This is a genomic window from Salinicoccus jeotgali, assembly GCF_055379195.1.
Genome location: NZ_AP043830.1, coordinates 1,713,645 through 1,828,987 on the forward strand (window position 1 = coordinate 1,713,645; position 115,343 = coordinate 1,828,987).

A 115,343-nucleotide genomic window follows, 5' to 3' on the forward strand; every position below is an offset into this window, starting at 1 on the left:
CCAAAATCTCATATTAAGTGGTCAACCACTACCAATAAGTCTAATGAAAGTAAATATACTTCTCTTGTTAAACTTTTTAAATGGTGGAGGAAAAATAAGAAGAATAGCGGAAACATAAAACTTCCAAAAGGTATTCTTTTAGAAAAAATAATAGCAGATAATATAGGCGACTCAAAATACGATATAGAAAATTTACTCTTAACTACCTTTGAAAATATAGTGAAAGCTTACAAAGAAAACTGTGCTGTTTATGAAATAAAGCCAGTTATTAATGATCCAATTCTCCAGGAAAATAATTTAGCAGGGAACTACTCTTTAGAAGATTTCAAAATGTTTATCGAACTAATTGAGCAGGATTTAGAAAAACTTAAAACTTCTAATTTTAATATAGATATTTGGAAAGAATTATTTGGGGAAAAAAGTGCTCAAAGTAAAGAAGAAATTCAAGAAGAATATATGTTAACTGTAAAACGTCAAATGGATGACTTATTAAATGAAATAGTAGTCAAATCTCAAAAACTCACATTAGATGTTAAAGAATATGAACAAAAAAGAAAAGAATTAGACGACAGAGAAGCAAACCTTTCCAATCGTCATAAAAAAATTCAAGATGAATTAGATGAACTAAAATATGACCTTTATATAGATTTTTTTCAAGAAGCTAAGTATAGCCTCCCCAAAGAGCTAATCAAAAGTTTAGGAAGAGAATATTGGATACAGAAGATTGAAATATTAGAGAGGATAAATAGGAAAAAGAAACGTAACTTTCGAGGATATGAATATTCCTATTTAGCTGAAGTTTATAAAGCACTTGAACTTAATGAAAAATTTTATAATTCTGTTTGTAATATGGTGAAGGATAATTGTTATCTATCTATTTTTGAAGTGAAGGATGTAATAGAAAAAACACCATATAGAACAACTCTGATAGATTATTTAAAAAGTGCAATCAAACAAGATGATTATTCTAATATAAATGAATCCTATAGGGAAGCGTTAGAGCTTCTGGAGAAAAACAGACCTTAATCATTAATACAAAAAATATCGGAACTATATTTTAGATAACAAATGTTTTAGTTACTTAATATAGTAATTTGGAGGGTTTTACTAGGTGGATAATGATAATAATCAAAATAGATATGTTGGAGATGAAAACATTCGTCTCTATACATGTGAAAAAAATATTGCTATAAAGACTCAGAGCATTATGAAGAACCATATCCAAGAATTCAGCAGCAATAAAGATTTTATTAAAAAATCCATAGAACTATTTCACTTATTAACTTATTTAGATGTTAATGAGGAACTTGAAAATATTCAAGAGATTATCCCAAATGAACCTGGTGATTTTTTAGTCACTATAAACGGAAAAGACATTCTATACGAATTAGTCACTATATTTGGCGATAAAGAAGCTCAATCAATTACAAATTTGGTCAAAGAGATTCTAGGATTAAGTGATGTATCACAAGTTGAGATCAATAGGTATCCAGTAATGGATACAACTAAACTCGCCACACTTTTTAAAAAGATGTTATCTAAAAAGAAAGAGAAAAAGTACTTTTCAAACTATGAGGAAGCAGTATTATTATTAGTTACTTCTGAACACGATAGATGTGGGACAGTTGCCTGGTATTTGATAGAAAATATTCAAGAAGAGGTTACAGACTTTATTGATAGTACACGCTCATCTATAAAAACGATGAATTATTTTAGTTCAGGTAAGGATGGAAACCCAGAAACTAATGATATTGAAGCAGAAATCCGCCTGTATAATAAATATTTTAATGCAAATTAGATTTATAAAAGTGATTTACATGTGTTTGATTGGATTGAATATAATGTGATGTAAATTAATTCATTCTGACCCTTTGATTGAAGAACGAGATATGATAGAAAATGTTTTCAAACGATACAATTAAATAAGAAATGCTATTTAAATTACTTGTGGACACTATCTCGAAAAGATGGTGTTCTTTTTTATACTAAATTTTCCTTTCTAATAAATACAATCAACAACATCCCATACAGAAAATAAAAAAATTTAAATAGGATATGATTTTTTAATGATTTCGTTTGTCAAAATAAGCTAGACAGTTCTTTCTCACCCATGTAACCCAAAAAGACTTCCAATGGTGTACGATAGTTCAATGATTTTCTTGGGATATGGTTCCTTCTGGTGGCAACCGATGAGATAAAAGCTTGGTCGACCGTGTTGAAATCCATATCTTTAGGCAGGCCATCCCTTCTGAGCAAGCCGTTGGAATGTTCGTTTAATCCCCGCTGTGATGGTGTGCCCGGATCGGCAAAGTATACGGATAGATCATTTCGATTGCTCATCGACTGCCAGTTGGAGAACTCCTTGCCACAATCGAAGGTGATGGATTTGAATAGGTTTCTAGGCATCTTTTGACACCATGTATTAATGGCAGACTCAATATCCAGTGCGGTTCTGCCTTTGGGTTTTAATGTGATGATGGCTTTTGACAGACGCTCAACCAGCGTGATGACCGCACTCTTGTGACGGACACCGACAATGGTGTCGCCTTCGAGGTGGCCGAACGCTTCATTGAAAGTGGGATAGTCATCCACTCTTTCAGAGATATTACGCCTGAAGGCTTGTCTGCCCCGGCGTTCCTGATGGCCATTCGGTTTTCGCTTGCCCTGCATTGGCAGCTTGGCCGCATCAAAGGTTTCCCGTTTGAACATGCGATACAGCGTGCGACCCGAGCAGTCAATTGGCATCTCCTGCCGGCCGACGATCACATCCGGTGTCCAGCCCTGAGCGACCTTTTCTTCGATGTACTTCCGTTGACTGGTCGGCAAGACACTTTGTTTTCTACCACATCGCTTCTTATTTTCTTTATAGCGCTGATAGTAGTCGATGGCGGTGTGCCCGGCCTTGAAATGCGTGATGACATTGTGGATAGTCTGCCGGGCACGTCCGAGCCGTTTCGCAATCTGAGCCACGGTAGTTCCGTGTTGGAAATAGGCTTCTATGAATACTAATTCATCCATGGTAATATGGGTGTAGGTCATGCATGATCACTCCTATGATTTCTTTTGTCGGAAAACCATTTTGAGTGTATCATGTGTGACCGTTTTATGTGTCTAGCTTAATTTTACAATCGGCGATTCATAATCCGCTCTCCTCTAAAAAGTAGAATTTTTTTCATTTCTTGTTTCACTAACCCGTCTCCTATATTTCAATAGAGTGCGAACTACTTCTTGAAGTAACTCAACTGTTCAAGAAGATTGGGTTTTTAAATAGCTAACAAAACCTTCTGCAATATGATTATATATACTTTCTATTTTTCCTTCGTCAATAGTAAGCAGTTCTCTATCTTTCATAATCCATTTACCATCAACCATCACATGTTGAACTGAACCCTCATTACTATGAAACAATAAATTGTGAAGGTAATTAGAAAAAGCTTCATTGTTTAGTAGTGGCTCCAAATCCTGACTCTTTTTAATAAAAACTAAGTCAGCTTTATAACCATCTTTTATTTTACCTATGCCCTCCTGTAAACCATAAGCTTTTGCACCATTTAAAGTTGCCATTTTAAAAATATCCTCAGCAGTGTATTTATTAACAGGGTTATTTATTTTTAATAAATAGTAAGTTAACTTCATTAATTCCCACATGTCTGTATGACTGTAATCAGTGCCTAAACAAACATTCACACCCGTTTCAAGCATGTAACTAACATCTGCAACTCCTGCTCCTGTATCTAAGTTTGAAATTGGACAATGGACAACAGAACTTTTATGTTTGGCGACTAAATCTATATCATTTTTCGACATATAAACACCATGAAACAGCACTGTCTTATCATCGAGTAACCCCAATTCATTGTAAATATCAATACTAGATCTACCAAAATCAGATTTTACTATGTTGGATCGCCACTCATTCTCTAAACAATGCGTCATCATTATAGGGTTATATTTATCCTTAGTATCTTTCAAGTTGTTTAATTCAGTATTAGTAAAGTCTTCTTCTTCTAATAAATGAGTGCCAAATAAAACATTGCCATCAGATCTACTATAATAATCCCCAATTTCTTCATATGCATCAACTATTCCTCGTATTCCAATTTCGTTTATTGCATCACTTAGTAATTTTGGCGATTGGGGATCTGAGTCACTTACAAAAGTCACCCCATTTTTAACCATATCTATATAGCTTTTTTGAGCAACACACAAAAAAGCTTCTTCAGAGACTTCATTGTCGATATACTCAAAGAACAATTGCTGTACTTTTCCTTGTTCTGTGTCATTGCTCCAGTCTTGGAGTGGCATTTCCTTCATCAATCCTTTAGTTAAAGGGGAATAACTATGGAAATGGGCGTTAACCAAACCAGGAATGACAAAATAATCCGAGCAATCTATAGCCTCCTCATCATTTGCATCATTAATATTTAGACGAATTTCACCATTTTGAATTTCAATACTTTGTGTTTCAAATTTCATATTACTATTTAGGTATGTTACATTTTTTAACTTCATTTATTTACCCCTTTAATCATTTCTATTCTATCAATTATTTTTCATAGTTAGTCACAACGAATCTCCTCTTAAAATCAATTTCAATTTATATAAAAGTACATGGCTGAATTTACATATAATGCTTCGAAACTGTAGTTATTATTATAGGTAGCTACCAAGATGATATTCCTCTATTTTATCATATATGTTTTTGCGTTCTTAAAATTATACTTTTAAGAACAGTATGAATATTCTAAATATATTAAAATAAACGTTCTTAACATATAAAAATAGTTTATGAACGTTCAATATTTTTGCATATACTTTTACGCGCATTTTTCATTTTATACTTAGAAATTAATTTTCTGGTTAAACAATATGTAAATGTGTTTTTCCCTCTTAGATTTATGATTGATTAAAGTAGATCCCAAATAGACATTAATAGAATATCGATTTTACTGCTTATCACTTTCTTCTTTATTTTGCATGTAAATGAGAAAACTCCAACTCCTTTGCTAAGAAAGGGGATTGGAGTTTTTTCTGTACTTATAGCAACTACCAATCAGTTATGATATGTAAACTGTAAAATTGACTGGAAGCCTTCTAACTTCATTTACACAAGATATTTTACGCTCTCGCATTATTATTTTTATTCGAATTTAGTAATGTAATCATTAAATTTAATAAGGGTTCTTAAATCCTAAAATTATTCCTTCTATCACAACCATGGACTTCTCTATTGCTTTTTTCTTATCGTTTTGTTCTGACACCCATATTGAAAGTTCGTTAATAGCTCCTGATAAAGCATGCGTCATTACAATTGAAGAGTTTTGTTGAAGAATATCCTTATCTTGTAACTGTTCAATCTGATTTTGTAGTAATTTCATTGAGTTTTCTTTGTCAAATCTTCGGAAAATTTGCCACCCCAATACAGATGGACCGTCTACTAGCAGAATTCGATACATATTTTCTTTTGAAATAGTTTCAATGAATATTCTACAGCCTTCTATTAATTGCTCCAACTGATCCTCGTTTTTTTCATCTACTGCACTAATTTCTTCTGCAATTAGTTGATGCGCGTGCTCGAAAACTGCATAAAACAATCCTTTTTTGCTCTTAAAGTGATGGTATACTGCCCCGCGTGTCAATTGCTCTGTTTCAACAATATCTTCCAATGAAACTTTTGAATAGCCATGTTCCGAAAATAATTCGGTTGCAATTTCTATTAATTGTTTTCTAGTTTGATTAGCTTGTTCCTTTTTTTTTTTTCACTTTAAAGTACCTCTCTATATTTCTCTTATCATTTCTAGTGCTCCTGGATATTCCTTTTTAACTAAAGTACGCAGTCCTCTTTTTATTACTATTGGTGATGTAGTTGTTCTTCTTTCAAGTAGCCATGATAACACGATTTCTGGCTCTTCTTTAGATAGATCGTTAAGGTGATTTCCTACAGATTTTCTGACGTAATTAGATGAATCATTTTTAAGTGAATCAAGTAAAACTAAATTTTGATTTATATCCCCATTTATATAGTCTATCTTTGAGGCCCAGGGTAATCTTGGGCGAGTTCCTTCGCTTACAAGTCGTCTTACGTGAGAATTATTATCTTTTCTCCATATATCAAAGTATTTTAAGCATTCGTTAGTATTGTTTACAATAAATGGTCGAATTGCATATTCTGAGGTGTGTCTTTGAGTAATCTCATAAAGTGCTTCCAAAGATAAAGAGACATGACTTGAGCCATATAATTCTACGTAACGTGCTATGGGCATTAGAAAATAACCGTTCGTAAACATGCCTTTTTCTGTCTGGTTTACTGGTCCCAGTACAGACAATAATACAAGAAGCGCTTTATCAAACTCTTTAGGCAGCGCTTTGTGTAATTCTTCTGCAATCACTAAAACACGTGCTTTTAATTCTTTGTTCTCTACTCTTTTCGAAACATTATCGATAAATATTTTGTTGGGAAATGATTTATAATTTATTGAAATTAATGTCGCTAACCTTTCAGCTAAATCCTTGTCAAAATAATATTTGAGTGGAATATACTGACCCATTATTAATTTGAACCAAAATTCTCGTCTACATATTGTTTTGTGTAATTATCGTCCGCAGGGATAACTTTTATTACATCTATTAGAACACCATTAGGATCTCTTGTAATAAAGTGTCGTTGCCCGAATGCTTCACTACGTATATCCAATACGATAGGCAACTGGTTTTCTATTGCAAGTTTTTGATAAATAGCATCAACATCTTCTACCTCTATGTTCAATAAAAGACCTTGCGCTGCCTTGCCATAACCTTCAGGTATTGTTTCGTGGTTAAGGTCAAGTAAAGCCAATTCACCGTTCGTTCGTTTATTAACAAGACTTACATACCAGTCAGCCTCGAATGATACTGAATATCCAAAATAATTCATATAGAATTCTTTGCTGCGCTTCAACTCTTCAATCATCAATACAGGATAAAAACTATTCCATTTCAATTAAATCACTCTCCTTTACAATATAAATCAATTATACATACGTACTGTATGTATGTATATATAAAAAACTTTATTTTTACTTTGATTAAGCATTAAATGCTAGAATTTCTATGGAATTTATTGTGTTTTTATTTACTTTTAATATTAAATTAACATTTCCTGTTGTATCTTTTTTGGGTCATCTTTTCATAAGTATCTTCAGAAATAAGCGTTCGTAAAAGTACACTTTTGCGGACACTTCGAAAACATTTGAAATAAATAAAAACAAGAGTTTGTAAACATACTAAATTATTTTAAGATTGTTTTTCATTTATAACTAGAAAAATAATCTTCTGGTAAAACAATATATAGATGTATTTTTCTCTCTTAAATTTTTGATTGATTAGGGCAGACCCTAAATAGACAGTTTGATGGTGTTGATAATACTGGATTCAGAGTGTGTGATTAGGGTGTATTTTAATTACATTCAGAAAAGAGGTCTGGCGCCACTGTAAATGAGCGAAGTATTTTAAAGAAGTCTTAGTATTTGGCGTTTAGGAAATCTACTCATCGTAGAATCCATTGATGGTCTGGGGAGAAATTATGATGAAGTGATAGATACCATATTTTTTTGAAACAGAAGGATGTCCAGCTGATCATCACAAGTTTGCCTATAATGAGTGAAGCAATCGGTAACCCTTTGTTGGATAAATTTATTAAAGATCAAATTATCCAAATCCTGGCCATGATTGCAGAACAGGAGCGTTCGGAGTCAAAGCTCAGGCAAACTCAGGGCATTAAATTAGCAAAAAGCAAGGGAATCTATAAAGGACGACCAACACTTTATCCCCCCAAATGCCAAAAGTCCTCAAAAGCGATTTGTTTAACATCGTGTCGTTTCTCAGTTGAATGAAAATATTGCCATATCTCAAATTGCCAAAGAGGTCGGGATTACACGACAGACGATCTATAGAATTAAGAACAATCTAGATTAGTCTTCACTATATAAAAGCGATGTATTCAAAAACGTTTTATATGATAAAATTGATGCGGTCATCTAGTTCACTTCTGTGCGGATAGCATGGAAGGAGGTAACACCATGTTTGCAACAATGTTTGAGTCCCTTATTGCACCAATTTTAGTCGGTGCAGTAATCACATTATTATCGTATTGGTTGGATAATCGTGAAGACTAACTAGATGGCTATACCAATAACACCAAAAAACCCCCAATCTACTGCCATAGATTGGGGGGTTGGTGTGTCATGTTAAGCAACAATGTTTGATTACTTATATTATAGCATTTTCACGTTGCCCCGTAAATAAAACAGAATCTACAAAGCATTTAAAGGTAAGTGATGTCCCGCTCCTTCTGTTGATTCCACCGAATAAAATGATCGCTTTCCGAACTGTCTTCCCATTGGTAACTTCGAGTGATTCCCAGCCCTTTTATACCGGAGAGATATTTTTTATGCCGTTAGCCTCCATTTTCGATTGACCATTTCCTCTCCAAATTACTCCACACTCCCCTTCCAGCTTTAACCCCTGTCCGCATCATGTTATACTGTGTTAAGAAAATAATAGTAATACATGGGGGAGCCATAACAATGGCTGAGAAGGATGCTTCCTGACCCTTTGACCTGATCTGGATAATACCAGCGTAGGGAATGTGTGGCGGTTTCGGTCTTTGCTGAATAGTAAGCACCACGCCTCCATTACTCTTTAACGCCTCCAGATACGGAAGGTGTTTTTTTATGCCCATTTCTACAATGGTCACGGAACACCACCAATTTTGAGAGGAGCATACATTATGAAAAGAATGTTATACGCCATGATTGCCATCCTGTTCCTATCCGCCTGCGGCGGAGGGGAAGATAAGGCATCGACAGGTGAGGACGGATTGAAGGATGTCACCTTCGTCCTTGACTGGACGCCGAATACAAACCACACCGGCATCTATGCCGCGAAAGCGGAAGGCTATTACGAAGAACAGGGGCTCGACGTCGAAATTGTGTTGCCTGGTGAAGCGGGAGCCGAACAGACGGTTGCTACTGGTAATGGAGATTTCGGCATCAGTGCCCAGGAGAACGTCACCCAATCGAGGTTGCAGGGCGTGTCCATCGTGTCGCTTGCTGCCATCATCCAGGACAACACGTCCTATCTTGCCTCCCCGAAAGAATATGATCTTGAGACCCCGGCCGACCTTGAAGGACAGACCTATGGCGGCTATGGCTCTCCAATCGAAGAGGAGACCATCGCGTCCATCATGAAAGCTGATGGTGCAGATATCAGTGAAGTGGATATCCTGAATATCGGAGAGACGGACTTCTTCACTGCTGTACAGCGTGATGTCGATTTCGCCTGGATCTATTACGGTTGGACGGGGGTTGAAGCAGAACTTCGGGACTTTCCGCTCAATACGATTTCCTTCACCGAGTATTCGGATGCGCTGAACTTCTATACGCCTGTCATGATCACCAATGAAAAACTGATTGAAGAAGACCCGGAGATGGTTGAAGCCTTTACAAAGGCGACTGCCAAAGGGTACCAACTGGCAATGGATGAACCTGAACAGGCAGCCCAACACCTGATTGATGCAGAACCAGACCTTGATGAGGAACTCGTCATAGCAAGCCAGAAATGGCTGACCGATGTCTATCAGGGGGATGCGCCATACTGGGGCCACCAGGAGCGTGATGTATGGCAGAACTATATGGCTTGGATGTATGAAAATGAGCTGATCGATTCTGAGCTGGACGTCGACGCAGCCTATACCAATGATTTCCTGCCGGGAAGCTCGGATGATTAGATGATGAAACGCCTACTCTCATGGAATGTTGTGGCGCCTGTTTCCGTCATTATTCTCATCCTCGCCATCTGGCAGTTGGCGGCTTCGCTGTTTGACATTCCAAGCTGGATGCTGCCAAGCCCAGTTCAAATATTCGAAGAAGGCATGCAGATCTATCCACGTATATTGGACCATAGCCTCTCCACCGTGCTGATCGCACTCGGCGGATTCGCCATCGGCGCCTCGGTTGGAATCGTTCTGGCACTTGGACTTCACCTTGTGCCCCAAGTGCGGCAGGCTGTATATCCATTGATGGTATTGTCGCAGAACATTCCGATCATTGCGCTGGCTCCGCTGCTCGTACTGTGGTTCGGCTTCGGTGCCTTGCCGAAGATACTGATCATCACACTCGTCTGCTTCTTCCCGATCGCCGTTTCCCTGATCGATGGATTCAGGCAGACCAATCCAGCGCTCCTCAACTATATGCGCATGATCGGCGCGAGCCGCAGGCAGATATTCTTCAAGCTGGAATGGCCAAGCGCCCTGCCCTACTTCTTCTCGGGTCTGAAGATTTCTGCCACATACAGCGTAATGGGTGCAGTTATCGCCGAATGGCTCGGGGCTCAAAAAGGGCTTGGTGTCTTCATGACAGTTGCCTCTTCTGCCTTTAGGACAGATCAGGTATTTGTATCGATTTTTGCGATCATGCTGATCAGCATGATTCTGTTTGGCTTCATCCTGTTGCTTGAAAAATGGATGATCCCGTGGAATACGGAAGGAGATGATCGAGATGACGGCTAAACTCCACATTGAAAATTTGACCCACACATTCAGGGGCACATCGGATATCGAAGTGTTGGCTGACCTCTCCATCACCATCGGAGACGGCGAGTTCGTCACCCTTCTCGGTCCGTCGGGAAGCGGGAAGAGTACCCTATTCAACCTGGTCGGTGGACTGATCGAGCCGGATGAAGGCGATATCTTCATAGATGGCAAGCGGGTCAACGGCACCCGAGGCAACATCAGTTATCTGCCGCAGCAGGATTCATTGCTGCCCTGGCGCACGATTGAGGACAACCTTGTTCTGGTCCAGGAGATAAACGGCAGCATCGACCGCCAGACGGCGCGTAAATGGCTGACACGGGCAGGGCTTGGCGGATACGAAAAATCCTATCCCAATACACTGTCCGGTGGGATGCGGCAGAGAGTCGCCTTCATCCGCTCCCTGCTCAGCCCTCAGCAGCTGATGCTGCTCGACGAACCGTTTGGCGCGCTCGATGAACTCACCCGCCTAGACATGCAGGACTGGCTGCTCAAGATGTGGGAGACCGACCGCCGCTCCGTGTTGTTCATCACGCACAGTATAGAAGAAGCAATCTATATGTCGGACCGCATATTGATACTATCCGACAAGCCAGCAAAAATAATAAAAGAAATTGAGGTGCCCTTCGCACGCCCAAGACACCATGACATCACATTGGAAGATACATTCACCAAGCTGAGAAGGGAAATCTACCTGTTACTGAAAGAAGGCGATACAGAATGATCGATCTGGACATGGTGTCTGAAGTCAGAAAGCATTCCGCTGCGATGGAAGAAAATGGTCGCCCCACCGATGAGATGCTTGAATATATGTATGATGAGGGGTTATTCAAACTATTTCTGCCAAAGGCACTCGGTGGCAGCATGACCCCTTTGCCTGAAGCCTTACAGACGTTTGAAACCGCGGCCTATGCCGACGGCAGTTTCGGCTGGCTCGTACAGCTTGGCTCTGGCGCGGGATTTTTTGCGGCCACATTATCACCGATAGCCGTCGAAGAATTCTTCACCGCCCGCAACTTCTTTATAGCAGGCAGCGACCGGCCACTCGGCACGGCGAGAAAGACGGACGCCGGCTACATCATCAGCGGAAGCTGGCCCTACGCAAGCGGCGCCCTGATTGCGAACTTGTTCACCGCAACGTGCAGGATAGTCTCAGATGATGAAGACGATGGGGCGTTATATGCCTTCGCCTTTACACCGGAACAGGTGACCATAGAAGAAGACTGGAATGCTTTTGGCATGAAGGCCACCGGTAGCCATACCATTCATGTTACAGAAGCCATCGTCCCAGCCTATCGGCGTTTTGATGTCGCTGCGCCGCATTTTTACTATGACCATCCCGCCTACCATTATCCGTTCTTGCCATTTGCTTCTGCCAATATCGCCGCTACCGTCATCGGAGTCGCGCGCCACTTCTATGAAGCGGCCCGCAGGCAGATCGAGTCGAAGCTCTCGACCGACAAAGAAGTAGATGAAATGCGCCACCGCCATACCCTCGATATTCTAAATGCCAACGAAACATCATTCATGCAGGCTCGCCAGTCATACTATGATGCCGTCAGGACGTCATGGCAGACCCATATGGATGGGGAAGTTCTGGACGATGAAATTCTGGACGCCGTATCTGACCACAGTAAAATGGTCGCACATGCTGCAGTCAGCGGCGCCCAGCAGCTCTATCGCCACCTCGGCATGGATATGATCATGGAAGACAATCCATTGAATCGCATATACCGTGACTTGCTCACCGCTTCCCAGCATGGCCTGCTCATCGATGCCGAAGGACGTATTGAGGAAATCAGCACCATATAATAAAAAGGCACCCCCTGTAATCTGACCGCCAGATTGCAGGGAGTGCCTTTTCTTGTCTCATCGCTTTTGGTTTTTGTCCATCTTGAGCTCAACGAAGCAATGTTGTGTATTTTCCCATTCCAGATGATCGAATGATTTCCTGCATGAAGCTTCCAGGAAACTTAGCACTGGAGCCGCATCCGCCTGCTCTACGTCCCCCTTCATTTCATAGACGAATGTCATTTCGCTGATGGGTGGTCCGGGTTATCCCCTACGTAAAACTTCGTGCTGCTTTTCTTGATATCCACTCTGATCACCTCTAATTCCGTTTTTTTAGGCTCTTATCGTAAAATGGCGGATTGTCCGTATTATCTATTGAGCCAGTTCTTCGCTTCCATCGCGGCATCCTGGGTCAGGCTGTGGCCATTCACCCATGTCACCTCAACGTCTGCACCGCGTTCTTCAAACAGGTTGATCACGCGTTCACTTTCCGCTTCCGGCACAATCGGGTCACCCTTGCCGAGGGACAGGAATACATCCACATCATTGAAGTCCTGTTTTTCTTCTACATCTGCCGGATAGAGCGGAGCGAACAAGGCCGCCCGCTTGAATGTCTCAGGCTGCCGCAGCATCATCTGGATGGCGATGTTCGAACCGTTGGAGAAGCCGACAAAGACGACATCTTCCAGTTTGAATTCATGTTCCTTCGACTTTTCAACGATGAACTCATAAAGCTCATTGCCGCGGAATTCAAGGTCTTCCCAATCATACTGGCCTTCACCGTGGCGTTTGAAGTAGCGGTTCATGCCATTCTCCTGCACATTGCCGCGGACTGATAAAACATTATATTCAGGATTCAACAGCTCAGCAAGCGGCAGCAGATCCCTTTCTGTGCCGCCTGTACCATGAAGTAATACGAATACTGGTGCGCCCTTTTTCTTTTCATTGTATAAGTGTTCCATTATGGGTCATCTCCTCTGTCATTATGGTCTTTCTGCTGTAAACATGCGTCCTATTTCTGCATGGCCATCATCTGCAAGCCTACCTACGGCGCCTGATCCTAGGGGACCGATATAGCCGTCTCGATAGATGTCCTCACCTATATGATAGTGCTGCACCTTCAAAAGCAGGACATCTGCTATGATTATACACCCAGCTTCGGCAGCAGACTTTCATACTCTTCACGTCTATGCTCGTATTGCGGCGGCAACTTCAGGGTGGTGCCTAAAGCATCTTTATCCTCGTCCCTGTCGAACCCGGGACCATCGGTCGCAAATTCAAATACGACATGGCCCTTCTCGGAGACATAGATGGAATTGAAGTAATGCCTGTCCTTGACTTCAGTAACGCCGAAGCCTTCATCCTTCAGCGCAGCCTGCCATTCATCGAGCACGTCCATGTCGGGTACGGACCATGCGATATGATGCACTGTACCGATGCCGAACCTGCCTGGGGCAAGCGGCGGGATTGCTGTGATGATATGATGCTTTTCCTCACCAGCCGTCTCGAAATGGAGGTTCTGGCCGTCGTGGTCGAGCTCCGTCAATCCCATCATGTCGGTCAACAGTTCCTTTGTGCCGCCCGGGTCACCGGACAGGAGCACAGCACCATGGAATCCAAGGATTGCGTCATCTTCAGCAGACGCTTCCCCTTCAACAAGGGCGAGCTCGAGCCCGTGTATGTCGTCGAATTCCAGGGTCTCCTTGCCGAACAGTTGAGTCACTTCGACATCAATGTCCTGGCTGCTGAGGTGGTCCTGCCATGCACTGAGGCTGCCTTTTGGCACCCTGAAGGCGATCCTGCCCACTTGACCGCTGCCTTTTCTGCCCTCTCGGCGTTCATTCGTCCATGGGAAGAATGTGATGACTGTTCCCGGGGTCGCATCGTGGTCTGAAAAGTAGAGATGGTAGACGCCCGGGTCGTCGAAATTGACTGTCTGCTTGATGAGGCGCAGGCCCAGGACATCCCTATAGAATTTCAAATTCTCATTTGGATCGCCGACGATTGCACTGATGTGATGGATGCGTTTTATTGCTTCCATTTGATCAATTCCTCCTATATGCGCATTAAGACCGCTTCGTATCGAAAGGACGTATCTGCGCTTCGATTTCTTCGCGTTGTGATTCAAGGAATGGTGGCAGGGCCAGACTCTCGCCGAGCGTTTCATATGGTTCATCGCCCATGAATCCCGGACCGTCTGTTGAAATCTCGACCAAGATGTCACCGATCCGTGTGTACAGTGCCTCGAAGTAGAAGCGGTTTACGTTACCGGAGTGTCCCATACGGTTCTGATTGTATTTCTCTTCCCATTTTTTGATCGTCTCGTGATCTTTCACCCTGAATGACACGTGGTGAACCTGTCCATAACCTTGACGGCCAGGAGTCGATTCGTCTTTCCTCAAGATCACTTGACCACCATTACCGCCCTCGCCGACTTCAAACAGCGTTACATCCTGTTCTTCCAGGCTCGGTTTCATGTCATAGATTCCTGTAAGGATCTGCTTGAACTCATCGAAGTAGCTTACCGTGATTTCAATCGGACCCAGACCATAGATCGCTTTATCTTCCGGTACCGGACCGTTCTTCCATGGAATGCCGGGAGCCACCCCTGTATCCCCTTCGTCGGAGAACAGCTGATACCTCTGGCCATCCGCCTCTTCGAACGGCAGTACTTTTTTCCCAAACACCTCTTTGATGCCATCATGTTTTACATCAAATTCTTCGAATCGCTCCAAATAATATTCCAGTGCCGCGTCATCCGGTACCCTGAGTCCTATGCGTGAAATCGAGTTCGTGCCCGGCGCGCCTTTCGGGATATTCGGGAAGTCAAAAAATGTCACGTCTGTACCTGGAGAACCGACATCGTCCGCAAAGAATGTGTGGTAGGTGTGGATATCATCCTGATTCACCGTCTTCTTGACCAATCTCATGCCGAGTACTTCAGTGAAGAATTTATAGTTCCGCTTTGCGTCGTCCGTCATCGCTGTAACGTGGTGGATTCCGAGTAGTCCTTCAGTCATTTCAAAAACTCCTTTTAAATGATTCATCCAATAATTATCTTCAATTAGAGATAATTGGCTGTTTTAAAGCCTGTGCCCGGCACAAGCTTCATTTCAGTAATCCTTCTGCATGCAGACCGACACGTTTCAACAGGTCGATCGCTTCGTCAACTTCATCATCCGTCCATTCATCGAAAATGGTGTGGATCAGCGCTTCCTGTTCTGCTACGCGTCTGTTCATATATTGCTTACCCGCTTCAGTGATGCAGGCAAACATTTTCCGCCTGTCTTCTTCACAAGGTTTCCTGTACAGGAAACCCTTCTCTTCCAGTTTATCGATGACATATGTGATGCTTCCGCCCCCCATCAGAATCTTTTTCCCGATGGATTGGATCGGCTGATCCCCCTTATGGTAGAGCAGTTCCATCACCGCATACTCATTCAGATTGATTTCCTTCTTCAGGAAATCCTGCTTGATCAGTTTCTGGATGGACTGGGATGACTTGATGAAAACAGTGAAGGCCTTGATGCGCGGATCGATATCTTTCATCTCTGCACATCCTTAAAATTAGTTTAAATTAAATTAGATTAAATTTAATATATCTGTACTATAAGCCATGAAAAATCATAATGCAACCCCTCAGCTCAAAAAATATTAAATTTAATCTAAATGGGTGCAATCCAAATGTTTTAGAAACGGCACGCCGCCTTTATTCAGGCTGCCGGACTTTAAATGCTTCATTATATAGATCCGTGACGAACATATGGCCCGGCGCATGGGTGATCATCACTTCCGGCCTGGCATTCAGGGCCGCATTCTGCGGTGTTACACCGCACGCCCAGAATACAGGTACTTCATCCTCTATAAGCTCGACACTGTCACCATAGTCCGGCTGGCCGAGGTCGGTGATTCCGATCGCATCCGGGTCGCCATGATGGATGGGACGGCCATGCATATCCGGAAACATGCCTGTAATCTCGGCTATACGTTCGACACTTTCCTTCCTGAACGGCCGCATCGAGACCACGAGATCGCCGCTGAATATGCCTGCCGGCACGGTTTTGATGCTGGTCCGGTACATTGCGACATTCCTGTTCTGCATGATGTGCTTCATCTCAAATCCGGCATCGGTGATGGCCTGTTCGAAAGTAAAGCTGCAGCCGATCAGGAACGTCACAAAGTCGTCCTGCCACCAGTCGCTTATATCATCGACGGTTTCTGACAATTTCCCGTCCCGATAGACATTGTACCGTGGGACATCCGTGCGGATATCCGACCCTTCTGCATACACACTCTCCGTCCGGCCATCCTCGAGCACCTCGATGATGGGAACGGCCTGGTGGTTGCGCATTGCATACAGAAGAAAATCGAATGCATAGCGCTTCGGCAGGATGACGACGTTGGCCTGCACATGATTGCCCGCTGCCCCAGACGTCGTCTTGTCGAATGTGCCATTTCTGATCTGGTTTCTAAGTTCCTTCGCTTCCATGGTATCTCTCCCCTACTTCACCCATAAGTCCTGCAGACCCTGCAGCGACATGACCCCTGCAATGATCGTGATGATGATGGCGATGATGCCGAAGACGATCATCCAGGATGGATGGCGATATTCTCCGACCACTTTCTTTTTACGCGAAGCAATCAGCACCGCCCCCAACGTCAAAGGCAGGATCAGGCCATTGAAGGCACCTGCAAGGATGAGCAGTGTGACCGGTCGGCCGACAAACGTAAAGATGACGGTGGAGATGACGATGAAAGAAATGATTACAATATTATTGTATTGATCGAATATGCGGTGCAGCGACTTCAAAAATGAGGCACTCGTGTAGGCGGAGCCGATGACTGAAGATAACGCCGCTGCCACAAGTACGATGCCGAACACTTGCATGCCGATGTCGCCAAGCGCGATCTGGAACACCGACGCCGGTGGATTGTCGGGATCGAGGGACACCCCGCCGGAGACGACGCCGAGGACTGCCAGGAACAGCAAGATCCGCATGACGCCGGTCGTCAAGATGCCGTAATTGGCGGCACGGCTGACGAACCCTAGATTCTCACGCCCAGTCATGCCCGCTTCTATCAGCCTGTGGGCACCGGCAAATGTGATGTAGCCGCCGACAGTCCCCCCGACCAGCGTCACCACCGGCAGGAACAGAGTCAACGGCTCTTCAGGCATGACGGCGCGGTAGGCCGCCTCCCCATAAGGTGGATCGGATTTGATCATGACGAACGCCGTGATGCCGATCATGAGGACACCGAGTATCTGGATGATGATATCCATGACCGCCCGGCCGTTCCTGAGCAGGAATACGATGATGGCGATGACCCCGGCGAGTGCTGCCCCAACCCTTGGGTCCCACCCGAAGATCGCATTGAAGCCAAGGCCCGCCCCGGCGACGTTGCCGATATTGAACGCGAAGCCACCGAGTACGATGAAGAACGCGATTACGTAGCCAAGTCCGGGAAGGACATCATTGGCGACGTCCTGCCCCCGTTTGCCGGAGACGCTGAGGACCCGCCAGATGTTAAGCTGCGCCCCGATATCGATGACGATGGAGGCAAGTATCGCAAACGCAAAACTGGCAAGGAACTGTTCGGTGAAGACGCTGGTCTGGGTCAGGAACGCCGGACCGATGGAAGAAGTCGCCATCAGGAAAACTGCTCCGAACAGCAGCCTGCGCTGCGTCGTTGTCATTTTGGGCTTGTTATCCATTATTCCACTCCCTACATCGTTGTGACTTCAATATCATTTTCCTTCAGGCGCCGGCGGATCTCCCGGACGAATTCAAGCGCCTTCTCCCCATCCCCATGTACACAGATGCTGTCAGCCTGTATTTCGATGTCGGAGCCGTCGATTGCCTCCACCCGGCCTTCAGTAACCATCCGGATGACACGCGCTGCCGCTTCGTCTGTATCGGTCACCATCGCCCCTGCCTTACGGCGGCTGACCAGCGTGCCGTCGGCTTCATATGCACGGTCGGCAAAGACTTCGTGACGCACTGCCAAGCCGGCTGCCTCACCCGCCTTCACCAGGTTCTGGTTGGACAGACCCATAAGCTTGAGGTCGGGGTTATATGTCTTCACAGCCTCTGCAATGGTCCGGGCGAGATCCGGGTCGGTAAATGTGGCATTGTAGAGGGCCCCATGCGGCTTGACATGATTCATCCTCTGACCTTGAGCGCGGCAGAAGCCGTCCAGGGCGCCAAGCTGATAGATGATGAGCGTACTGATCTCATCTGCCGTCATATCCATATAGCGCCGCCCGAAGCCCATCAGATCTGGGAATCCCGGATGCGCTCCGATGCCCGTCACGCCACTATCCTTTATCAACCGCACCGTCTCCTGCATGACGGAAGGGTCCCCTGCATGGAAACCACATGCCACATTCGCTGATGAGATGAGCGGGATGATGTCTTGATCATTGCCGATCGTATAGTTGCCATAGCTCTCTCCGAGATCCGCATTCAAATCTACTGTAAGCATTCATATCTCCCCCTAATTGATTATCGCATTGCGCTCAAGAAATTTTATATCTACGTCATTCTTCTCATAGTTCGGGTGGTTCATCAGAAAGTGCTGGAAATCGAGATTTGTCGAGATGCTTCCGATTACCGTCTCATCGAGCACATGACGCATCCTGAGAATCGCTTGCTCGCGGGTCGGGGCATGCACGATGATCTTTGCGATCATGGAGTCGTAATGCGGCGGGATCACATAGCCCGGATAGACATGGGAATCGATGCGTACCCCACGCCCCATGCCGAAGTGGAGCATGTCGATCTCACCGGGCGCAGGCATGAAATTGTTTGCCGCGTCTTCGGCATTGATGCGGCACTCTATGGCAAAACCTGAGATCCCTACATCTTCCTGTGTGATGGATAGCGGCTTGCCGCGGGCCACCTCCACTTGGGCACGTACGATGTCGACACCGGTGATGGCTTCCGATATCGTATGCTCCACCTGGATGCGGGTGTTCATTTCAATGAAGTAGAAAGCCGCTTCCTCCTCGACATAAAGGTATTCGACTGTGCCGGCGCCGCGGTAATGGAGGTCTGCGACGGCAGCGGCCGTCCGTTCTGTAATGTCTTTGCGGGAAGCCTCAGGCAGGATGGCGGCGGGCGCTTCTTCTATAAGCTTCTGGCTATTGCGCTGTATCGAACAGTCACGCTCGTAGAGGTGGACCGCATTGCCTTTTCCGTCCCCGATCACCTGCACCTCGATATGGCGCGCTTTTTCGATGAACTTCTCGACATAGATGCGGTCGTCGTTGAATGCATTCTTCGCTTCCTTCTTCGCTTCCTTGAAGTACTTTTCGAGTTCAGAAGACTCATGCACAAAGCGCATGCCCTTACCGCCTCCGCCGGATGCCGCTTTTATGACGAGCGGAAAGCCGATCTCCTCAGCAATCTTCTCCACTTCTTCAAACGTCTCGACCACACCTTCGCTGCCTGGAATGACGGGCACCCCCGCCTGCTTCATCGTCTGCCTTGCTTCCGATTTGTCCCCCATCCGGGAGATCGTCTCCGCAGTAGGCCCGATGAAGGTCACGTCCATTTCTTCAAGCCGCCGTACGAACTCCGCCGATTCCGACAGGAAGCCGTAGCCCGGGTGGACTGCGTCCGCCCCTGTGACCTCAATTGCCGAGACGATGGCGTCGATGTCCAGATAGCTGTCTGCGCTCTGGGCGGGGCCGATGCACACCGCTTCATCCGCCAGCGCAACATGCATACTCCTTGCGTCCGCTACCGAGTAGACTGCCACGCTCCTGATGTCCATTTCCTTCAGTGTCCGGATGATCCTGACGGCAATCTCTCCCCGGTTCGCAATCAATACTTTCTCCACGTCAGTCCCCCTCCTGCCGGATGGAGATGAGCGGTTGGCCATATTCGACCCCTTCCCCATTGCCGACGAGTATTTCTTCCACCGTACCGTCAACATCCGACACGACATCGTTGAATACTTTCATCGCCTCAATGACGCCAAGGACGTCCCCTTTTTTGACAGCCTCACCTTCAGCTGTATACGTGTCCTTGCCGTCTTCATCCTTGTCTATATAGAAAGTGCCCACTTGTCCGGCATCTATGGTGTGCGCCCCACTGTCTCCCGCATCATCCTTCACTGCGGGCTGCGGCTGAGCACTTGTTTTTTCTTGTGCTTCGAGATGGAGCTTGAAGTCCCCGTCTTCCACCGTCAGCACCTTCAACTGCTGCTCCTGCATAAGCGCTGCATAGGCTTTCACTTTTTCGACATCCATTTAATTAACCTCCCATTAATTTTTCGATCTTTTTTGACACCGGGCGAATATGCGCACGGAAATCATCATTGGTCTTCATATAAGCGCCGTCTTCAATCCGCGCCATTTCCGCTTTGTACATATCTGTCGCTTCCTCCACTGTGACGGCCTTGAACCTGATTGTCTCTCCAGGTTGCTTCTGGACGAATTTCGGGATATCCGCCCGGACGACCGTTGCGATCTTTGCGTAGCCGCCGGCGGTCTGCCGGTCGTTCAGCAGCACAATCGGCTGACCGCCCTTCGGCACTTGTATACTGCCCAATTGTGTCGGTTCCGACAATACATCATGGGAGGTGGCTTCAAGCTCTGGCCCTTTCAGGCGGGCTCCCATGCGGTCTGCGTCCTTCGTCAATTCATACTCGCCTTCAAAAAATGTGTGCTGCATGGCTTCATCGAAACGCTCGAACTGCTGGCCCGGCACCACATGGACGACATCATCCCCTGCAGGTATCTGAACACGTTGCTGAGCGATTTTGTGCACCTGTCCGCCGTATGCAGCAAGCCGATCGGAAGCCTTGAGTGGACGCCCACTATATCCGCCGATGCCGCTTCTGGCATGGGTTGAGGCGCTGCCGAGCACCCGGTTGACCTTGAAGCCACCGGCTGCGGCAAGATAAGTGCGGGCACCACTGGCGGCTGCACCGATGGTGATTATGCTGCCCTTTAGGACTGGGATGGCAATCCCTGAAGGATGGCTGCTGCCATCTATATCAATCGGCATCTCTGCGCCGGCCGTCGCAATGAAAGTGTCAGAGAGCACCTCGAATGTGCCGCCCTGCAGCGTCATTTCAAGTGCGGCGGCAGTTTCCGTGTTGCCAAGCAACTGGTTCGCCAAGCGGAACGCCCGGTAGTCCATCGCCCCGGCGGGCGAAAAGCCCTCTGACTGATGGCCGTAGCGGCCGAGGTCCTGGACGGTCGTGTAGACCCCTGGCTTCAGTACTTTCAGAATCCCCGTCATTTGTTCCTCACCTCGCTGTTCACTTCATAGTCCCCTTGGGCGACACGCTTTTCGATATCCTTGTACTCGTCTTCCCCGATCGACCGGTAGACGATGCGGTCCCCCGCCCCGTAGAGAATCGCCGGGTTTCTATCCGCATCAAAAAGTGGGACGGGCGTGCGGCCGAGCAGGTGCCAGCCGCCTGGTGACTCGAACGGGTACATGCCCGTCTGTCGTCCCCCGATCCCGACAGAACCTGCCGGAATGCTGACCCGGGGCGTTTCCAGCCGATCTTTATGCAATCGTTCGTCGAGACCGCCAAGGAATGGAAACCCCGGCATGAACCCAAGCATATAGACGAGATACTCGGTATCCGCGTGCAGGTGCACGACGTCTTCCTCGGACAAGCCCGATGTTTCAAAATGACCGATGTCCGGCCCGTACTCCCCGCCGTAGCACACGGGTATTTCGATGACCCGGTACTGGAACGGCTCCTGCGCAAGTGCATCGATATCTATTTTCTCAAGAGCTGCCTTAAGTTTTTCCAAGTCTACAGAAAATACTTCGAAATGGATGATGAGACTTGTATACGACGGTATGACCTCCACCACGCCTTCAAAGGACTGTGCTTCTATATGATGGCGCAGGGCGACGATCTGTCGATTCACCGCTTCATCGATTTCGTCGCCCAAATATATCGTCAGTGCATCTTCTGCAAACTGTCTGATTTTCATGCCTTTGCCCCCAAACTGAATTTTCACACTTTTCTCATCTAATATCGTATACTATTATGGACAAAGATGAAAGACCATTACTTAAATGAAGGAGCATAAAAATGACACGATACTTCTTGGATAGGATGAAGGCAGAACAGCTGGAGGATGCCTCCGGCCATAGACTCCACGAACAGTTCATGACCATCGCCGAAATCGGCATGACGAAAAATCAAGGGTCGCGGCGCATGGGGTATTCGAAGGAAGAGGAGGCAGCTAAGCAGCAGGTCATCAAATGGATGGAGGAGATCGGCATGACGGTGCGCCGCGACGGCGCCGGTAATGTCTTCGGCAGATACCCAGGACAAAACGATTCGAAAGTCTTCATGGCCGGTTCGCATCTCGACACCGTGCCGGACGGGGGACATTTTGATGGTGTCGCCGGCGTGCTTACCGCGCTCGAGATCGCAACACTGTGGCATGAGGCGGGATACAAACCGAAGTACTCCTATGAAGTAGCCGTCTTCAGCGATGAAGAAGGCAGCCGCTTCAACAGCGGACTGACCGGCAGCCGGGCTTTTATGGGGATGTTGACGGAAGGGGAAGTGGATAAATATAAGGACCCTTCCGGTCAGGACTTTGACGCCGTCATGGACGCAGCCGGGTTGGACCGCACACATTTCCTGGACGCGGAGGGACCTGATTATCCGATTGAAATGTATGCGGAGGTCCATATTGAACAGGCCAGACAGCTCGAAGAGAAGAATCTGCCGCTTGGCATCGTCAGCGGCATTGCCGGGGCGACGCGCACCAGTGTCGTATTCCATGGAGAAGCGGGCCATGCCGGCAGCACCCCGATGCCGGGACGTCAGGATGCGCTGGTCAAGGCATCCGAATTCATCTCGACTCTACCCCAGGTCGCCCAGGGCATCAGTGAGACGGCAGTCGCCACAGTGGGCAAGATCAATGTCGAACCGGGCGGCGTCAATGTCATCCCGGGCGAAGTGTCGCTTGTCGTCGATGCCCGGGATATAGACGTCGAGCTGCAATCTGCGCTCATCGATGCCGTTCGCAACCATGCCGAACGGACGGTTGAAGGCAGCAACGTCACGGTCGATGTCGATTTGACGACCCGCATCATGCCGATCCCCATCCAACCGGAAGTCATCGAAAAGATGGAGCAGTCCTTCGAGCGCAAGGGGTTGAGCCCCGTCCATCTGCCGAGCGGCGCGGGGCATGACGCCATGGCCATCGGCACAAGGCACCCGATTACCATGCTGTTCGTGAGGAGCATTGCAGGCATCAGCCATAATCCGGCAGAATTCACCCATATTGCGGATATCCAGCAGGGCGTCCGTGTGCTGCAGGATTTCTTCGAAAATTACTAAAACCGGAAAGAAATGATTTCTTCCCTATTAAACGCCTGTTTTTCGGGTAGACTGACAGGGAGGTGAACCGAATGTCATATATACGCATCAAAGGCGCCAATCAGAATAACTTGAAGAATGTGAGCGTCGATATACCAAAACATACCCTGACTGTCTTTACTGGACGCTCCGGCTCAGGCAAGTCATCGCTTGTGTTCAATACACTTGCGGCCGAATCGGAACGCCTGTTGAACGAAACGTATTCAAGCTATCTGCAGAATCAGATGACGCAGTACGAGAAGCCGGACGTCGATCAGATCGAGAACCTGCCGGTGGCGATGATCATCAACCAGAAGCGCCTCGGCGGCAATTCCCGTTCCACGGTCGGCACGATTTCCGACATATACTCGTCCGTGCGTCTATTGTGGTCGAGGATCGGGGAACCGTTCGTCGGCTACTCCAACGTCTTCTCGTTCAACAATCCAAGCGGCATGTGCCAACGCTGCCAGGGATTGGGGTATGTCGAAGATATTGACCTCGATGAACTGCTCGACTACGACAAGTCGCTGAATGAAGATGCAATCAAGTTCCCATCCTTCCGCCCGGACAGCTGGCGCGGCAAACGCTATCTCTACAGCGGTCTGTTCGACAACGATAAGAAGCTGCGCGACTATACGGATGAGGAAATGGAGACCTTCTTGTATACGAAGCCGACACGTCTTAAGAATCCCCCTTCGAATTGGCCGCGTACGGCACAGTTCGAAGGGCTGATCCACCGCTTCAGACGGTCGTTCCTGCTCAATGACAACTTCGAGAAGAAGCGCTTCATCAACGATGTCAACCGCGTCGTCACAAGCCGCGACTGCCCCGACTGCAACGGCAAGCGCCTGAACGACACGGTGCTGTCATGCAAGATCGATGGCATGGATATCGCGGATTTCACAAATCTGTCCATCGAGGAGGCCATCCCGTTTCTCAAACAGCTCGATGATCCGAAATCCGAATACATCATCCGGCCGCTGCTCGCGCAGATGGAGTCCCTGTCGTATGTCGGACTCAACTATTTGACGCTTGCCCGTGAGACACCTTCCCTCTCAGGCGGGGAATCCCAGCGCATCAAACTCATCCGCCACTTGAACAGTCCGCTGGCCGATCTGGTCTACATCATCGATGAGCCGAGTGTCGGCCTGCATCCGGAAGATATCGAAAAGATCAATACGATCATGCGCTCCATCCGGGATAAGGGCAACACCGTCCTTGTCGTCGAACATGATCCCGACGTCGTCCAGATCGCCGATCATGTCATCGATATCGGTCCCGGTGCCGGCCAGCACGGTGGCGAAATCATCTTTACGGGGTCGTATGAGGAACTGATGAAGACCGATACGCCGACAGCGACGGCACTCGACCGTCCGCATCAGCTGAAAGCACAGCCGAGGCGCCCGTCAGACTTCATCAGCCTCAAGCACATCACCAGAAACAACTTGAAGGATGTCTCCGTCGACATCCCGAAAAATGTGCTGTCCGTCGTGACCGGGGTGGCCGGTTCCGGTAAGAGTACACTGATCAAGACTGGCTTCCGCAATGATCCGGATGCGATATTCATCGACCAGAAGCCGGTCCATGCTTCGAACCGTTCGAACCTGCTGACCTACATGGACCTCTTCGATGACATCCGGACCTTCTTCAGCAAGCAGACGGGACTGCGCAAGGGCATGTTCAGCTACAATTCTGAAGGCGCCTGCCCGGAATGCAACGGCAAAGGCGTATTGAAGACGGAGCTCGCCTTCATGCCGGACTTCTCCCAGACTTGTGAAGTGTGCGGCGGCACCCGCTATAAGCCAGAAGCATTGGCGGCCACAGTCGATGGCTATTCCATCGCTGATATACTGGCGCTGACCGTCGAGGAGGCATTGAGCGTCTTCAAGACCAACGCCCATGTCATCGAACGCCTGAGAACCGTGCAGGATACAGGGCTCCACTATATGACCCTCGGCCAGTCGCTCGATACATTGTCTGGCGGTGAGATACAGCGGGTCAAGCTCAGCCGCTACCTCGATGGCGAGGCGACAGGCCAGGTCTTCATATTTGATGAACCGACGACCGGGCTGCACGAAGATGATATCCCGACCTTGCTTAAATGCTTCCAGGAGCTGATCGGCCAGGGCAACACCGTCATCCTGATCGAACATAACCTCACCATGATGACCCATGCCGACTGGATCATCGATGTCGGTCCAGGCCCCGGTCTAAAGGGCGGCACGATACTCTACAGCGGCGCGCCCTCCGGCCTGCTTGATGTAGAGTCATCGGTGACGGCCAAACACATCAGACGCTATATCAGCAATCCGGAATGACACGTTAAGAAAGCCTCCACCAAAAATGGGTGGAGGCTTTGTTTTATGATCTGAGTATCTTCAATTCCCCCTGTAGCGCTTCGTCTTTCTGTAGAGCAAGGCAAACACCAGCAGTACACCTGTACAACCGAGCAGCCAGACGGAAAGCATCATCATCCCGATTGTTCTCCATGGGTCATCGAGCCCGAAAAACATCGTGATGATAACCAGCACAGTCAACAAGGCGCTGGCCGCAACAGGAATAAGTGTCCGGCCATGGAGTTCCGCATAGACGATGGCCAGCCCAAATGTCAGCAGATAGAGGAGCGTCAAGGTTGCGGTGTTGATCGATTTATCCAACATCGTCCCAAAATCCACCCCACCCGAAGTTTCCGGCATCTCGACTTCAAGCGGCGCCATGTCATCCCCTTCATAGGAAATCGTCTGTATCTCATAGACAGCCGGCTCGGACGGCCAGTCCTCCTGCACCAAAAATGCGAGGCGCTCTTCATTGTTGAAGAATGCCGGGGACATCACCGAAGCATCTTGGTTGGTCAATTGCTCCACCTCTTCCGTTTCAGTGTCCGTCAGAAACAGCTCATAGATGTAGGTGCCTTTATCCGACTCGCCTGCCTGGGCTGTATAGGCAAGTGAAGCGCCGTCAGACGACAGGGTCGGGACGCCGATGTAGCCAGGTCTTCCGATTCCCACATAGGGCTGTTCCTCTTTGGTCTTAAGGTCATATGAACGCATCGCCTCTCCCATGAAATGGAGCATCTCCCCATCCGCGGAAACATTCAATCCCCGCATATCGAATGCATCCTTATCCGTCAGTTTTTCATGGGCATCACCTTCTCTACTGACGCGGTGGAGATCCCGTCCGTTTTCCGTCGATTCAGGAGCCGCGAGCAGATCTTCTGAAGGCATTGCGATATAGTAGACTGTTTCTCCATCCGGTGACATGGCAGCCTCAAAGACGTGAGTCTCAGTGCTTGTCAGCTGGATGGGGTCGCCACCTATCTCTGGCAGGAGATGAAGTGTCTGTATCCCCTCTTCCGAGCGGCTCAAGTACATCAACCCTTGACCATCCGGAGTGAACTGGGGTTGGGTCTGATCCGCCTCTTCTGTCAGCGCGATTTCTTCCGTCCCTCCGCCGATATCTCCTATATAGATGGATTCCCTGCCGTCATCATAGTAGGAGAAGGCCACCTGATCATCGTCCGGAGAAATATCAATCGATTCACCCAAACCCGTATGGTGTCTGTACGGGCTATCGTCTGTGGTCATACTGTACGTGACTGCTGCAACAAACAGGATGAAGCCGATGATGATGGCCGTCATCAAACTCCTTTCTTTATTGATGCTACCCCTCCTTTAGATGTGACACTAGTTCAATCACTGTGACTGTCACTCCCCCATCACTTGCCTGTAGTGATCGGGATCCGTAGCCCCTTCTGTATTGATGACTAAGACGTTGGAAACTGCATCCAGCCCGAGTTTCTGCCGTGCTTGTGGGTATCCGCCTTCTGTCATCAGCGCGTGCAGCGCGCCGAGTGTGACGGCTCCGGAGGCACCCGAAACGACAGGTTCATCTGAACCGACCGGCCTGCCATAGAGCCGCATACCCCGCTCACTCGTTCCGTCCTCACAGCGGATGAACGCGTCCGCTGACGCTTTCAGCATCTCAAAGCCCTGGGTACTCGGCGCCCCGCAGGCCAGGCCGGCCATCACAGTATTTAAGCTTCCTGTGACTTGTTGCGCTTTACCGGAAGTGTCCTTCATCGATTGATGGAAACAATCCGCCGCTTCTGCCTCCACCACGATGATCCGCGGGCCGTTACCGTCCATTCTGCTGATTACCGCGGCGGTCATCGCAGCAGCGAACGACCCCACTCCAGCCTGCAGAAATACATGCGTGATGTCATTGAAGGATGTGTCCCCCAATTGTGCATGGACTTCAGACATGAGGGTCGTGTACCCTTCCATGATCATCAGCGGAATCTCGTCATACCCTGGCCAAGCTGTATCCTGCAGCAGCACCCAACCATGCTCTTCTGCCAAGTTGGCCGTCTCCTTCACCGTGTCATCATAATTGAGTGTAGTGGCAGTCGCTTCCGCCCCGAGTTGCCGCACTGCTTCAAGACGGTGTTCGGCCGCCCCTTCAGGCATGAAGACTTTCGCCTTTTGGCCAAGCAGGCTGGCCGCCCACGCCACCCCTTTGCCGTGGTTGCCATCTGTTGCAGTCGCGAATGTCACGCCGGGATGCGTTTTAAGCCGCTCCAGCAATTCATTGTAATCATCGAAATCCAAGCCTTCATATCGTCTGAAATATTCCGCCATGACATAGATGCCACCCAGCCCCTTGAACGCATTCAACCCGAAGCGTTCCGATTCATCCTTGGCATAGATGTTCGCGACGCCGAGCTGTTGTGCCAAACCATCAAGATGAACCAGCGGTGTAGCCGCATACTCCGGCACACTCTGGTGGAATCTTGCCGACCGCTCCATCACCCCCTGTGTGAAGTGCGCGAGCAGATCAGTTTGTCCCCCTTCTTCCTTAAACCGATTTAAGACCATATCCATAGATGCTTCCCCCTTACAATCATCGTCCATCGATTTAGAGTTCTTGCTTCGACTTTTCCATCTTCGCTTCTTTACGCTTCTTCCTTTTCTCCCTTATGCTGACAAGGAAATAGAGCGGCAGCATGCCAACTACAAATGCCACAATGACAATGGTCCGGTTTTTCGGCCCCACCCAATCGAAGACGTAGAGGCCGAGGAACAGCAGTATCACTACAGCGATCAGAAATAATTTTTTATACATTGTACGCCACCTGTCCCCAATCTTTTAATATCTCCTGCATCTGCCGGCGTGCATGTGCCCCTTCACGGATCGGGTACTGCGGGAAGACATGGTTCATCTTTGGATATTCGTAGTATGAATACGGTGCACCGGCCGCTTCAAGCATACCGGCAAATTTCCGGGCGTCCGGCAGGCACACTTCATGCTCGCCGACGAACAGGTGGATCTTCGGCAGGCCCTCTAGGCTGCCATATATCGGCGACACTTTGTAGTAGGTTGGATCTGCGTTCCCCGCCCAGATGCGGCCGATGACCTTCAGGTTGTCGGGCTTTAACATCGGGTCGAGCGCCGCGTATTTCTTCATTTCGGGATGGGTCATGGTGACGTCGAGCCAGGGTGATATGAGGATCAATCCGTGCGGCTTGGGCAACTGCATTGACGCGAGCCACTGGGCGAATCCTAAAGCCAATCCGCCACCGGCCGAATCACCCATAAGCACGGGCACCTCCGGGTCTTCATCCAGCAGCTCACGGTACAGCTGATCCACCGCGTCATACGCATCATCATAAGTGAATTCCGGAGTTTTCGGGTAGATCGGCACGATGAATTCAAGTCCCGTATCCTCCACCATCCGATCTAGGAACATCCAATGGAAGAGCGATGGTTGATGGATGTAGCCGCCGCCGTGGAGATAAAGTACCCGCCTGCTGCCATGCTTCTGCCGCGGCTGCATGCGGTAGACCTTCATGCCGGCCTGCTGCGAGATGTCGATTTCCGACCGTAGTATACCTTCTGGTATTTTATGTTCCTTGCGGTTCTCCTTGAAGTTATCGGCAAGCATCTTTTCATCCACATCTTCGAGATCGAAGTTGACGAAGCGGATGATATCTTCGGCAAGCTTGCTGCCGATGCTCCTCTCTTCTACCAGAAGCGCCCGTACCGAATACGATAAAACCCCGACGCCCGCCAGTACGGCTGAGGCTTTGAGGACATCTTTCATGCAATCATCCCTTTCGTTTTGAAGTGCCCTCTGAAGAGGAGCGGCCCTTGATTTATATTACAGATGGAAACGCCGGCCGAGCTGGGTCATGAGGGCGCGGGTGGCGAATGCAAATATCACCGTGAACGTCGTAACGCCGAAAAGCAGCGCGACGACACTCGGCCACATGACGGTTGCCACCCCAGCCAGGTAGAGGATTCCCGGTACAAAGCCAAGCGCAATCATCATCAGCAGGAAGCTGACATAGCCGCTCCATCTCAGACGCACACGCAACATGAAGATCGACATCAATAGGATGCCGCCGATGATCAGAAACGGCACGACATAGTTGACGGACCACTGGACGGAGCCGGACATCGCGTCGATCACCAGCAACAGTATCGTCAGGCTGACCACCTGCGCGGTGATCTTACCGCCGATATGGGAAGCCGAGAGTATCGTATGGCTGAGCGACACCAGCATATAGAATACGGCCACGGCGACATAGAACACCCACAAGTACTGCGGCATGACGATGATGTTGACGGCCAGTGAGGCAATCACTGCCAACACCCCGAGGAAAATGGCGATTCTGGTGATGCGCGCTTTCATGCGCTGTTCCTCCCGGTTGTAATCCGGATACCATGTTTCGCTGGTATGTACGTCGATGCCAGTGGGTGCGTCGCACAGCGGACATTCCGCCTGGCCCACCCAGACACCGCAATTCGGACATTCCGTCATATCTCATCCCCCCAGTCATTCGAGTAGACGGTGATGTCCTGCCCGGTCTTCTCCTTAAGCAGCATAAAGAATGTGCGGATGATCTCCTGTTCTATAATCGAGCGTGAAAATGTTATCGTGAGCCGGTCGTTCAACGTACCGATCCCACAGTTGATCGGACTCTTCCGGGTCGGATACAGCACCACTTCCATGCGGTCGACATGCGGTTTCATCGCATCAGGCAGCTTGATGTTGCCAAGGTTCGACAAAGTCATCGTCTTGAGCCGTTCGCCGAATTGATTGAAGCCAAAACGCATGATCGGGTATTTGAGCAGGACCGGCATGGCCCGGGTCAGGAGGTTACTCTGCAGTGAGACGAAGCGGTTGATGCCGGCCTGCAGATTCTCTTTATCGGTCTTATCGGCAAGCTGGGTCGATACTTCCTTAATGAGACTATCAAACTGCATATAGCCATCCATCGAGACATCGATGTTCGCGACATAGAAGAAATTGCGCAATGTTGTGGATGGAAAATGCCGCCTGAGGCTTACTGGCACCGCTATCGCGATCCGTTCCTCACGCCTGTCGCCTGCTTTCTTTTCGTCGTGGATCGCCTGGATCAATACGCTGAGCAGAAACCCTGTGAGCGAAGTTCCTTGTGCTTTGGCGAAAGCATTCACTCGGCCAGCATCCATCACGCCGTGGATGACATTGATGCCCGGCGGGTCAATCGGCACGCCTTTAATCTGATAGCTTGGCTTCAACCGCGGGCCCGTGCGCTTGATGTTGCGGGACGTGGCAAAGCGTTCGAAACTGTCTTCCATCTCCTCCGGCCGCGGCGGGTCTTCCGGCACCAGGATATCATTCCCAACCGGGTCTTCCATGCCGCGCAGCATCAGATATTGGTAGACGAGCGTCTTCAAAAATTCCACCGCACCCCCGCCATCGGTCACGGAGTGGAAGATTTCCACAGAGATGCGCCGGTCGAAATAAAGCACCCGGATGAGATAGGCGTTGTTTTCCTTCGCATCGATCGGCGCACATGGATGCGCCGCTTCCCGCTTGACGCTGAGCAGCTCATCATTATGTTCCATGAAGTCCCAGAACAGCCCTTTACGCACGCGCACCTTCAGTGTCGGGAAACGCACTGCGACGATATCCAGCGCCTCCTGCAGCGTATCTTTATCTATCTTTTCTTTCAGGATCATCGCCACCCGGAATACCGCGGAGTTCGTCGCATCCGATACCGCATGGAATATCTTCCCTGTATTATCTATCTTGTACCACTCATCCATGCGACCGTCTCCTTCCGATTGATCTTCTTGCTCTTATTTACGTCCGATCAGTATTTCAAGGTCGAGCGTCACCGTCCGCGCCTGTGTGATGAAATCATCCAGTTCACCCGGCGCCTGGTTCCAGGCCAGCGGGGACATCCCGGAAAGATGCCGCAGGGCCGCTTCATCGAGCGGTACGCTTTTTGTGATGTGCATGCGCTCAGAAGGCCCGTACTGCGCCTCGAACAATGCCACCGTATCCGCGTTGTCGTACTGCGCCTTATCCGTCCCCTTATAGAGTGCCTCACGCAGTTCCTTTAAATAGCCCGCACCCGGCACGACTTTGATAATGCACCCGCCTGGCGCCAAGACGCGGTTGAAGGCGTCGTAGCGCGCCGGCGATAGTATATTCAAGATGACGTCGCTCTTGGCATCGGCTATCGGCAGATCCGCCAGATCTCCCACCAGCCACAGCTGCTCTGGATAATGCTTCGCTGCCATCATGATGCCTTCTTTCGCAATATCGACACCCACACCGACCGCATCCTCCCTATCGATGTCCGCCATGATCCTGGCAAGGTGGGAACCTTCACCGCTGCCGGCATCCAACACCTTCAAACTTGACTCCCCCGTCACCTGGCCCACCGTTTCGGCAATCGCTGTATGCAGTGCCAAATAGAAGCCACTTTCCGTGATAAAGGCGTGCCGGTCTTCAAACAACGCCTTGTCATACTGGGTCTTGACCGGCTTGTTCAGCATATTGACATAGCCTTGTTTGGCGAAATCGAATGCATGTGCATTACGGCACACGAGTGAAGCCTGCTCCCTCACATGCATATCTGCCCCACATACTGGACAGCGGAATATGTCCGCATGCCTCGCTGCGAGCTGCGCGCTTTTTTCTTTCTTCTTCATACTACGGCCTCCCGCTTCATTGTGTTAGTTTTATAGTAGACGAGCCGCCCGCCTTGTGCAAATGAATGTCACTTCAAGTCACATCATTTGTAATCACGCGGGCGCTTATTTAATGTTTAAGTATGACAGACCAGATTCAAATCAACGGAGGTACGGATACTATGACACGATATGATTATGATGTAGCGTTCATCGGCAGCGGGCATGCCGCATGGCACGCTGCAATGGCGCTCGTCCAGGCGGACATGAAAGTTGCCATCATCGAGGAGGACACCATCGCCGGCACATGCACGAACTTCGGCTGCAACCCGAAGATCCTGCTCGAAGGACCATTTGAAGTGCTTGAAGAACTCGGACACTATAAAGGCATCCTCAGCCAAGACACTACAGTCGACTGGCCCTCATTGATGGACTACAAGAAAAAAGTCATCCCACCGATGTCAGAAGGCCTCAGGCAGATGTTCGAACAGCAGGGCATCGACATCCACATGAATCATGGCACCCTGCAGGATGCCCACACCATCGCAGTCGGTGAAGAGACGTTCACGTCCGATAAAATCATCATCGCAACCGGCCAGCACAGCAACGCACTCGACATACCGGGCAAAGAATACACCAGCAACAGCCGTGACTTCATGGATATGGAGTCCATGCCGGAACACATCACATTCATCGGGGGTGGCTTCATCACGGCAGAATTCGCCTCCATCGCCATCAAGACGGGGGCGGAAGTCCATATCATCACCCATTCCGATGAAATGCTCCGTGGCTTCAACCGCAAGCATGTCGGCATGCTCACCAAAAAACTCGAGTCGGAAGGCGTCCATTTCCACTACAATGAAGATACTGCCGAAATCTCGAAGGATGGCGGGCGCTATACATTGCGTACCGAATCCGGTATGACACTATCCACCGACTGCATCATCGATGCCACCGGACGCGTACCGAACGTCGCCGGGCTCGGTCTTGAGAATGCCGGAGTCAGATATACGAAAAACGGCATCCAGACAGACGGCTACCTGCGTACCGCACAACCGAACATCTACGCAAGCGGCGATGTGCTGGACAAGACGATTCCAAAACTCACGCCGACCGCCACATTCGAGTCGGAATACATTGCCGCGCATATCACCGGCATGAATACGGAACCGCTCAAATACCCGGCCATCCCGAATGTACTCTATACACTGCCGCGCCTTGCCACAATCGGCACGACAGTTGCCGAAGCGGAGGAAGATGACGCCCTCACCGTTAAAACGGTCGAGTTCGGCAAACGGCTGTTGTTTGAGTACAAGAACGAAACCGATGCCCAGATGGATATCATCATCGACCAGGACAAACGTCTGGTCGGCGCTGAAATATACGGCAATGATGCAGCTGACTTGGTCAACGTCCTCACTTTCGCAGTCAACCAGAAAGTGACGGCGCAGGACCTCTCTGCCATGATTTTCGCCTTCCCAAGCCCTTCAAGCGGCGTCATCGATATGCTCAAATTCGAATTGTTGTAGCGTACTACCGAAGCGGATGAATGTCATCCGCTTCTTTTTTATGCCGTCAACGTCCTGCCATTCCGCCGAGTTTCTTCATCTGCCGGTCCAGCACCTGCTTGATGATTGGCTTCACCCCTTTAAGCATAAACGCATACTTACGCTTTCCGGGATCGAATGTGCTCGTCACGTGCACATTCGTCGTGCGTGCAGCAGCTGGCTCCAAATTGAAGGTTGAAACAATCACACCCTGCTTGAGCACGGTCTTCACTTCAACATGCTGGTTCTTTTCATATTCCGTAATCTCAGACCGGAAGCGGTATGTACGGTTCAGCACCTTCAACTTTGTGATGAAGCGGGCGCCGACTCCCCGTTCTGCCTCAGTCAGATAGTCGTTGCCTTCAAAGATCGGGCTCCACGACTTCAATTCCTCATCATCATTGACTATGGTGAACAATTCCTCCGGTGTGCCCGACATCTCTTCTTCAAAATGATACAGTTCCATAAGATTCTGCCTCCCTCTTTTCCCCAATCATACCATTTTTGCGCCCATGACCTGGCACAGCGTGCACATCATTAACGCTCGATTTACATGCGTGATAAAATGGGGGCTGTATTAAATAAACAGAGGAAATGCGAGGGATAGACAGATGAAGACATTGACAGATACATTCAAATTGCACAACGGCACCGAGATTCCGGGCGTCGGCTTCGGCACATGGCAGACACCAGACGGGGAAACTGCGGTCAACGCCGTCAAGAAGGCGATCGAATCCGGCTACCGCCACATCGATACGGCAGCTGCATATAAAAATGAAGGCAGCGTCGGCCAGGCAATCAGGGAATCCGGGGTGGACCGTAAAGATCTGTTCATCACCAGCAAGCTATGGAATTCCGAACGGGGCTATGAGACGACGAAAGCCGCTTTCGACAGCACTCTGAAAGCACTCGGTACGGATTACCTTGACCTCTACCTCATCCACTGGCCAGCAAACAAGAAACAGTCTGACGACTGGGAAACCATTAACCTCGATACGTGGAAAGCGATGACCGAGCTCTATAAAGAAGGCAAGATCAAAGCCATCGGCGTCTCCAACTTCATGCCACACCACCTGGAAGCGCTCGTCAACACGGAAATCAAACCAATGGTCAACCAGATCGAATATCATCCAGGGTACACGCAGGATGATACCGTCGCCTACTGCAAGCAGCACGACATTCTGGTCGAAGCATGGAGCCCGATCGGATCCGGCCGCCTGCTTGAAAACGAAGACCTCAAAAAAATCGCCGGGAAATATGATAAATCCGTAGCACAACTGTGCATCCGATATGTCATGCAGAACGGCATCCTGCCACTGCCGAAATCCGTAACCCCTTCACGCATCGAAGAAAACACACATCTCTTCGACTTTGAAATCAGTGAAGCAGACATGGATCAGATGGACGGAATGGACACCGTCGGATTCTCCGGCATGACACCGGATGAAATGGACCTCTAAACTTCTGAAGCATCATGATGTAAGGTGCTGGCACCTTGCAGATAACTCATTGAACCTCCTTTCCAGATGGAATGGGGGTTCATTTTTATACTTCAATGACTACTGATTATTTTGTTGCGTGAGCCGATCTCTCACCAAGCTATAACAGAAACCCTTCAGGCATCCCGTCTGACGGTTCCAATATAAAAGTGTGGAAGCCAGTTATATTGGCCCTTCCGGACACTTTCGCAATGACCGCTTCGTACTCGCCCACTTCCATTTCAGTGGTCACCTCTCCTTTGAAAATCCCGCCGGTGATGCTCCGGTTCATGAACGTGTCCCCTGCCCCGATGGTTGAATCATTAAAGAGTTGGGCGGCTTTCGCACTCGTGCCCGTACCGCACGGGGACCGGTCGATCTGTCTATCTGCAAAGATTGTGATGTTCTGCCATGTGCCTTCTTTCGACTCTTCCGAAAAGATGACGCCATAGATGCCATTCAAGCCTGCTTCAAGTGGGTGTCGGATGGTGTATTGCTTCTCGACCGCCGCTTTGATCATGGCGCCCCACTCCTTGAATTCAGCCAGATGTTCATGTTTTTGTGGCAAATTCAGAAGTCGATTGTTAAGAAACACATAAAACGCGCCGCCAAAAACCACATCGGCGTTCAGCTGCTTCCCCTCAACATCCAGAGTGATATCTTCCAGATAGACGAATGAAGGGACGTTTTCAAATGTAACCAAAAGTTCTTCATCCACGTCATATTGCGCATGGGCAATGACTTTTCCTGCCGGGCTGTCTATCACAAACCTTCTCTTATCGGAATTGTCCCCGAAGGCGCCCGTCTCGATCATCACAGTGACGACCGCAATAATGCCGTGCCCGCACATCGTGCTCCATCCCTCGTTATGCATGAATAGCACGCCGAAATCGGAATCTTCCTGTGCCGGGGGTGTAATGATGCAGCCGTACATCCCTTCATGCCCCCTTGGTTCATTCATCAAAAACTTTCGGATACCGTCAAGATTTTCCATGCAGTAGGCACGGCGTTCCAGCTGTGTCTCTCCTTTAATGGTTGGCAACCCGCTCATGATGATCCGAAGCGGTTCTCCTGCCACATGCATGTCGATGGTATTGATCATTTTTTTGTAATTCACTTCATTCCCTCCCTTTTCTTGTTTTAGAATATAAAGAAATTTCCGTGCCATAATTTTCCGGTTAGACGCATTGCCTGCTTTTCGATATACTGGAAAGAACCAAAATTTTGGAGGACTACTACTATGACCATCGATTATACATCCAGAAAAGATGCACTGATTTCCAATCTTAAAGAGCAGGCGGTTGATGCTGCACTCATCACCGATCCGTCAAACATCTATTATATGACCGGCTTCTTTGCCGACCCCCACGAGCGCTACATGTCGCTCTTCATCGATGTAGAAAGTAAAGAGACACACCTTTTCCTTCCGGCACTCGATAAGGATGCAGCGGAAGTTGCGGATGCCGACCACATCATCCCGATTTCCGATGAGGAAGATCCATTCGCCCTCATAAAAGCCACCATCAAAAGTGACGTGAAGACAATGGGAATCGAGACGAATGTCGTCACTGTCGCCCATCACAATGGACTGAAAAGTGTCTTCCCCGAAGCACGCTTCACCGATATCCAGGAAGCACTGAATCTGCAGCGGACATTCAAGAGCCGTGAGGATGTGGACGGCATGAAAGAAGCGGTGCGCATCATTGAAACCGTGCTCAAAGAAGGCCTCAAGACCATCAAGGCCGGCATGACCGAAGCCCAGCTTGTCGCCCAATTCGAATACTTGATGAAAGTCCATGGCGCCGCCGGCCCATCATTCTCCACCATGGTCCTGGCCGGCGAAAAGGCCGCACTGCCGCACGGTACCCCGGGTGACAGAACGCTCGAAAACGGTGATTTCCTGCTCATCGATTTCGGTGTCATCACCCATGACCGCTACTGCTCGGACATCACACGCACCTTCATCATCGGTGAAGCGACCGACAAACAGAATGATATCTACAATATCGTCAAAGCTGCCACAGAAGCCGGTGTCGACGCCGTCAAAGCTGGCGTACCACTCAAGGAATTCGACATCGCAGCGCGCAGCGTCATCGAGTCCCACGGCTACGGCGAATACTTCAATAACCGCGTTGGACACGGCCTCGGCATCGAAGTCCATGAAGCGCCGTCCATCCATCACTTGAACGAAGATGTCGCTAAACCCGGCATGCTGTTCACCATCGAGCCTGGCATCTACATCCCCGGCTATGGCGGTGTCCGCATAGAGGAAGAAGTGTACATCAACGAAGCCGGAGAAGCGGAAGTCCTCACCACTTTCCCGACGGAATTGCAGACGATAAAAATCTAATGCTATCTCAACAAATAAATAACTGACTGCCCCTGTCCGATATATTTTAATATCGGACAGTTTTTTATCTACTCCACCATTAATCCATTAGTGTGAAGACGATCAGCATCCATTATTAAGTAGTTTATGTAATCACTTTAAATAATCTGAATTTTAAAATATAATGGAGCGATAGAACATTTTACATGCATTCTGATACTAGTATGAACAAAAGGAGTGGAAATTGATGAGTGGATTAGGTGGATTGAACAAATCACCAAATGGTGTGGGAATCGGGCTTGTACAGCTACAGTTGCCTGTAACCGAAACTAAAGAGGACTTGAAAGCACAGACGGAAAAGGTATGTGAGATGGTGCGTAAGGCGAAGCGGTTCACCGCCCCAACTGATATCGTCGTCTTCCCGGAATACATGCTGCACGGTTTGTCCATGAGCATGGACGACGCGATCATGTGCGATATTGACGGCCCGGAAGTCCAGGCGTTTAAGGATGTCTGCAAGGAAAACGAAATATGGGGCTGCTTCTCCATCATGGAATATAACCCCAACGGCAATCCCTACAACACAGGATTGATCATCGACGATAAAGGCGAGATCAAACTGAATTTCCGCAAACTGCACCCATGGGTGCCTGTAGAACCATGGGAACCAGGTGACCTCGGCCTGCCTGTATGCGAAGGGCCGAACAGTTCCACACTCGGTCTGGCAATATGCCATGACGGCATGTTCCCTGAAGTCACCCGCGAACTTGCCTATAAAGGCGCCGACATCATACTTAGAACGGCTGGCTATACTGCACCCATCCACCATTCGTGGCGCATCACCAACCAATCCAACGCCTTCTGCAACTTGGCCTACACCGCTTCAGTCGCCATGTGCGGCAGTGATGGAACGAACGATTCCATGGGCGAAGGCATGATCGTCAACTTCGACGGCGTGCCGATGGTCGAAGGCAGCAACCGCCCTGATGAGATCATCACCGGCGAAGTCAGGCCGGACCTGGTCCGTGAAGCGCGGACGCATTGGGCTTTGGAAAATAATATGTATCAGTTGGGCCACCGCGGTTATGTTGCGGTCGAAGGTGGCGTCACCGACGCGCCCTACACTTATATGACGGACCTTCAAAACGGTACTTACAGATTGCCTTGGGAAGACGACATCGTCCATACAGATGGTCAGGATTATGGGTTCCCTGCACCAAGGAAGAAGTAGGTTTCAATACAACACCATCAACGGCACAACAAAACCACTGGTCCATTTAGACCAGCGGTTCTTTTCTCGGTAATTTGATTCACCACTTCTTTATAAGCAATGATTATTCCGCCCTCTTCTTCCCGAAATAAAGGAGACCAGCAAGCAACCCGATCAGCAGCATGGCTGAAGCAAATATAAGGAAAGGGATCGGGCCGAACTGGAAGATGAGCGGTGCGGATAGCGCAGTGACGAGCCCACCGCCAAGGAATGGTTCAAAGACCAGCTGCTTGTAGCCAAAACCTTCAAGGGCAGGCGATTCCGTCTCGGGGTCGGCCACACGGACCAGCATCAGGCCGGTGGCTGTCACCCCGGTCGACTGACCAAAGTCACCGATGGCTCGCTCCAGCCAATAGTCCGGCAGCATCCTTGGACCGAATACAAAGAATCCGAAGACATTCCATACGATGCCGAATAACGCCAGCAACAGAAATGGCACCAGATACTCACCCAGCACAGCCAAGGAAACAGTCGCAATCGCACTGGTGATGAGGATATCAAGGGCAAATCCTTGTATAGTTGTAATCATCTGTCTATCTACAAGACGGGCTGTATCGTATTTGTCCACGAAGAATTGAACAGCCAATCCCCCGAACATCGCCAGCGGGAACAGCGGGACATATGTCATAAAGTTCGAGCCGAATGAGGCAGCTTCCAGCCATTTAAGGCCTTCAAGAAGAAGGTAACCGATAAAGATGGCAAGGCCCACTATCGCAAAATGAAATGTAAGTGTTTCAATAGATTCGGCGCGTACCGTCTTTTCAGGACCGGAACCACGATCTTCCTCCTCAACGATACCTGCTTTCTTCGTAGCTGACATTCCTTTTACATTACTGATGATTTCCGTCTTGTTCCAACGGACACCCCAGTTGATTAGGACAATACCGAAAATTACCCCACTCAGAATACCGACGGTGGCCATCCCGACAGCGAGGTCATAGGCTTCAGGGAACCCGAGTTCTGCGAAAGTCTCCTGTAGGCCGGCCGCTGTACCGTGGCCGCCCTCAAAGCCGATTTCAACAAGCGCACCGACAAACGGCGGCAAATCATAAAACGGCACTAATATGAGAATTGTCAGCAGCAGACCAATGACATACTGACCCCAACCCAAGGTCCAGCCGAATGCCAGTTGTGGCCCACCGACATTCCATATTCTCTTAACATTGGGTAAAACTGTGCCGATGAACAGCGTTGCAAACACGATATTAATCATAAGACCTGGAAGTGACGACCAGACTTCCATAATTTCTTCAGTTAATATCCCGGTTGTCCAGAACGAATCCTCCCCGACAAAATTTCCAGCGATCCGCCCCAGTACTCCTGGTCCTAAAAACAGTGCGACGAACCCTCCAATGACGGACGCCGGGAGGAAAAGATTCTGCATCAATTCCACGCGCATCCGGATCCATTTTCCGATGAGGAGGAAAATCCCTAGACAAAGCAGCGCAAATCCGATATGTTCCGGACTCATATTTACACTCCTCCCAATAAACTAAAAAAAGTATAATCATCGCATATTACCTTTTGTAAACAATAGCTATTATTATCCTCCTCTTCCCGACAATGATATTATGGAAACGTGAAACCAATGACAAAATGGATGGGTATATGAGTAATAATCGGTACAACCGCAAAATCGACCCTGAAAATTTCGAGGAGGCTTTCCTAGAGGAAAACCCGACGTCCATATATGACCAGTGCATTGCGGACTTCAAACTCATCATCGTCCTCGACCTGCTCGAGAAGATGGTGCATGGCTACAACCAGGAGGATCGAGCAGTAAGCTGGAGCCCGTCTCCTCCTCGAGGAGCACCAGCATCATTTGTGGCGCGATCAGATTGATAAGAGCGCTGAGCGTCTATTTCGATTCGGCAGCCCACTCACCCCGGAGTTTCTGAGAAAAGTGTTCAAGTTTTTGAAAGGAGAAGTTGATATGGAGACCATATACTTAGCCGGCGGATGCCTATGGGGCGTCCAGGCTTTCATCAAGACCCTGCCAGGCGTCAAAGCGACAGAGGCCGGGCGGGCCAACGGCACGAGCGACACACTCGAAGGCGCCTATGACGGCTACGCCGAGTGCGTGAAGACAGAATTTGATCCAGCAGTCATCTCCGTCGATCGATTGATGCGCCACCTGTTCGAGGTCATCGACCCGTACAGTGTGGACCGTCAGGGGGAAGATGTCGGCAGAAAATACCGGACCGGATTATATAGCGAAGATCCAGTGCATCTGGAAGCAGCGAACGCCTTCATAAAGCAGAGGGAGGATCACGCGAAAATCGCCGTCGAAGTCCTCCCCCTCACCAACTATGTAAGAAGTAGAGAGGAGCATCAGGACCGTCTGGATAGATGCCCCGATGACTATTGCCATATCCCGAAGGAATTATTGATGAAGTACCGATGAGCGCCACTGTCATTACTAGTGGAGCCCTGCCCCTCCTCCCCATTGCACTGGATTCCCGAAGGTAATAGTGTTATAATACAATTAACAAATAGGATGCTGTACATGAAACACCGAACCCCCAATCTATGCCAGTAGATTGGGGGTTTTATTTGGTGTATTGACTGCGTCATCTGGTCAGTCATCACGATTCTCGAGCCAATAGGCGAACAACGTGAGGGCTACACCTGTCATGACAGGTGCAACCAAAACTTCAAATAGGGTGCTGTACATGACTTCACCTCCTTCCATGCTGCCACAGCACGGAAGTGGACCAGATGACTGCCATCATTTTATCATAGATACACCCTTTCCTTATTGATGCCGGATACTATCCAATCTACAATTTTAAGCCTTCCCCTCTTCAGTCCGGTACACGATATCCGCCGTCCTTTCCACAAAATACTTATCATGCAAAGTCAGGATGACTGTCCCTTCATAGGCTTCGACGAATGACTCCAATGCTTCACTCGTGTCATTAACGTTCGAGTCGTATGATATGAGAAATGATGATGCCATATAAAAACCCCTTCAGATACTTTTCTGAAGGGGCCTTTAAATATAAATATATAGTGTTTTAATCTCCAATATTCTTATTTAGTTTTGACCTGATTCATTCCGGTGGACTGGGTGGATTATACCCGTCATATGGTGCACCACTTCCTGATCCTTCAAGCTCCGGTGCATCTGTTTCATATAGTTCCATGCTCGATCCCCCACCATTTTGTTCAATCAGGCTCGTGTCTTTCTCTGGATGCTCTTCGAGGATCTCTAATTGATCACGGTATAAATAATCGATTTCTTTCAATCCATCCAGAGGTTCAGGGTTATAGAAACGCAGAAGATCTTTCATCAGAACTTCGTCGGAATGGCTTAATTCTTCTCTCGCATTATCTCTATAGCGATAAAGCTCTTCCAATTCTTCTTCGGTTAATTGATCCTGCAGCGCCTCCCCTGTCTCTGTATCATAGATATCCTCTCCTAAGAAAGTATATTCCGGCGTCACCACACGTCCATCTCTGAGTGGGACGGTATTATCGTGTTCTTCTGATAAAATATCCTGTCCCATAAATAGATAGCCATCTGTTTTCATGCCGAGTAGATGCATTAAGGTTGGAAGCATGTCCACCTGACCACTGTATGTGTCGAACACTTCACCATTTTCAACGCCGGGGACATGCATAATGAACGGCACTCTTTGCATTTGAGTATCATGGTATTGATTCCACTCCTGCGGATCTTCACCCACTAAAGGTGCCAATGCCGGGTTTCTCATCTCGGAAATACCATAATGGTCACCATACATGACGATGATCGAATCCTCATATAAGCCGCTTGACTTCAAGTAATTGAAAAATTCCTCCAAAGCCTGGTCAGCATAATGTGCTGTAACGAAATAATTGTTGATTGTGCCATCCTCGGTTTGGGCAGCTGGAAACTCCACATTTTCCTCGTCCAGTGGATAAGGGAAGTGATGAGAGACGGTAAGGAACTTGGAGTAGAATGGTTGAGGCAACTGTTCAAGATACTCCACCGAATCATGGAAAAATAATTTATCTTTCAAGCCATATTCCATTGATCTGTCTCCGGACACATCATAAAACTCGGAATCAAAGAAGAAGTCATAGCCGAAACTTTGGTAAGTATCCGTCCTGTTCCAAAAAGAGCCGACGTTTCCGTGAAAAGCAGCTGAGGTGTAGCCCCCATGCTGCGCTAGAATATTTGGCGCTGAATGGAATGTATTTGTGGATCCCAATGATTGAAACATACTGCCTTGAGGAAGACCATACAATGACAACTCCCCTAAAACTTCAGCGTCTGATGACTTGCCTTGGCCAGTCTGATGGAAAAAGTTCTCAAAACTATATGAGGCCTCATTGTCATATAGACTCGAAAGGAATGGCATGACTTCGTGAGTTTCACCATATTCATCTTCCAGCTCGTAATCAATTAAAAACTGCTGCACACTTTCCAATCCAATCATAATAACATTACGGCCCTCTGCCGCCCCAAAATATTCTGGGTTTGGCGCTGCATGATTTTCGGCCGAAAAGTTAAACACCTTCGCTAAATCTGACTCGTCGGCACTCACTCGCATTTGGCTTTTTTGCGATGCTTGGAAAACATCATAACCGGTAAAGAAATTCAAGCCTAAGTATTTAACGATATAATTCCTGTCAAAAGTGCGCGTTAATAATTGAGGGCGATCAATTTCCGCCAATATCAGGTTCCCTGCCAAAAGTAGGACACCCACTAATGTAACGAAGGCTTTAGTACGCCTCTTATATTCTTTCCTATCTTCAGCGAGCGGTGTCTCCTTTTTATAGAAGAATAGATAGCCAAACAACATGAGATCGACCCAATATAACACGTCCCAGACCCGCATCATTTCAAATGTGGAAGTGAATAAGGCGCCGGTCACATTGTTGGTGCCCGATACGATGTTAAACGTCAGAAAGTCAGCGAATTCCCTGTAATATAGTATGTTCGCATATAATAATATGGACATGAACAGTAATATTGTGAACATTGCCCATTTCCTTAACACAGGATTGTTGAAAAATAGTGCGATGGACAACAATATGACGCCCGTCGCAATCGGGTTGATGAACAAAATGATGTGTTCGAATATACCGGATACGCCCAGACTGAATTCAATCCAGTAAGCCATGTATGTTTTCAACCAGAATAGAAAAAGGAATAGGATGAAATATCCATAGCGTCTATTCAATAACTCTTTTATGTTTGACATGTTTTCACTTCCTCATTCTCTACCTTGTCCCTTAACCTCCAATGAATCATAAAGGTTCTATACAGATGATCCATAGCGAATTAAGATAGAGTAGAATATAAGATTATCCCGCAAATAACGTCGAGGGGGTGATGACGGGCACTAAATAAAGTTGAAACGCTTTAATATCAAGAGTTGCGATAACTTAACGCCAATATATGGACAGTTACTTCATCCACTTCAACGAAGCATTATCCCTTATGTAGAGTCTCTATAGATGATTTCATTCGTTTCGCTAAAATATCAGAATTTTACAAATATTGAACAGACTTTATCAATACTCTTTATTATATAACAAAATGTGGTTTTTAAGCAAAACTTACCTGTTTACCAACAGCGATTTCTACGAGTCAGTCGCTTGGCACGACAATAATAAATTAGCGCGACTGGTGCATGGAATACTGTGAAATGGATTGATAGATAAAGGAAAGGGGTATTTTCAGACAGAAGCGGTAAAAGGATAGTAATCAGTATATGGAGGGATGAAGATGAAACGTGCTGAAGCTATTGAAGTCATTCCGATAAAGTTAGAAGACGATGGCAAGATACCCAACCACCCCACCTTTCCCCTGTTGATCTATAAGAGCGTATTTGAAGATGGTGATGACATTCCCGCCACACTTAACTCCAATGATTGGTCCGGGGAGTGGCTCGGGTCCGTCCACCCTTTCCACCACTACCACAGCAACACCCATGAAGTGCTTGCGGTCAAAGAAGGTTCTGCCACACTGCAGTTGGGCGGTGCGCAAGGTGAAACGATTGAAGCGGAGAAAGGCGACGTCATCATCCTGCCAGCCGGCTATGGCCATAAAAGAATCAAAGCAAGTGATGACTATGCCAACTACGGCGCCTATCCGGGCGGTGCCGATTTTGATATGTGCTACGGTAAACAGGAAGAAAGGCCTGAAACAATCAACAATATCGCACACGTCCCACTCCCCGATGACGATCCCGTATTCGGCCAGGACGGTCCACTCTTTGACCATTGGATACGATGATGCCGATTTGAAAATAGAAGGCATATAAGTTTAAACACCCTGATTTTAGAGAAGATGTGTAGGAAATCATTTAAAACGAATAGGAGCTGTCTGATAATGAAAACGAATTTTGATTTGGTGGTAGTCGGTACAGGGCCCGCTGCATCCTCTACAGCAATGAAATGCAGGGAAGCGGGATGGGAAGTGGCCATGATAGATTCTCGGCCCTACGGAGGCACTTGTCCTTTAAGAGGATGCGATCCAAAAAAAGTTCTGGTAGGGGCGGCAGAGATGATTGACGGTGTGGAACGAATGAGCAGCAAAGGCGTGGTGCCCGGTGCAACCATCAACTGGTCCGAACTGATGGCGTTCAAGCGGACATTTACAGAACCGGTGCCCGACGGAACAGTCAAGAAGCTGCATAAGGCAGGGATCCATACGTTCCATGGACGGGCATCATTTGCAGATGAAGAAACGATTCAAGTTGGAGAAGATCAGCTTACAGGCAAGCACATTCTGATTGCGAGCGGTGCAAAGCCGGTCGAGCTGCCAATCGAAGGGATTGAGCATCTGACATACAGTGATGAGTTTCTGGAACTCGATGCCTTGCCTGAAAAAATAATTTTTGTCGGTGGCGGATATATCTCATTCGAATTCGCCCACATCGCAGCCCGTGCCGGCGCTGAAGTGCACATCATCCAACGTGGGGCGCAGCCACTTAAGAACTTTGATCCGGAGCTTGTCGACCTGCTGGTGAAAAGTTCTGAAGAAAACGGTATTCAGATCCACCTGGACACAGAAGTCAAATCCATTGAAAAGACAGGGGCGGCCTTTACGGTCGAAGGCATTAAAGAGGACGAATCCTTCAAACTGGACGGCGATCTCGTCGTCCATGGCGCAGGCCGTGTCCCTGAAATCGATGATTTGAACCTTGAAAAGGGAAATGTGGATTGGGAGAAAAAAGGCGTCTCCGTCAATGAATATCTACAGAGTGTCAGCAACCCCCGCGTGTATGCAGCGGGAGATGCAGCCGCGACAAAAGGGCTGCCCTTGACTCCGGTCGCCTCCATGGAAGCACAAGTCGTGACTGCCAATCTACTCGGCGGCAATCAGCGCACACCAAACTACGACGTGATGCCAAGTGTTGTATTTTCACTGCCCAAACTCTCGGCAGTAGGGTTATCGGAAGAAGCGGCCAGAGAACAAGGGTACAACGTCAGAGTCAATAAAATTGATACTTCGGAATGGTACACCTACAAGCGGACAAATGAAAGGTACGCAATGGTTAAAATCATCATCGATGAAGATTCCGATCAGGTGCTCGGCGCCCACCTGCTCAGCCGGGAAGCGGATGAACTCATCAATCATTTCGCCACAGCGATCCAGTTCAAGCTGAAGACAGAGGACCTTAAACAGATGACGTATGCCTATCCTACCGCTGCTTCTGATCTCGGTTCCATGCTTTAAAAAACTGAATCTGTTCCAATATAAAAAAATCATCAAACATGAATCTCCCCCAACCTACCTTTGTAGATTAGGGGAGATTTGTTTTTTATTTCTGCAGATTAACCAGCTGCTTCTTATCTTCCAGTTGATTGAGACGTGACGCCATCGCTTTCGATGCACTATGCAGTTTCTTCTACAGTTTATTATGATATAATGCGCAGAGGATTTCAGTGACATCAAAATGATTACGAGGTGGATAAATGGACTGGTTTTTCTTCGATTATATATTTGATACTTATATTCTCAGCATCATCACTACAGTCATCATCATTTTAAACATTCTGCTGGCGATCAGCCTTGTCTTTCTTGAACGGCGCAATGCACAAAGCCTTTGGGCATGGTTGCTGATTCTATTCTTCCTGCCCATCATAGGGTTCATCCTGTACATGCTGTTTGGCCGCACCATATACAGGAAAAGCATATTCGCCATTCCAGAAGATAAGAAATTGGGCATGTCCCATCTTGTTGAAAATCAACTGGAATCCCTGGAGGATGGATCATTTAAGTTTCCGAACGAAACCACAAAAAAATATCACCAGATGATCCACATGCTGCTCTATAACGACCAGTCCTTCCTGACGACGAACAACAGCATCCAGACATTTACAAACGGCCGGGATAAATTCGATTCCCTGCTTGAAGACATCCGCAACGCAACAGACCACATCCACTTCCAATACTATATCCTAAAATTGGATGGCATCGGCCAGACGCTCTATGATGCGCTGCTCGAAAAGCAGAAGGAAGGCGTCACGGTCAAAATCCTTTATGATGACATGGGGTCCCGTGGCCTTAATCTAAAAAGTTTTGGCACGCTCAAAAAAGAAGGCGGGGACGCCAAATCATTCTTCTCCAGCATATTTCCATTAATCAATCCACGTGTGAACAACCGTAACCACCGAAAGATTGTCGTGATTGATGGGAAGATCGGATACGTTGGTGGATTCAACGTAGGCGATGAGTATTTGGGACGGGATAAGAAGTTCGGCTTCTGGCGCGATACGCATTTAAAACTACAGGGGAATGCGGTCAGATCGCTTCAACTTCGTTTCCTCCTGGATTGGAATTCGCAGCCTGGCGGAGATCGCATAGACAATGAAGATCGCTATTTCCCTGAAATACCCTCCCACGGTGAAAAACCGATCCAGATCGTCACCAGTGGACCTGATGAGGAATGGGAGCAGATTAAATATGGATATATGCAAATGATACACAGCGCTAAAGACTCCATATATATCCAAACACCCTATTTCATCCCAGACCAAGCCTTCTTCGAAGCATTGAAAATTGCCATTTTAAGTGGGGTCAAGGTCCACCTTATGATTCCAAGCTTCCCGGACCATCCCTTCGTCTATTGGGCAACATATTCCAATGCCGGCACACTGGTCAAAATGGGCGCAACCGTCCATACTTATGAAAAAGGCTTCAACCACCAGAAGGTCGTTATGGTGGATGATGAAGTCCTCAGCATCGGTACAACGAATGTAGACGTCAGAAGCTTCTCATTGAACTTTGAAGTCAATGCCTTCATATATGATAAAGAACAGGCCAAGCATTACCGTGAGATATACGAAGCTGATATTCAGGATGCCACTCTGCTCACTGAAGAAAAATATAAAGCCCGCAGCAATTGGATCAAAGTGAAAGAAGGATTCGCGCAGCTTGTGTCGCCAATACTTTAGAAGTACGATTATAAAAAACTTAATAACATTAATAAGCACCCCTGAAGTTGAATGTCAGAACTCAACTTTAGGGGTGCTTTCATATACTTAGAAATCCAATCAATTAACATTGTCTTTATTCTTCTCAGGTTTAAAGTCGATGACTTCCTTGGCGATCATGCCAAGCATGCTGACCATTACGCCAACCCCTACCACCAAGTACATCATGGTGAATATCTTCCCTGAATTGGTGACGGGTGCCATACCTATATCCACGCTGCTCGGCACCAGACTCACCACTCCAAAGTAGATCGCATCCAACACGCCCCACCCTTCTACGCCAGTATAAAATAATGTCCCCGACAAAAGAATCAGGAAGAGCGTGAACAATAAGGATTTAAACGCCGGACGTGCGAATGCTTTGCCGATGGCTTTCAATAAGCGTAATGCGGTTAAAAAGAATGAAATCATATTTTTATATTATCTCCATTTTAAGTTTCTGTTCCCTGTTAAAGTAAACACGTAAGTACCTTCTTGCGTTGATTGGCGAGATGGAAATGATAATGTATCATGATTTAATAATTAAATGCTTTGCAAAACTTAATTTTTTATCTTCTCATAGCTTGATCAATTACTTTTTGTTCAACTGACAATATGCCGTCCATTTCCTCTAATAAATCAAGCGCTTCCTCAGGTGTTAAATAAGCTTTATGGTAACAGGCGATATGCCATTTGCTTTTTTGAGGAATATCTTTTTTAACATACCAGTCCGCTATTTTAGGTCTTAAAAATTCTTTATACCCTGGATATCCAAATTCTAACGATGTTTCTTTAGCAATTAAAGTATGTAGTATAGCATGTTCAACAATATCACAGAACACCAAGTTTTCTTTTTTATGGTATTCAAAAGGTATATTTTGTCTCCTTATGAATCCCCCATTTGTCATATTTAAATACTTGTTTTCCGAAATGTGATGACACTCTAACCCCTCAAGCGATCTCGAAAACTTCCCTTTTGCAATACTTTTTATTTCTCCATTTAAGAATCGCCCATACGATTTTTCTCTATAGTAATCGTCTTCTGCTGCACCATATTTATCAAGCAGAAATTCTACTGCTTCATTATAGGTTTTAGAAAGCAAAGCAAAATACTCGTCTTTTTTTCCCATTTTTAATTCTCACCTCGTTTTATTACATAAATTCCACATAATCACTCATGTTTATAGCAAAATCCATCAACTCTTGTGGAACCTGATATATTCTTCATTATAGAGCATTATATCCTTTTTCTTATTGCTGAAGCCGTGCTTCCGCCTTTTAGTTCCCAACATTTTAAATATAAAGTTGTTATTCACATAAATAATAACATATTAGATTATAATGAAGCCTTCCGCTATAATAGTTCTTCTTTTTATTAATAAGGACGTATCATTATCGGATATTCAATAGGAAATCAATAATTTAGAGACCCTTTATAATAAAGGGCCTCTTTAAGGATGTCGTCACAATATAATTAAAATACATATTTTCAAAAATCACTCTGATCAGCAATCAATGTAGCCTATTCAATCATATTTCATTTTTATTTTGGGAATTACTTTAGGAAGTTCCTTCGTTAACTCCATATTATGCTGTAATTGATTTTTTCCTAATGGCTGTTCAGCTTTCGAAAAATCTGACATTCTTGTTATCTCATGAATAAAAGGCACATCATCAGGCTTTGTTTTTGAGTACTCTTCTACCGACTTCTCAAAAATATTCCAATCCATCCCCCAATTTTTGGAGATTTCATAGATTGCTTGTTTCTTTTTGTTATTCTTCCATTCATTAAATGCCTCATCAAACCTTATATTTGTCGGTACATGACCTGGTTCCAATTCTGTTGTGACAAATTCTTTTATCAATTCAGCTTTTTCATAATCTCCTAAATCACTTAATTCTTGAATCTGTTGGTAGATGATACGTAGTGTTTCAGCATCGACTTGTTGCCTACCCTCAGAAGATTTGGTCTTCTCACCAATCAATTCAAGAATATGGTTGGCATCAATAACTTGTGTACGCACAAGTTTTGTCTTACCAAGAAGGGGCGTTACAGCTTCTGTCTCATCTGGAGGCTCCCCTTCCTCAAAAACCAGGTTCCTGTAAGCGCCTATATATTTTAGCCATGTATTTTCATCTATGCCAAAATCGTCATTACGCCATTCAAATTGATAGTACTGTTCTACCACCTGCATTTGTTTTGCGACTTGTTTAAATGCTTTTATAAAATCATTTTTGGCGTCTTCATCATTTTGAAATTCTTGCCATGTGGTAGGATCGGTCATCTTTGTCTTCATTTCACTCATTGCTATATTTAATTTTTCTACAGCTGTTTTGTAGTCGTCGACAATGGCTTTGCTGCTTGTACCACCTGTACCATAAAGCCTCAGTGCCTCGTCAACTTTCTCCTCTGTAATCCTTGGGTACTGGAAGTTTATAATCGAGCCAAATTCTTTGTCAGGGCCATGAACACGATTTGTTCGGGAATAGGCTTGAATCAGTCCATGCAATTCAAGAGACCGATCTACATATAACGTGTTTAAAAGTTGGGAGTCATATCCGGTCAGAAGCTGTTCTACCACAATCAGAAGATCAATATTTTTTCTACTCCGTCCGCTTCCTCCCCGACTCCCACGGGTCACGACATCTTCGTAATAAGCTTTTTCACCATGCTGCAAATCATCTTTTCTGAATTTGACCCCTGTAAAAGAAGCATAGTCATTAAACATCCAATCCACTACATCAGGGTCGACAGGGTTACGTTCTTCGTCCCCACCAAAACTGAATGTCAACGCAATATTTAATGGTCTGTCCATAGGCTCCATTTGATTTTTAAATTCTTCGAAATATTTAATAGCATGTTTTTTTGATCGGGTTGTTAAAATAGCGTTGAACTTTCTTCCTTGTGATTGCCCTTCCCAATTAGAAAGGATTTCAGTCACTACCCTTGGAATGTGAGTCTTATCGTTATACTGTAATATTTTCCTTTTGCTGGCGTCCTTTTCAACCTGCAATTCAGATAGTCCTTGGACGGAACGTTCAATATCTTTGCCTTGTCTATCTGGCTTTTTTAATTTCTCGTCCTCAATTATCATATCCCTTAAACTTTCGTAACTCTCAAATTCGCCTGTATTGATATAATCCACATGGAACCCCAATACATTACCATCAGAAATTGCTTCATCTATCGTGTACTTATGGAGTTCGGGACCAAACAATTTTTCTGTCGTATCGATGAGTTGACTATGCTGGTCAATCATTCCAGTCGATTTATTTTCCTCATATAATGGCGTGCCAGTATATCCAAAGAACAATCCATTCTTTTTAAAATAATTCTTGATTGTAGCCATCATGCTTCCCATCGTTGTCCGATGCGCTTCGTCAATGATGAATACTATTCTTTTCTGGCTCAACCTATCATTTTGATTCTCAATCAATTCATTTACCAGGTTGTTCAACTTGTACGTGGTTGTGACAACAATGCCACGGGCAGATGAATGCAGAGTTTTTCTGAGTTGATATGTATGCTGGGTGTCGTCTACAGAGACTGGTTCATAAGCGGCATATGCTTTAAAATTCTCACTCGTACGTTGATCCAACTCTCTCCGATCAAGCAAAAAAACGACCTTGTCGTATGCTCCGCGAGTTGATAAAAACAAAGCGGTCTTAAAGCTTGTGATGGTTTTACCAGATCCTGTGGTATGCCAAACATACCCTCCATGCGATAACCCCTCGTCATTATCCCAACCAAAAGCCGCTGCTTCAACAGCTTGCAGGGCATGAACCTGATAAGGACGCATGAGCATGTGACGTTGATTGTGCTCCTCTAGTGATTCATCAATCACCAGGTAGTCTCCGACCATTTGATGAGCCATGGGTATCATAAGAAATTGGCTGATGATCTCTTCCCAATCATTGACTGGTATATTGTTTTTATCGGCCCAGTGGAAGACAAAGGCAGGATTAAATTCATGGATAGACTTCGGCGTCGCAAAATAGCGTGTTGCCACTTCCGAAGTCGTCACCATCATTTGTGAAAACACCATGAAGTTATGCGTGTATTCGCCATCTTGATAATAGCGTTTAAATTGTCTGAACGCTTCGTCCAAAGTTTTATCAGAGCGCTTTTGTTCAATATTAATAAGCGGCAGTCCATTGATCAGCAGGATTAAATCGAAGCGATTGCCATTGGGACTTTCGACTTCACGGGCAATTTTATAGCTTGAGTCTCCCCCACTCACCTCAGCTTTTTTGAATATCGTCAGTGTGATTTGTTCTCTCGTTACATTCTCGTGGGCATCCCGATAAATCCCATCAATCTTCCCTTTAGAAGCTTCCATCGCAAGTAGTTTTGAAGCTTCAAAACTATTCGATATCTGATTCACCTTGGTCATCACTTGTTGGAACTCATCATCAGTCAAAGGCACTCCCTCTAACTGATCCGCATTAATACGGTTGAGTTCGTTACGCCAATTCGCCACTAGATCATCCACAGTGACTCTTTGTTTATTCCCGTTTAAAGAGTCTGGTGCCATCCACTTAAATTTTTTTAGCTCTGCCACAAATTTCTCTTGGAAATTATGCTCTGACGCATTTTTGCCTGTCCTACGCATGTCATCCCTCCTTTACACAAACATCTCATGTAAGTACGCTTGTTTAGTTGCTTTGAGCTTTTCTAGTTTTTGTTCATGCGTTTTAATCATGTCATCAAGATGTTTGAAGAACTCACCAATTTTTTGTTGTTCTTTATAATCTGGTATTTTGATTTGAATACTTTTTAATATTTCTGCATTTAGTTTTGCTCTCCCTCCTCCTACCAACCACTTTGATATATCCATAGATTTCATTCTCGATACTAAGAATAAGTTATCAACAATATCTGCTTTTCCTTTAACTACATGCGCATGATTATTGACCCATACTTTGCCATTTACATATATAACTGGATAATTTGTTAAATCATTGGCGCCGTCTTCAGCAATTAAAACAAATTCTCCATTATGAGTACTTCCTTTAACGTAATCTTGTATTCCATTAGCACCGTAATATGGGGTGTAACCTATTATTCTTTTTGAAGCAGTGACTGGAATTCTCAAATTATTATGCATGTTAATTATGTTTTCAAACTTAGAACTAATCCATTTCTCCGTAAACCCTTCAAACCTTCTTTTCGGTACACTTTCACCTTCTGTAGGGAACATTTCAGCAAGATAAGCTGACTTTAAGTCTTCTATTTTATCAATTTTTTGTTGCTGTAGAGCAATCATTTCATCAAGATATTTGAAGAACTCACCGATTTTTTGTTGTTCTTCTTTTGATGGAACACTAATTAAGCTATTTAAAATCCTTTGTGGAGATGAATGTTTTACAGTTGTTCCTGAAGCTGTCATAACAATTTGATTATGATAATTTTTGGTACATAATAAATTAAACAAGTAACTCTTATCTAAATCGTAATTCACTAACTTTCCAAGACGTTGATTATGTAAATATACATTACCGTCATCAGGAATTATAGCCGGAAACCCTAAAGTTTGAGCTGTTGGTGTTAAATCTGTCATTGTAACAAATATATCTCCAGGTTTCATTGCTGTTTTTTTTGGATAATCTGCAAGCTCATCATAATAATGGCCTTTATCTATCTGAAATCCTCCACCTACATTAATATTTCCAGGTGTCAGTACAATTTTTTTTGTAACATTAGATTGAAAATATTCACTTTTAAAAGCATGTCCATTTTCTAATTCAACATATTCTTTGACCTTACATATTTTCCATTCCGTATTAAACCCTTCAAACCTTCTCTTTGGTACTAATTGCTCTTGCTTAATCATCCACTCACCACCATTTGTGCCATCATGACTTCAAGTTCTTTTTCTAACTCTTCACTTTCTGCTTCTAAGGCATCCAGTGTATCTGAATAACGGTCTTGTAGTTGTTCTAAGACTACGAGTTCTTCAGTTAATGGGATTTCAAGCAGACGATTGACTTTCGAAATGACTGAACCAAACCATTTTTCATACATTAATGTGTCGATTTCTTCATCTGTTAGTGTTTCTATACGAGTTTCGGTCATTTCTTTTAACTCTGTTTCTAATTTCTTAACGTCTCGATTAAGTTTTGTACGTTCATTTAATAACTCTTCTATATTTTTAAGTAATGCATGATCCGTGCTCTCTTTTTCAACTGCTTTCAGCTCATTTCTGACTGAGCCGATTAAAAATGCATCTTCCTTTTCGTTTAGAGTATCGCTTAACGCAATTTCTTCATCACTCTCTTCAACTTTAGCCGCTTCAACAAGTTCTGTTAGTTCTGACTCAACCTCTTGAAGCCTCGTCTCTTTGGTTTCAATATTCACCAATTCTTCGTTATACAAAGTCGTTCTAATGAGGTCATTGGGTACTATGCTGCCGATCCATCCGTCCTGTTCTTCACGCTTCTTATTGCCTGAGCCTTTTGTTACTATATTCGGCACGCGTTTACGGCCTTTTTCATAAAAATCGCTTACTGCAATGATTTCTGCGTCCTCAGTTAATGTTTCACTCCAAATGTCAGCAATAATTTGGTAACCGTCATATTCATCTATATAGTCGAATTCTGATAAGATTTCTTTAATTTCATCGAGCATTGCTTCTCGAATCGCTTTAATGTCATTGACGTCGTTCACTGATTTGAGTAATTCCCAATACTTATCCTGATACGATTTAATTCTGCCTTCTAATGATTTAGATTTTTCCAATACAGCATTATCTTCTAAAACACTTTCCTTTAATACATCAATGTCATGCTTTAGCTGAACATAACCGGTCCGTACCTCTTCCAAGGCGTTTTCGATTACATGCGGCACCGTTGATTGGAGGACATGCAGATCTTTAATGTTTTTATACGGTATACCGCCAAATAGATGGGCATCCACATCATGTGGAATTTCTTCATCAACCGATTCGATGTAGCGTGGAATATTTAAGTTATATTCATTTTCAATAATCTCTTCGCGTGTCGCCAGATGACTATATCCTTTTGTTTCACTACGCTTTACATAAGTATCAACGAGTCTGGCTATGTCTTTTTCCCTCAATACATTCTGTTTACCTTCCTTAGTGAAAGTATGGGAGGCATCAATCACCAGAACAGGTGCATCGAGCGCTCTATTTTTCTTTAGGATGATGACAGTGACAGGAATGCCTGTATTGGTAAATAATTTATCCGGCAACCCAATGATGGTATCGATATAATTTTTCTCTAAAAGTCGTTTTCGGATTTGGCCTTCTGTTCCACCCCTGAACAACACGCCATGGGGCAATACGATCGCCATCGTTCCCTCTTGACCCAAGTGATACAAGCCATGCAGCAAGAAAGCATAATCTCCTTTAGAGTCAGGAGGTAACACGCCTGCCACTTCAAATCTTGGATCACTGACTTTTAAATCTGATTGGTTCCAGTTCTTTACGGAATAGGGTGGGTTCATAACGACAGCATCAAACTGCACACCTTCACTCGGCTGATCTGGGTCTTCTGGCCAGTCTTCTGCCAGAGTATCTCCGTTACGGATTGTCATACGTTCAGGACGCACGCCGTGCAGCAATAGATTCATACGCGTTAAATTATAGGTCGCTGTGTTTTTTTCCTGACCATAATAATTCAATAATTTCTGGTCGTCTTTCAAGAGATGGTTCCTCGCAGTTAACAATAAAGAACCCGAACCAACAGTCGGGTCATATATTGAATTAATATTCGAAGATTGAGCGACTATTTGAGCCATTACTTCACTGACTTGCCTAGGTGTATAGAATTCCCCTGCCTTCTTACCGGATTCCATAGCGAACTGACCGATCAAGTATTCATAGGCATCTCCCAATACATCTCTTTTTTGCAGAGCCACCATGTCCAAGTCAGCAAATAACAATATGAGTTTTTTAATATTTTTACTGCGCTCGTTTAAGGTGCTGCCTAGAGCGGTATTTGATAAATCCAATGTGGAGTTTGAAAACAACCCTTTGAAGTCATCTGAATCTCCACTCACTGCGATAGTCCGCTCAAAATTATTTAAGCTATCAATTACTTTCTGGACTTCGAAGTCCCCATTATTGATATCTGCCATCCAATTTTGATAAAGGTATTCCGGTAAAACATAATACCCTAACACATTGCCAATCATATTGGTCAATTGTTCCCCATATTCTTGATGCGCTTCGCGATATGATTCCACAAGCTTCATTTTATCTGATTCGGTTTCTCCACTCGTATCTTTAAACGTTTCCAGCGTCTGATCACTTAGAAATTTATAGAACATCAACCCAAGCATGTAATCCTTATAGCGGCTGGCATCCATTGAACCTCTCAAATCATTTGCGCCATCCCATAGTCTTCTTTTTATCTCATCTGATGTAATCATTTGAATTCTCCTTGAATATTAATTTCTAATTTTAATTTAATATCTCTATATTAACATTGCTCCATATATATGTTTAAAGCATTTAATAATCCATCCTTCATTTCTTGCATTTGATTTGTTGCAAGTTATTACCATTGTACTATATATGGAATTAGGTTAAGAGTGGCTCTATTGATTTTAACAAAGGAATTTCCAGCCTTTTCAACGTTTCAGGTGATTAAACTGGAGTGTATTTAAGCTTAACCGTAAATATAACCCGTATGGTAAGATGAAAAAAAGACCATCATGCTGAGGAGGCACTCAATGAATAATTATCAGGATAAAAACTTTTTCTTTGTAGGTACGACTATTAGCGAAGTTGATTATACGGATGAATTCATCAACAATAATAAGTGGCAGCTTGGTTGGGAAGGCAATGAAGAGGAACCGCAATATAAAACGATGCGGACTTACTATGACCAAATGAGTGAAGGTGACTATATCGTACTTAAGTCTACCTACACCCGTAAACACGACCTCCCATTTTTCAATCCTAACAATGTACATACTTCAGTCATGAGCATAAAGGCAGTTGGAATCATTAAAAACAATCTCGGAGATGGTCATACTGTAGAAGTCGACTGGCTCAAAGATTATCGGAACACTAAAAAGGAATGGTTGTTCTATACACAAAGACAAGCCATCTGGATGATTGATTATAAAGATTATTGGAACAGTCTATTGATAGAGTTTGCAATAAATGATGTTGAGCAGGATTATAGTGTTTTCCTACATGATGAGTATTGGCGAGATAAATATTTCACTGAGGCGCAATACGAAGAATATAAAAACTCGCATGAGAATAATATGTATGACTGGATTGATTTTTATCATTCCTTTGCTGATAAGCTGCGAAATTATGTCAACGATAGAAAAACATTGATCGAAAAAATTAAGCGTACTTATGATGAAATAGGAATGAAACTTCCCAGACTCGAAAGAGAGTATGACCTGACTGATATCGATCCATTCACCATCTTTGGTTTGTTCAACAAAGGAATCACCGACAAGAACAGAATCAAAATTATAAATGGCTTCAAGGAGACGTTCTCAATTGAACAACCCACCCCGAAATCATTCGCAGGTGTGCCTGTTGTCGTGAACATGGCCGCGACTTTCTATTATTTCAAGGGAGATAGAGAAGATGGGGACATAGACAACCTATGGCAGGTATTCATTGCTGCTTTGGATTATGATCAAGACCCCACTGAAACACATAAAGAAGCATTCATCCAAGCTTTTGATACAGTTACGAATCAACAAGGAATCAAGTGGAATATAACAATGGGCCTTTACTGGATACGTCCATACGCATTCATTAACTTAGATAGCGTAAATAGAGATTTTATAGCGCATTCAAAGAATATATCAACTGAATTCAATAAGAAGTTCAGCACCCTTAAGAAAGTGCCAACAGGAAACGAGTACATTGACATCATAAAAACAGCCCAGGATTCTTTCGAAAGTGGCAACTACAAATATCGCAGCTTCCCTGAGCTTTCATTACACGCATGGTTATCTTTAAGTGAGTCAGATGAAGAGGCAGTTGTAAGTGCTGAAGTTCCCCATACTAAAGCGGCAGATATTCCCAAGTCCGAATATGCCGAAAAGCTAATCTCTGCCAAAAATGTGATTTTAAGGGGTGCGCCTGGCACCGGTAAAACATACCTCGCACGAAATATTGCAGCAGAGATTGCGAGCGGCGGGGAAACACTCTCATATAAGTCGCTCGATCAGAACCATCAACACAATATAGAATTTATACAGTTCCATCCAAGTTATGACTACACGGATTTCGTGGAGGGATATAGACCCACTATTGATGCTAAGACAGGAGAAATGCATTATGAAATCATTCCCGGGGTCTTTAAGAAATTTATTAAAAAGGCTATAGTAGGCAAAAACAGCGGAGAGAAATTCGTTCTGATCATTGACGAAATCAATCGTGGGGAAATCTCAAAAATATTTGGAGAACTGTTCTTTGCGATCGATCCGGGGTATCGGGGTGAAGAAGGTAAGGTCAAAACCCAATACTCTTCCATAAATGCTGTGGATGATTTCCTATATGTACCAGAAAATCTATATATCATCGGGACTATGAATGATATCGACCGCAGTGTGGAAAGTTTTGATTTTGCGATGCGGAGACGATTCCGCTTCATAGAAATAACTGCTGAAACTCAAGCGGATATGCTGATAGATAATCTTACTGATCATGAAAATGCCATCAAGCATATGCATAGATTGAATGATGCGATATCTGAAGTAGAAGGCTTGAACAGTCATTATCACATTGGTCCCAGCTATTTCCTGAAGCTTAAAGATATTAATTATGATTATGGTTTATTGTGGCAAGATTATCTCGAACCATTACTCGAAGAGTATGTTCGTGGATTCTTTGATGAACAGAGTATACTGTCTGACCTCAAGGCAGCCTATGATGGTGATCACGTGGAGTACGACTATGAAAACTAAGGACAATACAATGACTACATCGGCTGATGTGAGCATCAGTAAAGCATTCATAGATAAAATCGCCAATAAGGATATTGAGGAACTTGAGACTTCAAACTTATTTTTATTTCCACCAAAAGTCAGTGAATCTGATGATTTGGATGCATCTCGTTTTGTAATGATGGCGAATACTGACGACATCAGAACCACAAACGTGATGGGCGTTATCGGCTATAAAAATGAACGACTCTTCATCGGTTCAAGATTCGATTCAGAAAATGATTACTTCTTTTATTATATGCTGAAAAAAGTTTTGAATATGAACGTCATCGATACTGAGGTTAATATGCAAGCTCAGAATGGTTTCTTAGAGCTGCTCATTCCCCTCTTCCCCAAATTTTTAAATAACGCAATGAAAAAAGGACTTTATAAGGAATATAAAGTGCATCATCATAATGACACTAACATCAAAGGCGCCATTGATTTCAAAAGACACTTAAAAAAGAACACCCCTTTCTTAGGGAAAGTGGCCTATAATACACGGGAATTCAGTTATGAAAACCATATGATCCATTTGATCAGATATACGATAGAATTCATTAAAAGAAGACGTGACTTGAGAAAAGTCCTCTACATGAATGACACTACAAAAGAAAATATACGCGTCATTGAAGAAAATTCACTGCAATTCGATTCCGAGCATATGTCGAAGATTATCCATCAGAACATCAGGAAACCAATACGGCACGGATATTTCTTTGAATATCAAGCTTTACAGAGGTTGTGCATTGCGATACTGAGAATACAATCCTCTCATTTCAGGAAGCACTCAAATAATGAAGTCTATGGCATCCTATTTGACGGGGCTTGGTTGTTTGAGGAGTATGTAAATACAATAATCGGAGATCAATTTCTGCACCCTCAAAATACGAAAGGCCTTGGACGCCATTATCTCTTCAATGCTGGCAATGGACTGATTTACCCCGATTTTATAAGTAGGAATGAGATGCAACCGAGAGTCGCAGATGCTAAGTATAAGCCTAATAGAAACATTCATGGCCGAGACTACTTACAGCTTGTCGCTTACATGTATCGCTTTGAAGCAGCTGAGGGGTATTTCATCTATCCTTTCCAGGAAACGTTAAATAATAATGAAGACAAAACATTGTCCTTATTAAGCGGCATAGAAAAAGCTTCAATAAGAGAACCTAGAATAAATATAATTAAATCAGGCATTCGAATCCCGAGCCAAGCGCGTGATTTTAAGAACTTTGAAGAAAATATGATGGAAGAAGAAGTGAAATTAAGAAATAGGATAATCACTCCTATTCCTTCTATTTGATGAAGCGTTCTATCCTTTACTCTTTAGAATGTGTTTTTGTTGACTGTGCATGAAACTATTCTATATCACGAATAAAAGTTAATTTAAAAACTCCAAGAATGTTATTTATTAACTGTCCATTAGTCAAGTTACAGTTCACTTTCACTAAAAATAGTATTATAATGAGTGAAACAATAGTTATAAAAGGGGGTATCCTGAGAAGAGTGAAAAAGTTATTTCAAACACTTAGTCAACCAGGGTACACACTTGCCTTTATTCTCGCTTTAGTGACATGCATATCTATATTCTTTCCTGATGCAATAGAAAATCGAAGCAATTTGGTGATATTCTGTTTAATTCTCGCTTTAATACTATTAATATTATATACAGATGTTATTAACCAGACCAATCGTGACTTAAATAAAAAAGTAGAAAATCATCATTTAACAATGATTCAAAGTTACGAGAGATTGACTCAATTGGAAACAGAGAAAGCTTATATTAAACTGTTTGAGGACTTTGTAAAATATGATAGCAATCTCTTCAATGTGCAAATGTATAAATATAGCATACATCCAACAAAAAGAAATAAAATTGATGTTCGTATCAATTATGTCGTAGGTTACACCGAAATCGGACACAATCTAAATGTAATGATGCAAGGAAACTATACATTCCTAAAATCCGATTTGAAAAGACTTCATAAAATAATAAATATAAGAAAACACACTAAAGATGACGAGGAATTATTAAATTATCAAGCAAATAAAATAGAAGAGATTAGTAGAATGAAAAAGTTCAAGGATGACTACAACGTTTTTCCACTATTAAATATCATAGAACAACAAGTTGTAAAAGATGCAACGGAAGATTCTCTCACAGGAGCTTATGTCCAGGCCATCAATGATATGGTTTATAATAAATTTGATAACTCTAACCGTAGAACTGAGCTAGTGGAAAGTATTATTAAGAATGAATTTTTAATTAAAAGTATCTTTGATACCTTTGAGTATAAAGGTATCAATAGAAATAAACAGGGCAGAAACTATTATTCTATAATTACTAAGAATATCTTTAATGAGAAAATAATATTTTTATTTACTTTTCATAGCAAAGGCGAAGTTATATATAAAAAAGACCCTGATGAATATTATCACGAATTCCTCTCCCAACTCAGAAACAGAAAATTGATTAATGAATAGGAGGATCTTTATGAATAAAAAAAGAGTAACATACTCAACTAATCCTCATTTGGATGAGCTTATGAAAAGATATGAGAGATTGGGCTATAATGTGTCTAGAGAAGAAATTGAGAAACGTCGTAAAACAATAGAACAAAAAAAACAATATCAGCAGAAAAAAAATGATAAAAAAGAACCATTTATCATCAAATAACATTAAAAACAAAGCAGAGTCATATAACTCTGCTTTGTTCTTTTATAGTGAATCTTTTAATCATTGTAAATCGAGTTCAGAAGTACATAGATGATCTAATTCCTTCTATCCACTATAATTTATTACATTTCTTCTTTTAGTGGTCCGGCTGCTTTAACTTTAATTCTTGTTGCATTACCTGGCAGATAGGCAAGTGGGACATCTTCAAAACTTATTATTTCTGTCTTTCTTTCATCAGCACCAGCCCTCACGGCTTCTTTAATGGCAAATTCTTTGATTTCAGCTATAATTTCTGTACGCTTTGCAGGGTCAACATTGTATATTTTTTCAATTTCTCCACTTATATCAGAAATAGCGGATCCGATTGCATTGGCAACTCCACTATTTTGGGGATTAATTACTTCACTAGCCCCTTCAATCTTCTTTGAAATTAGGGCACTGCCCCCGCCTACTAGAATCACAGGAACTTCTTGTTCACTTGTCTTCATTCTCTCTATCGCTTCTTCAATCATTTCCATAATCCTGTTATAGATACGATCTACTAACTCTTTTTCCAAATACTGAACTTTTTCGGAATCTCCTAATTCAAGTTTACCTTTTGCTACAGCAATATCCGTCACCGTAAGAGTATCTCCACCAAATACTTTTGCCTCTTCTGTTAATTTATATCCAACGCTATCTGGGCCTATTTTGAAATCACCTTCAAATACTTGGACTATAGTGCCCCCGCCGAGACCCAGTGAGTAGATATCAGGCATTCTAAAGTTGGTCTGTACTCCACCCAACTCAACTGAGAGTGAAGATTCCCTCGGGAATCCATTATGAATTACACCTATATCCGTAGTCGTTCCACCTATATCTACTATAATCGCATCTTCATGACTGGAAAGGAAACTGGCACCTCTTAGACTGTTGGTGGGTCCACAGGCTACAGTCAGTATTGGGTATTTAAGAGTATATTCTTTCGACATCAATGTTCCATCATTTTGACAAAAATAAACTTCACATTCCACATTGTTTTTCTCCAGTGCCTTTTGGAATCCTTCTGTCGTACGCTTGGCTACATCGATTATAGCAGCGTTCAATACAGTAGCATTTTCACGCTCAAGTAGGCTGATACTCCCGATTTCAGAAGAAAGCGAAAATGCAACATCTGTTCCAATAATGTCTTCAATTATTTCCTTAGCACGTACTTCGTGCTCTTTATTTACTGGTGAGAATATTGAAGTGATGGCAATAGAATTCACTTTCCCTTTAAGGTTTTCCGCAATATCTTTCAAATGTTCTTCGTCAAGGTCAGTAATCAGATTTCCGTTAAACTCATGGCCCCCTCTCACTTGGTAGATATATTGACCAATGATTTCTTTTAAGTCATCCGGCATACTGTAAATGGGTTCAATCGCTGTTCCAGCTGGTGCCCCAATGCGTATGACCCCCACTTTGTTTAAATTTTTCCGGGTTACTATTGCATTGGTACATTGGGTGGTCCCGAGCATGGCATAATCAATAAGGGACTTGTCTATACCTGAACTAGAAAGCAGCTGTTCTACAGAGGCCACAATACCACTTTCAATATCGTTCGTTGTAGGGTATTTAACCTCAGTGATTACCTCCATATTAGAATCCAGTATTGCACCATCGGTATTAGTTCCACCCACATCAATTCCTAGCTTATATCTCATTTAAAAAGCTCCTATCCTTATTGATTTAGCGTTTCTATTGTTTGATATTCATATTCATAGCCAAAATATGCTGGACCAACTGTTTCTATACCTTTGACAGTTCTCCATTTTGGATCACATGGCATGCCTAAAATCACAACCCGCATACCGAATTTCAATCCTTCAGTTGTAATCGGCATACCAGTTTCAGCATCAAGTACAGTAATGAGATCTGGTGTAAGACATCTAGGTTCATTATCGACTAAGCAGATAAGGTTTTCATTTTGGAAACTAAGCGAGCACTCAGATGATTGATATCGATTCAGACCTTCGAACATAGCCATACCTTTAACGAAACCGCCATCTGTCGCCCGCTCTACATCTTTTATTTTTCCTTCAAATAAAATAAAACCACTTGTTAATTCAACAAGTTCTTCAATCGGATTTTTAGAAGACATTATTATTTCTCCTAATTTTTCTTCGAAGGTTAATGATTTAAGTATAGAAGATTCTTTAACCTGCTTTCCTGTCATCGGGTAGATTGCATTTAATAATGACCCGCCCATAGTCATCGTAGCTGCACGAGCAATCCTTTCTGTCCACATTCCATCTATGGCATTTAGTACTATTGAGTTCTCCTTCTCATCCGCTAAAACCATTGGTGAAGCGTTTATTCCATCCAGATAGTACGTGACCATCTGAAGTTCCGGGAATGCGCGGCCCATTCCATCCGCATCTACTACAGGCAATCCTGCACGAGCTGCGAGAGCGAACGGTAGTAGAGAGTTCACACCACCCGCTTCAATCGGCATAGTTGCTGTAATCTTCTTACCCAGGTAATTTTCCAATTCAGTAAATGCTGTTATGGATTCATTCCCACTTGGAACCTTTTCCACCATGACTGTTGGAGCACCCATCATTGCTGAAGGGACCACCAGATCCTCATCATTCAATTCCTCTGCGCCTATTAATGGAATGGGCCCATATTTTTCAATTGCTTGCAGTACCATCAATTTACCTATAAATGGATCGCCGCCGCCTCCTGTACCTAATAAAGCTGCACCTATTGCCATTTTTTCTATTTCATCTTTCCCAATATAACGCATAATTTCACCCTCTAATTTTTATAATGGAACATAATCATAGTGATAACCAAAGTATCCTGGTCCCACTGTTTCTATTCCTTTTTCGGTTTTCCATTTATCATCCGCTGGCAATCCTAAAACAAAGCATCTCATACCAAACCTTAGCTTTTCTGTCGTTATCGGTTTTCCAGTTTCTAGATCTAACACAATTATCAAATCCGGAGTCACACACCTAGGCACTCCATCAATTAAGCAAATCAAATTCTCATTCTGAAATTCTATATGACATTCGGATTTATAATCCTCATTCAATCCTGTCAAATTAACCGTACCTTTTACGAAACCGCTGTCTGTTCTTCGCTCAACATCATGTATTTTACCTTGGAATAAAATAGTTCCATTAAGGAATTTCTCAAGCTCGACTATAGGCTGCTTATATTCTAGAAGTATTTCACCTACTCTAATCGACATGGAAACGGTATTTATAATAGCGTATTTACTTAACTCATCTTTACTAAGAAGATATACGCCATTTAAAACAGACCCCCCCATTACATCCGTCAAACTACGGGTGATTTTTTCTGTCCAGTCTCCCCTTTTCGTATTTAAGATAGCGGTATTACCCTTCTCATCTGCAAATACAGCTGGCGTATTGTGAATACCATTTAAATTAAATGTATCCATCTGCATTTCAGGAAATGCGCGTCCCATAGCATCTGCATCGACAAGCGGCACATTATTAATCGCGGCGAATATTATGGGAATTATGGAGTTGACGCCCCCCGCTTCAATTGGCATTATAGCGTCTATTTTATTATCGCTACACTTAACAAACTCCTCGTATAATAATGTAAAAGATTCAAAACTGGGGATTTTTTCTATTAACACTGTCGGGGCACCCACCATGGCGAATGTGGCAACTTTAGCATCTGAGTCCAATTCCTCAACCTCTATCATTTTCACTTTCCCATACTTTTCGATAGCTTGTTGCGCCATAAGTTTACCAAGGTAAGGGTCGCCTCCTCCCCCCGTCCCTAGCAGGGAAGCTCCAAGTGCTAGTTTATTAATATCTTCTTCGTCCAGATACTTCATTTGTTCACCTCTAGAGTAAAATCTTTCATCAACCATTTACTCGCGATCAGCTGCAATAGGAATGCCACCAAAAAAGCATCCATTGCCGGAGCGTTAGTCAAATTGATCAATTCCAGGCCAAGAGGGCTGGCTGACGTAGCAAATGCAACAAATATAGCTATTGCCCAAATGATAAGACTATATGGGTTAACTTTTTTGATATTATTCACCAGAGCAAAATCATAGGCTTTATGTCGCATAATATAATCTGCTGCATAAATACCGCCTACCGGTGGTATCATTATGCTGAGTATGTTCAGAAATGTAATGAAGTTTGTATAGATTCCAGTAATAGCAAAAGTAGTACCGACCACACCTGCAACTATAGTAATAATATATTTCGGGACTTTTTTGAATACCACTGAAAAACCTAATGCAGAAGAATAGAGGTTAGTATTGTTAGTAGTCCACTGGGCAAGGATTAAAACAAGCATCCCTCCGGTTCCCCAACCAATCCCAATCATTATGGCGACAACATCTACTTCTGTAGTTGCCTTAGCCAAAAGTACTGCTATCATCAAAACTATAGAGTATCCAACAAAATAACCGAGTAGCGAAGAGATTATTGTATCCTTGGTACCTTTCGCATATCTTGAAAAGTCAGGTGCAATGATGGCCCCAACAGCCAAAGAACCTATGACCAAGGATATTCCTGTGCCTATTGTGATCGATTCTGTTGCTAAGGCTGCATTGTTTAATTCTGATAAAGAGTAGTTTCTCAAGACAATTACTGTCGAACCAACGAGAAGTATTCCAAGAAGTGGAACAGCTACTATACTCAATTTTTCTATTGCTTTATATCCAATCATTGATGTTACCGTCATCATAGCTCCGCCGATGACCATCAATAAAGTACGATTAATTTCAATACCAAATACAGAGTTGATAACATTAAGTAGACTTGAACCAAAAAGATCAAGTTGTACCCCAAACCAACCAAATAATGAAATAGCAATAACAATTGAAACAAGATATGCACCGTATCGTCCCATAGCAAAGGAAGATATCATTGATGTTGATAAACCAGTTTTGTTCCCTGGGATTCCACATATTATATTCAAGATTGCGAGGAGGAAAGTGCCCACGAAAGATACTACTACTGCTTGTGATAAGCTCATTCCACTACCAAGTGCCCCACCAAGTGCTGTTGCTGACAATGCGATGATGCCAGCAATCCATACCATTGTTAGATGAAACCATCCTTTTCTCTCAGATTCTGGCACTGGACTTATCTCATAGTCTTCAATTAAACGTTTCCCCTCACTGGCTCCATTTCCTACAAAAGTTTCATCTTTTACAACACCTGTCCCTGTATTCATACTATTCCTCCTCCAGCATATTCATCATAGCAAGATTGAATAAATTTTTTGCATGTACGATTTCTTTCTCAATCCTTGAATCCGAATAAATTATACTACCCCAAAACAATCCATTTCCTATTAGCATATATGTTTCCAATAAATCTTTAATTGCGGTCTCATCTTTGCAAGTGTATTCATCTTTTATATTTCTGTACAATTTTTCAGTTAGCCATTGATTATATTGTTTCAAGTACTGTTCGACTTCCATTTTGAAATCTGTATTGTTGCTTTCCATTAATCTTAGGTACACTGCCGTCTCGTTCTGATTACCTCTATGGTGCCTCACTATTTTTTCTAATAAAGTTTCGAAACGTACCTTTAGTTCCTCATTCTCATATTTAAAGTACTCGTCTGTCATCGCCTTAAAATGTCCTGAAAGTACTTTAAGAAGCACATTGTTCACTAAATCCTCCTTGTTCTTGAAGAAGTAGTAAATTGAAGCTGATTTAATATTTGATGCTTCGGCTATCTTTTTCATTGTAGTTCCTTCATACCCGTGAATGGCAAGTTGCTGGAGAGCAGAATTAATGATGTTTTCCTTTGTCATATTTCACCTACCTATCGATTAGTAGGTAATATAACACGAATGTTATGAAAAGTATATGTTTTCTGACAACTATATTTTACTTTTTAAAATTCATGGCATAAATATTTATCAATCTATATTTTCATTTCATCATCAATTTATCGGACTTTTATAAACAACTGCTATTTATTCACCTGATATCAAAATTGCTTGTTCTACCAATCCCTTTCATCCTCTCTCTTTGGCTCAACATTTTTATGATATCTTTCTATCTCTGCATATAATTTCATCCAACTTTCACCCTACTTTCATAGCGCCTAAAAATCCCTATATTTTTAGGAAAACGCTTACCTTAATAATCTCCCAAACCCCTTGCCAGCCGTGGGTTCAGCGGATTAGATTTCTGTTTATTAGGACTAATAGCAAAAGAGTTGTAATATGCCATCATTATCTAGTATTATGAATCGGTGCTACTCAAGTGGCATACAAAAGGAGGGTTAATATGATAGGTCTTAAAAAATTGGGGAAAATGAATTTCGAGAAGATGCGGTTATTCATGTCACCGGTCTTCACAGTGCAGACGTTGTTGAACATCGCTGCTGTGATCATCGGTTCGTTCCTTTTTTCTGTAGGCGTCAACGCCTTCATGATTTCGGGCAACCTGGGGGAAGGTGGCGTCACGGGCCTGGCCATCATACTCCTGTATGCATTTGACATTTCTCCGGCCATTTCGACTTTGGTACTGAACGGCATCCTGCTTCTGGTGGGCTTCAGATACCTTTCAAGACGGGCGATGTACTACACGATATTCGCAGTCATCATGATGTCGTTCTTCCTCGGGCTGACTGAGCCGATCACACTTCAGACGGATGAAGTGATGCTGAACGTCATCTTCGGCGGCCTGTTCATCGGGATGGGGAACGGCCTCGTCATACGGATCGGCGCGACGACGGCGGGGTCTGCGATACTGGGCCGGATCGCCCACAAATATCTGGATGTAAAGATCGCAAATGCCGTCCTCGCATTTGACCTCGTAGTCATCCTGCTCAGCTTGACGGTCCTGCCGGTCGAAAAAGTACTGTTGACCATCGTGGCCATGTATATCGCGGTTAAGGTGATGGACTTCATCATAGAAGGAATGAATCCTAAAAAGGCCATCACCATCATCTCCAAGCATCCCGAAATGCTCGGCAGGCTGATCAACAGTGAAATCGGCCGCGGCGTGACGATGATGAGCGGTAAAGGGTTCTATGCCCGCGAGGAGAACGATATCCTCTACGTCGTCATCAATAAAAACAAACTGACCCGCCTCAAACGCCTCATCAAGAAGTATGATGAAGATGCATTTGTCGTGGTCAATGATGTCAACAGCGTCCTCGGCAGCTCATTCGTATAAGAATAATAAGTGAAGAATAGATGCAGCACCCCTAGTGAAAATCTGGGGGTGCTATTTTTTATACAACTTTTTTGGGATCGATTGCAAGACAGAATGGGTATAGTGGTTTAACACCCATCATCCAATGGAGGTGAGATATATGACAACACCAGTATTGATCGTCGGTGCGGGGCCGACGGGGCTTGCGCTCGCCGTCGGTCTCGAGAAGCACAATGTGCCCTTCCGCATCATCGAACAAAACGCATCTTCCGGCACGACTTCCAGGGCGATCGCCGTCCATGCACGGACGCTCGAATTCTACCGGCAGTTCGGCTTGGCTGAGCGATTGCGAGACGCAGGCATCGTGGAAGATGCCGTTCATATCCATAAAGATAAAAAGGAGGTGGGCCGCATCCCGCTAGGAGAAATGGGCCGGGGTATCACGCCCTACCCTTATTTGTTGAGTCTGGCCCAAGATGTCCATGAGTCGATCCTGGTTGAATACTTGGAGTCAAAAGGGATCGACATCGAATGGCAGAGCAGTCTGGTGTCGTTCAAAGATAAAGGCGATCATGTCAAAGCGATCATCGACAGCTGTGGGGAGCGATCGGCTTCAACTTTCCAGTATGTATGCGGCGCTGATGGCGCCCACAGCACGGTACGCCACCAACTTGGACTGGACTTCCCGGGCGGGACGTACAGCCAGATGTTCTTCGTTGCGGATGTTGAGAACACGCAGTCGTTCAAAGGGATGTCAGCAGGCTTCCAGGGCAGCGAATTCAACCTTGCCGTCAACATTCGTACAAGTGGCACAGTCCGTCTGATCGGTGTCATCCCGTCCTACCTCATGAATCCAGACCCACCGGAAACCTTTACTCCACTTATCCCGCATGTCGAAAGCGTGCTGCCTGTCAAAGTGGGGACCATCAACTGGTACTCATCCTACAAAGTCCATCACCGCGTGGCGGAATCGTTCAAGGTGGGTCGTGCCTTCATTTTGGGCGATGCCGCACATATCCATAGTCCAGCAGGTGGCCAAGGTATGAATACAGGAATCGGGGACGCCTTCAATCTGGCATGGAAACTGACCTTCACCGTGCAGGGCCGGATGGATGCTGCCGTCCTCGATAGTTACGAGCCGGAACGGATGGCCTTCGCACGGAAGCTCGTTGCAACGACGGATAAGGTTTTCAAGGAAGCAGTCAACCGAAAACGGTTCCGCAACATCATCATGCCCTATGTTCTTCCGCAACTGATGCGTTTCGCCGCAGTGCGCCGGATGCTTTTTAAGATCATTTCCCAAACTAGGATCCATTATCGTGACAGCCCATTGAGCACCAGCAGAAGCGGAAGTATCCAAGGCGGTGATCGGCTCCCGTGGATTAGGCTCGCGGACGGTGATAACTTCAGCCCGCTTGCGAGCGTGGACTGGCAGCTGCACGTCTACGGACGCCTGAACGCCAAAGTTAAAGCGCTGTCCGATCGCTCCGGTCTACCGCTTCACCACACGCCGTGGACGAAAGAGATGAAGCAAAAAGGTATCCGCAAAATGCCGCCCTATTGATTCGTCCGGATGGGCATGTGGCAGTGGCTGCGACGATTGATGACCTCGACAGTATTGAAGACTATATCGCACGGTTCGGACTGAAGATGGCTTAGAAGAAAAGAGGCAGGATGCTGGTATGCCTTCCTCTTTGAAACTTTGATTATTGGCATGTACTCCATAGCCTGTACCTGGACTATAATGCCCCACTCATAAAGTGCCATTCCAAATACGATACACTCTAAACGCCACCATTCATACTTATTACTGGCGGCGCTGCAGAGCGGCAAACAATCAAATGGCTCATTTTCGTGTATAATGTCTGTACAGTCCGGCCAATCATAAAGGAGGAAAGTTTAATGAAAGAACAGAACCTACCGGGTATCGGAAAGAAATATTCATTGATCTCCAGTGAAGGGCTTGAAATTTATCTGATCCTGCATCTCAATGGAAAAAGAGAATTCTATATTTTGGAGAATGACAGGAAGGTCAACTATAATTTTTCGCTCACCCCAAATGAAGCGATGGATGTCGCCATGAAGATGATGGATGTAAACAAAGACACGGTGGTGCAGGAAGACTTTGAACGATTCCGCCTGATACGTAAACAAATGATGGTGGATTGGTTGAAGGTCAATTCCGGCTCCATCATTGCAGGCCTCACAATTGAAAAAGCAGAACATCATGTCCCTGACGGGGTATCCATCGTCGGAGTAAGCCGTAACAATGATATTACGCCAAAACCGCAGCAGGATTTTGTGATAGAAAAAGAGGATATATTGCTCGTCATCGGAGAATATGATCCTATCGAGGCTTTTGAAGATGCTTGTAAAGTGAGGCAGTAGACATGGATATCTTTACCGTATCCGAACTGTTTTTAACAGGACTGCTGCTGATGGTGCTGTTCGTCGGTGGATTTGCCGCACATAAGTTCAAAATTCCCGACGTCATCATATTTTTATTTTCGGGCCTTGCCCTCGGTCTTTTCATGCAGCATTCGGATTTGATGGAATTTGCCGCTGAAGTGGGGATTGTCATGCTGTTTTTTATGCTCGGCATGGAATTTCCCATTCAACAGTTGAGATATCTTGCCATGAAAATCTACAAGCCCGGCCTGATCGACCTGGCTTTATCTTTCGGGGTTTCCACTGCCATTGCACTGCTGTTCGGCCTCGATCTACCGAGCGCGTTGCTGGTAGGTGGCGTGGCTTATGCCACCAGTTCCTCCATCACTGCAAAATTGCTTGAAAAGAACAACCGCCTGATTAAAAATGACGCCGATTTTCTTCTTGGAGTGCTCATTTTTGAAGATATCATCGCCCCCATCCTGGTCGCGGTCATCGCAAGCATGTATTTGAGCGGCAGCATCTCGCCGACAGAAATGATTTTCGTCTTCGTCAAAATCATTATTTTGATCATTGGCGCACTAGCGATAGGAAAAGTGATATTCAGCAACATGAAAGATTTCATAGATCATTATGTATCAGAGGATTTTTTCATCCTGTTCGTCGTCGGGCTGGGTCTGTTATATGCAGGGCTTGCCCTATCACTCGGGTTGTCTGAAGTGCTTGGAGCATTCCTGGCCGGAATAATGCTTGCAGAATCGCAGCAATCTTCTGTATTGCAGAATCAGATCAGGAATCTACGGGATCTGCTCATGCCCGTCTTCTTCATTTACTTTGGTACAACGATAGATATCTTGAATGGCATACCAATGCTCGGACTGTTACTCGTCCTCCTGACTTGGTCGATTGCATCCAAAGTAGTTGTCGGTATATATGGTGGCCGACAATACGGATTGAACCGTGAAGAAGCATTGCGTGCAGGCCTGTCCTTCACCCAGCGCGGAGAGTTTTCGATCATCATCGCTGCTTTGGCGACAAGTGATCTGAAAACATTCAGCGGTATTTTCATACTCTTTTCCGCTCTGATTGGAGTCATCATGTTCCAGAATGCCACAAAATGGGCAAAACGGATTGTTGGACCAACCAAATTAAATTCATAATAGACGAAACAAAGGACAGACCTAAAAAGGCCTGTCCTTTGTTGTAGATGGAAATATGCTATTCTGCGAACATCCGCATCACGCCGCTTGCCACCGCAAGATCAAAATATCCTGCACCGACGCATTTATACAATGTAATTTCCGCATCCGACTCCCTTAAATAAGGGGCATCAAAATAATCCACAAGCGAACCTTGGATGTCATCCCATCCGATCACACCCTGCTCTACAGCATACATCAGTTCACCCGCCTCTTCTTTTATGGCCTCGATGTCGTCGACGTAGATTTTATCAGCCCGCTGGATTGTTTCATTATCCATCTCACGCATTGAAGACTTGAATGACCCCACTCCATTGATATGAACGCCCGGCTTTAGGCTTCTCCCCTCAAACACCGGTTCAGTCGACTGTGTCGCACAGTTGATGATATCGGCTTTTTCGATGACTTCTGATACATGGGCCGCCACTTCAAATTCTGCCTTAACACCTGCTGACTTCAGTTGTTCTGCGAAATGGTGCGCTTTTTCCTCTGTCCTGTTGAAGAGTACGATCTTTTTGATGTCGCGCACCTCAACCACACCGATGACCTGTTCGAACCCCATATTTCCGGTGCCGATGACACCGAGCACTTCAGCATCCTTACGCGCGAGCTTATCGGTTGCGATGGCGCTCATCGCACCTGTCCTCAGGCGCGTGAGATAGGATGCATCCATCGTCGCTTTATGTTGGCCATCCGATAAATCCGTCACAAGGACGTTCCCTTGCGTTGTCGGCAGGCTGGCATTGGTCGGGAAGATGGACACTGTCTTTATGATGGAAGTCTTCGATGCCCGGCTGATGCATGGCATGTAAAGCATTGAACTGTCTTCATCGACCGGCAGCACAGTCCGGACCGACTGGAGAATGCCGTCATCCCTTAAATCCTGCAGCACGTGTTTAACATCTTCGATCGCATGTTTCATCAAATATTCTTTCTGGATCTGTTCATCAGTAAGTGTAATCATAATAAGCTCCTTCTATACTTTTGCTTTTGCCGCCTGGTCCTGTGCGTATTCGAGATCCTGCGCCTGGACGCCTTTTATCGCCCATACTGCTGTTATTGATACGATTGCGGTAAATATGATATAGAGTGATACAGGTACACTCGAACCGTTGAATTCATTCATCAGGAACTGGGCGATCAATGGGGCAGATCCACCTGCCAACGCAGCTCCGATCTGGTAACCGATCGTAACGCCTGTATACCGTACTTCCCTACTGAATGCTTCAGAGAACATCGTGCCGAGCACTGCAGTGATCGGTGGCCAGATTACGGTCAGGCCAATCAATGTTGCGATGATGACAAGTATCGGTTCATGCGTATTGACGATCAGGAAATACGGGAACGCATAGACCAACATGGCAAACGAACCGATTAAAAACATCTTACGGCGCCCCACTTTATCAGACAAAGCTCCCATGATCGGGATCATGATCGTCGTCAGGAATGCGGCGATGACGATTGAAATCATCATGAATTCAAATGATACATCAAGCTGGCTGGTCCCATATCCAACGATGAACGTCGTGAATATATAGAAGGGCCCCGTTTCAACGAACTTTGCACATGAGGTGATCAGCACTTCTTTTGGATGACGCTTGAATGTTTCGATTAAAGGTACTTTCTGCACGGATTGGGTTTTCTTCGCTTCCTGGAAAGCAGGCGTCTCGTCCAGATCCTTACGAATCCACAAGCCGAATCCAACCAGCAGCAAGCTCAACACAAACGGCACACGCCAGCCCCACGTTTCAAAAGCTTCCGGCGATAACAGCCCTGTCAATATGAAGAAGCTCGTGTATGCCAGCACCAGACCAATTGTGATACCCATCTGGGGCACACTGCCGAAAAAGCCACGCTGCTCCTTCGGCGCATACTCTGTAGCAAGCAGTAGTGCACCGCCCCACTCTCCGCCTATACCGAGACCTTGGATGAGTCTGAGGACCATCAGTAAGATCGGTGCCATAAGACCGATCTGTCCATATGTAGGCAATAGGCCAATCAGGGCCGTTGCGATTCCCATCATGCTTAACGTAATGATGAGTGTCTTCTTACGCCCCACCCTGTCTCCAATATGGCCGAATATGACACCACCGAACGGACGGATGAAGAATGACAGTGCCAGTCCAAAGTAGGCAAGCATCGTCGAGACGACCGGATCATCGGTTACAAAGAACTGGTTGTTGAAGACGATTGTCGCGACTGCCGCATACAGAAAGAAGTCGAACCATTCGATCGAGGATCCGACCAGACTCGCGACCAGCACCTTCCTCCTTAATTTTTTATCCATTTCCATACCTCTTTTCCACTAAATTTTACATCAGTTATTACCTTATCATAATATTCTTTAAATTCCCACATCTATTAAATACTCCGGATATTTTACTGTAAGGGGTAATGGTCTAGTATTACTTTTAACTATTTTTCGATAGTCCCATACCTTGTGCATTCTTTACTATGTCAAGAAACTGTTTGGTAAAACCACCTGAATAAACAAAAAAGTCGGTAGACAGATACCCTACGGCCTCTGTTACCGACAACACTTAAATTTTTAGGATTTTTCCGATTACGTCACACGAAAATTGAAATTAATATTATAGAGAATATAAACACTTATCCTGAAAAGAACAATACCTATGAGGGATAAAGATACTAATCCACCAAAGAAGAATAATTTGTGGCAAGTGTTTTTTATGTATAAAATATTAATAGAAGATACAATATGGAATCCATAAGAAAGTGTAGAATATTTAAATCTCAATCCTTTAAATCATCACTAGATGGAAACCTCTTATTCAAAAATTTTGTGAAATAAAACTGAATGATAATAACAATAAATAAAGTAATGATGAATTTCACAAAATCATCCATTATTTCAGGAACAAAGAATAATACACACGTATATATAATAGGTAACGCCAAATTTAACCAAGCTTTCTTATTTTCATTCGTCATAAAGTATATCCTTTCGCTTTCTTATGTTATAGAGTTGTTGATATATACCTTCGCAAAATTGGAACAAAGGCATTTTTCTATTTTGCTCAAACCATCCACGAGAAATAATTTCTCATCAACATTAAAAAAGGAGTATTCTATGCTTTTCATATTGAGACTCATCTTTGCAGGTATCACTGCTACATTTTCTTTGTGGGTACTAATCACCGATAACAATCAATTGATGCCGTGGGCCTTTATAGCTATGGCCATGCTATTCCTGACAATCGCAATTGATGACTACATAAAAGGATACAAGAAAACAAGCATCTTATTTCTTGCTGCCTTTGTATATATTATATTTACTTCTATTTATATCTTTTAGTAAGAGCGTAAAATATCTTGTGTAAATGAATAGATGGAAAAAGAACCCTTTATTTTAAAATCAAGCTGTCAATTCCAATCCCAAAAATATAAAACACATCAAAATGGATGTTCCTCTTCATTCGATAGTTCAACAAAAAAAGGATATATTATAGCTGCTAGAGGTATTACGCCTAAAATAGCGAATAAGGCGATATAGGAAGGTCCAAAGAAAAGATTACCTAACAAAATTAAAAAAATCACTATAGGCATAATTAGGGTGCTTCTTTTTCTCATCTGTGCTGTGAGGTACTGTTTCTCCCCACAATATGGACAAATCATTCCACCGATTAATATAAACGACCGCTTAAAGGTCTGCTTCCAACTCCATTTACTACCACAATTTTGGCAAGTCGGCATCGTTGTCTCCTCCCTTCCGCTCATTTCTAACCGCTTCCATTATTCACTTTAACTAAAATCCTTTTGACAATCAATTCCTGGAATAATATAATTATACGAATTAACAAATGGCGCTCCAGACGCTTCACATCAATGAAATGAGGAAATTACATGCTGTCTCTGCTCGGCTCGGCCGTAAACGTACTGGCCATCATCACCGGAAGCTTCATCGGACTGTTTTGGCGCAACATCAACGAGAATATGAAAACTACCATCATCCAGGGGCTATCCATTACAGTCATCGTCCTGGGTATGGATATGGCCATGGAAAGCAAACGCCTCATCATTGTCGTAATCAGTATAGCGTTCGGCGCCATGCTTGGGGAAAAATGGCAGATTGAAGAAAAGATGAACCACTTCGGCGTCTGGCTTGAAACGAAAACCGGGGCGAAGGAAGGCGGTGTGGCAGCAGCATTCGTCACAGCGACACTCGTCTATGTCGTCGGTGCGGTGGGCATCGTTGGTGCTTTGGACAGTGGTCTGCGTGGAGATCATACGTTGCTGTTCACCAAATCACTTATAGACGGTATATTCTCCATCTTCCTCACTTCGACACTCGGCATCGGCATCATATTTTCTGCCCTACCGGTGTTTTTGTTCCAAGGATCCATCACTCTGTTTGCGGCACAGATCGACCGCTTCATTCCGCCTGAAATGATGGCGCAGTTCATCGCCCAGATAACCGGGGTCGGTGGCATCATGATCATCGCAATCGGCATCAGGCTGCTCGGTATCGTCAACATCCGTGTGGCCAATATGCTGCCGGCCATCCCGATCATCATGCTGCTCGTCTTCATCCTATACTAATGTTAATACTAAAAGGAGCCATCTAAAATATTAGATGGCGCCTTTTGATTGTGTCATTCCTAACGCGATCCAGCAGTGGCCTGATCGTCTGCTTTCGCAATGCCGATGCCGGTCTTGGCATTGATCATTGCGAATACGACACATAAGTAGCAGGGAATTGCCCAGATCCAATAATCTGCGACACTCACGCCGAGAATCTCCCAGTAGTAGATGCCGGAGACGCCCCACGGTACGAATGGCAGCAGCATGGTTCCCGAGTCTTCCAGCGTCCGCGACAGGTTTTTGGCATGCAGCCCCTGCTTGGCATACGCATCCTGCAGGAGCACACCCACCATGATAATGGAGATCGAAGCGACACCGGCTGTGAATACAATGATTGCACTGCCGAGTATCGTCACACCCACCAGCTGCCATGTGGAGTGGATGAGGCGTGAAAAACTCTCGAGGATCTTATCCAGGCAGCCTGCCGCCTCAACGATGCCGGCGAAAGCATACCCACAAAAGATCGTCACTACAATCGTCGTCATGGAAAATATTCCGCCGCGCGCAATCAGCGTCGTCGCGTTTTCGGACAAAGCTGCCGCATCGAAGCCTGATGCTTTTATCATGTCAGTACTGAAGCCGTTCGCCATCGCAGTAAACCCATCGACGAGTGCGAAGCCGTTGGAGAACATCCCGATGAAGACCGCTACCAGCGACGACAAAAGCATCATCGGCACAACAGGTTTTTGGGTGAAAGCCCCCCATAAAATGATGATGAACGGAATGAGCATGAACAGGTTCCAATTGTAGACCATATCCAACTCACCCAGTAATCCTTGCACATTGTCGGCAGACGGTGAACCATACTCCGTATTGACCCCTACGAAGAACCACACGGTGAGCCCGACGATTGATGCCGGTACCGTCGTCCAGAGCATATGCTTGATGTGATCAAAGAGGTTAACTTCGACGACAAGGGGCGCAAGATTGGTCGTATCCGACAGCGGGGATAGTTTATCGCCAAATACACCACCGGAGATGACCGCACCTGCGGCCATGGCCAAGGAGACATCCAATTCAGCCGCAATCCCCATCAGAGCGACACCTGCAGTCGCTGTGGATCCCCAGGCCGTACCGGTGGCGACGGATACTACCGCCACAATGACGAAGGCCGTGACAAGAAAATAGGTCGGATTGATCATCTGCAGACCGTAGTAGATCATCATCGGCACTGTGCCGGCGTAGATCCAAGTGCCAATGATGATGCCGACAGAAAACAAAATGAATATTGCCGGCATCGCCGTTTTGAGCCGGAGGATGATGCCCTCTTCCATCTCCCTCCACGACAATCCGACACGCAGCGCGATGAGTGCTGCATAGGCTGCTGCAACCAGCAGCAACGGCTGGATCGGGATGCCGAAGTAGCCGAATCCGACTCCGACGACCAAACCTAAAATTATAAAACATGATATGGATTCGAAAAATGTTGGTGCACGCTTCATATATCCTGCTCCTTTATCTGTTGCGTTATTTTATACACTCCTGATCAGCTCTTCTGCTGATTGTCCTGAAAAGCCAAGGCTGTCCAAGGTAAGTCCACTTTCGTAAAAATCTTCATCAAACAAGGTCGAGCCTAAAGTGATGATGGCATCAATGTTCGGGGTTGCAACACCAGCTGCTTTCGCCATCCCTGACCATAATACGAGGCCACTTGAAATATCTTCGGTAAAATATCTGGAGTTTATGGAAACCGGCCCTTTTATATTGGAGTACACCTCGCTCGTATTGAACAGTTCTTTGAGTGTTCTGCCATCATCCTCGAAGTAACCCCGGTTCGCCCTACTCTCTGTCGCATCTTCCAAGTGATATCCAAATGCCTTGCCGATCGCCATCCGTTCATCCTCGACCGCCTTCAGCAGTTTGACTGTATGCTCGGTGATCCCTTCCTTATACAGCCAGAATTCGCCTTCCGAATAATCAATCCTGCCCGCATTCAATAGAGCAGGACCAGGATGCACTTCAGGATTGCCATTCTCCAATGCTGCATGCCAGCTGCTTTCAGCCGGCACAAGGCAGTCATACAATTGTGAACAGACATCCAACAGTTCATCTGTCTTCGAGCTCGGGTATGCAGCAAGGAATACTTTTTTGACGTACAGGGAGACTTCGACCCGTGCCGCTTCCGGAAATGCTCGCGTGCCATATGTAAGCGAATTGGTCTCGGCAATGTTGAATGACTTGTCGATGCCAAGCTGTCGGGCCCTATTCACAAATCTGCCAGCCCCCATCGCGCCTGCACCATTGATCAGTATCACCTGTTTTTCCGTAACCACAGGCGCAAGCTGCTCCGCTATGTTCTCAACCGCAAAACCAGGCACGGTCAGCATGATGACATCCGCTCCCGCAACTGCTTTTTCAATGTCTGCAGTAACGTTGGAAAACGGCACAAGACGCTCCCCCTTCTCGTCCTTCAGGGTGATGCCTCCATTCTTTTCGATTGCTGACAAATCATCTGTGAACCCCGTCGCGCCGAACAATGAAACCTCGAACCCCCTATCAGTAAGATCTGCAGCTGCAGTAATTCCGCCGTTCCCGGCACCAATGATTGAAACCTTCATGATATCTCCATCCCTTTCTTCAAAATATCCATAACCATATTGCCTATTGATGAAATATAAGACATTTTAGGCCATCCTATATCCTACATCAGAGGGTTACCGAACAATGCAATCAAAATAAATGCAATAATCATTCCCAAAATGAAGGTTAAAATGAGCTTCAGCATTTTCATAAACAGTCCCCCTTGTAATGTAATTAATATAAAATTCAGTCCTTATATGTTTTAAGCTTAAATGTCCTTGCGAAAACAATCAACGGTTATCTGTATGTTGAAGCGGCACATGTATATGACAATTTGATTCTCAAGTCGCTAGAGAGTAGACTCCGCATTGGCGAGTATGCCCTAATAAGTTCCAGAATATAAGTATAGTCACTACGTTATACAAAAAATACGGCCCAAGAGCAATGCCCCAGGGCCGTGATTTCTCTTATTATATTCTGTCGTTTCTTCCTTTGTTGTCATCGTAGTCAAAATCGGACTGTCTTCCATCTGCTCTATCTCTGTCCAAGTCTTTATCCAAGCCGCGATCCCTATCCAGTCCGCGGTCTTCTGTGTCTTCCTGGATGTCGACATCTTCATGGCGCACATCTTCGGAAACATGTTCAGTATCTTTGACTTTATCTTTTTTGATGACGACTTCTTCGGATACTACGCTCTCTTTATCGACATTGACGCGTTCTTCATTGACTGGCACGCGGACGGATTCATCACTGTCTGTGAAATCACCGTCGGCTGGACGCCCGTCATCCACTTTGCGTCTTTCAACTGTCACTTCTTCACGCTCGACAGGCACTTCGAATTCCTGACGTTCAGTCTCGACATGTTTATCTACGTTGACTTCACCTGTCTGCACATTATCTTTTTCGACATTGAGACGTTCTTCACGCAGTTCCATGGTGGCTTCATCGTCATGATTCCGGTCTTTGCGGTCTGCATCGAATCCGGCACCAGGCTTGTCACCCAGGTTATCATCTTCGCGATCGACGCCAGGTGTAAGGCCCGCTCCCGCAGCACCTACAGTGCCGCTACCGTAAGCTGCATCATTTCTATTCATGTCACTTCGAGCTGTATCGTTTCTGCTGCCTTCATCTGATACATGGAGTAGAATTTTATCTGCATCCAATGCATCCCGGTATTCACGTTCTTCTGCCGAGGACAGGTTCATGCTGTTGAGTGTCTGATCTTCAGGATCATCCCCAGTGAAGAATGACATCACTTTGTCCCACGTACTGCCGGTAGAATGTTTGATATCAACGCCGGAATAGGCACTGAATGCACCTCCAGCTTGCAGGTCGCGGTTGGAGACGAGTGTAATATCCTCTTCTGCGACGCCTTCTGCTTTAAGTTCATCAAGTCTCTGTTTTACATCTTGTTCTGTAGGGAGCGCTTCAATCTTACGCATTTTCCATTCCTCCTCGTTACAATTTTTACAATTTGCGAGTACCGCGATATGGATATTTTCATATCCGTTCGGCTCATTCAAAGTATACCCGTGACTCCATTCTTAAAACGTCTATCTTTATTTCTGATGGAGATATGACGTCGGAGTGGACGTCTCAGCTATTTATTTTTTCTATCCGACTTATAATCCTTGTTGAAAAAATCATATTTCAGAATATTTTCGAACAGTGTACTTATCAAAATCGGTGGTAGGATTATAATGGATACTACAAAAACCACTGAAAAAGCGCCAGGCGAGGAGGCAAGTATTATTCGAATCACTGAATAGGATGCAATCACCCAAGTCAGTCCAAGGACTATCGCTGTTATGTTCCATTCACGCATACCAGACCCTCCATGATTATAGTCATTCAAGTGTATCATATTACATTCCTTACCCTTATGGCCTCTTACATGAGAGGCTGCTATCTGATAGAATGGCTTATTATATGCTTGAAACATTTAATAAATAGGTGGGATCGCTTTTATGACGGATACAGGATTGGTGCTTGAAGGTGGCGGCATGCGTGGATTGTATACAGCCGGGGTATTGGAATATTTCATGAGCCGGGGGCTCTACTTTCCTTATGTCATCGGGGTTTCTGCAGGGGCTTGTATGGGCGCCTCATATCTGGCGCGCCAGGAGGACCGCAATCGCAAAGTGAACCTGGACTATATGGATGACAAACGCTATATGTCATTATCGAACTCCATTAAAAAACGCGAACTGTTCGGCATGGACTTCATATTCGATGAAATACCCAATACGCTTGTTCCCTTTGATGTGGAGACATTGATGCAGGAACCGGAAGAGTTTGTCATCGTCGCAACCGATTGCGAGACCGGTGAACCTGCCTACTTCAAAAAAGAGGACTACGACACTTCATCCATCGCCACACTTCTGAGGGCTTCCAGTTCTCTGCCCTTCGTTGCCTCGCGTGTAGAATTTGAAGGCCGCGAACTGCTGGATGGCGGCATCTCCGATTCGATTCCGATCAAAAAGTCGGAAAATGATGGTTTCCCTAAAAATGTCGTCATCCTGACCAAACCGCGGGGATACTATAAAAAGCCGGGCCGGATATCGAAACTCATCAAATATAAAAATCATCCGGCAATCAGCGACAGGCTTGCTACCCGCTACCGTTTCTATAACGAATCGCTCCATTATGTATATAGACAGGAGAAGCATGGTGCAGCCTTCGTCCTCAGCCCTTCCGTGGACTTGAAGGTGGGCCGGGCTGAACGGAAGAAAGAGCGGCTTGAAGCTCTTTATCAACTCGGCTGGGAAGATGCCAAAACCCATTACGATGCACTCCGCTCTTTTCTCAGGCCCACTTCTTCCACCCAGACTCAGAGTGCTCAAGGTAAAACGACATAGTACGACCTCTTAAAAGGCGCATACGATGTATGCGCCTTTTAGACTCTTTTATGCTCATTTCCAATAATCATTGGCAGCAGCAATCGTCTGGTAATGGATCGCAATCACCTGGGATGCCATTGTGAGACTGTCTGCATCTTCTGCGTAGACCGGGCGCAGTTTCTTGCGTACTTCCGCATCAGGCTGCGTCAGCCCTACGCCCTTACGTGCCAACTTCACTGCCGGATGGAATCCCTGCTGCGGTGTCTCTGTCTTTAAACTTGTCAGCCATTCTTCCATAAACGAATCCCCCCCGATATATTTTATGCCTCACCTACATTATATCGAAACCGAGACCTGATTGTAACTTTTCACTATTCCATTTCATGCATAACCGCTGTTGTAGTTGTCTACACATCAGAAAATATTCGCTATATTTCCATTTTACAGACAATTATGAGATAATAGAAGTAACAAGTATTGGATGAGAAGTACAGTCATTTTCTCAAATGGAAAGGAAGGATATTTCATGGGGAAAGTTACAAAGTTGATTGGTGCAGCGGGGATTCTGGCAGGAGCTGCCTATCTATCGAAGGAAGAAAACCAGAAAACGGTCAAACGGGGTGTAGACAAGGTCATCAGGAAAGCCAGCACCTGGACGGATGACCCTTATACCATCCAGTTGGGCAAGCCAGACGAAGAGCATGATGCCAACATGGTCGATGAAGGTGCGATGACAAGCGTGCTGTACTATAATGAACTGCGTGAAGAAGCGTCTAAGAAGCAGCAATAAAATAAAGGGGGGAATCCGAACATCGGATTCCCCCCTTTATTTTGGGTGCACAATTCGCTCTCCCTAAAGTCATTTAGACTGATTCTCTATCCTGCCCATATAAGCAAACAGCTTCTTCAATTCCTCATTTTTCATTTTGGCACCCAATTCATCGAGCAGTTCGGCGTTGACATGGGCATCCGTGTAATTGCCCAACGCATTCTGGATCTTCTTCATCCTTTTAATGGTCTTCTTATGCTTCTTTCCTGTCAATGGCCTCAAATAACGGGCAGAGTATCTCAACTTCTTCGCCCGCTTCCTGACGTCATGCACTGCATTGTAATCGGTCATATCCAATTCTTCATATTCTTTGATGAGGACAGTTTTTTTCGTTTTGAGCCTGTCAGTGATGTAATCCTCAATACTTGTATCCATTTCGATGGACAACATATCGATTGCCTGCTCGACGGATTCGAGCATTCCATTGAATGCTTCAATATTCGTTTTATTGAATGTCCGCTTCATTTCCCTATTGCGTTCTTCCCGCAGATATTTGAACATATCGTAATAATGCTCACTTAAATCCGGCTGCCTCAATGCGATTGTACTGCACACTTCCGTAAGTACATCCAGTTCCCTAAGCCGGCCGTAAGTCTTTGCGAATGATTTCAATTCCCGATTGATACGATTGTATTCCTTTTCGCCGAATGCATGTTTAAGGAAATGGATGACGCTCCTCAATTTTCTGGTATCTACACGCAATTCATGCACCAATGCCGGATTATACGGATTATTCTCGTAGTCTCTATATGCTTGTTTGATCTTTTTGAGCCGTTTATACAATATCTCCTGAAGTGCTTCCATCCTGTTCCTCCCCTTCCTCTCATGCTTGTCACCATACTATACCCTTTATCCACATAATTACTGCATATCGAGAAGTCCACCTGACAACTGAACAGATGAATTGATAAATATAAATTCGACTTGTATAGTATGTTTTGTTGCAACAAAGAGTAGAATCTGGAGGAAACTTATATGATGACCAAAACATATGAACCATTGTTCGAAACGGTGCAGTTGCCGAACGGCACCGCACTGAGGAATAGATTCGTCCTCGCCCCCCTCACGCATATTTCTTCAAATGCGGATGGTACGGTATCAGAGGCTGAAATCGAATATCTCCGTAAACGCTCCAAAGATGTCGGTCTGGCCCTGACAGCTGCATCGAACGTCACGGGACTCGGCAAAGCATTCCCAGGACAACCGTCAATCGCCCGCGATTCTGATATCGCAGGCATGTCACGTCTTGCGGAAGCAATGAAGGCAGGCGGCGCGAAAGCAATTCTGCAGATCCACCATGGCGGCGCCCAAGCTCTACCCGAGTTGACGCCTGAAGGTGACGCCGCTGCACCAAGCGCAATCACCATGCAAAGCTTCAACGAAAAGGAACCCCACGACGCGCGGGAAATTACACCCGATGAAATCGAATCGACGATAAAAGCATTCGGAGAAGCGACGCGTCGTGCGGTAGAGGCAGGCTTCGACGGCGTTGAAATCCACGGCGCGAACCACTACATCATCCACCAGTTCGTCTCCCCCCACTTCAATAGGCGTACAGATCAATGGGGTGAGGACCGCTACCGCTTCCCGCTGGCAGTGGTTGATGAAGTCATCCAGGCAGCCAAAGAACATGGCAGTGAAGATTTCATCGTCGGCTACAGATTTTCACCAGAAGAACCGGCTGATCCGGGGATCGACATGGAAATCACCAAAACGCTGATCCAGAAACTCATCACCAAACCTCTGGATTATCTCCACGCCTCATTATTCGATGTCCATTCCACAGTGCGTACGGGTAAATATGAAGGCATGAGGCGTATTGACCTACTCCATGAATGGATCGATGGGCGCATGCCATTGATCGGCATCGGTTCCATATTCGAAGCGGATCAGGCAGCGGACGCAATCAAGACCGGGCGTGTCGATCTGCTTGGCCTGGGCCGTGTGCTTCTGCTTGACCATGAATTCGTCCATAAGATTGCACATGGCAAAGAAGATCAGATTACAAATGTGTTCGATCCGGACAGAGCAGACATGCATGACTTGCCGGAACCCCTGTGGCAGCAGCTAAAAAAAGGGTTCTATCCGGTGCCACGTAAAGACCAGTAGGCAGTATAACGATGGTTGTCACCGCCCCTTCCAGGGTAGATACATTGTAGTACTATCTATAAGGAGGCGTCATGACGAGTGATGTTAAAGCCGAAGTCGAGAAACTGCATGACTGGACGCTGGAAGATGAAAAAATCAAACGAACCTTCAAATTCGACCGCTATCTGGATGCCATCTCCTTCGTCGAAAAAATCGGCATCTATGCAGAAAGTGTCCAACACCACCCTAAGATTGTAATCAACCATACCGCAGTTACTGTATCATGGACCACTTTCTCCAAAAAGCAGCTTACTGAAAAAGACATCCAAGGCGGTAAAGCGTGTGAAAACATCTACCGGCTGTATGAAAATGAGATGAAATAAGCCAAAAAGCAATTGCATAGAATTGAACTAACCCCCTCCAGGTCTACAGATGAAATAACACATCTGTAGACCTGGAGGGGGTTCTTTTGTGATAGGCAGAGATTCGGTGTACCAAAGAAAAACCATAACCTGAAATTATCGCATAGAAATAGACCCTGGAGGATTCCAGGGCCTATTTCATCTGCTTTCCGCTTTCATGTTTGTCACCTGTCAGTACATAGAAGACATGTTCCGCCATATTTTTTATATGATCTCCGATGCGTTCCAGGTATTTTGCACACAATTGGCTTTGGCCTGTCAGGAAGGCATCGGTCTCCTCAAAGATGTCTGATGTGGTGATCTGGACGAAGAGTGCATCGATGTCTTCATCCCGCATGATGATTTCAGTACAGAGTTCAATATTTTCTGTGTCATAGGCGGTTTTTACATCTGCCAGCATCAACAGTGCGAGGTTTTCCATCGTGGACAGGCGCAACAGCAATCTTTCATTCGTAATGCGTACCCGCTTCCTCACCTCTCCAAGGTTGCTGATGTTGTCGCTGATCCGTTCGAGATCATCTGCCACTTTGATGCTAGAGATGATGAGCCTGAGGTCGGTGGCTACAGGCTGTTGGGTAGTTATCAGATTTATGGCCTGTGTGTTGATCTCCTCTTCCAACCTGTTGATCCTGAAATCATCTGCCACGAGTTTTCTGGCATACTCCGTATTTTGACTTGAAAGGATGTCCGTGCTCCCCCTCAGCCGATTGTAGCACTCGTGACCGAGTGTGTTTACATTGCCATAGAGCCTTTCCATCTCATCGGAAAACTTTCCACGGTAGACCATCATCCAAACCTTCCGGAAACATAGTCTTCGGTACGCTGATCCTTCGGCTTCTCGAAGATGACGTTCGTCCGGTTATATTCAATGACATGACCCTGGTAGAAGAACGCCGTGCGATCTGATATTCTAGCTGCCTGCTGCATATTGTGTGTCACGATGATGATGCTGTAGTCCTTCTTCAGCTCCTGCATCAAATCTTCGATTTTGGTTGTGGAAATCGGGTCGAGTGCACTTGTCGGTTCATCCATCAGAATGACATCCGGCTCAATCGCCAACGCGCGGGCGATGCAGATTCTCTGCTGTTGGCCGCCGGAAAGCCCATAGGCGTTATCGCTCAGTCTGTCCTTCACTTCATCCCATATGGCAGCGCCCTTAAGACTTTTCTCCACCACCTGATCCAGTACCTTTTTGTTGCGGATCCCATGAACACGTGCGCCGTATGCGACATTGTCGTAGATGGATTTCGGGAATGGATTCGGCTTCTGGAATACCATCCCCACCTTTGTGCGCAGTTCCTCCACAGTCAGCGATTTATCGAAGATGCTCTGATCCCTGTAGAGTATATCCCCTTCGGTCCGGACGATGGGCACGAGTTCCACCATGCGGTTCAGAGCTTTAATGAAAGTCGATTTACCGCACCCTGAAGGACCGATGATTGCGGAGATTTCATTCCTGTTGAAGTCAAGGTTGATATTCTGCAGGGCATGATTGTCCCCATACCACAGGTTGAAGTCCTTTGTCTGGAATACCGGTTGGGACTGCTCAACTGGTTTGCTACCTGCAGGCCTGCTCTGGGTTATTGGGTCATTTATTATCATATCTTTTTCCTCTTTTACTTTTGTCAAAGTCATATTAAAGCCTCCAGATTAAAAACGCTTAGAGTATTTATTCCTTATATAAACTGCTACGGAGTTCATCAGGAACAGGATGAACAGAAGCACGAGTATCGCTGCCGCTGTAATGGACTGGAATTCTGGATTGGGCATTTTGACCCACGAGAATATCTGCATCGGCAGCGCTGAGAATGTATCGAATACACTTGTCGGTGTAAACAGCAGAATCGTCGGTATGCCGATGACGACGAGGGGAGCCGTCTCCCCGATTGCGCGGGAAAGTGACAAAATGATTCCTGTGATGATCCCCGGTAATGAGGCGGGAAGTATGATTCGGGTAATCGTCTGCCATTTTGTCGCCCCCATGCCAATGGATGCTTCACGTATGGAAGATGGAACCGACCGGATGGCCTCTTGGGAAGCCACAACGATGACGGGCAGGATCATAAGCGACATCGTCAGTGCGGCCGCAAGGACGGAATTCCCGAGTCCGGCCATTCTGACGAACAGCGTAAGGCCGAGTAGACCGAACACAACCGATGGTACCCCAGCGAGATTCGAGATGTTTATCTTTATGAAGCCGGTAAGCTTATTTTTGGGTGCATATTCTTCCAGATAAAGGGCTGTACCTACAGAAAGGATGATTGCGATGGGCGCTGTAGTGCCCATCAGCCATAATGTACCGATAAGTGCGCCTCTGATGCCTGCATTCTCAGGACGGCTCGAGCTGAAGTTCGTGAAAAAGTCAGCCGTCAAGTAGCTCCACCCGTCGATGATAGTATCGATCAACAAGGTTGCCAAAACGACCAGTCCCACCAGGGTGCACAGGAGGAAGATGTACTTCAGCACCTTGTTGAGCATCAGCCTTCCATTCAATCTCTTTCCTATAGACTTTTTATCGATCAATTCCATCTTAATATTCCTCCCTGAATTTCCGTGAGAACCATTGTGCCATCACATTCATCAGCAGTGTGAAGACAAAAAGCGTCATGCCGACGGCGTAGAGGCTGAAGTAGACGTCACTGCCGTAAGTGGCGTCGCCCGAGGCTACTTGAACGATGAAGCCCGTCATCGTCTGTAGGGACTCCATGATGTTCAGGCTTGCATTGGGAGTACTCCCTGCTGCAATCGAAACGATCATCGTCTCGCCGATTGCCCGGGAAACCGCAAGGACAATCGAGGCCATGATGCCCGAAACGGCAGCAGGCAGGACAACCTTGAACACCGTCTCGAGTCTTGTAGAGCCGAGACCGAGTGCCCCTTCCCGAATGGTATTCGGAACGGAGCTCATCGCATCCTCACTCAGGCTTGCAATCATCGGTATGATCATCACTCCGACGACGAGACCTGGACTGATTGCGTTGAAAAGGTTGACTTCAGGCCATACGCCCCTGATCAGAGGAGTGACGAAAGTCAAGGCGAAAAACCCATAAACGACAGTCGGTATGCCGGCAAGGATTTCGAGTATCGGCTTGATTACCCGGCGCACCCGATCGCTTGCATATTCACTTAAATATATGGCAGCCCCAAGGCCAATCGGTACTGCAAAAGCGACTGCAATCACAGTGATTTTCATAGTTCCCATGATCAGGGCAAAAATACCCCACTCAGGGTCAGAGCTGAACGCAGACCATTCGGTCGAAGTCAGGAATTCCACCGGGGAGACCCGGGTGAAGAACATTACCGTCTCTGACAGTAATGTTATAAGGATACCTATGGTCGTCAATACGGATACCGACGTGATGAGAAGTAAGATGATCGGCACTGCCTTCTCCATAAAGACTGTACTCCGTCTGCCCTTTTTATTGTCTATCATTTCACGAATATTATAATCACTCATAATGAACCTCGTTTCAAAATACTTTAAACTGGACGGGGACTTCCCGTCCAGTTGCTTTTATTGTGCCAAATACCTACTTGAATGCTTCGAGCTTGTCCTTCTGTTCCTTCATTTCATCTTCAGTCAGTGCAACATATCCTGCCTCTTCCGCTGCAGATGAAGCATTGTTCAGAGTGTATTCCATGAACTGCATGAACGATTCGTTATTTTCAAAGGATTCATCCTTGGCGTATACAAACAGTGGACGCGCCAACGGATACTCATAGCTCATGACAGTCTCTTCTTTGACTTCAACAGGCTCTTCACTTTCCGTACCTTGAATCGGAACACCTTTCAGATTTTCCTGGTTCACCATGTAGTAGTTATATCCGAAGAATCCAATCGCACCTTCGCTGCTTGCCACGGATTGGGAGATGACGTTCGTGTCCTGGTTCAATTCAGCTGTGATATCGCCATCTTCCATGACCGCTTCCTTGAAGAAGTCGTGTGTGCCGTGTGACTGGTCCGGTGCATAAGCTGTTATTTCTTCATCAGGGAATTCATCACGGACATCGCTCCAAGTTTCAGCTTCGCCATTGTAGATCGTCTGCAGCTCTTCGAAAGTCAGGTAGTCGACGAAATCATTCTCCGTATTGACTGCAACCGTCAGGCCGTCATTCGCAACTTTGAATTCTGTAAAGTCGATGCCTGCCTTTTCCAGCTCAGAAACTTCTTCTTCCTTGATTTCACGGGATGCGTTCTGAAAGTCCGTCTCACCGGCTACAAACTTCTCAAAACCGCCACCTGTACCGGAGACACCGATGGAAACCTGGACTTCTGGGTACTCAGCGTTGAAATCTTCGTTTATCAGTTCAAGAATCGGGGCTACTGTTGAAGATCCGTCGCCGGAGATGCTGCCTGATGCAGAAGCTTCTGCATCTGTACTGGCTTCGGAACCATCTCCGCTTCCGTCCCCTGTGCTTCCTTCAGATGGATCACTTGCATTGCCCCCTCCGCACGCTGCCAGAATGAATACTAGGCTCATCAGCAATGCAGCCATAAAGATACTCTTTTTCATTACCCGAACTCCTCCAATAAAATAAGTGTTGTGTTTCCTACAAGCCCTACTCTATCGGATGAATGTAAATTTGAAATGAATGGTTTGTAAAGATTGTGTAAATATGAAAAAACACCAACGCCGAACCCCCCCAGGTCACCATTCAAGTAATTTTGAATCACATTCAGCTTAGAATCTATTAAGTATTTTCTATGCATATAAAAACACCCCTAAAGTTGAAATTTGGAATTCAACTTTAGGGGTGCATCTTAGAGAAGGAAGCAGAGCCTTTTTATTTTTACGTGCTTTGGCCGGAATCCGCACACAGGCCGTTAGCTGTCTTCCTGCTTTTTCGGCAGCGTCACGGTGAAGGTCGTGCCCTCGCCTTCACGGCTTTCGACCTCTATTTCCCCGCGGTGGGATTCTATCAGGTGTTTGACTATGGCAAGACCGAGGCCTGTGCCGCCGGAGTGGCGGGAACGTGCCCGGTCAACACGATAGAAGCGCTCGAATATGCGGGGGAGGCTCTCTTCAGGGATGCCGATGCCATCATCCTCTATAATCAGGCGGACGTTATTCGTATCCTCCTTCAGTGATAACTTGACAGCCCCACCTTCGGCAGTGTAGTTAATGCCATTTCCCACCAGATTGAGTATGATTTGTCTGAGACGGTCTTCATCCCCCTCCAGATATACATCCCTTGATGGATCTGGAAGGGCCAGCCGTGTCTTCTTCTCTTCGATGGCCCCCTGCAGTGTAACGGAAACCTCATGGGCGAGTGCCGTCAGGTTTAGAGGCTCGAGGTTCAGAGGCATCTCCTGCTTCTCTATTTTGGAGAGGTTCAGAAGGTCCCTGATCAGGCGATCGAGCCGCTGGCTTTCATCGTGTATGATCTTGAGGAACTGCTGAGTGGTTTCTTCATCGGTCACTTCCCCGCTCATCAGCGTCTCGGAGAACCCCCTGACCGAAGTGACTGGTGTCTTCAATTCATGCGAGACATTGGCCACAAAGTCACTGCGCATCTTTTCAAGTCTCCTTATCTCCGTAATGTCATGGAGGACGATGATGACGCCACACTGCTGCCATCCTTGGCCATAGTAGGGGGCAAGGTGGGCATCCATGATGCGTTCGTGCGGATAATAGGAGTGGACTTCTTCGTGAACCTTCTCATTGGTTTCAAAGACGGCATGTATATGCGGACTGAGGGCGAATCGTTCACCGACTTTCTCATAGGGCTGGCCGATCAGGTTATCCTTATGCTGGGAAAGGAACTTTTCCATCGATGCATTCATCAATGTGACCTTCCCGTCCTGGTTGACGAGCATGACACCACTCACCATATTAGAGATGATGCTCGTAAGCTGCTGTTCATTCTCCTCTATCTCCTTCATCTGGCTCTGCAGACTTGCAGCAAGCGCATTGATGGACTGGGAGAGGTCGCCGATTTCACCTTTTGCCTCCGTGCTCACCCGGCTGCTGTAGTCCTTCCTTCTCAGGCGGGAAGTGACATTCATGATGGTGTCGATCGGTCGTGTGATGCTCCTTGCAAGCATGGTGGTCGCAATGGCGGCCATCAGGAACATCAGACCAAGGGCAATAGACAGGCTGAACCTTAGCTGGTCCATGGCATCATCAATGATGCCGAGGGACAGGGAGCTCCTGACTGCTCCTACAGTCTCCCCTTCGGAAACGAGTGGCAGGGCGACATACATCATATTGAAGTCCTGCGTTGTACTGTAGCGGATTGATTCTCCGAATGTCTCATTCTGCTGAAGTACATCCTGTATTTCAGGACGGTCGAAATGATTGTTCATTTTTTCAGGGTCGTTTTCGGAATCGGCAAGCACGACACCTTCCGTATCCACAACTGTAAAGCGCATCTGAATCGGCTGCTCAAAGTTTTTGATGAGTTCCTGCAGCTGTTCACGTTCATCATAGCTTTCCGAGGCGCTGATGATCTGTGTGACCATCTGTGCATTTTCGATAAGATGATCGCGGGTCATATCTGTATAGGCATTCTTCAGCAGTGCTGCAAGGATGAACCACAGGATGAGTATCAGGATGAGTATCAGGATGAAGAAGGCGGATGCGATCCTGAACCATAGACGCTTCATTCTGAAGGAACCTCGAGCTTGTAGCCGAACCCCCGGATGGTCCGGATGTAGGCAGGACGTTTCGGGTCGGCCTCGATCTTTTCGCGCAGATGACTTATATGGACATCAACGATCCGCGTATCGCCATCATAATGGAAGTCCCACACCCCATTCAGCAGCTGGTCGCGACTCAGGACTTTGTTCTTATGATTTGAAAGATAGAGGAGCAGTTCGTACTCCTTTGGGGTCAGTACGAGCTGTTCGCCGCGGACATAGACATCGTAGGTGTCGGTATGTATTTCTAGTGTACCGAGCTTGATCACTGTAGCTGCATCGACAGGGGGCTCCTGTATCTGGGTCCTGCGGAGAATCGCCTTGACGCGCGCCACCACCTCCCTTGGACTGAAAGGCTTCGTCATATAGTCATCGGCGCCGAGCTCCAGACCTAGAATTTTATCGAACTCTTCATCCTTTGCTGTGAGCATCAGGATGGGTGTCTCGACCTTTTCTTGCCTGAGTGTCTTGCAGACATCCATTCCATCCATTCCTGGCAGCATCAGATCCAGTACGATCAGGTCGGGCTTTTCAGTCAAAGAAAGATCCAACCCCTGCCGACCATCCTCCGCTGTAATCACTATGTATCCAGCCTTTTCCAAATTGAATTTTATCAATGTAACAATGGATGGCTCATCATCCACTACAAGGATCTTATGCACAGTAATTGCTCCTTCCGTATATATCAGGTTTTTTTAATGTTTTCATTTGTCGGAAAACCATTTTGAGTATATCATGTGGGACCTTTCTATCTGTCTAGCTTAACTTTACAACCGACGAAGTGTTTACTGTCACTCAAAATCTAAAAGACAATTGATATGTTCGAAATTTGCGCATACTGGGATTTGATGGTGTTTTTTAGCTTTTCATGATAAGATTCTTCCTTTTTTAAAGAACTTGATCTATCTGTTTTTCTGTCGCCACACTTCATAAGTGCGGGCATATCTGTTCTTGCCATCCACTGGCCGCTTCAAACACTTTACTCATTTGACCTTCAAAAAGAGCAGAACTCCACTCGTTATCCGGATTTTGCGTAGGGTCAACATACTACCGTGAAGGTTTCCCAGCTACTCATTAGGTCTTACTTTTCTTTTATCTACAACGGCAGCTCCAATTATGTCACCCAATACATTGGAGGCAGTCCCTCCCATTCCTATTATTGCATCCACACCAGCTATTAAGGCCACAATTTCTAACGGTAAACCGAATAGACTAAGAACAGCTGAAAGAGTTATGAGACCGCCAGCAGGGATGCCAGCAGTACCGATGGACAAGATTGTTCCTATGGCTACAATTATAAATAGATTTTCTAAAGATAGATCCATTCCGATTACGTTGGTTGCAAATACAATGGACACTCCCATTCTGAGGGCACCGCCATCAGAATTAAATATGGTACCCAGAGGAATTGAAAAATTCACAACCTCATGTGAAATATCAGCTCTTTTGGCAGACTTGATTGCAATAGGCAAAGAAGCGATGCTGCTTGAGGTGAAAAAAGCAGTTAAATAGGCTTCTTTAGTATCTTTTAAAAATCTCAAAACAGATTTATCCGCTAATTTTAAAAAGCTGAAATAGACGAGGAACCATAAAATAAAAATCCCTATATAGAAAGTGAGTGTAAATAACAATAAAGACTTAAAGGAGTTCAATCCTTGAGAACCGAATGTCGAGGCGCTGATACCAAATACACCAATTGGTGCATAGAGCAATATACCATTTAATATAACATTAAAAACTTTGTTCAAAGTTTCAAAGAGTGAATAGAGGGACTGTGTTTTTTGTTGTGTATCGTCATCAGATGAAGATAACAGAATCGACATCGAAATGCCTAAAATTATAGCTATGAATAATATTGACAATAACTCACCGGAAGAAAATGTTCCAATTAAATTATCAGGTATTATTTTATACAGTATGTCTGAAAAATCGGGGATATCGGGTTGATCAATTGATGTTTTTGGTAAGGTCAAATTTTCACCAGGATTTATAATCAGGGCAACTATTACACCAATCAATACAGATAAACCTGTTGTGACACTGTAATATAAAAATAATTTCCCGCCCATCCTTCCTAGACTCGCTAAATTAATTCGACTTAAGGATAATACTATAGTCAAAAAGATGATGGGTATAGCGATCAATTTTAATAATCTAATGAGTATCTGGCCTAATGGTTCCAGAAATTTAGCGTTTTCACCTAATATTAAAGCAACAATTATGCCTGCTATAAAAGCAATCGTCATTTTTAAAACAATTGAGCTGTCTTTATACTTTCTCCACATATATTTGATCCTCTCTTTTCAATGACCAAGTGTTGCTTCGTTCTTCTGGACCCGACAGCAACCTTAAATATAATACGAGTGCTATTTGAGTTCGATGTAATTTATGTAGTACAGTTGATGAATTTGTTATAAACAATTATATAGATGTTCAAGTAAATATTCATAAAAAATGGTTTAAAGGTTAAAAAATAATCTTTTGAACAGGCATTCAAGGTCACAAAAATCCCCTCCTGATTTACAAATGTTTCGTTGCATCCGTAAACCTGGAGGGCGTCAATTCAATTCTATGCACCAGTTTTTTGATTTGGGTTATTCCTTCCGCTGCCACACTTCATAAGTGTGGGCGTACTTATTTTTATCATCTACAGGCCCCACTTCAGATTGAATGCGCTCGAACTTGTCGTAATCGAAGTCTCGCGGGAAATACGTATCCCCTTTGAAATGTTCATTGATAAGGGTGCGATAAAGGATCTCCACATCGTCTTCAAACATCTTAAACAGCGTGGCACCACCGATGATGTACAGATCCTCCCCATACTCTTTCCCAAGGGCTAGCGCTTCTTCCTTGGAATGGACCACCATCGCTCCGGGGGCCTCGTAATCTTGGTTGGTAGTCAATACAATATTACGACGTCCTAGAAGCGGTCTTTTTGGGATGGTCTCATAAGTCCTGCGTCCCATTACGATATCACCTTGCAGCGTCACCTTCTTGAAAAAAGCCATATCAGCCGGCAGGTGCCACGGCAGTTCACCGTCTTTGCCGATGACTTTATCTTCATCCTCGGCCCACACATACGCAATCATCTCGTCCCCTCCTTTCTGTCACTTACGTTCGTCAGGACATCCACCTCAGCAAGATTGTGATGCCTCATAGAGCCACCCCCATTACCCAGTCCGCTGTCCACGCAGCTTCGATACCGCCACAAATACAGCTATTGCAATCAGCAACAGGGACGTAACGACCAGGGTGATATCGAGGCTCGCATACGCCCCTTCATTTTTAGTGTATATGGCAAAGAATGGCCAGAGCGCTATAAGCGGGTACAGCCAATCTTTGAAGCGGAGTCCGATGGCTGCAATGATCAATGTGGCTGCCATAAGGATGATGATCGTCCATGGCAGTTCACCCATGCCGAACAGCGTTCCAATACCGCTGCTGACGATAAGTGTGAAGACGTTGACCACCGTCGCAATCGTAACCCAGCTGTAATAGACTGAAATCGGCAGGCGATCAAACCAGCGGTATCCTTTTTCAGTCAGCAGCACATGCATCCTCGCCAATGTAAACAGCACTGCGCCAATGACAAGTACTGAAGCAATCAGCAATTGTTGGGTGAATACGACAATCCACAGGCCATTCAGCAAAAAGTTGGCAATGGGCCAGAACCTAAGTTTTTGGACGACTGAATCTTCCCATGTTTTCTCGAAAAACAGGCGGATGAGCCATATCAGCAGCAAAATGTAGATGATGCCCCATATCGAAAAGGCGTATCCTGCCGGCTGGATGATCGTCTGATTGTCATTTGCGACAGAGCTTACGTTAGCCGCACTTAAGTAATTGAAATACAGCATGACGGCAAATGCTGCGATATATCCTATGGTCCATTTCCTATGTTCAGACATTTTATCGACTCTCTCCTCCATAATATTTTACCTATACCCCAAATACTATTTAGCCACTCCCTAGAGGGGGATACGTTTTTTTTAATATATGAAGTGGATGATGACGAGAACAAACATGGAGATGCCGAGGCCGATATGAAGTTTCCTGATTTTAAGCCTCGGATCGACCAGCAGCCGGTACCATCCTGAGAGAACCAGGCAAAGCAGATTGAACGCTGCGATGGTCCCTGTCAATATCTTCATATTGGATGGGTCGAATGTATAGAGGTCGATGACCAGGAAACCATGCAGCAGGATGATGATCAGCGCTCCTGTCCCGACATAGCGGTGATAGGGCCTGATGCGTTTCGAAAATTGGGCCAGACGGATTTTCTTCCGCCTGTCCCCGATATTGCGTATGGTCGAGAAAACAGCATTGCGTGTCCAGTTGAATATGAACAGTAAAAAACCCGTAAAACCAAGCAATATATGTAGATATGGCGTGTTGGCCGAGAACCCGGATGCAACATTCCACACAGCCCAGATCACTAATATGAAATTCAATAGGAACCAGATGCTCATACAGATGCGCCCCACTTTTTTTACTTATAGAAGACACTCATCAAGTTTTGGATGTAGTCTTCCTGCTGCCCCATCATACTGTTTTTAGCTGTCTGTCGGCAAGTCTCGAAATGAATTTCAACGTTTCCATTTCATCAAGCTGCAGCTTCCAGTAACGATTCATTTAAAAATACCCCCCCTGTAAATACTTAACAGGGCGGTTATTTCGTAAATTATGCTTTTTGATGGTACGTGAACTGGAGTTGTCGCACTTCTTCGGCCAACGTGTCATCGGGGCCATCCACTTCAGCATCCGTCAGCACTTCGGTGATGGATAATCCTTTCAGTGGGCCTGATTCCAGGCCCATTTCCTGCTGCCATGCCTTCAGCTGCTTGGTGGAACTGGCATATACGATGCGGCCGAGGCCGACAAGACCGTGCGCCGAGGCGCACATGGAGCAGTGTTCACCTGAAGTATAGACGGTCGCGCTGCGACGGTCTTCCTCATTCAGATGTGAAGCCGCCCATCTTGCGATTTCAAACTCGGGATGGCGCGTGGCATCGCCGCTGGCGATTCTGTTGTGATCTTCAAAGAGTACTTCCCCATCTTTTGAGACGAGGAGTGAACCAAATGGTGCGTCTCCTTTATCGAGCGCAGTCCGGGCGAGTTCTACGCATCTCGTCAAATATTTCCTATCTGTTTCAGTAATCACATGATCATCCTTTCCCAGAACGTATTCTACAGGCAATGATACATATCCCGCCGCCTGCTTTCAAAAATAGGCACTTCCTGTCTGATGCGCGCCACTTCCTGCGAATCGATTTGTCCACTGACTACCGCTTCAGACTGCCCTTTTGCTTCGCTGATGACTTCACCCCAAGGATCTGTAATCATCGAGCGTCCTGCGAAAGTCTGCCCACCCATCTCACCATACGTGTTCGCTCCGATGATGTAGCACTGGTTTTCGATCGCCCGTGCTGAAAGGAGCGTTTCCCAGTGCTTCTTCCGTGCATCCGGCCATTGGGCTGGCACAAAGATGATGGAAGCACCTTTTAATGTCAGGTCCCTGAACAGCTCCGGAAATCTTAGGTCATAGCAGATCACCATGCCGCACTTGCTGCCATCAATCATAAATGTCTCCACTTTATTGTCCCCTGCCGCAAGATGTTTCGGTTCATCGAGCATCGGCACAAGATGCATCTTGGAGTACTCATATACAAGCGTCCCCTCACGGTCGACGACGAACGCAGTGTTGTAGACCTTATCCGGGTCATCCTTTATGTTGGCGACGGAGCCGGCGACGATATTGACATTATATTGCTGCGCCAATTCCGATATGAACGACAGGGCCGGCTCAAGGTCATGACAGGCATGCGCCGCTATATGTTCAAGGTCATACCCTGATGTCCACATTTCAGGCAGCACAACGATATCCGTCTCTTCAAGCGTCTCCTGTTCGAATTGTGCACGCACCTTATTGAGATTACCTTCGAAATCTCCAAATTCCACCTGGTACTGTAGGACTTTTACGTTGATATCCCCCACTCCTCTACTTCATATGATTTAATGTCGATGAAATATCGCTCACCGTCAAAATGAACGTGTCAGAATCATTCAATATCTACTTAAAGTATATGGGACATGCCGAATACTTGCAATTAACGATGGCAAGTCCAGCGCTTTCACGTTATCCTTATAATTAAAAAGAGGTGGCCACATGATTGAGGTAAGGCAGGATAAAGATTTACGGCAACACGACCTTGAGCAGCTCTATATGGCGAAGGGGCAATCCAGATATGAATCGCGATTCGGTGAACTCCATAAAGCAGTCATTGCATCTGATTATCTCATCACCGCATGGTCGGATGAACAGCTGACTGGTATTCTGCGTTCTTCTGGTGATGGGGCTTTTACGCAATACATATCCGACTTCATCGTCCACCCCGATTTCCGTTCACAGGGCATCGCTTCATCCCTAATGGATACTTACCTTGAAGCTGTCGCACATGTTGATGAAATCTATCTTTTCTTTCAAAATAGCGGACCCAACACCTTCACTGGAACGTGGCTTGCCTACAGGGGGTTTTCCGAAATAAAAGGGGGATCCGTCCCCTTCATATACCTTCGCAAGAAAGCATAAAAATCCCGCTTAAAGATAAGCGGGATTTTGGTTTTATATAAAATAGTTGCCGAGGACGCTGTTGACGTCGTGCACCACCACAAATGCATTCTCATCATAATGCTTGATGAGCCGCTTGACGCGGGGCAGCTGGTTCTTGTTGATGATGACATACAATATATCCTTATCGGCCTGGGTATAGAAGCCGCGCCCCTCCATGATGGTCACACCCCGCCTGATTTCACTGTTGATCATCTTGCCGAGGCGATCCGGATGGTCGGAAATGATGGTGATCGCTTTTTTGGGGTTCATACCTTCGATGATGAAGTCCATCACCTTCATACCGATGTAGAGTGCAATGACAGTCAAGAGGACCTGCTCGAGCGTCATGACGGTCAGACCGATTGTAATGACGACCAGGTCAAAGAACAGCAGGGCATAGGAAACGTTGATATCCATGTATTTATTGACGAGACGTGCCAATATCGTCGTACCGGCAGTGGTCGCACCGATGCGGATGACCAGACCGATGCCAAGACCGACGAACAGCCCACCAAAAACGGTGTTGATCAATATCTGATCAGTCTGGATCTGCCAGTCTTCAGTCAGCCATAGAAACAAGGATGTCAATATGACTACGACGATTGTATAGTACATGGAGCGTCTACTTAAGAATTTGAACCCCACTACAAGTAAGACTGCATTCATAAGGAAGTTCGAGATTGCCGGTGAAATATCAAATGCATAATACAGGATGACTGCAAGCCCAGTGACGCCCCCTTCGCCGAGATTCCCGGCGATCATGAAGGTGTTGACGCCGATGGCGAAAAGGAATGACCCGACGATGATGGTCACGATATTGATCAATGTCTGTTGGGTGATCCTTGAACTGATCGGTAATTTACGTTTTTCAAAATTCATGTTCTTAAGTTTCTCTCTGATTTTCACAATAATCCTCCTCCTGGTCCATATTTCTCTTGGGTGCATTGCACTTTAGAAAGTATTTATTCAAACTGTCGTATATGGCCTCTACTCTGCATAGGCCTCTGGCACGTTGACTCTGAGGCATCCTTGGAGCAATCTGATATCCATCGCTTCAAATTCATGTGGGTCCCCGTCAATATCCATCGTTTCAAGACGGTCTGTATCCAGATGGAGTGTTTCAGCCTTCATGTAATGCACATTTTCGTGCTCAGCAATCGTCCCCCTGAAGGCCGCAATGATGATTTCAATGATTGCCTTCGGATTCGATGGCGTGATGTTGAGGATATGCAGATGGCGGTCGTCGATGCTTGCATGCGGCAGTAATTTTTCAAAGCTGCCGACGGATGAAGTATTCGCTACAATCGTCAATATGGAATCACTCATCACTTTTTCCGATTCCGTTTCGATTTTCACACGATATGTCTTCATTGTGACGAGCGCACGTAATCCGGCGTAGAGATAGGCGAAGATGCCGAAGCGATTCTTAGCGGTCGAGCCCACGCGGGTGAAAGATTCCATAAAATCACCGAGCGCGATCAAATAGGCGATATGGCGGTCATTGCCTTTCATGACATCCGCTTCTATAGTCTTCTGGGGCGATTTCAGGTTATTTATGGCCGTATCCATGTCAAGCGGCAGACCCAGTGCGCGGGTGTAATCGTTGACGGTCCCTGCCGGCAGGATGGAAAGCGGTGCATCTGACCCACTCTCCACCATCCCATCGATGATTTCGCCAATCGTACCATCGCCGCCTGCTGACACAATCAGATCGACATCTGATGCAGCCATCGCGATTTCCTTTGCGTCCGATCCATCCGTGTAGTGGATGTCGACTTTATAGCCCTGACTATTCAGTGCATCGAGCACTCGGTATTCGATGGGCGGTTTCTTTTTTTTACCCGAGTTTCTGTTGATGATGACTGCGGCTTTTTTCATATATTACTCCAATCCGGCCATTACAGCCCATTTGATTGCCTATGGTAATCAATATATATGATAGGGTAAAAAGATACGCGGCGCAATGATCAATGCTCGCATTATTTTTTATGTAGTGACTGGCACACTGCTCCATCGCAGGGGCATAGCAGAATATCTTAAAAAGGGACGGCTCCAAACCGTCCCTTTTGCCTTATATCCTTTGAATCTTTTTGGATGCTTCCTTTAGACACATGTCCAACGACCCAATTTTTATTTGCTCAAAATTGATATGCAGCTAGAGAACGTTCCTCATCAGAGAAAGGAAAAGATCGTCTGCACCGTTTCATTTCCATAGAGGATGTATACGCCAAGGCCAATATATATGATCGCCATAATCCATGTGCCGTACTTTTCGATTGTTTCCCCGATCAGCGCAGTACGTGCTATCCTATGCGCTGTAAAGGCCAGCAGAAAGATGAGGATGAGAAGTACTATTAAAGAGACAGCCAGGCCGCCTGCATCGATCGTCACAAAATATGGAACGAACAAACCAATATTATCAGCGCCACAACTTCCGATTATGATCATCACTACTTTTCCCGCTAATCCGTCCAACCCCTTCTTATCCAACTGTGCTGTTGCCTCCGCCTCATCGGAATCACCCACCAGCAAGACCTTTACCCCGAAGTATATCGGTATGAGTCCAAGCAATCCCAAAATCCATTTTTCAGGTATGAAACCGAGCACATAGGCCAAGATGAGACTGACTATGATCAATATCAACGAACCCACATACTGGCCGATATAGATTTGTCTGATCTGCCTGTCCGTCTCTGCCCTGGCAAAAAGATCAGCAGTATTGCGATCAGGTCGATGGCGGTAGCCATGTATAAAACCGCGGCCGTCAATATTGTCTGCAACATGGAAGCACTCCTTCCTTAATCCCATATACCCAGTTGACCGTTGAAACATCCACCCTGTTCCTGGCATGAAAGAAACCCCGGGCATTGCCCGGGGCTTACGTCTAATTTAATATATTCTTATGGACGACGCCCTCTTTGGCTACGACCGTCACCTTGCTGTTATCCTTCAGCGACCCGATATCTTCCAACGGATTGTCTTCCACCAGGATGAAGTCGGCCACAAAATCTTCCTTGATCAGGCCGATGTCCGCATACCCCATGCATTCTGCCGCCGTCTTCGTCGAAGCGACGATCGCATCCATCGGCGTCATGCCGCACTCGACCATCAGTTCCAGCTCCCTTAGGTTGGTGCCGTGCTTGAACACTCCTGCGTCAGTACCCATTGCGATCTTGACGCCTGCCTTATAGGCGCGTGTAAAGCTTTCCTTATGGTATTCGATGACTTCCTCCGACTTTTCGATGGCTGTCTTCGGCATCCCTAGCTCTTCGGCGAATTCGAGGACGGACACCGGCGCCAACAGTGTCGGCACAAGATAGGTGCCCTGATCCTTCATCAATCCGCACACCTCGTCATCCAGGAAGATGCCGTGCTCAATGGAGTGGATGCCCGCTTCCACACATTGCCTGACACCTGCCAGGCCCTGGGCGTGGGCCATGACCTTCACGCCATTCCTGAACTTGGCCTCTTCGACGATGACCTTCAACTCCTCAAGTGAGAACTGGGTGAATTTCGGATGATCCGTCGGGCTCGATACGCCGCCCGTGGCGTGGACTTTAATGATATCCGCCCCGGCCCTCAACATTTCACGCGTCTTCTTCCTGACTTCCTCCACCCCGTCACAAATACCTGCCGGCATGCCGGGATGCGGTTGGAACAGTTCCGTATTGATGCCTGAGTAGTTGTAGCCATCCCCATGGCCCCCTGTGATGGTCAGCGCATTGACACTGATCTGCATGCGCGGGCCGGCCACCAGCCCATCTTCTATGGCACGCTTTAAGCCCAGATCACTGCCGAGTGCATCTCGCACTGTGGTGACGCCGGCATCCAGCGTGCGTTTCAAGTATCCCATCGCCTGGTAGAAATTATAGGAGAATGGCGTGACCAGCCGCTCTTCCATCGGTTTGAACTCGGTCATCATATGGACATGTGTATCAATCATTCCGGGGAGCATGTAACGCCCGCCCCCTTCTATGACTTCCACATCTTTTCCACCACCTTCTGCGTTGATTGCCCTGAACCGTCCGTCTTCCACCAGAACATTTACGTTTTCGATTACTTCAGAACCTGTACCATCGATCAGATTGACATTTTTTATAAGCAGTTTGCTCATCAGTTACACTCCTATTTCATTTTTTTAGATTAGGCTCATGACGAATGTGGCAACGAATATGGACGCTGTCGTGACGGTGATGAATCCACCGATCAGCATCGGGGTGACCAGTTCCTGGAACAGCGTATTCTGATCTTCTATATTGTCCGTTTCACTGCGGGCGACTTCCTCGCAGATCAGATAATCGCCCGGAAAGCCGATCAGCGCCGTCAGCGCGACAGGCACACCCTTATATGGGTGCCACCCGACGAGCTTCGAAGCGAGGAAGCCGCCACCGATGATGCCGACGATGCCAAGTCCCAAAATCATGGCGACCGCCGGGATGTTCGCAACGACATCCTGCGGGGTTATTCCTCCCATCGTCCCGATGATGACGAATATCAATGCCACCATCATGAAGCTGAACGAGTTCGCAGACTCAAGCGCACTTTTCGGCAGCAGATTGAAATTCAATGCCAGAATGCCGAACAGTAGACAGAACAGCGTATAATGGATGCCCGTCAGATCGCCGATGATGACACCGAGCATGCCCAGCAGGAAAATTACGAACAGCTTGATTGTATTGTTCTTCATCAGACTGAAGCGCGATACGCCACGAGCCTCTTCGAAGCCGACATTCTTGTCCTGGGCTGTCCGCTCCCCGGCCATGTATGTACGGCCATACCGTTTCATGAAGGCAGTGGCAAGTGGCATTCCGATGACGCCCTGGAAAGACTGGACGAGCACAGGGACGACGATAAGGCTTGATAATCCAAGGTTCGTCAATGTCTCATTCGTGATAAGCAGCGCCACGACGCCGCCGGATACCGGCCCGACGCCACTTGCTGCGGTTTCAAAGTCAAACACCAACGTAACAAGGCCCAATATAAGCACCAAGGCTCCGACCAGCCCGGAAAGGGCGATCACTACAGCCCGCCACTGCTTCTTCAGGACCGAAAAGCGCATCAACGTACCCATATGTACAATTAATGGTCCGATGAGTATCGCGCCTAAAGCCGGCAAGGTCGACAATTCCAGGATATTTTCTGGAAATACACCGATCCAAGTCAAAATCAAAAATCCCAGCATCGCCGTCATCAACATCGGTATACGTGCCCGCGTCAAGACGGATACCACTTCTCCTAAAGCAATCAAAGCAAACAACATGACAGTCGCAACTATCGGTTCTTCCATCATGACCTCTCACCCCTTACTCCTCTTTGACAGTAGTATACGGGGTATCTTCGATAAATTAAACCCCGTTTTCAGAAAAAAGGAGCAATTCTGACAATGAATACGTTTTCATAGATGGAAGAGAGGGGATCCCCCTCCTCAATAAAGTCATTCGAATGCTTCACGGGCGATGCCGAGTGACCGGAGCATAGCAGTCTTTTTATAATGATGGTCCTCGAATTTCTCCAAAATATCAGAGACGACTTCGACCCCTTCGACGATATAATCTCCCTTATTCAGCATGATGCACTCCGCCCTGGAGCCAGCCACCACATCCGACATTTCGGAGCGGGTCGGAATGCCGGTCTTGACCAAGGATTCCACTACTTGAGTCGCCCATATGACAGGTACGTGGGCTGCTTCGCAGATCCATAGAAGTTCCTCCTGCACTTCACTCAGTCGCTCATAGCCGATTTCAACCGCAAGATCTCCCCGTGCGAGCATGACTCCGAAACGCCTGGCCCCCGCTGCCTTCTGGATGATTTCAGGCAGATTGCGTATACCTTCAGTGGTTTCAATCTTTGCGACCGACGGCAGTTTACGGCGGTCACCTTCGAGTCTTGAAGCCAAGGCTTCTTCTATCACCTCGATATCTCCGGCATCCTTGATGAATGAAAAGGCGATGGCATCTGCGTGGTGTGCAGCGAAATCAAGGTCTGTCTCATCCTTCTTCGTCAGGACCGGGAGTTTGAACTTAAGGTCCGGCAGATTGATGCCTTTCTCGGTCTTGACTTTGACACCGCCCTCTTTGACCGTACGCTCCACTTCACAGATGACCCCATCGTCCGAAATATCGGTTGCCACAGCCTCAATATGTCCATCATCAATCTTTATCTTCTGGCCCTGCTCTATTTTATCGATGACTTCTGGAACTGAAGTGTTGAGCGCAATCTCTATGCCTTTAGGCAGAGTCATCGCAATCTTGTGGGATAACAGGAAGCGCTCCCTTTCCTTTAGTTTTGGATTCCGTTTTGAAGTCAACAGATGCTTGGTGCGTATTTTCGGTCCGCTGATATCCATCAAGATGCGGCACTGCCTGCCAGTCTTCTTCTCAGCACGCCGGATATTCTCAATCATGCCGAGCCATACATCTTCTGTGTCGTGTGCACAGTTGATCCGTGCCATATCCATGCCAGCTTCGACCAGACTCAGTACAAGGCTGTAATCAGCTCCGGCCTCAGACGGCATGGTTACAAGAATACGGGTGTCCCGTCCTTCTTCTCCTCCGAACAATTGCACTGTATTCTCCTTCAGAGCCTGATTGCGCTCCAAAAATGAGGAAGACGTCCGGTAGTCGATATCACCGACATCTTGATCGGCAATGAATCCGAGTGTCCGCACGACCGCATTCAGCGTGCCCATCACATCCGCCTCCAATCTGCCCAGGGAAGAGACGCCCCATGGTATGAGCGATTGCTGCAGCGCACGCCGATCATATTTCCTGAATGCCATATAATATGCAAGGTTGCGGGCACTCATCTCATATTCCGGCCGCATCGTTGCTGTATGCCATCTATCAAAAAGGATCTCCCCTTCTTCTTTGACTTGTGTGCGGATCACCATCACTTCTTCCAATAAGGATTTTGCCTTGTTCCTATCCATACTCATCACCTCTCGATTATTAATTCGTTTTTATCTGTATACCCTTCAATGGATATAAAAATGCTCCCCCAGTAGATTCTGGAAGGAGCTTTAAATGCCACGTTTAAAAAATAGGTACAGAAGTTCAAAGAAGCCGATATGAAAAATGACCCATAGCAGAAATCCGATGTGCCCCTCCAGGTTAATGTACTGGACTGCCGCTTGCGGCAATATGAAGTAGAGCAGTACTGTAGACGCCCAGGCTATCACCATGGCCGGCATGTAGAGGGATGGACGGTATATATGGAATCCTTTCAGAACGGTCGCGAGAACGATGGAGACAACGAGATGAATTGCGACCTCCACTAACAGATGCAATTCACCACCATACAAGAAATCAATGTTCAACAACAACGTCATTAATTCTATCTCCGTGCTGAACTCGACATAGGCGCATGCAAGAAAAAGCAGAACGCCAGACGCGATGCCTGCAACCAAACCTGAAACAATAATTTTCTTCATGGTCAATGTCCTCTGATTTATAAAATTAATTCAATTCGACATCTCTATTGTAGCATAGCGTAACTGTGATTTTAAGACTGGCAATTGAAGCCAAACCGATATATGATGAATGTCGAGATAAAGGAGGGTTTTCTTGAAAAATCTATCATTTGAAGAAGAAGCGCACCACCTTACCTTCATCACCAGCTTCCTGAAGGTATTTCATGCCGACTTAAAAAGGAGACAGGATGCGGTGTCACAAGGCATACTCGACACACGTCAAGACATCAACGAGAATATATCCAACGTCGTTGACTTCGCAGACGGCAACGTCATGGAATTCGTCCAGATGCTGCCTGAAATCAGAAGGACTGAAATGAATTTCAACTATATCCATACAATGCTTGAACGGACTAAACGAATGCTGCCGAAACCTTACTTCGGAAAAATCGTCGTTGATGGAGAACCGCTCTACATCGGTACCGGAACCATCAAGGACCGCGATGACGACATACTGATATACGACTGGCGCACGCCTGTTGCGGGCCTGTTCTATGAAAATACGACCGGGGACCTCGACTACATCATCCCGGATGGCAGCCGGATCGACGCCACCGTCACCGAGCGTCGCCAGTTCATCATAGAAGATGGCACGCTAATCAACATGTTCGACAGCGACATGTATATCGGAGATGAAATACTGCAGCAGATGATTACCGATTCCTCGCAATCCAAACTGAAAAATATCGTCTCCACCATCCAACAGGAGCAAAATGATGTCATCCGCCTGCCGCTATCGCAGGATACCCTCGTCTATGGACCCCCAGGCAGCGGCAAAACTTCTCTTGCGATGCAGCGGATCGCCTTTTTGCTCTACCAGCATAAAAACAAACTTGATCCTGAAAATATTCTGTTGGTATCACCTAATGAAGTATTCAATGATTACCTCTCTGATGTGCTGCCTGAACTGGGTGAGAACCATGTGAAGAACATGACATTCTATCGCCTCATCAGCCGTTTCCCCTATTTCGGCGGCCGGCAGTTCGAAACAGTCTATGAAAATATCAGGCGGTTGCGGGAGACTGATGAAGGCCATGACATCTATGCCTATAAAAATTCCCTGCGCTACTTTGAATCACTGCACCGCTTCATGAACCGACTTCATGAGACCGGTATGGAATTTCGGGAGCTGAAGGGGGAAGATGGCATATTCTTCACAAAAGAACAGCTGCATCATCTCTTCTATAACGACTTGGGCCACCATCCGATCAGCCGCCGCCTGTCCCTGATCCGCGAGCGGCTTTTGAACCTCTACACTGAAAGGGTGGCAAGCCTGACGAACGAGCGCTTTGAAGCATTGCTGTCAGACAACCAGTATATCGGGGAGCGCCACGAGCTTAAAAACGAGGCGCATCAATACGCCAAAGCCCAGCTTAAAATCGTACACCGTCAAATTTCGCTCTACCGCTTCGTCCACTTCGAAAAGCTGTACGTCAACTCCATCGAAGAAAAGGCATTCCGCAATCCGACGATCCGATCGATCAAGGAAAACCATTTTAAATATGAAGATATTGCACCGCTGCTCTACATGTTCATCCGACTGCTCGGCCGCGCTGATAAAAAGATCCAGCATGTTCTTGTAGACGAAGTACAGGACTATTCCAACATTCAGTACTATGTCCTACGTCATTTCTATAGGAATGCTACATTCACGAGCCTCGGCGACCCGAACCAGCAAATCCACCCGGGACGAAAAGATGCACTCGTCGCCAAGAATCACGCTAAAAAGGCTCTTGAACGGTCATATCGTTCGACCAATCAGATTAATGCTTTCTTGAACACTCTAATACCAGATTCCATACAGTCGGCCTCAATTGACGGTGCGCCCGTCCATCATGTTGAGACGACGGATGAACTTGCGAGTGTCCGCAGCATCCTACAGTCCGATTCACATCCTCAAGTGGCTATCATCACCCCTTCCAGGGAATCGGCGGATGCATGGTTCGAACAGTTGAAGGATGATTTCCCGGACCTTAAAAACCTCGGGGAGACGGATACCCTCTATAACCAGTCGTTCATCATCCTACCCTACTATCTATCAAAGGGATTCGAGTATAATACGGTGATTCTGACGGATGCTTCAAGCTATAAGGACTCTGTGCATATCCTCTACGTTCTGGCGTCACGGGCGACGCGCCATTTATATTTGATGAATTCCGACTGAAATAATAAGAATTGAGTAATTCCTACTTTACAAGTAGGGATTAATTGTTTATGATGACAATACTCATATCGAAAGGAGATTCCTCAATTGAATCTGTTATTGGTCATCATAAATCTAGTTGTATTCCTATCATTGATCGGTGCTTTAGTCATAATGAAGCAAAAGAAAATAAAGTTTTCCTATCGCGTGATGCTCGGCCTGTTGGTCGGACTCGTATTCGGTGCTGCGCTGCAGCTCATCTACGGTACTGATAATATCATCATCACCCACACGATGGACTGGGTAGCAATTGTCGGTAGCGGCTTCGTCAGACTGCTCCAAATGATCGTCATGCCGCTTGTATTCATCTCCATACTTGGTGCGTTCGCCAAAATGGACATGAAGGAGAAATTCCTTAAATCAGGCATCAAAATCATTGCCCTATTGCTCGGAACGACAGCAATAGCCGCCACCATCGGCGTCTCTTCTGCGCTCATCTTCGATTTGGACGCATCCAACTTCAACCTAGGCGAAGAGGAGAACAACCGCTCCATCGCACTCGAGTCGACTGCGTCTGAAATTGAAGGGCAGACACTGCCAGATCAACTGCTGTCCTTGCTGCCTGCCAATCCTTTCCTTGACTTCACAGGGGAACGGGCGACTTCCACTATTGCAGTCGTATTTTTCGCCGTATTCATGGGCGTCAGCCTCATCCGCCTCATGGATCGGGATCAGGAAAATGGAGAGAAGATACGCAGCGGCATCATCGCCGTCAATGGATGGGTCATGCAGCTCGTAAAAATCATCATCGCACTGACGCCTTATGGCGTATTGGCATTGATGACATCCACCGTTGCCACTTCAGACTTCGCCGCCATATACGATCTGGGTCTGTTCGTCGTCGCTTCCTATGCGGCACTTATAATAATGTACCTTGTCCATCTTGGCCTGATTGCCTTGACGGGACTCAACCCTGTACAATATTTGAAGAAGACGCTCGAGACGCTGATCTTTGCCTTCACTTCACGTTCAAGCGCTGGTACATTGCCGCTTAACATACAAACACAACGGACACGTCTTGGCGTCCCGGCAAGTATTGCGAACTTCTCTGGCAGCTTCGGCCTATCCATCGGCCAGAATGGCTGTGCCGGGGTATATCCAGCGATGCTCGGCATCATGATCGCACCAGCAGCAGGGGTTGAGATCAACGCGCAGTTCATCGTAACACTGATTGCTGTTACAGTGATCGCTTCGCTAGGCATTGCTGGTGTTGGCGGTGGTGCGACATTTGCTGCCATCATCGTATTATCTACAATGAACCTGCCGATTGCCCTTGCCGCCGTCCTGATTTCCGTCGAGCCACTTATCGACATGGGTAGGACAGCACTCAACGTCAGCGGCTCCATGACGGCCGGCACCATCACCGCGCAGACAAACGGCTCATTGGACAAAGATGTCTTCGATGATCCGCACCTTGATGAATTGACTGCAGAAACTTAAGGACCGATGGATGTTCCGCCGAAATTCCATCAGTATTTAAAATGAATCTGCAACTTCAAATAAATCCCCCCGACCAGACTGGTCGGGGGGATTTATGCTGCTTAAGGCTTTTTTCCAAGCCCGATCAGTTTCGGGATCTGATCTTATATATACGCCATAATCAGTTCAAATGTATTCCTTATGGCATCCGTATGTGTGCGTTCCATGCCATGACTGCTTGCAACACCCGGCCCGATCAGTGCACCTTTGATGTTTGCGCCAGCGCGTAGGGCTGCAGAAGCATCACTGCCGTACATCGGATAAATATCGACAGCATAATTGAGCTTCTTATTTTTCGCATGATTAATCAAGTCTGTAGTCATCCCGTAATCGTAAGGTCCAGAGGAGTCTTTGGCGCAGATGGAGACATCGAACTCTGTGCATTCAAGATCCAGTCCAATACATCCCATATCGACTGCGAGAAGTTCTGTGATGTCTTCTGGTATCCATGCTGCCCCATGACCGACTTCCTCATAGGTGGAGAATATGAATTTCAAGTTCGTGGCAGGTACAATATCTTCTGTCTTGAGAGCCTTCAGCACACTGACCAGGATAGCGACGGATGCTTTATCATCGAGGAACCTGGATTTTACAAATCCTGAATCGGTAACGACGACTTTCGGGTCATAGGCAATGATATCCCCATTCTGGATACCCAACTCTTTTACATCTTCTTTACTGCTAACGCGCTCATCCAGCTTTACAATGAGACTATCGATATCACGCTCTTTAGTCGCTGCATCTTTATAGACGTGGATCGATGGCGATTTGGATAGGATTGTACCTGTGAATACTTTGTCATCACGTGTAATGATGTCGCAGTATTCACCATCAAGCGTTGGTGTAAGCGGTCCGCCGATCTTAGTCAGGGACAGTGTACCGTCATCATTGATGGAACGTACCATCAGTCCGAGGGTATCGATATGGGCACTGAGCCCACGAGTGCGTTTAGTATCCTGACCTGCAACGCTGACAATCAGGTTGCCCTTAGGCGTCGTTTCCGTATCATAGCCGACTGCTTCAAGTGTCTCACGCACGTAATCCACCGCATGACTGGTATACCCTGACGGGCTATTGATCGACAGCAGTTCTGTCAGAAAGGAAATTGTCTCTTCTTTTTTAAACATATGATTATGTATGAACAAAGTTCACTTTGTTCATATCCTCCCCTCTATATTGTATAAACTTCGACAATTAGAATTTTACCATACTCTGAACCTCTGAGTCGGGTGATTACAAAACATGGATCATCGGTCTATTGTAGTCCCCTTCATCTAATGCGGCCATCCACATCTGCTGATGTAATCTTCAGCCACTTTATAGAAGGCGTTCCATGTACACCATCAAGTCCTCTGATATAATGAAGTAAACTAAAGGAGATTTTCCATGAAATCAATCGCTCCATTCCTCATGTTCCAAGGCAGTGCCGAAGCGGCTATGCGCTACTACGAGGAGACCTTCAAGGATGCACAGATACGCATGCTGACCCACTACGGGGAGGATGCACCTGAAATGGCTGATAAAGTGATGCAGGGTGCCATCCAGATACAAGGCCAACTGATCATGGTGATGGATAGCCAAACACCTGCAGAATTCACCTTCACCCCAAGCATGTCATTTTTTATCGAATGCATGTCTCCTGATGAAATCAATCTCTATTACAGAAAGCTTAAAAAGAAAGGCGCCATACACATGCCTTTGGATGAATACGGATTTTCCAGACAATTCGCCTGGATACAGGATCAGTTTGGCGTCACATGGCAGCTCAATTTATCATAGTGAACACAAAAAAGGCCGTCCCTCTTCTTTGATTTGACCCCCTCCAGGTTTACAGATGAAATAAAACATCTGTAAACCTGGAGGGGGTTCTTTTATGACTGACAAATATTATTCATTTGAAGAAAAGCTGAAAATGATTCAGGAATTGAGGGTAGGCATCAGTCCAAGCCATATATCCACAAAGCATCAGGTGTCTGTTGAGACACTTAGAAAGTGGCGGATAAAGTATGAGAAGCATGGTGCTGAGGGATTAAAGAAACGGGACAGGCATAGAACATATACCCGCGGCTTTAAAAAAATGGTCGCAAAAGAATATATGAATGGAATGATCTCCACTCACGAACTCGCACACAAATATGACATACCGTCGAAAACAACTGTTCGGAATTGGATTATACGTTACAATAATGGTGAAGAAATAAGAACGACGCGGGAGGGAGCTTCACCATTGACCAAGGGACGGAAAACAACGTACGCAGAACGGGTTGAGATTGCGCAGTATCATGCACAGGGGGATATCAGTTATCGTGAACTTGCCGAAAGATTTGAGGTGAGTTACCAGCAGGCCCGGAATATCATTGTGAAATACAAGGAATATGGTGAAATCGGCCTTGAGGACAGACGCGGAAAAGGAAAATCAGAAGACCAGCTCACTGAGACGGACCGCTTGAACAGAGAAATTTCCATGCTCAAAGCAGATAAACGAAAGCTTGAGGTGGAGAACGCCCTGCTAAAAAAGTTGGAGGAACTCGAGAGGGATTAAAATACAGCCGGGTTCCCAGTCACACGCTCCACACTGCCATCACTACGTTGCATAATGAAGGCTATGCCATCTCTGAATTATGCCATACGGCAGGCATCTCAAGACAAGCGTATTATCAATATCAGAAACGCCCCGTGCCACACGCTGAAGCAGAGAATGACACAGTGGCCAGTGCGATTGCCGAAATCTATGTTGAAACGGACGGCATCTATGGCTATCGTCAGATGTGCCATGCGGTCAACAAAGCCTTGAGGACGGGGTATAACAGGAAACGCATCTATCGGCTGATGACACGGATGGGCTTGAAATCGGTGACCCGGATCAAAAAGAAACAATACGTCCCCCACACACCGCAACAGGTCGCTGAGAACGTATTGAACAGAGATTTCCACGCAGCCCATGTGAATGAGAAATGGCTCACCGATGTGACTGAATTCAAAGCGCTGAACGGAGAGAAAGCCTACTTGAGCGCGATCATCGATCTGTACGACAACAGTATTGTGGCCTACAAATTCGGCCGTTCAAACAATAATCAGCTTGTTTTTGATACATTCACTTCTGCGATTCAAAAGCACCCGCAGGCAACGCCGCTTGTGCACAGTGACCGTGGCTTCCAGTACACCTCCTACGGCTTTAAAAAGATTCTGGATGCCCAGCAGATTCAACAAAGCATGTCCCGCGTCGGAAGATGCATCGATAATGGCCCGATTGAAGCATTCTGGGGAAAAATCAAATCGGAACGGTTCCACATCAGACGCAAGCAGAAGTACTATGCGGATTATCAAACAATTATAGAAGACATTACACGCTATATTGAGTTTTACAACCACCACAGACCGCAACACAAATTCAAGGGATTGAGTCCGCTGGAATTCAGGGCATTGGCGGCATAGAAAAACGCCTGAGAATCTCCATTCTCAGGCGGGAAACATTTATATTATTTCATCTGTCAACTTGGTAGGGTTCAGATCACTTATCAGGGACGGCCTTCTTGTATTATTATGCAGTTCTTCTAGTTAGAAATCTTGTGAAGATTGATCTCTTAGTGCGTGGTTCCTTCTCTTCTTCCTTTTCGGCAAGGTGAGAATAACTTTCAGCTATTTTCTTGTACTCTTCAAGGCGAAGTTCGGCAGTAATACGGTCAGTTGAAAACATTAATAATTCCTCCTGTAAATTTGTAATATAATTTATATATAAATATTTAATTATCTTTTGTTATGTATATAATATACCATTATACCAGTACTTTATCAAGTATATTGTGATGTTTTTACCAAAGTAAATATATTGATAATTTTTAAACAATTCTAATAACGTAAAAATATAATGTAATATAATTTCATACTGAAAAAGACTATCAATAATTTATGCTTTTATTTGAATTGTTATACATATGCAACCGGTTTCCTGTTTCTCTAATGCATTAAAGGGGTATTTTCTGAATATACATTATCTTAGGGAGGAGAAATCAATATGAAAAAATGGATGCTTCTTCTTGCCATGTCGTTCCTTCTTGCACTCGGTGCATGTGGCGGGGATTCACAAGATGACAGTATGGATGACCCAGAAGAAAGTCAGGAGGAAGCTGATGACTTGGATGATGGTGCGGATGACTGACGCCCTATTCCCAGACAGTTGGCTCAATACAAAATAAGACGGACCAGGCTTCATGCCTAGTCCGTCTCGTATGTCATATCGATATGGGGGATACCGTCTTCCAAGTGCACTTCTGAAGTCTTCCGGAAACCGAACTGCTGATAGAACCTCTCCAAGTGAGCCTGGCCATGTAGATAGACCTTCTCACCTGGATGGACTTTTCCTACATACTGCATCGCCTGCTCCATCAGTGCCTTGCCAAGGCCTTTTTTCCTGTGGTCCTTCCTGACGATGACCCGACCGATCGCAATCGGCTTTCCCGGCACAATCCTCAAATAGGCTGCGATGACTGAGTCATCTTTCTTATAGATATGGGTGCATTCCGGATCTCTGCCGTCCACTTCCTGATAAGGGCATTCCTGTTCGACTACGAACACTGAAGTCCTCAACCGGTATATCTCC

The 115,343-nt window shown here is 45.8% G+C and carries 109 protein-coding genes, 2 pseudogenes and 1 riboswitch (2 of these 112 cut by a window edge); of the genes and pseudogenes, 39 read left to right on the forward strand and 72 right to left on the reverse strand.

All coding sequences use genetic code 11. The annotated features are described in order from the left end of the window. Together ACZ43I_RS08910 and ACZ43I_RS08915 are read left to right on the forward strand one after the other, a co-directional pair. Positions 1–1,026, forward strand: partial view of an SMODS domain-containing nucleotidyltransferase gene (locus ACZ43I_RS08910; protein WP_344703276.1) — the 3' portion only. Its footprint begins 441 nt before the window's first position; the window shows 1,026 of its 1,467 coding nt (coding positions 442–1,467); its start codon lies off the left edge, out of view; it ends in the stop codon at positions 1,024–1,026. Positions 1,027–1,111: 85 nt separating this feature from the next. Next, entirely contained in the window at positions 1,112–1,798 is a 687-nt protein-coding gene (locus tag ACZ43I_RS08915; protein ID WP_344703278.1) for a hypothetical protein, read from the forward strand. A gap of 281 nt (positions 1,799–2,079) precedes the next feature. On the opposite strand, the gene ACZ43I_RS08920 is transcribed toward ACZ43I_RS08915, so the two are convergent. From ACZ43I_RS08920 to ACZ43I_RS08940, 5 genes are all read right to left on the reverse strand, one after another. Beyond that, positions 2,080–3,039 carry an IS30 family transposase gene (locus ACZ43I_RS08920; RefSeq protein WP_464761491.1) on the reverse strand — a complete coding sequence of 320 codons (960 nt, stop codon included), beginning with the start codon at positions 3,037–3,039 and terminating at the stop codon, positions 2,080–2,082. Positions 3,040–3,246: 207 nt separating this feature from the next. Continuing rightward, positions 3,247–4,512, reverse strand: coding sequence for an amidohydrolase family protein (locus ACZ43I_RS08925; RefSeq protein WP_344701665.1), 1,266 nt, complete (start codon positions 4,510–4,512; stop codon positions 3,247–3,249). Between the two features lie 659 nt (positions 4,513–5,171). Beyond that, complete coding sequence (locus tag ACZ43I_RS08930) at positions 5,172–5,666, reverse strand: TetR/AcrR family transcriptional regulator (protein WP_231403576.1); 495 nt, start codon at positions 5,664–5,666, stop codon at positions 5,172–5,174. Positions 5,667–5,777: 111 nt separating this feature from the next. Further along, complete coding sequence (locus tag ACZ43I_RS08935; RefSeq protein ID WP_026858747.1) at positions 5,778–6,548, reverse strand: DNA alkylation repair protein; 771 nt, start codon at positions 6,546–6,548, stop codon at positions 5,778–5,780. Positions 6,549–6,550: 2 nt separating this feature from the next. After that, positions 6,551–6,979: a VOC family protein gene (locus ACZ43I_RS08940; RefSeq protein WP_026858748.1), complete on the reverse strand. Its 429-nt coding sequence runs from the start codon at positions 6,977–6,979 to the stop codon at positions 6,551–6,553. Positions 6,980–7,439: 460 nt separating this feature from the next. On the opposite strand from ACZ43I_RS08940, the pseudogene ACZ43I_RS08945 reads away from it, so the two are divergent. The 6 genes and pseudogenes from ACZ43I_RS08945 to ACZ43I_RS08970 all read left to right on the forward strand — a co-directional run. Then, positions 7,440–7,953: pseudogene (locus ACZ43I_RS08945) on the forward strand (recombinase family protein); the annotation flags it as partial. Positions 7,954–8,057: 104 nt separating this feature from the next. Further along, entirely contained in the window at positions 8,058–8,153 is a 96-nt protein-coding gene (locus ACZ43I_RS08950; protein ID WP_344701666.1) for a type I toxin-antitoxin system Fst family toxin, read from the forward strand. Positions 8,154–8,539: 386 nt separating this feature from the next. Next, positions 8,540–8,641, forward strand: a riboswitch (TPP riboswitch). 126 nt (positions 8,642–8,767) lie between these two features. Continuing rightward, positions 8,768–9,766: an ABC transporter substrate-binding protein gene (locus tag ACZ43I_RS08955; protein WP_344701667.1), complete on the forward strand. Its 999-nt coding sequence runs from the start codon at positions 8,768–8,770 to the stop codon at positions 9,764–9,766. Further along, positions 9,767–10,546, forward strand: a complete 780-nt coding sequence (locus ACZ43I_RS08960) for an ABC transporter permease (protein WP_344701668.1) — start codon at positions 9,767–9,769, stop codon at positions 10,544–10,546. It begins immediately after the preceding gene. Further along, positions 10,536–11,291 (forward strand): ABC transporter ATP-binding protein, encoded by a 756-nt coding sequence (locus ACZ43I_RS08965; protein WP_344701669.1) that lies wholly within the window; start codon positions 10,536–10,538, stop codon positions 11,289–11,291. Before ACZ43I_RS08960 ends, ACZ43I_RS08965 begins: the two co-directional genes overlap by 11 nt. Beyond that, positions 11,288–12,379: an acyl-CoA dehydrogenase family protein gene (locus tag ACZ43I_RS08970; protein WP_344701670.1), complete on the forward strand. Its 1,092-nt coding sequence runs from the start codon at positions 11,288–11,290 to the stop codon at positions 12,377–12,379. Before ACZ43I_RS08965 ends, ACZ43I_RS08970 begins: the two co-directional genes overlap by 4 nt. Before the next feature lie 347 nt (positions 12,380–12,726). Here the strand turns inward: ACZ43I_RS08970 and ACZ43I_RS08975 are convergent, their stop codons facing one another. The 12 genes from ACZ43I_RS08975 to pxpB all read right to left on the reverse strand — a co-directional run bounded on the left by ACZ43I_RS08975 (position 12,727) and on the right by pxpB (position 22,322). After that, entirely contained in the window at positions 12,727–13,320 is a 594-nt protein-coding gene (locus ACZ43I_RS08975; protein ID WP_344701671.1) for an alpha/beta hydrolase, read from the reverse strand. A gap of 21 nt (positions 13,321–13,341) precedes the next feature. Then, positions 13,342–13,482, reverse strand: coding sequence for a hypothetical protein (locus ACZ43I_RS08980; RefSeq protein WP_344701673.1), 141 nt, complete (start codon positions 13,480–13,482; stop codon positions 13,342–13,344). 20 nt (positions 13,483–13,502) lie between these two features. Continuing rightward, complete coding sequence (locus tag ACZ43I_RS08985; RefSeq protein ID WP_344701675.1) at positions 13,503–14,399, reverse strand: ring-cleaving dioxygenase; 897 nt, start codon at positions 14,397–14,399, stop codon at positions 13,503–13,505. A gap of 25 nt (positions 14,400–14,424) precedes the next feature. After that, on the reverse strand, positions 14,425–15,378 hold the full coding sequence (locus ACZ43I_RS08990; RefSeq protein ID WP_344701676.1) for a ring-cleaving dioxygenase: 954 nt from the start codon (positions 15,376–15,378) through the stop codon (positions 14,425–14,427). A gap of 88 nt (positions 15,379–15,466) precedes the next feature. Further along, positions 15,467–15,907, reverse strand: a complete 441-nt coding sequence (locus ACZ43I_RS08995; protein WP_344701678.1) for a MarR family winged helix-turn-helix transcriptional regulator — start codon at positions 15,905–15,907, stop codon at positions 15,467–15,469. A gap of 160 nt (positions 15,908–16,067) precedes the next feature. Beyond that, positions 16,068–16,847 (reverse strand): putative hydro-lyase, encoded by a 780-nt coding sequence (locus ACZ43I_RS09000; protein ID WP_344701680.1) that lies wholly within the window; start codon positions 16,845–16,847, stop codon positions 16,068–16,070. A gap of 12 nt (positions 16,848–16,859) precedes the next feature. Further along, positions 16,860–18,071: an NRAMP family divalent metal transporter gene (locus ACZ43I_RS09005; RefSeq protein ID WP_344701682.1), complete on the reverse strand. Its 1,212-nt coding sequence runs from the start codon at positions 18,069–18,071 to the stop codon at positions 16,860–16,862. Positions 18,072–18,082: 11 nt separating this feature from the next. Beyond that, positions 18,083–18,841, reverse strand: coding sequence for a LamB/YcsF family protein (locus tag ACZ43I_RS09010; RefSeq protein WP_344701683.1), 759 nt, complete (start codon positions 18,839–18,841; stop codon positions 18,083–18,085). Positions 18,842–18,853: 12 nt separating this feature from the next. Beyond that, entirely contained in the window at positions 18,854–20,200 is a 1,347-nt protein-coding gene (accC, locus tag ACZ43I_RS09015) for an acetyl-CoA carboxylase biotin carboxylase subunit (RefSeq protein WP_344701685.1), read from the reverse strand. Position 20,201: 1 nt separating this feature from the next. Next, positions 20,202–20,612: an acetyl-CoA carboxylase biotin carboxyl carrier protein gene (locus ACZ43I_RS09020; RefSeq protein WP_344701687.1), complete on the reverse strand. Its 411-nt coding sequence runs from the start codon at positions 20,610–20,612 to the stop codon at positions 20,202–20,204. A 4-nt stretch (positions 20,613–20,616) separates the two neighbouring features. Beyond that, positions 20,617–21,609, reverse strand: coding sequence for a 5-oxoprolinase subunit C family protein (locus ACZ43I_RS09025; protein ID WP_344701690.1), 993 nt, complete (start codon positions 21,607–21,609; stop codon positions 20,617–20,619). Continuing rightward, positions 21,606–22,322, reverse strand: coding sequence for a 5-oxoprolinase subunit PxpB (gene pxpB / locus ACZ43I_RS09030; RefSeq protein WP_344701692.1), 717 nt, complete (start codon positions 22,320–22,322; stop codon positions 21,606–21,608). Before pxpB ends, ACZ43I_RS09025 begins: the two co-directional genes overlap by 4 nt. A gap of 101 nt (positions 22,323–22,423) precedes the next feature. On the opposite strand from pxpB, the gene ACZ43I_RS09035 reads away from it, so the two are divergent. Beyond that, on the forward strand, positions 22,424–23,689 hold the full coding sequence (locus ACZ43I_RS09035; protein WP_344701694.1) for a M20 family metallo-hydrolase: 1,266 nt from the start codon (positions 22,424–22,426) through the stop codon (positions 23,687–23,689). A 71-nt stretch (positions 23,690–23,760) separates the two neighbouring features. Further along, positions 23,761–26,025 carry an excinuclease ABC subunit UvrA gene (locus ACZ43I_RS09040; protein ID WP_344701696.1) on the forward strand — a complete coding sequence of 755 codons (2,265 nt, stop codon included), beginning with the start codon at positions 23,761–23,763 and terminating at the stop codon, positions 26,023–26,025. 60 nt (positions 26,026–26,085) lie between these two features. Here ACZ43I_RS09040 and ACZ43I_RS09045 read toward each other — a convergent pair whose 3' ends face one another. The 7 genes from ACZ43I_RS09045 to ACZ43I_RS09075 all read right to left on the reverse strand — a co-directional run bounded on the left by ACZ43I_RS09045 (position 26,086) and on the right by ACZ43I_RS09075 (position 32,695). After that, positions 26,086–27,345, reverse strand: coding sequence for a TolB-like translocation protein (locus ACZ43I_RS09045; RefSeq protein WP_344701698.1), 1,260 nt, complete (start codon positions 27,343–27,345; stop codon positions 26,086–26,088). Positions 27,346–27,411: 66 nt separating this feature from the next. Beyond that, positions 27,412–28,587, reverse strand: a complete 1,176-nt coding sequence (locus ACZ43I_RS09050; protein ID WP_344701700.1) for a diaminopropionate ammonia-lyase — start codon at positions 28,585–28,587, stop codon at positions 27,412–27,414. Positions 28,588–28,621: 34 nt separating this feature from the next. Continuing rightward, positions 28,622–28,828, reverse strand: a complete 207-nt coding sequence (locus tag ACZ43I_RS09055) for a hypothetical protein (protein ID WP_344701701.1) — start codon at positions 28,826–28,828, stop codon at positions 28,622–28,624. After that, complete coding sequence (locus tag ACZ43I_RS09060) at positions 28,821–29,807, reverse strand: alpha/beta hydrolase (RefSeq protein ID WP_344701702.1); 987 nt, start codon at positions 29,805–29,807, stop codon at positions 28,821–28,823. The genes ACZ43I_RS09055 and ACZ43I_RS09060 overlap by 8 nt, the downstream gene beginning before the upstream one ends. Positions 29,808–29,864: 57 nt before the next feature. Next, complete coding sequence (locus ACZ43I_RS09065) at positions 29,865–30,527, reverse strand: DUF6320 domain-containing protein (RefSeq protein ID WP_344701703.1); 663 nt, start codon at positions 30,525–30,527, stop codon at positions 29,865–29,867. After that, positions 30,524–31,801: a condensation domain-containing protein gene (locus ACZ43I_RS09070; protein ID WP_344701705.1), complete on the reverse strand. Its 1,278-nt coding sequence runs from the start codon at positions 31,799–31,801 to the stop codon at positions 30,524–30,526. The genes ACZ43I_RS09065 and ACZ43I_RS09070 overlap by 4 nt, the downstream gene beginning before the upstream one ends. 33 nt (positions 31,802–31,834) lie before the next feature. Beyond that, on the reverse strand, positions 31,835–32,695 hold the full coding sequence (locus ACZ43I_RS09075) for a putative RNA methyltransferase (protein ID WP_344701707.1): 861 nt from the start codon (positions 32,693–32,695) through the stop codon (positions 31,835–31,837). A gap of 161 nt (positions 32,696–32,856) precedes the next feature. Here ACZ43I_RS09075 and ACZ43I_RS09080 point away from each other — a divergent pair, with 161 nt between their 5' ends. Further along, positions 32,857–34,203 carry a dihydrolipoyl dehydrogenase family protein gene (locus tag ACZ43I_RS09080; protein WP_344701709.1) on the forward strand — a complete coding sequence of 449 codons (1,347 nt, stop codon included), beginning with the start codon at positions 32,857–32,859 and terminating at the stop codon, positions 34,201–34,203. Between the two features lie 46 nt (positions 34,204–34,249). Here the strand turns inward: ACZ43I_RS09080 and ACZ43I_RS09085 are convergent, their stop codons facing one another. Further along, positions 34,250–34,687, reverse strand: a complete 438-nt coding sequence (locus ACZ43I_RS09085) for an SRPBCC family protein (protein ID WP_344701711.1) — start codon at positions 34,685–34,687, stop codon at positions 34,250–34,252. 145 nt (positions 34,688–34,832) lie between these two features. Here ACZ43I_RS09085 and ACZ43I_RS09090 point away from each other — a divergent pair, with 145 nt between their 5' ends. Further along, positions 34,833–35,681, forward strand: a complete 849-nt coding sequence (locus tag ACZ43I_RS09090) for an aldo/keto reductase (RefSeq protein WP_344701713.1) — start codon at positions 34,833–34,835, stop codon at positions 35,679–35,681. Between the two features lie 139 nt (positions 35,682–35,820). Here ACZ43I_RS09090 and ACZ43I_RS09095 read toward each other — a convergent pair whose 3' ends face one another. Then, positions 35,821–36,816, reverse strand: coding sequence for a proline racemase family protein (locus ACZ43I_RS09095; RefSeq protein WP_344701715.1), 996 nt, complete (start codon positions 36,814–36,816; stop codon positions 35,821–35,823). 123 nt (positions 36,817–36,939) lie between these two features. On the opposite strand from ACZ43I_RS09095, the gene ACZ43I_RS09100 reads away from it, so the two are divergent. Together ACZ43I_RS09100 and ACZ43I_RS09105 are read left to right on the forward strand one after the other, a co-directional pair. Next, on the forward strand, positions 36,940–38,049 hold the full coding sequence (locus tag ACZ43I_RS09100; RefSeq protein WP_344701717.1) for a M24 family metallopeptidase: 1,110 nt from the start codon (positions 36,940–36,942) through the stop codon (positions 38,047–38,049). A gap of 226 nt (positions 38,050–38,275) precedes the next feature. Then, the gene (locus tag ACZ43I_RS09105) at positions 38,276–39,259 is read left to right on the forward strand and encodes a formamidase (protein ID WP_344701719.1); all 984 of its coding nucleotides are present in this window, start codon (positions 38,276–38,278) and stop codon (positions 39,257–39,259) included. A 103-nt stretch (positions 39,260–39,362) separates the two neighbouring features. On the opposite strand, the gene ACZ43I_RS09110 is transcribed toward ACZ43I_RS09105, so the two are convergent. Continuing rightward, entirely contained in the window at positions 39,363–40,769 is a 1,407-nt protein-coding gene (locus ACZ43I_RS09110; protein WP_344701721.1) for a sodium/glutamate symporter, read from the reverse strand. A 137-nt stretch (positions 40,770–40,906) separates the two neighbouring features. Here ACZ43I_RS09110 and ACZ43I_RS09115 point away from each other — a divergent pair, with 137 nt between their 5' ends. After that, on the forward strand, positions 40,907–41,140 hold the full coding sequence (locus ACZ43I_RS09115) for a hypothetical protein (RefSeq protein WP_344701723.1): 234 nt from the start codon (positions 40,907–40,909) through the stop codon (positions 41,138–41,140). 91 nt (positions 41,141–41,231) lie between these two features. Continuing rightward, on the forward strand, positions 41,232–41,702 hold the full coding sequence (locus ACZ43I_RS09120; protein WP_344701724.1) for a peptide-methionine (S)-S-oxide reductase: 471 nt from the start codon (positions 41,232–41,234) through the stop codon (positions 41,700–41,702). A 174-nt stretch (positions 41,703–41,876) separates the two neighbouring features. Here the strand turns inward: ACZ43I_RS09120 and ACZ43I_RS09125 are convergent, their stop codons facing one another. From ACZ43I_RS09125 to ACZ43I_RS09135, 3 genes are all read right to left on the reverse strand, one after another. Beyond that, complete coding sequence (locus ACZ43I_RS09125) at positions 41,877–41,972, reverse strand: type I toxin-antitoxin system Fst family toxin (protein ID WP_344701726.1); 96 nt, start codon at positions 41,970–41,972, stop codon at positions 41,877–41,879. A 114-nt stretch (positions 41,973–42,086) separates the two neighbouring features. Next, positions 42,087–42,257 (reverse strand): hypothetical protein, encoded by a 171-nt coding sequence (locus ACZ43I_RS09130; RefSeq protein ID WP_344701728.1) that lies wholly within the window; start codon positions 42,255–42,257, stop codon positions 42,087–42,089. Positions 42,258–42,351: 94 nt separating this feature from the next. Next, a complete protein-coding gene (locus ACZ43I_RS09135; RefSeq protein WP_344701730.1) occupies positions 42,352–44,490 on the reverse strand; it encodes an LTA synthase family protein in 2,139 nt (712 codons plus the stop codon). A 527-nt stretch (positions 44,491–45,017) separates the two neighbouring features. Here ACZ43I_RS09135 and ACZ43I_RS09140 point away from each other — a divergent pair. The 3 genes from ACZ43I_RS09140 to cls all read left to right on the forward strand — a co-directional run bounded on the left by ACZ43I_RS09140 (position 45,018) and on the right by cls (position 48,694). Next, complete coding sequence (locus ACZ43I_RS09140; RefSeq protein WP_344701731.1) at positions 45,018–45,527, forward strand: cupin domain-containing protein; 510 nt, start codon at positions 45,018–45,020, stop codon at positions 45,525–45,527. Positions 45,528–45,623: 96 nt separating this feature from the next. Then, positions 45,624–46,973, forward strand: coding sequence for a dihydrolipoyl dehydrogenase family protein (locus ACZ43I_RS09145; RefSeq protein ID WP_344701732.1), 1,350 nt, complete (start codon positions 45,624–45,626; stop codon positions 46,971–46,973). A 239-nt stretch (positions 46,974–47,212) separates the two neighbouring features. Continuing rightward, a complete protein-coding gene (gene cls / locus ACZ43I_RS09150) occupies positions 47,213–48,694 on the forward strand; it encodes a cardiolipin synthase (RefSeq protein WP_344701733.1) in 1,482 nt (493 codons plus the stop codon). Between the two features lie 99 nt (positions 48,695–48,793). On the opposite strand, the gene ACZ43I_RS09155 is transcribed toward cls, so the two are convergent. The 5 genes from ACZ43I_RS09155 to ACZ43I_RS09175 all read right to left on the reverse strand — a co-directional run bounded on the left by ACZ43I_RS09155 (position 48,794) and on the right by ACZ43I_RS09175 (position 57,107). Then, positions 48,794–49,144, reverse strand: coding sequence for an ion channel (locus ACZ43I_RS09155; protein ID WP_344701734.1), 351 nt, complete (start codon positions 49,142–49,144; stop codon positions 48,794–48,796). 137 nt (positions 49,145–49,281) lie between these two features. Continuing rightward, complete coding sequence (locus ACZ43I_RS09160) at positions 49,282–49,842, reverse strand: hypothetical protein (RefSeq protein WP_344701736.1); 561 nt, start codon at positions 49,840–49,842, stop codon at positions 49,282–49,284. 396 nt (positions 49,843–50,238) lie between these two features. Further along, positions 50,239–53,325: a type I restriction endonuclease subunit R gene (locus ACZ43I_RS09165; RefSeq protein ID WP_344701738.1), complete on the reverse strand. Its 3,087-nt coding sequence runs from the start codon at positions 53,323–53,325 to the stop codon at positions 50,239–50,241. A 12-nt stretch (positions 53,326–53,337) separates the two neighbouring features. Continuing rightward, the gene (locus ACZ43I_RS09170) at positions 53,338–54,546 is read right to left on the reverse strand and encodes a restriction endonuclease subunit S (protein WP_344701740.1); all 1,209 of its coding nucleotides are present in this window, start codon (positions 54,544–54,546) and stop codon (positions 53,338–53,340) included. Continuing rightward, a complete protein-coding gene (locus ACZ43I_RS09175) occupies positions 54,543–57,107 on the reverse strand; it encodes a type I restriction-modification system subunit M (RefSeq protein ID WP_344701742.1) in 2,565 nt (854 codons plus the stop codon). Before ACZ43I_RS09175 ends, ACZ43I_RS09170 begins: the two co-directional genes overlap by 4 nt. A 303-nt stretch (positions 57,108–57,410) precedes the next feature. On the opposite strand from ACZ43I_RS09175, the gene ACZ43I_RS09180 reads away from it, so the two are divergent. The 4 genes from ACZ43I_RS09180 to ACZ43I_RS09195 all read left to right on the forward strand — a co-directional run bounded on the left by ACZ43I_RS09180 (position 57,411) and on the right by ACZ43I_RS09195 (position 62,316). After that, positions 57,411–59,621: an McrB family protein gene (locus tag ACZ43I_RS09180; RefSeq protein WP_344701744.1), complete on the forward strand. Its 2,211-nt coding sequence runs from the start codon at positions 57,411–57,413 to the stop codon at positions 59,619–59,621. After that, on the forward strand, positions 59,611–60,942 hold the full coding sequence (locus ACZ43I_RS09185; RefSeq protein ID WP_344701746.1) for a 5-methylcytosine restriction system specificity protein McrC: 1,332 nt from the start codon (positions 59,611–59,613) through the stop codon (positions 60,940–60,942). Before ACZ43I_RS09180 ends, ACZ43I_RS09185 begins: the two co-directional genes overlap by 11 nt. A 203-nt stretch (positions 60,943–61,145) precedes the next feature. Beyond that, the gene (locus ACZ43I_RS09190; RefSeq protein WP_344701748.1) at positions 61,146–62,123 is read left to right on the forward strand and encodes a hypothetical protein; all 978 of its coding nucleotides are present in this window, start codon (positions 61,146–61,148) and stop codon (positions 62,121–62,123) included. Between the two features lie 10 nt (positions 62,124–62,133). After that, the gene (locus tag ACZ43I_RS09195; RefSeq protein WP_344701750.1) at positions 62,134–62,316 is read left to right on the forward strand and encodes a hypothetical protein; all 183 of its coding nucleotides are present in this window, start codon (positions 62,134–62,136) and stop codon (positions 62,314–62,316) included. Positions 62,317–62,438: 122 nt separating this feature from the next. Here the strand turns inward: ACZ43I_RS09195 and ACZ43I_RS09200 are convergent, their stop codons facing one another. The 5 genes from ACZ43I_RS09200 to ACZ43I_RS09220 are packed head-to-tail and all read right to left on the reverse strand — an operon-like array spanning position 62,439 to position 68,101. Then, positions 62,439–63,998 (reverse strand): hydantoinase/oxoprolinase family protein, encoded by a 1,560-nt coding sequence (locus ACZ43I_RS09200; RefSeq protein WP_344701752.1) that lies wholly within the window; start codon positions 63,996–63,998, stop codon positions 62,439–62,441. Between the two features lie 17 nt (positions 63,999–64,015). Continuing rightward, positions 64,016–65,083 (reverse strand): DUF917 domain-containing protein, encoded by a 1,068-nt coding sequence (locus ACZ43I_RS09205; RefSeq protein WP_344701754.1) that lies wholly within the window; start codon positions 65,081–65,083, stop codon positions 64,016–64,018. An 18-nt stretch (positions 65,084–65,101) separates the two neighbouring features. After that, positions 65,102–66,154, reverse strand: coding sequence for a DUF917 domain-containing protein (locus ACZ43I_RS09210; protein ID WP_344701756.1), 1,053 nt, complete (start codon positions 66,152–66,154; stop codon positions 65,102–65,104). After that, a complete protein-coding gene (locus ACZ43I_RS09215; protein ID WP_344701758.1) occupies positions 66,151–67,512 on the reverse strand; it encodes a purine-cytosine permease family protein in 1,362 nt (453 codons plus the stop codon). Before ACZ43I_RS09215 ends, ACZ43I_RS09210 begins: the two co-directional genes overlap by 4 nt. A gap of 1 nt (position 67,513) precedes the next feature. Beyond that, positions 67,514–68,101, reverse strand: a complete 588-nt coding sequence (locus ACZ43I_RS09220) for a TetR/AcrR family transcriptional regulator (RefSeq protein ID WP_344701759.1) — start codon at positions 68,099–68,101, stop codon at positions 67,514–67,516. A gap of 523 nt (positions 68,102–68,624) precedes the next feature. Between ACZ43I_RS09220 and ACZ43I_RS09225 the strand changes: the two genes are divergently transcribed. From ACZ43I_RS09225 to ACZ43I_RS09240, 4 genes are all read left to right on the forward strand, one after another. Further along, complete coding sequence (locus ACZ43I_RS09225) at positions 68,625–69,476, forward strand: YitT family protein (protein ID WP_425568296.1); 852 nt, start codon at positions 68,625–68,627, stop codon at positions 69,474–69,476. 139 nt (positions 69,477–69,615) lie between these two features. Beyond that, complete coding sequence (locus ACZ43I_RS09230; RefSeq protein WP_344701763.1) at positions 69,616–71,019, forward strand: FAD-dependent oxidoreductase; 1,404 nt, start codon at positions 69,616–69,618, stop codon at positions 71,017–71,019. A gap of 338 nt (positions 71,020–71,357) precedes the next feature. Continuing rightward, positions 71,358–71,843 (forward strand): cation:proton antiporter regulatory subunit, encoded by a 486-nt coding sequence (locus ACZ43I_RS09235; protein ID WP_344701767.1) that lies wholly within the window; start codon positions 71,358–71,360, stop codon positions 71,841–71,843. 2 nt (positions 71,844–71,845) lie between these two features. Further along, positions 71,846–73,003: a cation:proton antiporter gene (locus tag ACZ43I_RS09240; protein WP_344701769.1), complete on the forward strand. Its 1,158-nt coding sequence runs from the start codon at positions 71,846–71,848 to the stop codon at positions 73,001–73,003. Between the two features lie 58 nt (positions 73,004–73,061). On the opposite strand, the gene ACZ43I_RS09245 is transcribed toward ACZ43I_RS09240, so the two are convergent. The 3 genes from ACZ43I_RS09245 to ACZ43I_RS09255 all read right to left on the reverse strand — a co-directional run bounded on the left by ACZ43I_RS09245 (position 73,062) and on the right by ACZ43I_RS09255 (position 76,780). Continuing rightward, a complete protein-coding gene (locus ACZ43I_RS09245) occupies positions 73,062–74,006 on the reverse strand; it encodes an ornithine cyclodeaminase family protein (RefSeq protein ID WP_344701771.1) in 945 nt (314 codons plus the stop codon). Positions 74,007–74,018: 12 nt separating this feature from the next. Then, positions 74,019–75,329, reverse strand: coding sequence for an MFS transporter (locus tag ACZ43I_RS09250; RefSeq protein WP_344701773.1), 1,311 nt, complete (start codon positions 75,327–75,329; stop codon positions 74,019–74,021). A gap of 1,127 nt (positions 75,330–76,456) precedes the next feature. Further along, positions 76,457–76,780, reverse strand: a complete 324-nt coding sequence (locus ACZ43I_RS09255; protein ID WP_344701775.1) for a TIGR04104 family putative zinc finger protein — start codon at positions 76,778–76,780, stop codon at positions 76,457–76,459. A gap of 126 nt (positions 76,781–76,906) precedes the next feature. Between ACZ43I_RS09255 and ACZ43I_RS09260 the strand changes: the two genes are divergently transcribed. Further along, positions 76,907–77,602 (forward strand): DUF554 domain-containing protein, encoded by a 696-nt coding sequence (locus ACZ43I_RS09260; protein WP_344701777.1) that lies wholly within the window; start codon positions 76,907–76,909, stop codon positions 77,600–77,602. Between the two features lie 59 nt (positions 77,603–77,661). Here ACZ43I_RS09260 and nhaC read toward each other — a convergent pair whose 3' ends face one another. The 4 genes from nhaC to ACZ43I_RS09280 all read right to left on the reverse strand — a co-directional run bounded on the left by nhaC (position 77,662) and on the right by ACZ43I_RS09280 (position 81,989). Beyond that, positions 77,662–79,086, reverse strand: a complete 1,425-nt coding sequence (nhaC, locus tag ACZ43I_RS09265) for a Na+/H+ antiporter NhaC (RefSeq protein ID WP_344701779.1) — start codon at positions 79,084–79,086, stop codon at positions 77,662–77,664. A gap of 30 nt (positions 79,087–79,116) precedes the next feature. Continuing rightward, the gene (locus tag ACZ43I_RS09270; protein WP_344701781.1) at positions 79,117–80,202 is read right to left on the reverse strand and encodes an NAD/NADP octopine/nopaline dehydrogenase family protein; all 1,086 of its coding nucleotides are present in this window, start codon (positions 80,200–80,202) and stop codon (positions 79,117–79,119) included. 432 nt (positions 80,203–80,634) lie between these two features. Beyond that, complete coding sequence (locus tag ACZ43I_RS09275; RefSeq protein ID WP_344701782.1) at positions 80,635–81,606, reverse strand: YsnF/AvaK domain-containing protein; 972 nt, start codon at positions 81,604–81,606, stop codon at positions 80,635–80,637. 158 nt (positions 81,607–81,764) lie between these two features. Further along, complete coding sequence (locus ACZ43I_RS09280) at positions 81,765–81,989, reverse strand: hypothetical protein (RefSeq protein ID WP_344701784.1); 225 nt, start codon at positions 81,987–81,989, stop codon at positions 81,765–81,767. 142 nt (positions 81,990–82,131) lie between these two features. Between ACZ43I_RS09280 and ACZ43I_RS09285 the strand changes: the two genes are divergently transcribed. Next, positions 82,132–83,022, forward strand: coding sequence for a patatin-like phospholipase family protein (locus tag ACZ43I_RS09285; protein WP_344701786.1), 891 nt, complete (start codon positions 82,132–82,134; stop codon positions 83,020–83,022). A gap of 54 nt (positions 83,023–83,076) precedes the next feature. On the opposite strand, the gene ACZ43I_RS09290 is transcribed toward ACZ43I_RS09285, so the two are convergent. Then, a complete protein-coding gene (locus tag ACZ43I_RS09290; protein ID WP_344701788.1) occupies positions 83,077–83,301 on the reverse strand; it encodes a hexameric tyrosine-coordinated heme protein in 225 nt (74 codons plus the stop codon). A 229-nt stretch (positions 83,302–83,530) separates the two neighbouring features. Between ACZ43I_RS09290 and ACZ43I_RS09295 the strand changes: the two genes are divergently transcribed. Next, positions 83,531–83,794: a hypothetical protein gene (locus ACZ43I_RS09295; protein WP_344701790.1), complete on the forward strand. Its 264-nt coding sequence runs from the start codon at positions 83,531–83,533 to the stop codon at positions 83,792–83,794. Positions 83,795–83,863: 69 nt separating this feature from the next. Here ACZ43I_RS09295 and ACZ43I_RS09300 read toward each other — a convergent pair whose 3' ends face one another. Beyond that, positions 83,864–84,637, reverse strand: a complete 774-nt coding sequence (locus tag ACZ43I_RS09300; RefSeq protein ID WP_344701792.1) for a CHAD domain-containing protein — start codon at positions 84,635–84,637, stop codon at positions 83,864–83,866. A gap of 174 nt (positions 84,638–84,811) precedes the next feature. On the opposite strand from ACZ43I_RS09300, the gene ACZ43I_RS09305 reads away from it, so the two are divergent. Then, the gene (locus ACZ43I_RS09305; RefSeq protein ID WP_344701841.1) at positions 84,812–85,942 is read left to right on the forward strand and encodes an NADH-dependent flavin oxidoreductase; all 1,131 of its coding nucleotides are present in this window, start codon (positions 84,812–84,814) and stop codon (positions 85,940–85,942) included. A gap of 71 nt (positions 85,943–86,013) precedes the next feature. Continuing rightward, entirely contained in the window at positions 86,014–86,304 is a 291-nt protein-coding gene (locus ACZ43I_RS09310) for a 4a-hydroxytetrahydrobiopterin dehydratase (RefSeq protein WP_344701794.1), read from the forward strand. Positions 86,305–86,476: 172 nt separating this feature from the next. Here ACZ43I_RS09310 and phoU read toward each other — a convergent pair whose 3' ends face one another. From phoU to ACZ43I_RS09375, 13 genes are all read right to left on the reverse strand, one after another. After that, on the reverse strand, positions 86,477–87,133 hold the full coding sequence (gene phoU / locus ACZ43I_RS09315) for a phosphate signaling complex protein PhoU (RefSeq protein ID WP_344701796.1): 657 nt from the start codon (positions 87,131–87,133) through the stop codon (positions 86,477–86,479). Beyond that, on the reverse strand, positions 87,130–87,978 hold the full coding sequence (gene pstB, locus ACZ43I_RS09320; protein ID WP_344701798.1) for a phosphate ABC transporter ATP-binding protein PstB: 849 nt from the start codon (positions 87,976–87,978) through the stop codon (positions 87,130–87,132). The genes phoU and pstB overlap by 4 nt, the downstream gene beginning before the upstream one ends. Positions 87,979–87,993: 15 nt before the next feature. Then, complete coding sequence (pstA, locus tag ACZ43I_RS09325; protein WP_344701800.1) at positions 87,994–88,872, reverse strand: phosphate ABC transporter permease PstA; 879 nt, start codon at positions 88,870–88,872, stop codon at positions 87,994–87,996. A 1-nt stretch (position 88,873) separates the two neighbouring features. Next, positions 88,874–89,803, reverse strand: coding sequence for a phosphate ABC transporter permease subunit PstC (pstC, locus tag ACZ43I_RS09330; RefSeq protein WP_344701843.1), 930 nt, complete (start codon positions 89,801–89,803; stop codon positions 88,874–88,876). A 70-nt stretch (positions 89,804–89,873) separates the two neighbouring features. Continuing rightward, positions 89,874–90,857, reverse strand: coding sequence for a phosphate ABC transporter substrate-binding protein PstS family protein (locus ACZ43I_RS09335; protein ID WP_344701801.1), 984 nt, complete (start codon positions 90,855–90,857; stop codon positions 89,874–89,876). A 311-nt stretch (positions 90,858–91,168) separates the two neighbouring features. Next, positions 91,169–92,950, reverse strand: coding sequence for a two-component system histidine kinase PnpS (pnpS, locus tag ACZ43I_RS09340; protein ID WP_344701803.1), 1,782 nt, complete (start codon positions 92,948–92,950; stop codon positions 91,169–91,171). Next, on the reverse strand, positions 92,947–93,645 hold the full coding sequence (locus tag ACZ43I_RS09345; protein ID WP_344701805.1) for a response regulator transcription factor: 699 nt from the start codon (positions 93,643–93,645) through the stop codon (positions 92,947–92,949). The genes pnpS and ACZ43I_RS09345 overlap by 4 nt, the downstream gene beginning before the upstream one ends. A gap of 405 nt (positions 93,646–94,050) precedes the next feature. Continuing rightward, positions 94,051–95,268: a dicarboxylate/amino acid:cation symporter gene (locus ACZ43I_RS09350; protein WP_344701807.1), complete on the reverse strand. Its 1,218-nt coding sequence runs from the start codon at positions 95,266–95,268 to the stop codon at positions 94,051–94,053. A 309-nt stretch (positions 95,269–95,577) separates the two neighbouring features. After that, positions 95,578–96,072, reverse strand: a complete 495-nt coding sequence (locus ACZ43I_RS09355) for a dihydrofolate reductase (RefSeq protein ID WP_344701809.1) — start codon at positions 96,070–96,072, stop codon at positions 95,578–95,580. Positions 96,073–96,153: 81 nt separating this feature from the next. After that, a complete protein-coding gene (locus ACZ43I_RS09360) occupies positions 96,154–96,891 on the reverse strand; it encodes a tryptophan-rich sensory protein (RefSeq protein WP_344701811.1) in 738 nt (245 codons plus the stop codon). Between the two features lie 81 nt (positions 96,892–96,972). Further along, positions 96,973–97,452 (reverse strand): PH domain-containing protein, encoded by a 480-nt coding sequence (locus ACZ43I_RS09365; protein ID WP_344701813.1) that lies wholly within the window; start codon positions 97,450–97,452, stop codon positions 96,973–96,975. Between the two features lie 212 nt (positions 97,453–97,664). Continuing rightward, a complete protein-coding gene (locus ACZ43I_RS09370) occupies positions 97,665–98,144 on the reverse strand; it encodes a nucleoside deaminase (protein ID WP_344701815.1) in 480 nt (159 codons plus the stop codon). 26 nt (positions 98,145–98,170) lie between these two features. After that, positions 98,171–98,977: a carbon-nitrogen family hydrolase gene (locus ACZ43I_RS09375; RefSeq protein WP_344701817.1), complete on the reverse strand. Its 807-nt coding sequence runs from the start codon at positions 98,975–98,977 to the stop codon at positions 98,171–98,173. A gap of 172 nt (positions 98,978–99,149) precedes the next feature. On the opposite strand from ACZ43I_RS09375, the gene ACZ43I_RS09380 reads away from it, so the two are divergent. Then, entirely contained in the window at positions 99,150–99,572 is a 423-nt protein-coding gene (locus ACZ43I_RS09380; RefSeq protein ID WP_344701819.1) for a GNAT family N-acetyltransferase, read from the forward strand. A 33-nt stretch (positions 99,573–99,605) separates the two neighbouring features. Here ACZ43I_RS09380 and ACZ43I_RS09385 read toward each other — a convergent pair whose 3' ends face one another. The 7 genes and pseudogenes from ACZ43I_RS09385 to ACZ43I_RS09415 all read right to left on the reverse strand — a co-directional run bounded on the left by ACZ43I_RS09385 (position 99,606) and on the right by ACZ43I_RS09415 (position 107,022). Continuing rightward, entirely contained in the window at positions 99,606–100,499 is an 894-nt protein-coding gene (locus ACZ43I_RS09385) for a YitT family protein (RefSeq protein ID WP_344701821.1), read from the reverse strand. An 81-nt stretch (positions 100,500–100,580) separates the two neighbouring features. Then, complete coding sequence (locus ACZ43I_RS09390) at positions 100,581–101,471, reverse strand: diacylglycerol/lipid kinase family protein (protein ID WP_344701823.1); 891 nt, start codon at positions 101,469–101,471, stop codon at positions 100,581–100,583. Between the two features lie 294 nt (positions 101,472–101,765). Further along, a pseudogene (locus ACZ43I_RS09395) lies at positions 101,766–102,376 on the reverse strand (CadD family cadmium resistance transporter). A gap of 101 nt (positions 102,377–102,477) precedes the next feature. Further along, the gene (locus ACZ43I_RS09400) at positions 102,478–103,707 is read right to left on the reverse strand and encodes a metal-dependent hydrolase family protein (RefSeq protein ID WP_344701825.1); all 1,230 of its coding nucleotides are present in this window, start codon (positions 103,705–103,707) and stop codon (positions 102,478–102,480) included. Positions 103,708–103,731: 24 nt separating this feature from the next. Beyond that, complete coding sequence (locus ACZ43I_RS09405) at positions 103,732–104,883, reverse strand: hypothetical protein (RefSeq protein WP_344701827.1); 1,152 nt, start codon at positions 104,881–104,883, stop codon at positions 103,732–103,734. A gap of 144 nt (positions 104,884–105,027) precedes the next feature. Continuing rightward, on the reverse strand, positions 105,028–106,521 hold the full coding sequence (locus ACZ43I_RS09410) for a pyruvate kinase (protein WP_344701829.1): 1,494 nt from the start codon (positions 106,519–106,521) through the stop codon (positions 105,028–105,030). A gap of 90 nt (positions 106,522–106,611) precedes the next feature. Beyond that, complete coding sequence (locus ACZ43I_RS09415; RefSeq protein ID WP_344701831.1) at positions 106,612–107,022, reverse strand: hypothetical protein; 411 nt, start codon at positions 107,020–107,022, stop codon at positions 106,612–106,614. A gap of 133 nt (positions 107,023–107,155) precedes the next feature. Here ACZ43I_RS09415 and ACZ43I_RS09420 point away from each other — a divergent pair, with 133 nt between their 5' ends. Then, positions 107,156–109,225, forward strand: coding sequence for a HelD family protein (locus ACZ43I_RS09420; protein ID WP_344701833.1), 2,070 nt, complete (start codon positions 107,156–107,158; stop codon positions 109,223–109,225). 87 nt (positions 109,226–109,312) lie between these two features. Further along, on the forward strand, positions 109,313–110,704 hold the full coding sequence (locus ACZ43I_RS09425) for an L-cystine transporter (protein ID WP_344701835.1): 1,392 nt from the start codon (positions 109,313–109,315) through the stop codon (positions 110,702–110,704). Between the two features lie 143 nt (positions 110,705–110,847). Here the strand turns inward: ACZ43I_RS09425 and ACZ43I_RS09430 are convergent, their stop codons facing one another. Next, a complete protein-coding gene (locus tag ACZ43I_RS09430; RefSeq protein WP_344701845.1) occupies positions 110,848–111,870 on the reverse strand; it encodes a M42 family metallopeptidase in 1,023 nt (340 codons plus the stop codon). 259 nt (positions 111,871–112,129) lie between these two features. Here ACZ43I_RS09430 and ACZ43I_RS09435 point away from each other — a divergent pair, with 259 nt between their 5' ends. The 3 genes from ACZ43I_RS09435 to ACZ43I_RS09445 all read left to right on the forward strand — a co-directional run bounded on the left by ACZ43I_RS09435 (position 112,130) and on the right by ACZ43I_RS09445 (position 114,178). Next, a complete protein-coding gene (locus tag ACZ43I_RS09435; protein WP_344701837.1) occupies positions 112,130–112,522 on the forward strand; it encodes a VOC family protein in 393 nt (130 codons plus the stop codon). A gap of 94 nt (positions 112,523–112,616) precedes the next feature. Next, entirely contained in the window at positions 112,617–113,285 is a 669-nt protein-coding gene (locus ACZ43I_RS09440; RefSeq protein ID WP_344703107.1) for a transposase, read from the forward strand. A gap of 38 nt (positions 113,286–113,323) precedes the next feature. After that, positions 113,324–114,178 carry an IS3 family transposase gene (locus tag ACZ43I_RS09445; protein WP_464761752.1) on the forward strand — a complete coding sequence of 285 codons (855 nt, stop codon included), beginning with the start codon at positions 113,324–113,326 and terminating at the stop codon, positions 114,176–114,178. 106 nt (positions 114,179–114,284) lie between these two features. On the opposite strand, the gene ACZ43I_RS09450 is transcribed toward ACZ43I_RS09445, so the two are convergent. After that, the gene (locus ACZ43I_RS09450) at positions 114,285–114,440 is read right to left on the reverse strand and encodes a hypothetical protein (RefSeq protein ID WP_344703968.1); all 156 of its coding nucleotides are present in this window, start codon (positions 114,438–114,440) and stop codon (positions 114,285–114,287) included. 318 nt (positions 114,441–114,758) lie between these two features. On the opposite strand from ACZ43I_RS09450, the gene ACZ43I_RS09455 reads away from it, so the two are divergent. Next, positions 114,759–114,902: a hypothetical protein gene (locus tag ACZ43I_RS09455; RefSeq protein WP_344703970.1), complete on the forward strand. Its 144-nt coding sequence runs from the start codon at positions 114,759–114,761 to the stop codon at positions 114,900–114,902. A 56-nt stretch (positions 114,903–114,958) separates the two neighbouring features. Here ACZ43I_RS09455 and ACZ43I_RS09460 read toward each other — a convergent pair whose 3' ends face one another. Next, on the reverse strand, positions 114,959–115,343 hold the 3' portion of the coding sequence (locus tag ACZ43I_RS09460; protein ID WP_344703972.1) for a GNAT family N-acetyltransferase. The gene runs 47 nt beyond the window's last position; the window shows 385 of its 432 coding nt (coding positions 48–432); its start codon lies beyond the right edge, outside the window; its stop codon occupies positions 114,959–114,961.

Coding starts and splice junctions, on each gene's coding strand:
- ACZ43I_RS08920 (WP_464761491.1), bottom strand. CDS start 3,039: ATGACCTACACCCATATTACCATGGATGAATTAGTATTCATAGAAGCC.
- ACZ43I_RS08925 (WP_344701665.1), bottom strand. CDS start 4,512: ATGAAGTTAAAAAATGTAACATACCTAAATAGTAATATGAAATTTGAA.
- ACZ43I_RS08935 (WP_026858747.1), bottom strand. CDS start 6,548: ATGGGTCAGTATATTCCACTCAAATATTATTTTGACAAGGATTTAGCT.
- ACZ43I_RS08950 (WP_344701666.1), top strand. CDS start 8,058: ATGTTTGCAACAATGTTTGAGTCCCTTATTGCACCAATTTTAGTCGGT.
- ACZ43I_RS08955 (WP_344701667.1), top strand. CDS start 8,768: ATGAAAAGAATGTTATACGCCATGATTGCCATCCTGTTCCTATCCGCC.
- ACZ43I_RS08960 (WP_344701668.1), top strand. CDS start 9,767: ATGATGAAACGCCTACTCTCATGGAATGTTGTGGCGCCTGTTTCCGTC.
- ACZ43I_RS08965 (WP_344701669.1), top strand. CDS start 10,536: ATGACGGCTAAACTCCACATTGAAAATTTGACCCACACATTCAGGGGC.
- ACZ43I_RS08970 (WP_344701670.1), top strand. CDS start 11,288: ATGATCGATCTGGACATGGTGTCTGAAGTCAGAAAGCATTCCGCTGCG.
- ACZ43I_RS08975 (WP_344701671.1), bottom strand. CDS start 13,320: ATGGAACACTTATACAATGAAAAGAAAAAGGGCGCACCAGTATTCGTA.
- ACZ43I_RS08985 (WP_344701675.1), bottom strand. CDS start 14,399: ATGGAAGCAATAAAACGCATCCATCACATCAGTGCAATCGTCGGCGAT.
- ACZ43I_RS08990 (WP_344701676.1), bottom strand. CDS start 15,378: ATGACTGAAGGACTACTCGGAATCCACCACGTTACAGCGATGACGGAC.
- ACZ43I_RS08995 (WP_344701678.1), bottom strand. CDS start 15,907: ATGAAAGATATCGATCCGCGCATCAAGGCCTTCACTGTTTTCATCAAG.
- ACZ43I_RS09000 (WP_344701680.1), bottom strand. CDS start 16,847: ATGGAAGCGAAGGAACTTAGAAACCAGATCAGAAATGGCACATTCGAC.
- ACZ43I_RS09005 (WP_344701682.1), bottom strand. CDS start 18,071: ATGGATAACAAGCCCAAAATGACAACGACGCAGCGCAGGCTGCTGTTC.
- ACZ43I_RS09010 (WP_344701683.1), bottom strand. CDS start 18,841: ATGCTTACAGTAGATTTGAATGCGGATCTCGGAGAGAGCTATGGCAAC.
- ACZ43I_RS09020 (WP_344701687.1), bottom strand. CDS start 20,612: ATGGATGTCGAAAAAGTGAAAGCCTATGCAGCGCTTATGCAGGAGCAG.
- ACZ43I_RS09025 (WP_344701690.1), bottom strand. CDS start 21,609: ATGACGGGGATTCTGAAAGTACTGAAGCCAGGGGTCTACACGACCGTC.
- pxpB (WP_344701692.1), bottom strand. CDS start 22,322: ATGAAAATCAGACAGTTTGCAGAAGATGCACTGACGATATATTTGGGC.
- ACZ43I_RS09035 (WP_344701694.1), top strand. CDS start 22,424: ATGACACGATACTTCTTGGATAGGATGAAGGCAGAACAGCTGGAGGAT.
- ACZ43I_RS09040 (WP_344701696.1), top strand. CDS start 23,761: ATGTCATATATACGCATCAAAGGCGCCAATCAGAATAACTTGAAGAAT.
- ACZ43I_RS09045 (WP_344701698.1), bottom strand. CDS start 27,345: ATGACGGCCATCATCATCGGCTTCATCCTGTTTGTTGCAGCAGTCACG.
- ACZ43I_RS09050 (WP_344701700.1), bottom strand. CDS start 28,587: ATGGATATGGTCTTAAATCGGTTTAAGGAAGAAGGGGGACAAACTGAT.
- ACZ43I_RS09055 (WP_344701701.1), bottom strand. CDS start 28,828: ATGTATAAAAAATTATTTCTGATCGCTGTAGTGATACTGCTGTTCCTC.
- ACZ43I_RS09060 (WP_344701702.1), bottom strand. CDS start 29,807: ATGAAAGATGTCCTCAAAGCCTCAGCCGTACTGGCGGGCGTCGGGGTT.
- ACZ43I_RS09065 (WP_344701703.1), bottom strand. CDS start 30,527: ATGACGGAATGTCCGAATTGCGGTGTCTGGGTGGGCCAGGCGGAATGT.
- ACZ43I_RS09070 (WP_344701705.1), bottom strand. CDS start 31,801: ATGGATGAGTGGTACAAGATAGATAATACAGGGAAGATATTCCATGCG.
- ACZ43I_RS09075 (WP_344701707.1), bottom strand. CDS start 32,695: ATGAAGAAGAAAGAAAAAAGCGCGCAGCTCGCAGCGAGGCATGCGGAC.
- ACZ43I_RS09080 (WP_344701709.1), top strand. CDS start 32,857: ATGACACGATATGATTATGATGTAGCGTTCATCGGCAGCGGGCATGCC.
- ACZ43I_RS09085 (WP_344701711.1), bottom strand. CDS start 34,687: ATGGAACTGTATCATTTTGAAGAAGAGATGTCGGGCACACCGGAGGAA.
- ACZ43I_RS09090 (WP_344701713.1), top strand. CDS start 34,833: ATGAAGACATTGACAGATACATTCAAATTGCACAACGGCACCGAGATT.
- ACZ43I_RS09100 (WP_344701717.1), top strand. CDS start 36,940: ATGACCATCGATTATACATCCAGAAAAGATGCACTGATTTCCAATCTT.
- ACZ43I_RS09105 (WP_344701719.1), top strand. CDS start 38,276: ATGAGTGGATTAGGTGGATTGAACAAATCACCAAATGGTGTGGGAATC.
- ACZ43I_RS09110 (WP_344701721.1), bottom strand. CDS start 40,769: ATGAGTCCGGAACATATCGGATTTGCGCTGCTTTGTCTAGGGATTTTC.
- ACZ43I_RS09115 (WP_344701723.1), top strand. CDS start 40,907: ATGAGTAATAATCGGTACAACCGCAAAATCGACCCTGAAAATTTCGAG.
- ACZ43I_RS09120 (WP_344701724.1), top strand. CDS start 41,232: ATGGAGACCATATACTTAGCCGGCGGATGCCTATGGGGCGTCCAGGCT.
- ACZ43I_RS09125 (WP_344701726.1), bottom strand. CDS start 41,972: ATGTACAGCACCCTATTTGAAGTTTTGGTTGCACCTGTCATGACAGGT.
- ACZ43I_RS09130 (WP_344701728.1), bottom strand. CDS start 42,257: ATGGCATCATCATTTCTCATATCATACGACTCGAACGTTAATGACACG.
- ACZ43I_RS09135 (WP_344701730.1), bottom strand. CDS start 44,490: ATGTCAAACATAAAAGAGTTATTGAATAGACGCTATGGATATTTCATC.
- ACZ43I_RS09140 (WP_344701731.1), top strand. CDS start 45,018: ATGAAACGTGCTGAAGCTATTGAAGTCATTCCGATAAAGTTAGAAGAC.
- ACZ43I_RS09145 (WP_344701732.1), top strand. CDS start 45,624: ATGAAAACGAATTTTGATTTGGTGGTAGTCGGTACAGGGCCCGCTGCA.
- cls (WP_344701733.1), top strand. CDS start 47,213: ATGGACTGGTTTTTCTTCGATTATATATTTGATACTTATATTCTCAGC.
- ACZ43I_RS09155 (WP_344701734.1), bottom strand. CDS start 49,144: ATGATTTCATTCTTTTTAACCGCATTACGCTTATTGAAAGCCATCGGC.
- ACZ43I_RS09160 (WP_344701736.1), bottom strand. CDS start 49,842: ATGGGAAAAAAAGACGAGTATTTTGCTTTGCTTTCTAAAACCTATAAT.
- ACZ43I_RS09165 (WP_344701738.1), bottom strand. CDS start 53,325: ATGCGTAGGACAGGCAAAAATGCGTCAGAGCATAATTTCCAAGAGAAA.
- ACZ43I_RS09170 (WP_344701740.1), bottom strand. CDS start 54,546: ATGATTAAGCAAGAGCAATTAGTACCAAAGAGAAGGTTTGAAGGGTTT.
- ACZ43I_RS09175 (WP_344701742.1), bottom strand. CDS start 57,107: ATGATTACATCAGATGAGATAAAAAGAAGACTATGGGATGGCGCAAAT.
- ACZ43I_RS09180 (WP_344701744.1), top strand. CDS start 57,411: ATGAATAATTATCAGGATAAAAACTTTTTCTTTGTAGGTACGACTATT.
- ACZ43I_RS09185 (WP_344701746.1), top strand. CDS start 59,611: ATGAAAACTAAGGACAATACAATGACTACATCGGCTGATGTGAGCATC.
- ACZ43I_RS09195 (WP_344701750.1), top strand. CDS start 62,134: ATGAATAAAAAAAGAGTAACATACTCAACTAATCCTCATTTGGATGAG.
- ACZ43I_RS09200 (WP_344701752.1), bottom strand. CDS start 63,998: ATGAGATATAAGCTAGGAATTGATGTGGGTGGAACTAATACCGATGGT.
- ACZ43I_RS09205 (WP_344701754.1), bottom strand. CDS start 65,083: ATGCGTTATATTGGGAAAGATGAAATAGAAAAAATGGCAATAGGTGCA.
- ACZ43I_RS09210 (WP_344701756.1), bottom strand. CDS start 66,154: ATGAAGTATCTGGACGAAGAAGATATTAATAAACTAGCACTTGGAGCT.
- ACZ43I_RS09215 (WP_344701758.1), bottom strand. CDS start 67,512: ATGAATACAGGGACAGGTGTTGTAAAAGATGAAACTTTTGTAGGAAAT.
- ACZ43I_RS09220 (WP_344701759.1), bottom strand. CDS start 68,101: ATGACAAAGGAAAACATCATTAATTCTGCTCTCCAGCAACTTGCCATT.
- ACZ43I_RS09225 (WP_425568296.1), top strand. CDS start 68,625: ATGCGGTTATTCATGTCACCGGTCTTCACAGTGCAGACGTTGTTGAAC.
- ACZ43I_RS09230 (WP_344701763.1), top strand. CDS start 69,616: ATGACAACACCAGTATTGATCGTCGGTGCGGGGCCGACGGGGCTTGCG.
- ACZ43I_RS09235 (WP_344701767.1), top strand. CDS start 71,358: ATGAAAGAACAGAACCTACCGGGTATCGGAAAGAAATATTCATTGATC.
- ACZ43I_RS09240 (WP_344701769.1), top strand. CDS start 71,846: ATGGATATCTTTACCGTATCCGAACTGTTTTTAACAGGACTGCTGCTG.
- ACZ43I_RS09245 (WP_344701771.1), bottom strand. CDS start 74,006: ATGATTACACTTACTGATGAACAGATCCAGAAAGAATATTTGATGAAA.
- ACZ43I_RS09250 (WP_344701773.1), bottom strand. CDS start 75,329: ATGGATAAAAAATTAAGGAGGAAGGTGCTGGTCGCGAGTCTGGTCGGA.
- ACZ43I_RS09255 (WP_344701775.1), bottom strand. CDS start 76,780: ATGAGCGGAAGGGAGGAGACAACGATGCCGACTTGCCAAAATTGTGGT.
- ACZ43I_RS09260 (WP_344701777.1), top strand. CDS start 76,907: ATGCTGTCTCTGCTCGGCTCGGCCGTAAACGTACTGGCCATCATCACC.
- nhaC (WP_344701779.1), bottom strand. CDS start 79,086: ATGAAGCGTGCACCAACATTTTTCGAATCCATATCATGTTTTATAATT.
- ACZ43I_RS09270 (WP_344701781.1), bottom strand. CDS start 80,202: ATGAAGGTTTCAATCATTGGTGCCGGGAACGGCGGAATTACTGCAGCT.
- ACZ43I_RS09275 (WP_344701782.1), bottom strand. CDS start 81,606: ATGCGTAAGATTGAAGCGCTCCCTACAGAACAAGATGTAAAACAGAGA.
- ACZ43I_RS09280 (WP_344701784.1), bottom strand. CDS start 81,989: ATGCGTGAATGGAACATAACAGCGATAGTCCTTGGACTGACTTGGGTG.
- ACZ43I_RS09285 (WP_344701786.1), top strand. CDS start 82,132: ATGACGGATACAGGATTGGTGCTTGAAGGTGGCGGCATGCGTGGATTG.
- ACZ43I_RS09290 (WP_344701788.1), bottom strand. CDS start 83,301: ATGGAAGAATGGCTGACAAGTTTAAAGACAGAGACACCGCAGCAGGGA.
- ACZ43I_RS09295 (WP_344701790.1), top strand. CDS start 83,531: ATGGGGAAAGTTACAAAGTTGATTGGTGCAGCGGGGATTCTGGCAGGA.
- ACZ43I_RS09300 (WP_344701792.1), bottom strand. CDS start 84,637: ATGGAAGCACTTCAGGAGATATTGTATAAACGGCTCAAAAAGATCAAA.
- ACZ43I_RS09305 (WP_344701841.1), top strand. CDS start 84,812: ATGACCAAAACATATGAACCATTGTTCGAAACGGTGCAGTTGCCGAAC.
- ACZ43I_RS09310 (WP_344701794.1), top strand. CDS start 86,014: ATGACGAGTGATGTTAAAGCCGAAGTCGAGAAACTGCATGACTGGACG.
- phoU (WP_344701796.1), bottom strand. CDS start 87,133: ATGATGGTCTACCGTGGAAAGTTTTCCGATGAGATGGAAAGGCTCTAT.
- pstB (WP_344701798.1), bottom strand. CDS start 87,978: ATGACTTTGACAAAAGTAAAAGAGGAAAAAGATATGATAATAAATGAC.
- pstA (WP_344701800.1), bottom strand. CDS start 88,872: ATGGAATTGATCGATAAAAAGTCTATAGGAAAGAGATTGAATGGAAGG.
- ACZ43I_RS09335 (WP_344701801.1), bottom strand. CDS start 90,857: ATGAAAAAGAGTATCTTTATGGCTGCATTGCTGATGAGCCTAGTATTC.
- pnpS (WP_344701803.1), bottom strand. CDS start 92,950: ATGAAGCGTCTATGGTTCAGGATCGCATCCGCCTTCTTCATCCTGATA.
- ACZ43I_RS09350 (WP_344701807.1), bottom strand. CDS start 95,268: ATGTGGAGAAAGTATAAAGACAGCTCAATTGTTTTAAAAATGACGATT.
- ACZ43I_RS09355 (WP_344701809.1), bottom strand. CDS start 96,072: ATGATTGCGTATGTGTGGGCCGAGGATGAAGATAAAGTCATCGGCAAA.
- ACZ43I_RS09360 (WP_344701811.1), bottom strand. CDS start 96,891: ATGTCTGAACATAGGAAATGGACCATAGGATATATCGCAGCATTTGCC.
- ACZ43I_RS09365 (WP_344701813.1), bottom strand. CDS start 97,452: ATGAGCATCTGGTTCCTATTGAATTTCATATTAGTGATCTGGGCTGTG.
- ACZ43I_RS09380 (WP_344701819.1), top strand. CDS start 99,150: ATGATTGAGGTAAGGCAGGATAAAGATTTACGGCAACACGACCTTGAG.
- ACZ43I_RS09390 (WP_344701823.1), bottom strand. CDS start 101,471: ATGAAAAAAGCCGCAGTCATCATCAACAGAAACTCGGGTAAAAAAAAG.
- ACZ43I_RS09400 (WP_344701825.1), bottom strand. CDS start 103,707: ATGAGCAAACTGCTTATAAAAAATGTCAATCTGATCGATGGTACAGGT.
- ACZ43I_RS09405 (WP_344701827.1), bottom strand. CDS start 104,883: ATGATGGAAGAACCGATAGTTGCGACTGTCATGTTGTTTGCTTTGATT.
- ACZ43I_RS09410 (WP_344701829.1), bottom strand. CDS start 106,521: ATGGATAGGAACAAGGCAAAATCCTTATTGGAAGAAGTGATGGTGATC.
- ACZ43I_RS09415 (WP_344701831.1), bottom strand. CDS start 107,022: ATGAAGAAAATTATTGTTTCAGGTTTGGTTGCAGGCATCGCGTCTGGC.
- ACZ43I_RS09430 (WP_344701845.1), bottom strand. CDS start 111,870: ATGTTTAAAAAAGAAGAGACAATTTCCTTTCTGACAGAACTGCTGTCG.
- ACZ43I_RS09435 (WP_344701837.1), top strand. CDS start 112,130: ATGAAATCAATCGCTCCATTCCTCATGTTCCAAGGCAGTGCCGAAGCG.
- ACZ43I_RS09440 (WP_344703107.1), top strand. CDS start 112,617: ATGACTGACAAATATTATTCATTTGAAGAAAAGCTGAAAATGATTCAG.
- ACZ43I_RS09450 (WP_344703968.1), bottom strand. CDS start 114,440: ATGTTTTCAACTGACCGTATTACTGCCGAACTTCGCCTTGAAGAGTAC.
- ACZ43I_RS09455 (WP_344703970.1), top strand. CDS start 114,759: ATGAAAAAATGGATGCTTCTTCTTGCCATGTCGTTCCTTCTTGCACTC.